General features: G+C 68.4%; 95 protein-coding genes and 2 tRNA genes (1 of these 97 running past the window's edge). 60 read left to right on the plus strand and 37 right to left on the minus strand.

Annotated features, from left to right (window positions below; translation table 11 throughout):
- Positions 1-191: 191 nt before the first annotated feature.
- Positions 192-428 (plus strand): hypothetical protein, encoded by a 237-nt coding sequence (locus tag FJ887_RS05775; RefSeq protein ID WP_250786169.1) that lies wholly within the window; start codon positions 192-194, stop codon positions 426-428.
- Between the two features lie 205 nt (positions 429-633).
- Here the strand turns inward: FJ887_RS05775 and FJ887_RS05780 are convergent, their stop codons facing one another.
- Both FJ887_RS05780 and FJ887_RS05785 read right to left on the minus strand, forming a co-directional pair.
- On the minus strand, positions 634-1,218 hold the full coding sequence (locus tag FJ887_RS05780; RefSeq protein WP_137825617.1) for an HhH-GPD-type base excision DNA repair protein: 585 nt from the start codon (positions 1,216-1,218) through the stop codon (positions 634-636).
- 111 nt (positions 1,219-1,329) lie between these two features.
- Positions 1,330-2,427 carry a type I restriction endonuclease gene (locus tag FJ887_RS05785; RefSeq protein WP_137825616.1) on the minus strand — a complete coding sequence of 366 codons (1,098 nt, stop codon included), beginning with the start codon at positions 2,425-2,427 and terminating at the stop codon, positions 1,330-1,332.
- 156 nt (positions 2,428-2,583) lie between these two features.
- Between FJ887_RS05785 and FJ887_RS05790 the strand changes: the two genes are divergently transcribed.
- From FJ887_RS05790 to FJ887_RS05840, 11 genes are all read left to right on the plus strand, one after another.
- Positions 2,584-2,967: a YchJ family protein gene (locus FJ887_RS05790; protein ID WP_249356765.1), complete on the plus strand. Its 384-nt coding sequence runs from the start codon at positions 2,584-2,586 to the stop codon at positions 2,965-2,967.
- A 199-nt stretch (positions 2,968-3,166) separates the two neighbouring features.
- Entirely contained in the window at positions 3,167-3,658 is a 492-nt protein-coding gene (locus FJ887_RS05795) for a DUF2087 domain-containing protein (protein WP_137825615.1), read from the plus strand.
- Positions 3,655-5,028, plus strand: a complete 1,374-nt coding sequence (locus FJ887_RS05800; protein ID WP_137825614.1) for an MFS transporter — start codon at positions 3,655-3,657, stop codon at positions 5,026-5,028. The genes FJ887_RS05795 and FJ887_RS05800 overlap by 4 nt, the downstream gene beginning before the upstream one ends.
- A 127-nt stretch (positions 5,029-5,155) precedes the next feature.
- Entirely contained in the window at positions 5,156-5,665 is a 510-nt protein-coding gene (locus FJ887_RS05805; RefSeq protein ID WP_137825613.1) for a phosphoribosyltransferase, read from the plus strand.
- Between the two features lie 37 nt (positions 5,666-5,702).
- On the plus strand, positions 5,703-7,022 hold the full coding sequence (locus tag FJ887_RS05810; protein ID WP_137825612.1) for a carboxylesterase family protein: 1,320 nt from the start codon (positions 5,703-5,705) through the stop codon (positions 7,020-7,022).
- Positions 7,023-7,251: 229 nt separating this feature from the next.
- Complete coding sequence (locus FJ887_RS05815) at positions 7,252-9,279, plus strand: vWA domain-containing protein (RefSeq protein ID WP_137825611.1); 2,028 nt, start codon at positions 7,252-7,254, stop codon at positions 9,277-9,279.
- 42 nt (positions 9,280-9,321) lie between these two features.
- Positions 9,322-9,924, plus strand: a complete 603-nt coding sequence (locus FJ887_RS05820; protein ID WP_140955199.1) for an alternate-type signal peptide domain-containing protein — start codon at positions 9,322-9,324, stop codon at positions 9,922-9,924.
- A gap of 81 nt (positions 9,925-10,005) precedes the next feature.
- On the plus strand, positions 10,006-10,632 hold the full coding sequence (locus FJ887_RS05825; RefSeq protein ID WP_137825609.1) for a signal peptidase I: 627 nt from the start codon (positions 10,006-10,008) through the stop codon (positions 10,630-10,632).
- Entirely contained in the window at positions 10,629-11,237 is a 609-nt protein-coding gene (locus FJ887_RS05830; protein ID WP_137825608.1) for a hypothetical protein, read from the plus strand. Before FJ887_RS05825 ends, FJ887_RS05830 begins: the two co-directional genes overlap by 4 nt.
- The gene (locus FJ887_RS05835) at positions 11,234-11,920 is read left to right on the plus strand and encodes a hypothetical protein (protein ID WP_137825607.1); all 687 of its coding nucleotides are present in this window, start codon (positions 11,234-11,236) and stop codon (positions 11,918-11,920) included. Before FJ887_RS05830 ends, FJ887_RS05835 begins: the two co-directional genes overlap by 4 nt.
- Positions 11,917-12,987, plus strand: coding sequence for a hypothetical protein (locus FJ887_RS05840; RefSeq protein WP_137825606.1), 1,071 nt, complete (start codon positions 11,917-11,919; stop codon positions 12,985-12,987). Before FJ887_RS05835 ends, FJ887_RS05840 begins: the two co-directional genes overlap by 4 nt.
- A 120-nt stretch (positions 12,988-13,107) precedes the next feature.
- Here the strand turns inward: FJ887_RS05840 and FJ887_RS05845 are convergent, their stop codons facing one another.
- Positions 13,108-15,882, minus strand: a complete 2,775-nt coding sequence (locus FJ887_RS05845; protein ID WP_137825605.1) for a LuxR C-terminal-related transcriptional regulator — start codon at positions 15,880-15,882, stop codon at positions 13,108-13,110.
- Between the two features lie 160 nt (positions 15,883-16,042).
- Between FJ887_RS05845 and FJ887_RS05850 the strand changes: the two genes are divergently transcribed.
- Together FJ887_RS05850 and FJ887_RS05855 are read left to right on the plus strand one after the other, a co-directional pair.
- A complete protein-coding gene (locus FJ887_RS05850) occupies positions 16,043-17,125 on the plus strand; it encodes a winged helix DNA-binding domain-containing protein (protein ID WP_137825604.1) in 1,083 nt (360 codons plus the stop codon).
- A gap of 149 nt (positions 17,126-17,274) precedes the next feature.
- Positions 17,275-18,192: a diacylglycerol/lipid kinase family protein gene (locus tag FJ887_RS05855; RefSeq protein ID WP_137825603.1), complete on the plus strand. Its 918-nt coding sequence runs from the start codon at positions 17,275-17,277 to the stop codon at positions 18,190-18,192.
- Between the two features lie 22 nt (positions 18,193-18,214).
- On the opposite strand, the gene FJ887_RS05860 is transcribed toward FJ887_RS05855, so the two are convergent.
- The 3 genes from FJ887_RS05860 to pdxS are packed head-to-tail and all read right to left on the minus strand — an operon-like array spanning position 18,215 to position 21,313.
- Positions 18,215-19,867 (minus strand): helicase HerA-like domain-containing protein, encoded by a 1,653-nt coding sequence (locus FJ887_RS05860; protein ID WP_137825602.1) that lies wholly within the window; start codon positions 19,865-19,867, stop codon positions 18,215-18,217.
- Complete coding sequence (gene pdxT / locus FJ887_RS05865) at positions 19,857-20,438, minus strand: pyridoxal 5'-phosphate synthase glutaminase subunit PdxT (RefSeq protein ID WP_137825601.1); 582 nt, start codon at positions 20,436-20,438, stop codon at positions 19,857-19,859. Before pdxT ends, FJ887_RS05860 begins: the two co-directional genes overlap by 11 nt.
- Positions 20,432-21,313, minus strand: a complete 882-nt coding sequence (gene pdxS, locus FJ887_RS05870) for a pyridoxal 5'-phosphate synthase lyase subunit PdxS (RefSeq protein ID WP_137825600.1) — start codon at positions 21,311-21,313, stop codon at positions 20,432-20,434. Before pdxS ends, pdxT begins: the two co-directional genes overlap by 7 nt.
- Before the next feature lie 192 nt (positions 21,314-21,505).
- Here pdxS and pdxR point away from each other — a divergent pair, with 192 nt between their 5' ends.
- Both pdxR and FJ887_RS05880 read left to right on the plus strand, forming a co-directional pair.
- Complete coding sequence (gene pdxR / locus FJ887_RS05875; protein WP_137825599.1) at positions 21,506-22,933, plus strand: MocR-like pyridoxine biosynthesis transcription factor PdxR; 1,428 nt, start codon at positions 21,506-21,508, stop codon at positions 22,931-22,933.
- Positions 22,930-23,304, plus strand: a complete 375-nt coding sequence (locus FJ887_RS05880; RefSeq protein ID WP_137825598.1) for a hypothetical protein — start codon at positions 22,930-22,932, stop codon at positions 23,302-23,304. Before pdxR ends, FJ887_RS05880 begins: the two co-directional genes overlap by 4 nt.
- Before the next feature lie 183 nt (positions 23,305-23,487).
- Here the strand turns inward: FJ887_RS05880 and FJ887_RS05885 are convergent, their stop codons facing one another.
- The 3 genes from FJ887_RS05885 to FJ887_RS05895 form a co-directional block, all read right to left on the minus strand.
- Positions 23,488-24,126, minus strand: a complete 639-nt coding sequence (locus FJ887_RS05885; protein WP_137825619.1) for a 4'-phosphopantetheinyl transferase family protein — start codon at positions 24,124-24,126, stop codon at positions 23,488-23,490.
- Between the two features lie 38 nt (positions 24,127-24,164).
- Complete coding sequence (locus FJ887_RS05890; protein WP_137825597.1) at positions 24,165-24,641, minus strand: LapA family protein; 477 nt, start codon at positions 24,639-24,641, stop codon at positions 24,165-24,167.
- A gap of 89 nt (positions 24,642-24,730) precedes the next feature.
- Complete coding sequence (locus FJ887_RS05895; RefSeq protein WP_137825596.1) at positions 24,731-26,959, minus strand: NADP-dependent isocitrate dehydrogenase; 2,229 nt, start codon at positions 26,957-26,959, stop codon at positions 24,731-24,733.
- 150 nt (positions 26,960-27,109) lie between these two features.
- Here FJ887_RS05895 and FJ887_RS05900 point away from each other — a divergent pair, with 150 nt between their 5' ends.
- The 5 genes from FJ887_RS05900 to FJ887_RS05920 all read left to right on the plus strand — a co-directional run bounded on the left by FJ887_RS05900 (position 27,110) and on the right by FJ887_RS05920 (position 32,275).
- On the plus strand, positions 27,110-27,742 hold the full coding sequence (locus tag FJ887_RS05900; RefSeq protein WP_137825595.1) for a thymidine kinase: 633 nt from the start codon (positions 27,110-27,112) through the stop codon (positions 27,740-27,742).
- Between the two features lie 93 nt (positions 27,743-27,835).
- Positions 27,836-28,609 (plus strand): alpha/beta fold hydrolase, encoded by a 774-nt coding sequence (locus tag FJ887_RS05905; RefSeq protein ID WP_137825594.1) that lies wholly within the window; start codon positions 27,836-27,838, stop codon positions 28,607-28,609.
- A 261-nt stretch (positions 28,610-28,870) separates the two neighbouring features.
- Complete coding sequence (locus FJ887_RS05910) at positions 28,871-30,523, plus strand: SLC13 family permease (protein WP_137825593.1); 1,653 nt, start codon at positions 28,871-28,873, stop codon at positions 30,521-30,523.
- A 31-nt stretch (positions 30,524-30,554) separates the two neighbouring features.
- Positions 30,555-31,625, plus strand: coding sequence for an NADH:flavin oxidoreductase/NADH oxidase (locus FJ887_RS05915; RefSeq protein WP_137825592.1), 1,071 nt, complete (start codon positions 30,555-30,557; stop codon positions 31,623-31,625).
- Complete coding sequence (locus FJ887_RS05920) at positions 31,619-32,275, plus strand: MBL fold metallo-hydrolase (protein WP_137825591.1); 657 nt, start codon at positions 31,619-31,621, stop codon at positions 32,273-32,275. The genes FJ887_RS05915 and FJ887_RS05920 overlap by 7 nt, the downstream gene beginning before the upstream one ends.
- Before the next feature lie 36 nt (positions 32,276-32,311).
- Here the strand turns inward: FJ887_RS05920 and FJ887_RS05925 are convergent, their stop codons facing one another.
- Complete coding sequence (locus FJ887_RS05925) at positions 32,312-32,893, minus strand: hypothetical protein (RefSeq protein ID WP_137825590.1); 582 nt, start codon at positions 32,891-32,893, stop codon at positions 32,312-32,314.
- A 247-nt stretch (positions 32,894-33,140) separates the two neighbouring features.
- Between FJ887_RS05925 and FJ887_RS05930 the strand changes: the two genes are divergently transcribed.
- The 7 genes from FJ887_RS05930 (at position 33,141) to FJ887_RS05960 (ending at position 44,754) form a co-directional block, all read left to right on the plus strand.
- Positions 33,141-34,946 (plus strand): ABC transporter family substrate-binding protein, encoded by a 1,806-nt coding sequence (locus FJ887_RS05930; protein ID WP_137825589.1) that lies wholly within the window; start codon positions 33,141-33,143, stop codon positions 34,944-34,946.
- 102 nt (positions 34,947-35,048) lie between these two features.
- Positions 35,049-36,593, plus strand: a complete 1,545-nt coding sequence (locus FJ887_RS05935; protein ID WP_137825588.1) for an ABC transporter permease — start codon at positions 35,049-35,051, stop codon at positions 36,591-36,593.
- On the plus strand, positions 36,590-37,624 hold the full coding sequence (locus FJ887_RS05940) for an ABC transporter permease (protein ID WP_137825587.1): 1,035 nt from the start codon (positions 36,590-36,592) through the stop codon (positions 37,622-37,624). Before FJ887_RS05935 ends, FJ887_RS05940 begins: the two co-directional genes overlap by 4 nt.
- The gene (locus tag FJ887_RS05945; protein WP_137825586.1) at positions 37,624-39,516 is read left to right on the plus strand and encodes an ABC transporter ATP-binding protein; all 1,893 of its coding nucleotides are present in this window, start codon (positions 37,624-37,626) and stop codon (positions 39,514-39,516) included. Before FJ887_RS05940 ends, FJ887_RS05945 begins: the two co-directional genes overlap by 1 nt.
- A gap of 219 nt (positions 39,517-39,735) precedes the next feature.
- A complete protein-coding gene (typA, locus tag FJ887_RS05950; RefSeq protein ID WP_137825585.1) occupies positions 39,736-41,646 on the plus strand; it encodes a translational GTPase TypA in 1,911 nt (636 codons plus the stop codon).
- Entirely contained in the window at positions 41,643-42,995 is a 1,353-nt protein-coding gene (locus tag FJ887_RS05955) for a PIG-L family deacetylase (protein WP_137825584.1), read from the plus strand. Before typA ends, FJ887_RS05955 begins: the two co-directional genes overlap by 4 nt.
- Before the next feature lie 13 nt (positions 42,996-43,008).
- A complete protein-coding gene (locus FJ887_RS05960; protein ID WP_140955197.1) occupies positions 43,009-44,754 on the plus strand; it encodes a VanW family protein in 1,746 nt (581 codons plus the stop codon).
- Positions 44,755-44,805: 51 nt separating this feature from the next.
- On the opposite strand, the gene FJ887_RS05965 is transcribed toward FJ887_RS05960, so the two are convergent.
- On the minus strand, positions 44,806-45,882 hold the full coding sequence (locus FJ887_RS05965) for a GNAT family N-acetyltransferase (RefSeq protein ID WP_137825582.1): 1,077 nt from the start codon (positions 45,880-45,882) through the stop codon (positions 44,806-44,808).
- 190 nt (positions 45,883-46,072) lie between these two features.
- Here FJ887_RS05965 and fdxA point away from each other — a divergent pair, with 190 nt between their 5' ends.
- The 3 genes from fdxA (at position 46,073) to FJ887_RS05980 (ending at position 48,983) form a co-directional block, all read left to right on the plus strand.
- Complete coding sequence (gene fdxA / locus FJ887_RS05970) at positions 46,073-46,399, plus strand: ferredoxin (RefSeq protein ID WP_137825581.1); 327 nt, start codon at positions 46,073-46,075, stop codon at positions 46,397-46,399.
- A complete protein-coding gene (dapC, locus tag FJ887_RS05975; protein ID WP_137825580.1) occupies positions 46,396-47,517 on the plus strand; it encodes a succinyldiaminopimelate transaminase in 1,122 nt (373 codons plus the stop codon). Before fdxA ends, dapC begins: the two co-directional genes overlap by 4 nt.
- Before the next feature lie 182 nt (positions 47,518-47,699).
- Positions 47,700-48,983 carry a citrate synthase gene (locus FJ887_RS05980; RefSeq protein WP_137825579.1) on the plus strand — a complete coding sequence of 428 codons (1,284 nt, stop codon included), beginning with the start codon at positions 47,700-47,702 and terminating at the stop codon, positions 48,981-48,983.
- Between the two features lie 381 nt (positions 48,984-49,364).
- Here the strand turns inward: FJ887_RS05980 and dapD are convergent, their stop codons facing one another.
- Positions 49,365-50,309, minus strand: a complete 945-nt coding sequence (gene dapD / locus FJ887_RS05985) for a 2,3,4,5-tetrahydropyridine-2,6-dicarboxylate N-succinyltransferase (protein WP_137825578.1) — start codon at positions 50,307-50,309, stop codon at positions 49,365-49,367.
- A 43-nt stretch (positions 50,310-50,352) separates the two neighbouring features.
- On the opposite strand from dapD, the gene dapE reads away from it, so the two are divergent.
- From dapE to FJ887_RS06015, 6 genes are all read left to right on the plus strand, one after another.
- Positions 50,353-51,588: a succinyl-diaminopimelate desuccinylase gene (gene dapE / locus FJ887_RS05990; protein WP_137825577.1), complete on the plus strand. Its 1,236-nt coding sequence runs from the start codon at positions 50,353-50,355 to the stop codon at positions 51,586-51,588.
- Positions 51,589-51,593: 5 nt separating this feature from the next.
- Entirely contained in the window at positions 51,594-52,514 is a 921-nt protein-coding gene (locus tag FJ887_RS05995; protein ID WP_137825576.1) for an LOG family protein, read from the plus strand.
- Entirely contained in the window at positions 52,511-53,428 is a 918-nt protein-coding gene (gene folP / locus FJ887_RS06000) for a dihydropteroate synthase (RefSeq protein WP_250786170.1), read from the plus strand. The genes FJ887_RS05995 and folP overlap by 4 nt, the downstream gene beginning before the upstream one ends.
- Before the next feature lie 206 nt (positions 53,429-53,634).
- Positions 53,635-53,898 carry a DivIVA domain-containing protein gene (locus tag FJ887_RS06005; RefSeq protein WP_137825952.1) on the plus strand — a complete coding sequence of 88 codons (264 nt, stop codon included), beginning with the start codon at positions 53,635-53,637 and terminating at the stop codon, positions 53,896-53,898.
- Positions 53,899-53,901: 3 nt separating this feature from the next.
- Positions 53,902-55,137: a putative hexosyltransferase gene (locus FJ887_RS06010; protein ID WP_137825953.1), complete on the plus strand. Its 1,236-nt coding sequence runs from the start codon at positions 53,902-53,904 to the stop codon at positions 55,135-55,137.
- A gap of 120 nt (positions 55,138-55,257) precedes the next feature.
- Positions 55,258-55,428 carry a DUF3117 domain-containing protein gene (locus FJ887_RS06015; RefSeq protein ID WP_009375197.1) on the plus strand — a complete coding sequence of 57 codons (171 nt, stop codon included), beginning with the start codon at positions 55,258-55,260 and terminating at the stop codon, positions 55,426-55,428.
- Positions 55,429-55,539: 111 nt separating this feature from the next.
- Here the strand turns inward: FJ887_RS06015 and FJ887_RS06020 are convergent, their stop codons facing one another.
- On the minus strand, positions 55,540-56,178 hold the full coding sequence (locus FJ887_RS06020) for an O-methyltransferase (RefSeq protein WP_137825954.1): 639 nt from the start codon (positions 56,176-56,178) through the stop codon (positions 55,540-55,542).
- Between the two features lie 32 nt (positions 56,179-56,210).
- Positions 56,211-56,549, minus strand: coding sequence for an MGMT family protein (locus FJ887_RS06025; RefSeq protein WP_137825955.1), 339 nt, complete (start codon positions 56,547-56,549; stop codon positions 56,211-56,213).
- A gap of 71 nt (positions 56,550-56,620) precedes the next feature.
- Between FJ887_RS06025 and FJ887_RS06030 the strand changes: the two genes are divergently transcribed.
- Positions 56,621-57,097, plus strand: a complete 477-nt coding sequence (locus tag FJ887_RS06030) for a twin-arginine translocase TatA/TatE family subunit (protein ID WP_137825979.1) — start codon at positions 56,621-56,623, stop codon at positions 57,095-57,097.
- A gap of 158 nt (positions 57,098-57,255) precedes the next feature.
- Here FJ887_RS06030 and FJ887_RS06035 read toward each other — a convergent pair whose 3' ends face one another.
- From FJ887_RS06035 to FJ887_RS06050, 4 genes are all read right to left on the minus strand, one after another.
- On the minus strand, positions 57,256-58,740 hold the full coding sequence (locus FJ887_RS06035) for a polysaccharide deacetylase family protein (RefSeq protein ID WP_140955196.1): 1,485 nt from the start codon (positions 58,738-58,740) through the stop codon (positions 57,256-57,258).
- Positions 58,741-58,982: 242 nt separating this feature from the next.
- Entirely contained in the window at positions 58,983-60,110 is a 1,128-nt protein-coding gene (locus tag FJ887_RS06040; protein ID WP_140955194.1) for an Mrp/NBP35 family ATP-binding protein, read from the minus strand.
- Positions 60,110-60,643: a DUF1003 domain-containing protein gene (locus FJ887_RS06045; RefSeq protein WP_137825958.1), complete on the minus strand. Its 534-nt coding sequence runs from the start codon at positions 60,641-60,643 to the stop codon at positions 60,110-60,112. Before FJ887_RS06045 ends, FJ887_RS06040 begins: the two co-directional genes overlap by 1 nt.
- Positions 60,644-60,645: 2 nt before the next feature.
- A complete protein-coding gene (locus FJ887_RS06050) occupies positions 60,646-61,923 on the minus strand; it encodes a magnesium transporter MgtE N-terminal domain-containing protein (protein ID WP_137825959.1) in 1,278 nt (425 codons plus the stop codon).
- A gap of 166 nt (positions 61,924-62,089) precedes the next feature.
- On the opposite strand from FJ887_RS06050, the gene FJ887_RS06055 reads away from it, so the two are divergent.
- A complete protein-coding gene (locus FJ887_RS06055; RefSeq protein WP_140955193.1) occupies positions 62,090-64,009 on the plus strand; it encodes a calcineurin-like phosphoesterase C-terminal domain-containing protein in 1,920 nt (639 codons plus the stop codon).
- A gap of 305 nt (positions 64,010-64,314) precedes the next feature.
- On the opposite strand, the gene FJ887_RS06060 is transcribed toward FJ887_RS06055, so the two are convergent.
- Positions 64,315-65,508: a P1 family peptidase gene (locus tag FJ887_RS06060; protein ID WP_140955192.1), complete on the minus strand. Its 1,194-nt coding sequence runs from the start codon at positions 65,506-65,508 to the stop codon at positions 64,315-64,317.
- Positions 65,505-67,007: an aminopeptidase P family protein gene (locus FJ887_RS06065; RefSeq protein WP_140955190.1), complete on the minus strand. Its 1,503-nt coding sequence runs from the start codon at positions 67,005-67,007 to the stop codon at positions 65,505-65,507. Before FJ887_RS06065 ends, FJ887_RS06060 begins: the two co-directional genes overlap by 4 nt.
- Before the next feature lie 57 nt (positions 67,008-67,064).
- On the opposite strand from FJ887_RS06065, the gene FJ887_RS06070 reads away from it, so the two are divergent.
- A complete protein-coding gene (locus FJ887_RS06070) occupies positions 67,065-67,922 on the plus strand; it encodes a PHP domain-containing protein (protein ID WP_137825963.1) in 858 nt (285 codons plus the stop codon).
- Between the two features lie 171 nt (positions 67,923-68,093).
- On the opposite strand, the gene FJ887_RS06075 is transcribed toward FJ887_RS06070, so the two are convergent.
- Entirely contained in the window at positions 68,094-69,578 is a 1,485-nt protein-coding gene (locus FJ887_RS06075) for a DEAD/DEAH box helicase (protein WP_140955189.1), read from the minus strand.
- A gap of 61 nt (positions 69,579-69,639) precedes the next feature.
- On the opposite strand from FJ887_RS06075, the gene FJ887_RS06080 reads away from it, so the two are divergent.
- The gene (locus tag FJ887_RS06080; protein WP_140955187.1) at positions 69,640-70,272 is read left to right on the plus strand and encodes a ferritin-like fold-containing protein; all 633 of its coding nucleotides are present in this window, start codon (positions 69,640-69,642) and stop codon (positions 70,270-70,272) included.
- Between the two features lie 599 nt (positions 70,273-70,871).
- Here the strand turns inward: FJ887_RS06080 and FJ887_RS06085 are convergent.
- Both FJ887_RS06085 and FJ887_RS06090 read right to left on the minus strand, forming a co-directional pair.
- Positions 70,872-71,096, minus strand: a complete 225-nt coding sequence (locus tag FJ887_RS06085; protein WP_137825966.1) for a DUF3107 domain-containing protein — start codon at positions 71,094-71,096, stop codon at positions 70,872-70,874.
- A gap of 169 nt (positions 71,097-71,265) precedes the next feature.
- The gene (locus FJ887_RS06090) at positions 71,266-71,865 is read right to left on the minus strand and encodes a TetR/AcrR family transcriptional regulator (RefSeq protein ID WP_232623565.1); all 600 of its coding nucleotides are present in this window, start codon (positions 71,863-71,865) and stop codon (positions 71,266-71,268) included.
- A 75-nt stretch (positions 71,866-71,940) separates the two neighbouring features.
- On the opposite strand from FJ887_RS06090, the gene FJ887_RS06095 reads away from it, so the two are divergent.
- Positions 71,941-75,267: a UrvD/REP family ATP-dependent DNA helicase gene (locus FJ887_RS06095; RefSeq protein ID WP_140955185.1), complete on the plus strand. Its 3,327-nt coding sequence runs from the start codon at positions 71,941-71,943 to the stop codon at positions 75,265-75,267.
- Complete coding sequence (locus FJ887_RS06100; RefSeq protein WP_140955183.1) at positions 75,267-78,398, plus strand: ATP-dependent helicase; 3,132 nt, start codon at positions 75,267-75,269, stop codon at positions 78,396-78,398. The genes FJ887_RS06095 and FJ887_RS06100 overlap by 1 nt, the downstream gene beginning before the upstream one ends.
- Before the next feature lie 137 nt (positions 78,399-78,535).
- Here FJ887_RS06100 and FJ887_RS06105 read toward each other — a convergent pair whose 3' ends face one another.
- Positions 78,536-79,756 carry an aminoglycoside phosphotransferase gene (locus FJ887_RS06105; protein ID WP_250786171.1) on the minus strand — a complete coding sequence of 407 codons (1,221 nt, stop codon included), beginning with the start codon at positions 79,754-79,756 and terminating at the stop codon, positions 78,536-78,538.
- A 93-nt stretch (positions 79,757-79,849) separates the two neighbouring features.
- Between FJ887_RS06105 and nudC the strand changes: the two genes are divergently transcribed.
- Positions 79,850-80,827 carry an NAD(+) diphosphatase gene (gene nudC, locus FJ887_RS06110; protein ID WP_140955181.1) on the plus strand — a complete coding sequence of 326 codons (978 nt, stop codon included), beginning with the start codon at positions 79,850-79,852 and terminating at the stop codon, positions 80,825-80,827.
- The gene (locus FJ887_RS06115; RefSeq protein WP_140955179.1) at positions 80,824-82,863 is read left to right on the plus strand and encodes an ATP-dependent DNA helicase UvrD2; all 2,040 of its coding nucleotides are present in this window, start codon (positions 80,824-80,826) and stop codon (positions 82,861-82,863) included. The genes nudC and FJ887_RS06115 overlap by 4 nt, the downstream gene beginning before the upstream one ends.
- Here the strand turns inward: FJ887_RS06115 and FJ887_RS06120 are convergent.
- A complete protein-coding gene (locus FJ887_RS06120) occupies positions 82,840-83,742 on the minus strand; it encodes a hypothetical protein (protein WP_250786172.1) in 903 nt (300 codons plus the stop codon). The two genes, FJ887_RS06115 and FJ887_RS06120, sit on opposite strands and share 24 nt — an antisense overlap.
- Before the next feature lie 501 nt (positions 83,743-84,243).
- On the opposite strand from FJ887_RS06120, the gene FJ887_RS06125 reads away from it, so the two are divergent.
- Entirely contained in the window at positions 84,244-84,795 is a 552-nt protein-coding gene (locus tag FJ887_RS06125; RefSeq protein WP_137825971.1) for a M48 metallopeptidase family protein, read from the plus strand.
- Positions 84,796-84,799: 4 nt separating this feature from the next.
- On the opposite strand, the gene FJ887_RS06130 is transcribed toward FJ887_RS06125, so the two are convergent.
- Positions 84,800-85,360, minus strand: a complete 561-nt coding sequence (locus tag FJ887_RS06130) for an NUDIX hydrolase (protein ID WP_140955177.1) — start codon at positions 85,358-85,360, stop codon at positions 84,800-84,802.
- The gene (locus FJ887_RS06135; protein WP_140955175.1) at positions 85,361-86,932 is read right to left on the minus strand and encodes a zinc-dependent metalloprotease; all 1,572 of its coding nucleotides are present in this window, start codon (positions 86,930-86,932) and stop codon (positions 85,361-85,363) included. It abuts the gene before it with no gap.
- Between the two features lie 297 nt (positions 86,933-87,229).
- Between FJ887_RS06135 and FJ887_RS06140 the strand changes: the two genes are divergently transcribed.
- Together FJ887_RS06140 and FJ887_RS06145 are read left to right on the plus strand one after the other, a co-directional pair.
- Complete coding sequence (locus FJ887_RS06140; RefSeq protein ID WP_250786173.1) at positions 87,230-88,270, plus strand: YlbL family protein; 1,041 nt, start codon at positions 87,230-87,232, stop codon at positions 88,268-88,270.
- Positions 88,267-91,257 (plus strand): UPF0182 family membrane protein, encoded by a 2,991-nt coding sequence (locus FJ887_RS06145; RefSeq protein ID WP_140955171.1) that lies wholly within the window; start codon positions 88,267-88,269, stop codon positions 91,255-91,257. Before FJ887_RS06140 ends, FJ887_RS06145 begins: the two co-directional genes overlap by 4 nt.
- A gap of 166 nt (positions 91,258-91,423) precedes the next feature.
- Here FJ887_RS06145 and FJ887_RS06150 read toward each other — a convergent pair whose 3' ends face one another.
- A complete protein-coding gene (locus tag FJ887_RS06150; RefSeq protein WP_502799907.1) occupies positions 91,424-92,449 on the minus strand; it encodes an ABC transporter substrate-binding protein in 1,026 nt (341 codons plus the stop codon).
- A gap of 217 nt (positions 92,450-92,666) precedes the next feature.
- Positions 92,667-92,743: transfer RNA gene (locus tag FJ887_RS06155), tRNA-Met, on the minus strand.
- A 216-nt stretch (positions 92,744-92,959) separates the two neighbouring features.
- On the opposite strand from FJ887_RS06155, the gene FJ887_RS06160 reads away from it, so the two are divergent.
- On the plus strand, positions 92,960-93,508 hold the full coding sequence (locus tag FJ887_RS06160) for a YceI family protein (protein ID WP_137825976.1): 549 nt from the start codon (positions 92,960-92,962) through the stop codon (positions 93,506-93,508).
- 134 nt (positions 93,509-93,642) lie between these two features.
- Here FJ887_RS06160 and FJ887_RS06165 read toward each other — a convergent pair whose 3' ends face one another.
- Genes FJ887_RS06165 through FJ887_RS06185 form a run of 5 tightly spaced genes read right to left on the minus strand, consistent with a single transcriptional unit; the run spans position 93,643 to position 98,535 of the window.
- Positions 93,643-94,917, minus strand: coding sequence for an aminotransferase class I/II-fold pyridoxal phosphate-dependent enzyme (locus tag FJ887_RS06165; RefSeq protein ID WP_137825977.1), 1,275 nt, complete (start codon positions 94,915-94,917; stop codon positions 93,643-93,645).
- Position 94,918: 1 nt separating this feature from the next.
- Positions 94,919-95,707 carry a histidinol-phosphatase gene (hisN, locus tag FJ887_RS06170; protein ID WP_137825978.1) on the minus strand — a complete coding sequence of 263 codons (789 nt, stop codon included), beginning with the start codon at positions 95,705-95,707 and terminating at the stop codon, positions 94,919-94,921.
- A 9-nt stretch (positions 95,708-95,716) separates the two neighbouring features.
- Positions 95,717-96,736, minus strand: a complete 1,020-nt coding sequence (gene rsgA / locus FJ887_RS06175) for a ribosome small subunit-dependent GTPase A (RefSeq protein ID WP_140955169.1) — start codon at positions 96,734-96,736, stop codon at positions 95,717-95,719.
- Between the two features lies 1 nt (position 96,737).
- A complete protein-coding gene (gene aroA / locus FJ887_RS06180) occupies positions 96,738-98,051 on the minus strand; it encodes a 3-phosphoshikimate 1-carboxyvinyltransferase (RefSeq protein WP_349290536.1) in 1,314 nt (437 codons plus the stop codon).
- The gene (locus FJ887_RS06185; protein WP_137827017.1) at positions 98,038-98,535 is read right to left on the minus strand and encodes a DoxX family protein; all 498 of its coding nucleotides are present in this window, start codon (positions 98,533-98,535) and stop codon (positions 98,038-98,040) included. The genes aroA and FJ887_RS06185 overlap by 14 nt, the downstream gene beginning before the upstream one ends.
- A gap of 221 nt (positions 98,536-98,756) precedes the next feature.
- Here FJ887_RS06185 and FJ887_RS06190 point away from each other — a divergent pair, with 221 nt between their 5' ends.
- Both FJ887_RS06190 and rsrA read left to right on the plus strand, forming a co-directional pair.
- Positions 98,757-99,371 (plus strand): sigma-70 family RNA polymerase sigma factor, encoded by a 615-nt coding sequence (locus tag FJ887_RS06190; protein ID WP_137827018.1) that lies wholly within the window; start codon positions 98,757-98,759, stop codon positions 99,369-99,371.
- A complete protein-coding gene (rsrA, locus tag FJ887_RS06195; protein ID WP_137827019.1) occupies positions 99,368-99,634 on the plus strand; it encodes a mycothiol system anti-sigma-R factor in 267 nt (88 codons plus the stop codon). Before FJ887_RS06190 ends, rsrA begins: the two co-directional genes overlap by 4 nt.
- Before the next feature lie 78 nt (positions 99,635-99,712).
- Here rsrA and FJ887_RS18640 read toward each other — a convergent pair whose 3' ends face one another.
- The 3 genes from FJ887_RS18640 to FJ887_RS06205 form a co-directional block, all read right to left on the minus strand.
- Positions 99,713-99,787 (minus strand): 50S ribosomal protein bL37, encoded by a 75-nt coding sequence (locus FJ887_RS18640; RefSeq protein WP_100227367.1) that lies wholly within the window; start codon positions 99,785-99,787, stop codon positions 99,713-99,715.
- A gap of 109 nt (positions 99,788-99,896) precedes the next feature.
- The gene (locus FJ887_RS06200; protein ID WP_137827020.1) at positions 99,897-100,514 is read right to left on the minus strand and encodes a GDSL-type esterase/lipase family protein; all 618 of its coding nucleotides are present in this window, start codon (positions 100,512-100,514) and stop codon (positions 99,897-99,899) included.
- Complete coding sequence (locus FJ887_RS06205; protein ID WP_140955167.1) at positions 100,511-104,320, minus strand: multifunctional oxoglutarate decarboxylase/oxoglutarate dehydrogenase thiamine pyrophosphate-binding subunit/dihydrolipoyllysine-residue succinyltransferase subunit; 3,810 nt, start codon at positions 104,318-104,320, stop codon at positions 100,511-100,513. Before FJ887_RS06205 ends, FJ887_RS06200 begins: the two co-directional genes overlap by 4 nt.
- A 101-nt stretch (positions 104,321-104,421) precedes the next feature.
- Here FJ887_RS06205 and guaB1 point away from each other — a divergent pair, with 101 nt between their 5' ends.
- From guaB1 to FJ887_RS06250, 9 genes are all read left to right on the plus strand, one after another.
- Positions 104,422-105,879: a GMP reductase gene (guaB1, locus tag FJ887_RS06210; RefSeq protein WP_140955165.1), complete on the plus strand. Its 1,458-nt coding sequence runs from the start codon at positions 104,422-104,424 to the stop codon at positions 105,877-105,879.
- 131 nt (positions 105,880-106,010) lie between these two features.
- Entirely contained in the window at positions 106,011-107,396 is a 1,386-nt protein-coding gene (locus tag FJ887_RS06215; protein WP_137825913.1) for a hemolysin family protein, read from the plus strand.
- The gene (locus tag FJ887_RS06220; RefSeq protein WP_137825914.1) at positions 107,386-108,432 is read left to right on the plus strand and encodes a hemolysin family protein; all 1,047 of its coding nucleotides are present in this window, start codon (positions 107,386-107,388) and stop codon (positions 108,430-108,432) included. The genes FJ887_RS06215 and FJ887_RS06220 overlap by 11 nt, the downstream gene beginning before the upstream one ends.
- 259 nt (positions 108,433-108,691) lie before the next feature.
- Positions 108,692-109,669, plus strand: coding sequence for a M15 family metallopeptidase (locus FJ887_RS06225; RefSeq protein ID WP_137825915.1), 978 nt, complete (start codon positions 108,692-108,694; stop codon positions 109,667-109,669).
- A gap of 81 nt (positions 109,670-109,750) precedes the next feature.
- Positions 109,751-109,823 (plus strand) — tRNA-Arg (locus FJ887_RS06230).
- A gap of 79 nt (positions 109,824-109,902) precedes the next feature.
- Positions 109,903-110,649: an ABC transporter ATP-binding protein gene (locus FJ887_RS06235; protein WP_171007062.1), complete on the plus strand. Its 747-nt coding sequence runs from the start codon at positions 109,903-109,905 to the stop codon at positions 110,647-110,649.
- A complete protein-coding gene (locus FJ887_RS06240) occupies positions 110,646-113,186 on the plus strand; it encodes an FtsX-like permease family protein (protein WP_140955163.1) in 2,541 nt (846 codons plus the stop codon). Before FJ887_RS06235 ends, FJ887_RS06240 begins: the two co-directional genes overlap by 4 nt.
- Positions 113,187-113,242: 56 nt before the next feature.
- Positions 113,243-114,418 carry an MFS transporter gene (locus tag FJ887_RS06245; protein WP_140955161.1) on the plus strand — a complete coding sequence of 392 codons (1,176 nt, stop codon included), beginning with the start codon at positions 113,243-113,245 and terminating at the stop codon, positions 114,416-114,418.
- A 49-nt stretch (positions 114,419-114,467) separates the two neighbouring features.
- On the plus strand, positions 114,468-115,343 hold the 5' portion of the coding sequence (locus FJ887_RS06250) for a DALR anticodon-binding domain-containing protein (protein WP_181365631.1). Its footprint extends 315 nt past the window's final position; 876 of the gene's 1,191 nt are visible here — the first part of the coding sequence; its start codon is at positions 114,468-114,470; the stop codon falls past the right edge of the window.

The following is a 115,343-nucleotide window of genomic DNA, read 5'->3' on the forward strand; positions in this document are numbered from 1 at the left end:
TGCTCACGGAGAAACGGTTTGCCAATAAGCAGCAGATCGCGGTGGTCACGGCTCGTGACAAGGGGTGTACGTTCCCGGGGTGTGATGCGCCTCCGGGGTGGTGTGATGCCAATCATGTGGTCCCGCATGCCCGGGGTGGGTTGACGGAGATCAACAATCTGGCCCTGGCGTGCAGTGCTCATCATCATCTGATGGATCGGTCGGAGTGGGAGATGCGGATGATGGCCAATGGGCGCCCGGCGTGGGTGCCACCGGCATCGGTCGATCCTGCCCGGGAACCGGTCTTCCATCCCCGGTTCCTGGCCGAGGACATCATGAGCACCCTCTTCGACGACCTCGCCGACACGGGCGGCCACGATGAGGGTGGCGGGGGCGAGTCGGGTGCCAACGGGTCGAGTGCCAACGGGTCGAGTCGGCCACCAGACTGAGATCTGAGGGGAGAACTGTGCCCGAACCCAATCAGTGCCTGAACCCGATCTGTATCCGAACTCAATCTGTGCCACAACTCAATCTGTGGCTATGGGACCATCACCATTTGTGGCTGTGCAACCATCACCTGAACGACACCGCAGCCGACCAGACCGTCGGGGCACCGTCAGCTGAATGCGAACTGCCGACGATACGAACCAAACTTTACTTCGCTGCTTTCTCGGCCTTCGCCGCAGCCTTGGCCTGCTTCTTGAAGGCTCGGACCTCTTGAAGAGTTCCCTCGTCAACGACGTCGGCGATCGAGCGACGGCTGCCGTCCTCACCATAGACACCAGCCGCCTCGCGCCAACCAGGCGCCGTGAGACCGAACTGCTTGCCGAGGAGCGCAAGGAAGATCTTCGCCTTCTGCTCCCCGAAACCGGGCAGGCTCTTCAGACGCTTGAGCACCTCGACGCCGGTCGGTTCACCACGAGTCCAGATCGCCGCGGTGTCACCGTCGTAGTCGTCGACAATGGCCTCGGCGAGCTTCTGCACTCGGGCAGCCATGGACTTCGGGAACCGATGCACGGCGGGCTTCTCCGCGAACTTCTCGAGGAAATCGTCCGGATTCATCTCCGCAATCTCGGCGACGTCGAGCCTGCCCAGACGCTCAGCGAGCTTCGCCGGACCAGCGAACGCGACCTCCATCGGGACCTGCTGGTCGAGCAGCATGCCTGTGAGCAGGGCGAAGGGATCCTCGGCGAGGAGTTCATCGGACTTGGGATCACCGGAGAGATAAACGGTCGTCATCCCTCCATACTGGCACGTTCGCCGAAATGAAGCACTCGATGTGCGCGTCAGCGTGATCAACCGGCGTGATGGGCACCTTGGCGCCATAACGCCGGTTGTGGTCACTCTTGTTCAGTCCAGATAGTTTCTAACCGTTGCGCGGATATGTTCGGCATGTTCATAGATGGACTCAATTCCATCGATTGGAATCCGAGTTTCTTTCTTATCTTCGTCGAAGATCCCGAGATACTTTTGCTTCTTGCCGTTGAAATGCAGACGAGCAATTGGCTTCCGATTATTGTCGTCAAGTATGACCGCGAAATAAGATTTGGCATCGCGCTGCGCGACGCGTTCTGGCTTTACTTCGCTGCATGCAATAGCTTTCACGATTTGATAACCCTCTAGTTCTTCTAGAGTGGTTTCAATTTCAGTGTCCCGGTTCAGGTCGTCTTCAGCAACTTCGGAACTGCTTATCACTTCTTCGGGCGAGGTGTTAGCGCCCATTGATGTATAGCTTGCTCCCAAGGCAGTTTTAAGTCGGTCGTTAGCCTGCTCGTTAAGGTATTGCTTTGCGGCTTTGGTGACGAGTTCTGTGAATTGTGCCTTCGCTTCTTGCGTGAATCGGCCATCGTACACTCGACTGGTAAACAGTCGGACAAATGCTTCATCTGGTTCTCGGAACTGACTTGCCATCTCCCTCTTGATTGCCCCGACATATTTGAGTTCTTCTGCTGCGCTGATGACCGAGTCGAGGTCAAAGATTTCTTTGGACAGTTTCCGAAGTTCGGGAATGAGGGTCTCGTCCACATCGTTCAGATCCAAGACCAAAAATGGCCGGGAATCCATCTTGTTCGGTGCATCCAAGTCGGTGTAGAAATTGTACACTTCGCCGTTGGTGAGCACCGCAATTCGAGCATTTGTGACCGAGAAGTATCTGAAAAGCTGAGACGCGTGCTCTATCCTGATCGACTCTGCTGTTTTCTTGCATTCGATGAGGATCTGCACTTCGCCGTCGCGTAATATCGCATAATCTACTTTCTCGCCCTTTTTAACTCCGACGTCTGCAGTGAATTCGGGGACTACCTCTAGCGGATCGAAAATGTCGTATCCAAGGATTGTTGATATGAACGGCATGACGAAAGCGTTCTTTGTGGCCTCTTCCGTCTGGATTGCGTCGCGTTGATTCTGAACTTTTGTGGCGAGTGCTGCCAGCCGCTCTTCAAATTCCAATTTTCCTCCTAGAGGGTTTCGATCCTGTCTCACGGGGGCGAATCACACTATATCCGTAGCCAGCCATCGGAGTGCGATGGGCCGGCCCGCCGTGTCCGGTAAATCGTCCGAACATCAGGCCCGCATCGATCTCTCGGCAACCGATATCATCGAGCCATGACCTGCCCCTGCTCCGGAATGCCACCTGGTGCCGGCTTCGACGAATGCTGCGGCCCCGCCCTCGACGGCCAGCGATGGCCGACGACCGCCGAAGCGCTCATGCGATCCCGCTTCACCGCTTTCGCCACGAAGAACGCCGACCACCTCTTCCGCACCTGGCATCCGCGCACCCGGCCGGCCGACCTCGGCGTCGACGACCTCGTCACCTGGACACGACTCGACATCGTCGACACCACCGGCGGCCTGGAGAACGACGACACCGGAACGGTGCACTTCCGCGCCCACTACCGCGACAGCCTCGGCGACCACATCCTCGAGGAGAACTCCGCTTTCGTGCGCCGCGCGGGCCGATGGCTCTACCTCGCACCCGCCGAGGACTGATCGCACGGTCCATCTCACGGGCGCCGGACATGACCTATACTCGTGCTCAGCGGCGCATCCGACGCCCAGCCCGGTCTGGCACCCCAGCACACAGACCATCCGGCGAAGGGGAGTACATCCTCGGATCGACCCGTCAGCGGTGAACTCCTGACCGGGCATTGAGCTGGGGCAGCGTTCGGTCGGCAAAGGACTGACCACCATGACGAAGAACAGCGACTTCAAATCCCTCGTGCGCGAACGCATGGCGCAGACCGGGGAGAACTACACCTCCGCCCGCGCCGCCCTCCTCTCACAGCGGCTCCTCGCCCCCGCCCCGGCGACGAATGCCGACCCGGTGACCGTCGACCCTGAACTCGCAGCCGCGCTCGACGCCTTCCGCGCGAAGACACGCCGGACTTTCATGCCGCACGGGCGACTCACCGCCATCCCGATGAAGCGGCGGGCACTCGTCGTCCTCCTCCTCGACATCCGCGACACCGTCGACAGCGACCGGATCTACACGGAGAAGGAGATCAACGAGCACCTCGAACAGTTCCACGCCGACTTCGCCCGTCTGCGACGCGAGCTCATCGACTACCAGTACCTCGAGCGCAATCCGCACACCGGGGAGTACTGGCGGACCGACACCCTTCCCGAACGACGAGGGAACATCAGCCAGGAAGCGGGGCATCTCGAACAGCTGCCGCGATGACCGCGCCGACGACCACTCGGGGCTTCCGCTCGTCCCGGTTCGCCGGCGTCTTCACCTCCGCCTTCAGCGGTGACCTCGCTGCCGCTTCCACCTCGGTCGGGATACCCCTGCTCATCGTGGGACCGCTCGGCGCCGACGACGGCGTCGTCGGACTGGCTGTCGCCGCCGACGACATCGGCTGGCTGATAGTCGGACCCATCGCCGGGGTCCTCATCGACCGACAGGGATTCCGACGCCTGCTGCTGACCAGCGAAGCCGTTCGCTTCACCGCATTCGCCGCGATCGTCGGCCTCGCCTTCGCCGGCATGCTGCACCCGGCAGTGCTCATCGGACTGCTCGTGGCGGTCAGCATCGCCAGCGTCTTCTTCCTCGTCGGCTCACCGAGCCTGCTCGCCACCGGCATCGACCCCGACGACCTCACCAAAGCCAACAGCGCCCTGACGTGGAGCCAGTCCGCGGCGATGATCCTCGGACCACCTCTCGCCGGTGCGCTCGTCGGGTTCGCGAATCCCGCCGCCGCACTGCTCGTCACCGCGCTGGGCTACCTCGTCTCGTTCGTCCTGCTCGCGGCGGTTCTTCGCCATTGGGACGATCCTCAGCAGGGGAGGACCGACCGTGAGACGGCAGACGGCGACACCCGACACGAGGACATCGACCTCCGCGAGAAACAGTGCGATACTCGGCCGGAGTCGTCGGCAGGCACCGAGGAGGCTCGCCCGCGCCGGCCACTCGCCGCCGGTCTGATCGCCGACGTCCTCACCGGATGGCGATACCTCCTCAGCCGCACCGACGTCATGCGCATGGTCGTGAGCGGGGCCCAATTCAACCTCGCACTGAGCATGCAGCAGGCCGTCATCGTCGTCTATCTCCTGTCACTCCCAGGCTTCACCGCCTCCCTCATCGGCGTGGCGCTCGGCGCCGCCGGGTTCGGCGGAGTCTGCGCCGCCATGACCGCCGACCCCATCGCCCGACGCTTCGGTGAGGGACGGGTCGTGTTCTGGTGCGTCCTCGGCGGCACCGGGCTCGGCCTCCTCATCCCACTGACCACCTCGGTGCCGGGGATCGTCTTCCTCGTTCTCGGCTATTTCGGACTGAGCGTCGCCACCGTCGTCTTCTCCGCGATCACCGGCGCCTACCGCCAGCGCACGATCCCCGTTGCCCTGCTCGGCCGCGTCACCGCCGCAAGCCGCCTCGTCTCCTGGGGCATCGCACCGTTCGGCGCCCTGGGCGGGGGAGCGATCGCCGCATCGGCGGGTCCGTGGTGGGGTCTGGCCGCCTCGGCGCTCATCTTCGTCGGATCGGCAGGGTGGCTGTGGGGAATCAAATGGCAGATCAGCGACTCCGGCGCGTATCCTGAGATTCCCGACTGAGACAACCGCGACTGAGACAACCACGACGGAGACAACCGCGACTGAGTCAACCGCGACTGAGTCAACAGAGCACCCCGACCGACACCGAACTCGCGAATCCCGACACACCGACGCACGAGGAGCACCCATGGGCCAGGCCTACCACGCCGATTCGACCGATCTCACCGACAAGGAGATCCTCAGCTGGGACACCTTCGGCCAGTCGGCCAGGGATCTCGCACAGACCATCGCGGACTCCGACTACGACCCGGAGATCGTCATCGCGATCGCCCGCGGCGGACTCCTGCCCGCCGGTGCCCTTGCCTACGCCCTCGGCCTCAAGCTCTCCGACGCGATCAACGTCGAGTTCTACACCGACGTCGAGGAGACCCTGCCCGACCCGATCCTGCTCGCCCCGATGCTCGACATCGAGGCGATCAAGGGCAAGAAGCTCCTCGTCGTCGACGACGTCGCCGACTCCGGACGCACCCTCGCCCTCGTCCTCGAACTGCTGAAGAAGAACGGCGCCGAGGCGCAGTCCGCTGTCATCTACGCGAAGTCCGCGTCGATCGTCGACCCCGACTTCGTGTGGAAGCGCACCGACCAGTGGATCGTCTTCCCGTGGTCCGCTGAACCCCCGGTCGAGCCCTCGAAGTAAGCCGTTCTCGACGAGACGCGTGCAGGACCGGGCAGCGATGAGTGCGCAGACGACGACGGCGCGGGTCGACATCCCGGCGCCGTGCGGGACCGTGCGCGCGGTCGTCGACGACGAGGTCATCCGCGCCCGCGGCATCCGCTACGCCCGCGCCGAACGCTTCGCTCCACCGGTCGACGAACCTGCCGTCGACACCATCGACGCAACGCGCCCCGGCCCTGCCAGTCCCCAGCGTCACATCGACCCCAACGCCGAATACAGCTTCGACCAGATCGGCGGGCTGACCACCAGCGAAGACTGCCTGCGGGTGAGCGTGACGATGCCGGCCGACGCCCTCACCGGAGAGGCGGCGCTGCCCGTCCTCGTGTGGATCCACGGCGGCGCCTACGTCTCCGGCGCCGGTGACGCCGAGATCTACGACCCCCGTGCCCTGGTCACCGAGCAGAACATCATCGTCGTCTCCGTGACGTACCGCCTCGGCGTCCTCGGCTATCTCGGCCAGGGCCGGCCCGAGCACTCGAACCTCGGCCTCCTCGACCAGATCTCCGCGCTGCGCTGGGTGCAGAGGAACATCGCCGCCTTCGGAGGCGACCCCGACAACGTCACGATCGCCGGCCAGAGCGCCGGCGCCGACGCATGCGCCCACCTGATGATCGCCGAGGCGACCGCCGGCCTCTTCTCGCGCGTGATCATGGCGTCGGCGCCCTTGGGGCTCTCCGGAGGCACCGAATCGATGAACTGGGCCATGGCCCGCGTCGCCCAGCGCATTCCCGCCGAGGCGAGCGTGCCGGAGATCCTCGCCGCCCAGGACGAGGTCCACAAGGCCGCGCTCGTCGGCGGACTCCACGCGGGCATGTGCTTCGGCGTCCACTACGGCGACTACCCGCTGCCCTCGCGAGCCGACGCCGCAGCCGCATGGAAGAGCGCGGCACCTGAGTACGACGTGCTCATGACCCGCACCGAACGCGAGATCGCCTTCTTCGCGGGGTTCGTCCCCGCCTTCCACCGCCTCCACGCACGCCGGCTGACCTCACCGATGCTCGAATCGCTCATCTCCGGCATCACCTCGGCTGTCTACACCCGCGCGGCGAAGGAGTTCTACGACCGGCACCGGATGTCGGGGGGACAGGGCTCCCGTCTCCTCATCGTCTCCCGTGGGGACGGCAGCTTCTTCGACGCCGCGCACTCCGGTGACCTGCCGCTGCTCTTCCCCGGTCCCGTGTGGGACTCGAGCTTCCTCGACTACGGGACGACCGCCGAGGTGGCCGGACCTGAGCTGCGCCGGATCTGGGGCCGCTTCGCGAGAACCGGAGCGCTGCCGCGGGTGCCCGTTCCCGGGCTCATCGACATCCTCGGCTGAGGCCCCGGGCCGCCCGATTCCGGGACCCGTGGCCCCGATTCCAGGACCCGTGGCCCCGCCTGGATGCGACCTCCGTCACTGCGGCGGAGAAGCCTGAGAACGGGTACGTTCAAACCCCTACAGAACCCAACACTTTCCCAACACCCAACCCGTCCATTCGGCCAGGGTGCTTCGCGCGCGCGATTCCTACACTCGAACAGTTGCCTCCCCACACTGCTCGAGGAGAACCGTGAGAGACCAGCAGGGATTCGCGCCCAGGCTCACCCACGCCTGCGTCATCATCGCCACGATCCTGGTGATGATGTTCTCTGCCGTTCCCGCCGCTCACGCGGACCCGCAGGTCGAGGATGCAGCGCCGACCCCCTCGCAGTCCCCGGCCCCCACCGAGGCCCCGGCACCGGCGGCGGACGAGTCCTCTGAGAAGACAGAGGCTCCCGCACGAGCGCCGCGTGCCGTGGCCCCGCAATCGGTTCCCCGGGCCTCCGGCGACAATGCCGTGATCACCGTCAAGGTCGGCGGAGACCGCACTGCGGCGAACTCCGTCTCCGGACTCGCCGGCGTCAAGCTGCGCCTCTACGACGGCGGCGACAGCGCTCCGACGCGCCCGCGCACCGAGCGCTGGGCCACCTGCACCTCGGACTCCGACGGCGACTGCTCGTTCACGGTTCCCGAGACCGGTCAGACCCGGGTCTGCACACTGATCGTCCTGTGCCGCTGGGAAGACCAGGCGAACCGCAACAAGCAGTTCTGGATCGTCCAGGAGTCCGCTCCGGCAGGCTGGACTGCCAACAAGAACCTCGTCATCGGCACGCCGACGAACAACAAGCCCGAACAGTACACCTTCGTCACGGGCAAGGAGCTCATCGCCGGAAAGACCTACCGCTCCGGCGTGGACTTCATGATCACGACGAACCGGTCGCACATCTACAACTCGACCGGCACCTGGCAGAACAGTCGCACCAATCCGGCATTGGAGACCTCGTGCACTGCCGGACTCCGGGTTGCGCTCGTCCTCGATCTCTCGGGTTCCGTCGAGACCTCAGGAGCGCTCGGCACCCTCAAGGACTCGGCGAAGGGGATGGTGGACGCCCTCAGGGGAACGAACTCCTCGATGGCCCTCTACACGTTCGCCTCCGACGCGCCACGCGACTCCACCGATGGCGGTCGCAACTGGCCCTCGATGTCGATCGACCCCGGTGGCAATGCCGACACCATCAAGTCCCGGATCGATGCCTATTCCGCCGGCGGCGGCACCAATTGGGACAGCGGTCTGTGGCAGGTCGCGAATGCCAACGAGAAGTACGACCTCGCCGTCGTCGTCACCGATGGCCTGCCGACCTACTCCTACGGCAACACCTCGACCAACGGCAACACGACGAGCTTCGACGAGATCGAAGCCGCGATCTACTCCGCGAACGCGATCAAAGCCGGTGGCAGCCGCATCATGGCTGTCGGCGTCGGCGACGGCATCAAGGGCGGCGTCGAGAACCTCGCTGCGATCTCCGGCCCCAACGGCTACAGCGACGGTGGGTCGATCAACGACGCCGACTACTTCCAGACCGGATGGGAAGACCTCGCGATCCTCATGGAGAAGGTCGCCAAGGGCGCCACCTGCCGAGCGGACATCGAGATCGCCAAGCAGACGCTTCCCTACGGAGCCGACAGCACCGCTCCCGGAGGGGCCGGATGGACCTTCGGGGTGACCGCCTCGGCGCCGGGAACCCTGCAGCAGGACAACCGGCAGACGACTCGGGAGAATTCGAAGGTCGGCTACCAGGTCCGCTTCTCCACGCCGAAGCCCGCGCAGAAGTCGAGTGTCGACATCGAGGAGATCCTCACTGATGCCCAGACGGCCGACGGCTGGAGGATCGACGCCGTCGAATGCACTGTCAACGGCGCCAAGGTCAGCGTCGACAAGAGCGACATCAGCCTCGACGTGACCTCCGGCGACACCGTGAAGTGCACTGTGACGAACAAGCAGACGCTCGTGCCCGGTGTCTCGATCGAGAAGAAGGCATGGGACACCCCGACTGCCGATGGACTCGACGGTGCCAAGGAGATCCCCGCCGGGGAGCGGGTGGCCGACGGCACGACGATCACGTGGACCTATCTCGTGACGAACACGGGAAAGACCCCGCTCGACGGCATCAGCGTCGTCGACGACAGACTTCCGGGCACCGCAGTCACATGCCCGAAGACCAGCCTGAAACCAGGCGAAACCATGACCTGCTCCGCCTCCGGCGCAGTGACCAAGTAAGACAGTGCAGCCGAACGGCAGCCACCTCATAAGGAGAGAACAGTGAAGAAGCAGACCCTCGGAATCATCGCCGGAGCGGCCGGAGCAGCCCTGCTCCTCGGCGGCGGAACCTTCGCCCTCTGGTCCGACAGCGCAGAGGCCGACGGCGGACAGATCACGGCCGGCAACCTCGATGTCGCCGTCACCGATTCCGGCTGGCAGGACATCTCGGCCGACCGCGCCGACAGCCCCCACGCGATCGACCTCGCGACCTTCAAGATCATCCCGGGCGATACCGTCCAGGGCAAGTACGGTGTCGACGTCGGCCTCGAAGGCGACAACATGGTCGCGAAGCTCAAGCTCGCCGGCGGCGGAGAGCTCGAAGGCGCACTGGCCGAAGGCCTCAGCCTCAAGTACACCGTCGAGGATGCCAGCGGCAAGGAGATCGCCTCGGGTGACAACGCCGGCGTCGAGGTCACCCTCGTCTCGCCCGACAACACCGCACCCGGCTCCAACCAGGTCGCTGCCGGCACAGCCGTCGACGGCACCGCCGACTTCAATGTCGTCGTCACCGCCGAATTCGACAAGTCCACCCCGAACCGGGAGCTCGTGCAGCAGCAGGCCGCCCTCGCCGGCTCGACCATCCAGCTCAACCAGGACCGCTGAGCCGCGGCACGGCTGACACACCCCGCCGCGGACACGCGGCACATCCGAGAGACGCAGAGAACACACGAAGAGGAGCGCACCATGGCCCGGACCTCGGGATTCGCACGCGGACTGGCGTCCGGCGGGTTCGCCATCCTCCTCGTCGGCTTCCTCGCTCTCGCTGTCGCGGTCGGCGTCGTTCCGAAGGTGATGAACGGAGCGGCGCTGACCGTGCTCACGGGTTCGATGGAGCCCACCTACGAACCCGGCGACATCGTCGTCTCGGTGCCCCAGGACCAGTACCGCATCGGCGATCCGGTGACGTTCCAGCCCCGCTCGAACGTTCCCATGCTCATCACCCACCGCGTCGTCGCCGTCACCGACTCCGCGGACGGCCGCACCTACGTCACCCGCGGTGACGCCAACGGCGACGACGACGAACCCATCGTCGAAGCGCAGGTGATGGGCAAGGTCCTCTATTCGATCCCCAAGCTCGGGTACGTCCAGCAGGCCGTGGGCGGCAACAAGGGTCTCCTCGTCGCCGGCATCGGATTCGTCCTCATCGCCTACGCCGCATACGCCCTCGTCTCCGGCGCGATCGAACGCCGGGGCGAGAAGAAGACAGCGGCGCAGACTCCACCAACGCGTCCGGAGGCGGCGACGGCAGCCGACGCGGGCCCATCGACGATCGAGAACTCACGCACCCCCGAGACGGAGAAGACGACATGACGAGGACGAACTGGCGGTTGCCGCTCCTTGCCGCCGGCGTCCTGCTCGCCGGAACCGCGGTGGGCAGCGGCACCATGGCGCTGTGGAAGACGACGGGCAGTGCCGCGCCGGCAGCGATCGTCTCCGGAAATCTCGACGTCACCGCCGGTGAGACCACGTGGCGTGAGACCTCACCGGACGTCACCGACAGTGGCCGGACGATCGACCCCGACGCCTTCCTCGTCCGCCAGGGCGATTCCGTTGCGATGACCCAGGACTTCACCACCCACCTCACCGGCGACAACATGGTCGCAGGCATCACCGTCAACTGGGCGGACCCTGCCGCTCTGCCCGACGGGGTGACGGGGACCTACGAAGTGCTCGACGCCGCCGGGAACCGCCTCGGCGAGCCCGCACCGATCGGCACCGAGACCACGCTTGACGACCCCAGTGAACTCCTCGTCACCGATGACGCGGGACGCACCGACGACTTCGCCGTGCGCGTCACCCTCGACTTCGCCGACCTCTCCGACCGGTTCACCGCCGAGAGCCCCGTCCAGGTCGCCGACCTCGGACGCTTCGCCTTCACCCTCGACCAGACCCGTGAGGAAGGAGACCGACGATGACGAAGCACCGCACGGCCGCGATCCTCAGCGCGTTCGCGGCGCTCGGCATCCTCATCGGCGCCGGTGGAACCTCTCTCGCCCTGTGGTCCGACACCGCCCACGGCGACGGGGAGATCGCGAGCGGTTACGAATACTTCGCGGCCGGCCGCGTCGACGACGCCCAGCCGGCCACCGACGGGCAAGTCACGGTGGGCATCGGTCCCGCCGATGCCGAGACCCTCATCCGCGACGGCGAAGTCGCCATTCCGCTCCAGACGGATTCACTCAGCCAGGGCAACAAGGGCCTGCGCTATGAGCTCACCCCGCCCGCGTGGTCCGACGGCATCTTCGGTGCCTCCGACGTCATCGTCTTCCCCGTCAAGGCACCCGGCGACTGCACCGTCGCAAACGCTCCCGCCGCACAGGGCGAGCTCACCTCGACCCCGGTGAGCGCCGACTACTCGGATACGACGACCCCGACGACCGAATACTGGTGTGTCACGGCGACGCTGACCGACAACGGCACGGTCGGCGAGTACGAGAACACCGCGACTGTCACCGCTGAGGATCCGGCAGGCACCGAGGTCGAGGCGAAGGACTCCTGGTCGGCGAGGGTCGGCCTCGGCCTCGACCCGAAGAAGGAACCGACCCACGAGATCACGTTCGCCTACGAGACCTTCCGGCCCGGGGGTGAGCAGCCGTGACCCGCACTCGTGTCCTCGTGGCCGGAGCCGTCGTCCTCTTGACGGGCCTCCTGGGCACCGGCACGCCTGCGGTCGGTGCCACTGCTCTGAGCACAGCAGTGAACTCTGCTTTCGTCGCCGGGCCGACCGGACTGAGCGCGCCCAACGCATCGACCACTGCAGCCCAGGTCAGCGCCGCCGGTGGTGAATACCGCGCCGCAGGTGGTCGCTACAGCGCCGCTGGCGCTGACTACAGCAGAGCCATTCAGCTCTCGTGGGACGGCAGCAGCTACAGCGATGCGACGACGGAGAGCTTCGTCGGCTTTCCCGTCGCCGTCCCCGGCGACTCGACGTCTCGCACCATCATGGTCCGCAACGACGGGCCCACCGACGGAACCCTGACCGTGAGCATCGTCGACGTCGAGCTTCTCACCCCGACGATCGACGACGACTTCTACTCGGACCTGCTCATCGACTGGCAGACCGGTCGGTCGTCGATCCGGGACCTCGAGAGCGCAGGCACGACCCGGATCATCGACATGCCGCTGCCCCAGGGGGAGACGACCCCGGTGACGATCGGCTACGTCTTCCCCCGCGAGGCGACCTCGGGCAACAAGTCCGACGTCGGTGAGCGGCAGGGGCGTTTCGACGTGCTCTTCCAGCTCGGCGGTGACGACGCCGAGGCGGACGCCGGGTCGGCGGGGTCCGCCGGAACGGGAACGGACGGCAGCTCCGATTCCGGTGGGCAGTCCGACGCGGGTGGTCAGTCCGACTCCGGTGCAGGCACCGCCGCTGACTCCGATGCGGCGGCGAACTCTCACGCTGGAGCGGACACGAACGCCGGAGCCAACGCGAACGCGCGAGCTGGCGCGGCCGGCTCAGCGAACTCAGACGGCAGCACAGCAGCTGCAGGCGGCAGCGGCTCCACCGCGAACGCCGACGGCAACGGCTCCGGTACCAGCAGCGATGCCGACGGTGGTTTCCTCCCGCGCACCGGTGGGGCGATGTGGTGGATGGCGGTCCTCGGAGCCGTCATCGCGGGCGTCGGTGCCGCCATGGTGCGGCTGGTCCAGCGCCGCAGCAATTGAATTCGAGCACCTGAGCCCGAGCACCTGAACTCGAGCACCTGATCTCGAGCACCTGAGCTTGAACACCTGAGCACAAGCATGGTCCAGGAGCGCGCCCCGCGCCGTGACACCGGCAGCAACTCACCGGAACAGCCGGGCCACCTCGCTGCGCCGATTGAGCTGGAGCTTCCGCAGCACATTCGACACGTGGTAGCGCACGGTCGCCGTGGCGACGAACAGCTCCGCAGCGATCTCCTGGTTGCTGCATCCCTGAGCGAGGAGACGACCGATCTCCATCTCGCGGTTCGTCAGCGACGCGAGCAGATCCTGCTCACTCTCGGCGACCGCGCTCAGGGCGTCCCGGATCCCCGGCTCGTACGCCCCGGCGCCGATCCTCCGCACGATCGCGAGCGCCTGATCGAGGGTCTTCCTCGCCTCCTCGGTGCGACCGAGCCCGGCGAGGACGACGCCGTAGTCGCGCAGGGTGAGCGCCCGGGGCAGGGGGAACCGATCGTCGCGCAGTGCCGCCTCGAAGCGGCGGAGCGCCTCGGCGACGGCATCCGACCGGGTGGACGCCGACCCGGAGACACCACCACCGGCGACGATCCGCCGGGCGCGCAGCCAGTCGACCGAACCCCAGTACGGCTGCCAGCTCGTGCCCTCCATCTCGCCGAGGCGGTCGATGAGTGCGTCGGCCTCGGCGAACCGTTCGAGGTCGAGGAGCGCATGAGCCCGATAGTTGAGGAACCCCCGCTGGGTCCCGATGAGGCTCTTGACCTTCTCCGGGGCGGACGCGGCGAGCACACCCTCGGGATCGCCGTGAGCGCGTGCCCGCTCACACGATGCCGTGATGACCATGTCCGCCGCATACGGCTGCCACGGCATGCTCGTCTGCCGGTCGGTCTGCGCCTCGAGGTCGATGAAGTCCGGCACACCGCGTGCCGCGTTGAGCCACGCATGCAGGCCCGACAGCGGCAGCCGGGTCTCGACGTCGATCGTGCTGCCGCTCGACTCGGTCGCGGAGATGACGAGCTCGGCCGCCTCGTCGAGCGACCCGGTCAGCGACGTCGCATGCGCATGAAGGAGGCGCACCGTTCCCGCACCCCACGGTTTGACGACGGATTCGAGGAGCCCGACGCTGATCCCGGCAAGAGTCCGGGCCCGCCCCACCTCGCCGATCGTCATCGCGACGACTGCGAGCGGAGTGAGGGCGTCGACCTTGAACGAGCTCGGCTCGAGCGCGAGGACACGCGGGACCAGGGAGTCGAGTTCGGCGATGACCGTCGCCCGATCGACCTCGAGGACGAGCTGGAGGAGCCGATACGTCTCGAGAACCATCGCGCTCTCGTCGGGCGCGACCATCCAGCGGATCGTCGGCCGACTGACCTCGGCGGGGTCGCGCGGAGCGCGAGCGATCGTCGCGAGCGCGGCATCGATGACCGGACCCAGCCGCGCGAAGTCCCGACTCCGGATGACCTCGACGACGGAGAGATAGGCCGCGTACGACTGCAGGGTGCGGGTTTCGGGGTCATCGGTCGCCTCGGCGAGGAATGCCGCCAGCCGCGCCTGGGGGAACTCCTGATCCTTGCGGTGGGCGAGCATCGTGAGGATGATGCATTCGCGCACCGGACTCCGCGGCAGGGCCTCGATCTGCGGGAGGAGGTCGAGGACGGTGTACACCGTCTTGCTGCGCATGTTGAGCAGCACGATCCTCAGCAGCATCGTCTGCCGCGCCTGGCCGGTGGCGATGTCGAGGCTGCGGCGCATGACGTCGTTGACGGCGGCAAAGCTGCGGGCGGCCACGGCTTCGGCGACGAACTCGTCGACCGCCTCGGCGAGCTCATCCGACCACTCCTCGGCCCCGCTCAGGGCATACCACATCCGCCGGAACCCGGTCGCCGACGGCGCCAGCGCCCGGTAGATCGCCTGAGCGCGCTCCCTGGGCAGCATCTGCCGCACGGCATGCGCGATGAGCGAATGCCTGGGAGCCACCGTCGACCCGAACCCCGACTCCGTGAGCACCGAGGCGGCGACCGCGGGATGAATGTCGACGGGCTCGCCGAGGCGGTCGGCCACCTCGGCGACGATGTGCGGAGCGAGCTCCGTGTCCGCGCAGCACACGATCTCGACGGCGAGCCGGGCGGCGGGGGAGAGGCCGAGGACCGGAGCGAGGAGCGGATTGTGATCGGGGTCGACGCCGCGGATGGGGATGTCCCAGAGCAGGTGGAGCTTGTTGCGCTCCTGCGGGGTGATGCGGCGGAAGATGCTGTCGATGCCGAGGAAGGACCCGCCCGTGGCGTTGCGCAGCGATTCGGCGGTGAACGGCGAGATCGATGCGCCGAGGACGTCGACCGCCAGCGCCTGGATCTCCGCGATCGTCAGCGGCTCGAGGACGATGTTCTCACCCTGCGGGGAGGACTCGGCGAGGTCGGCGAGGAACGACACGGGGGCACCATGGACGTCGGGCAGCCGGCCGGCGACGACGATGAAGTAGCCCTGCCGCATGATCCGGGGGACGAGGTAGCGGAGCACGAGCCGGGATTCGACGTCGATCCACTGGGCGTCGTCGACGAGGACCGTCTGCAGCGCCGGACGTTCCTTCTCGGTGAACTCGGCCATGATCTCGCGCGCGATGTCGAGCGGTGCTCGGGCGCCGTCGATGATCCGAAACGGTGCGAGCCCCGTGCTCAGCAGCCGTTCGACGAAGCTGAAGGGCGCATCCTTCTCGAACTCGTCGGCAGTGGCGTAGGCGACCGGCGAGGTCGTGAACATCCGCTCGCCGATCCGGCGCAGCAGCCATGTCTTGCCGGTTCCCGCGAAGCCGGTGAGCATGCAGAGCAGCCCGCCTTCGGTCACGGCCCGCGCACAGAGATCGTCGACGATTCGTTCGCGTGCTCTGATCGGACTCAATGTCACCGGGGATTCCTCTGCTGTCGGGAGCGCTGTCCCTTCATGATCGAACAACCGTTCACTATACGTGAAGTGCAACGCCGTGATCAGCGCGTTCTGTTATCCGACCGTAACTGGTGCGTGGTTTCACGGTATCGCATGAGGTTCGTCACGCTACGCTGAGGGCATGGACATCGCACAGGTCTCAGCAGCGCGCATGATCGCCCTGGGCCTGGTCGGTGCTTCCGGTGATGATCCCGCCGAGGTGGTCCGCAGCCTGGCGTGCGTGCAGGCCCAAGCGCTTCCCGGTGCGCTGGTCTCGGTGGCGCTGCGCACCGCCTCGCAGTCCCTGCCCGCCGTGCGCGCGGCGATCGAAAGCGGTGCGGTCGTGCGGACGTGGACGCAGCGGGGCACGATCCACCTCGCCGCCGCCGAGGACGTCGGCGGGATCCTCGCCCTCACCGCACCGCGGCTGATGCGGTCCCAGACTGCGCGCCGCGACCACTTCGGGGTGAGCGAGGCGATGCTCGAGGATGCCGCCGTGCTCGCCGAGTCGGCGATCTCCGCGCGCGGGCCGCTGAGCCGGGAGGACCTCCTCGCCGAGTTCGCCCCGCTCATGGACGGGATCGCCGAGGCGGATGCCTACGGGCGCGAACGCTACCTCATCACGACACTGGCGATGCAGGGCATCCTCGTCCAATCCGGGTTCGCCGCCGGCAGCCAGGAACTCGCCTTTGTCCTGCGTGATCGCAGCGCCGACGCTGTCGTCGACAGCGAGGCGGCCCTGCGCGACTGGCTGCGCCGCTACGTCCTCAGTCACGGACCGGTGACCGTCGATGATGCTGCCCGCTGGACCGGTCTGCCGAAGACGCCGATCCGGGCCGCGCTGCGAGACCTCGTCGACGACGGTTCGATCGTCACGACGACCATCGGCGAGCGCGAGCACGTGCAGGCCCCTGACCTCGACGACCGCCTGGGCGTTTGGGAGGACGAGGCCCGGACGCTCAGGCTCCTGCCCGGCTTCGACGAACTCATCCTCGGGTACAAGGATCGCAGCCAGACGCTCGCCCCCGTCCACGAGAAGGCGGTGGTGCCCGGGGGCAACGGCATGTTCAAGAACACCGTCATCACCGACACCCGCGCCCGCGGAACGTGGAAGCGCTCCCCGCGGAAGACCGGACCGAAGGTGCTCATCGAGCCGTTCGCGGGTGAGAGCATCGACGTCGAACGCGCCGAGGCGGCGGCACACACCCACCCGGCATTCGGCTGAGCGAACGGCGGGGGAGACGGCATGCGCGGCGGCACGGGGCACGGCCTGCGCGGCGGCGCAGAGAATGACCTGCGCGGCGGCGCAGGGAACGGCCTGCGCGGCGGCACGGGAGAGTTCGCGTCGGAGAATCTACGCGTGAGGAGGCGCACATGAGACTGGGGATCATCGTCAATCCGCTCCACGCGCGCACGCACCGCACCCATCACCGGCTTGTCACCCTGCTCGCACGCCTCCACGTCCGGTACCGAACGGTGTCGACGTCGGCCGTCCGGCCGGGTGCCGAGCAGGCCCGTGAGCTGGCGGACTGGGGCGCCGAGGCAGTCGTCGTCCTCGGCGGCGACGGCACGCTCCGGGCGGCCGCCCCGACCCTGGCGATCGCGGATCTGCCGACGCTCGTCATCCCGACGGGAACGGCGAACGTGTTCAGTCGGGCGCTCGGCGTGCCGAACGCCCGCGCCGGCCTCGCCCTCTGCGAGGAGTATCTCCTCGGAGCGGCGACGACGACGGGCGTGCCGATCAGCCTCGCCGAGGGCTTCGATGTCGACGGCGCGCACCGCCACGAGCACTTCCTCTCCCTGGCCGGGATCGGCGGCGATGCCCGCGCCGTCGCCGGTCACCGGCGGGAATGGGGCCTGCTCGGCTATGCCCGCGGGGCCTTCGGCGCGCTCTTCGCGCCTCAGATGGAGGCGCGGATCGATGGGGAGGCGCTGCGCGTCTGGTCGGTCATGGGAGCGAAGGCCGCCCGCCCGGCCGGGCCGATCCCGGTGTTCCCCGGCGCCGAGGTGACCGGTGAGGACCTCGAATTCCTCGCGGTCGTCCTCGCCGCCGACTCACCCGTGAGCCGGGTGGGAGCATGGGCGGGCATCGGCACGGCCTGCGTGCGGGGGCACCCCGAACGCGACGAGGACATGCGCTACTGGACGGCGCGATCGGCCCGGATCTCCGTCGCCGAACCCGCGCCGGTCCACCTCGACGGGGACCATCTCGGCGAGTTCAGCTCACTGCGGATGAGCACCGGAGATCTGCTCCTCGACGTCGTCGTGCCGGCGGCACACGCAATCGACTGACGCTCCTGCCGGCAGCCCGAACCTACCGGCGCCGGCGCGAGGTGCCGAAGATCCCGCGGGCGATCTCCCGGGCCGCCGTGCGAGTGAACTGCTTGAACGCCGAGGAGTTGACGACCTGCGAGAAGAGGTTGTCGTCCTTCTTCTCCGCCTTCGGGTTCTGCTCCCGCGGGGCCCGGGCTCCCTCCTCGGGGAACGGGACTCTGTCGGAACCGCTGCCGGCGTCGCCGCCGGCAGTCGGAGACTCGGCAGTCGAGGACCCGCCTGCTGGCGACCCAGCTGTCTGTGACCCGGCCGTCTGCGAGGCTTCGGCCTCCTGCTCGGCGGCACCCGCTTCGAGGCGCTTCGTGAGGATCTCCCGCGCCGACTCGTTGTCGATCGCAGTCCCGTACTTCTTCTGCTGGTCAGACGCCGCGACGGCGGCCTTGATCTCGTCCTCGCTCATCGGGCCGATCTTCGACTCGGGAGCCCGCACCCGCGTCGCCGCCACGGGAGTCGGCGCGCCGTCGGGATCCATGACGGTGACGACGGCCTCGCCGATGCCGAGCGAGGTGAGCAGCGATTCGAGGTCGTAGTCGGACTTCGGGAACGTCGCGACCGTCGCCTTGAGCGCTTTCGCGTCGTTGGGCGTGTGCGCCCGCAGCTGATGCTGGATCCGGGAGCCGAGCTGCGCGAGCACGTCCTCGGGGACGTCCTTCGGCGTCTGGGTGACGAAGAAGACGCCGACGCCCTTCGACCGGATGAGGCGCACGGTCTGCGTCACCGATTCGAGGAACGCCTTCGAGGCATCGGCGAAGAGGAGGTGGGCTTCGTCGAAGAAGAAGACGAGCGCGGGCTTGTCGGCATCGCCGATCTCGGGCAGATCCTGGAAGAGATCGGCGAGCAGCCACATGAGGAACGTCGAGAACAGCGCGGGGGACTGGTTGAGCTTCTGCAGCTCGAGCACGGAGACGATGCCGGCCCCGCTGTCGTCGACGCGGAGGAGATCGGCGGTGTCGAACTCTGGTTCGCCGAAGAAGACGTCGCCGCCCTGGGCGGAGAGTTCGGCGATCTTGCGCAGGATCACCCCGACCGTCGCCTTCGACGCCCCGCCGATGCCTTCGAGCTCGGCCTTGCCCTCATCGGAGGTGAGGTAGGTGAGGACCGCGCGGAGGTCGGAGAGGTCGAGGAGGGCGAGCCCGGCCTTGTCGGCGTAGTGGAAGACGAGGGAGAGCACCGACTCCTGGGTGTCGTTGAGCTCGAGCACCTTCGACAGGAGGATCGGTCCGAACGAGGTGACGGTCGCACGGATCGGGGTGCCGAGCCCGGAATCGCCGAGGGTGTAGAACTCCGTCGGGTTCGCCGCCGGGTCCCACTCCTGTCCCGCGGCCTCGAGTCGCTTCGTCAGCTTCTCCGAGGCGACGCCGGGCGCGCCGATGCCGGAGAGATCGCCCTTGATGTCGGAGGCGAAGACCGGGACCCCGGCCTTCGAGAGCTGCTCGGCGAGCACCTGGAGGGTCACGGTCTTGCCCGTGCCGGTGGCCCCGGCGACGAGGCCGTGGCGGTTGAGCATCCCCAGGGGGATCGCGATGGGAACGTCGGGAGCAGGGGTCTCCCCGTCGAGCGCCACCCCCAGTTCGAGGGTGGCGCCGTCGAAGGTGTATCCGTCTTTGAGCGTGGTCATCGCCTCAGTCGTCATGGCCCAATCCTCGCACGAACTCGGCGTGGAGTCTCGTGTCCGGACCCAACTCGGGGTGGAAGCTCGCCCCCCACACCGAACCCTGCCGGACGAGGACCGGACGTCCGTGATGCGTCGCGAGCACCTCGGCGCTTCCCGTCTCGACGATCTGCGGTGCCCGGATGAACGTGCCGTCGAAGTCCGGGGCCATCCCTGTGATCGTCAGCGGCGCGACGAAGGATTCGCGCTGCCGGCCGTAGGCATTGCGGGCCACGGTGACATCGAGCCCGCCGAGGCGGTCGAAGCCGGAGAGCGAATCATCGGTGAGGCGGTCGGCGAGGAGGATGAGTCCCGCGCACGTGCCGAACGTCGGCAGACCTCCCCGGATCTCCTCGCCGAGGCGGCCGAAGAGTCCCGTGGGGGCGGCGAGGCGGACCATGGCGCTCGATTCCCCGCCGGGCAGGACGATGCCGTCGAGTCCGGCCAGATGGTCGGGGCGGGTGATCCTGCGGGTCTCGACCCCCAGGGAGCCGAGCACCGTGAGGTGCTCGCGGAACGCTCCCTGGAGGGCGAGGACGCCGACCGTCACCATCCGCGCTCGGCGAGGCGGTGCGGGGCGGGGACGTCGCCGACGTTGATGCCGACCATCGCCTCGCCGAGACCGCGGGAGGCGGCGGCGACGGCGGCGGGGTCGTCGTAGTGCGTCGTCGCCTCGACGATCGCCCGGGCGCGGGCCTCGGGGTTGCCGGACTTGAAGATGCCGGAGCCGACGAACACGCCGTCGGCGCCGAGCTGCATCATCATCGCGGCATCGGCCGGGGTGGCGATGCCGCCGGCGACGAAGGTGACAACCGGCAGGCGGCCGAGCGAGGCGACCTGCTTGACGAGCGGGTAGGGGGCGGCGATCTCCTTGGCCGCGACGTAGAGCTCGTCCTCGCTCTTGGCGCCGAGGGCGCGGATCTCGGAGTTGATCGTGCGCAGGTGGCGCATCGCCTCGGAGACGTCACCGGTGCCGGCTTCGCCCTTCGACCGGATCATCGACGCGCCTTCGGTGATGCGACGCAGCGCCTCGCCGAGGTTCGTCGCCCCGCAGACGAAGGGGACCTGGAAGACGGACTTGTCGATGTGGTTGACGTAGTCGGCGGGGGAGAGGACCTCGGACTCGTCGATGTAGTCGACGCCGAGGGTCTCGAGGATCTGCGCCTCGACGAAGTGGCCGATGCGGGCCTTGGCCATGACCGGGATCGACACGGCGCCGATGATCGATTCGATGAGGTCGGGATCGCTCATCCGGGCCACCCCGCCCTGCGCGCGGATGTCCGCGGGCACCCGTTCGAGTGCCATGACCGCCGAGGCGCCCGCGGCCTCGGCGATGCGCGCCTGCTCCTCGTTGACGACGTCCATGATGACGCCGCCCTTGAGCATCTGGGCGAGTCCGGTGTTGAGCAGAGTCTGAGTCTCGGTCATTGCTGGGCCTTCGTTCTCCGGCGCCGGAAAGCGGCGCTGTGGTGTCGTGACTGTCGTGTCGGACTGCGGTCGCCGTTCGTCGCAGACGAGGTGTCGGCGTCGCGTCCTCAATCAGGCTAGAGCCGCCAGTGGCCTATTCGCAGAGCCAGAATCGCACGAGAGTTGTAGGCCAGTTTGGACTATGATGGTGGGATGCCCGCTGCCTCCAGCCTGCCGCGCTCGACCCGCGAGTCCCTCGACATCGCCATCGACCACGGCTCACCCCTGCCCGACCAGATCGTCGCGGGCATCAGGAGCCTCGTCACCCGCGGGGAGCTGCGGCCGGGCGATCCGGTGCCCTCGAGTCGCCGACTCGCCGGTCATCTCGGCGTCTCCCGCGGCACGATCGAGACCGCGTACGCCCAGCTCGCCGTCGAAGGCTACCTGCTCACGCGCGAACGCGCCGCGACGATCGTCGACCCGGACCTGCCGACCGCCCTGCTGCGGCACACGGACGTGCCCGCACCGCCGTCGGCTCCGCAGCGAGCGCCTCGGCGCCTCATCGACCTGCGTCCCGGCCACGGGGGTGACGATCCGCTGCGCGACCCGGCGTTCCGGCGGGCGTGGCGCGAGGCCCTCGACGTCGATCCCGGCGCGGTCGACCCGCTCGGCCAGCCGGGCACCCGGTGGGCGATCGCCGACCACCTGCGACTGCTGCGGGGGATGAGCGTCGACCCGCGCGACATCATCGTCACGAGCGGCTCCCGCGATGGGCTCCGCCTCCTCTTCGCCTCCGGGCTCGACGGGGCGATCGGCGTGGAGAACCCGGGATTCCCGGGTCTGCGGCTCGCGATGGCCGACCGCGAGCTCCTCGCCTTCGACGTCTCCACCGGGCTCGACGTCGACCGGCTCAAGGAGCTCGAGGGCCGGGTCGCGGCGGTCGTCGTCACTCCGAACCACCAGTTCCCCCACGGCGGGACGATGCCGGTGAGCACCCGCATCGCGCTGCTGACCTGGGCGGCCCGGGCCGGCGTCGTCGTCATCGAGGACGACTACGACAGCGAGGCCCGGCTCCAGCGCACCTCGGTGCCCACCCTCTACGATCTCGCCGGCTCCCTCGACCTCGACGTCGATGTCGTTCACATCGGAACGTTCTCCACCGTGCTCACCACGGCCGTGTCGACCGGGTACATCGTCGCCCGCGGCCGCCTCGGCGAGGCGATGAGCGCGGTGCGGACGTCGTGGGGTCCCGCGATCGCCCCGGTTCTGCAGAGCGCGATCGCCGCCTACCTGGAATCCGGTGGTCTGCGACGTCGGATCGCCCGGGGGCGGCGACGTCTGCGGGCCGCCGAGGCGGTCGTCGCCGAGGCCGGTGCGATCCCCGGACTCGTCCACGAGGGGCGCACCCTCGTCATCGAGACCGACGCGGACGGGGCGCAGACGCTGCTGCGGGAGCTCGAGGGCAGGGGCATCCGCGTCGCCTCGCTCGCCGCGGGCTGGAGCGGGGACAGCGCGGTGCGCCACGGCATCGTCATCGCCCACTCGAACGTCGAGGCGACCGTGCTCCGGTCGGTCCTCGGACTCATTCAGAGCCTCAGCGGCGAGCATCGTGAGCCGGTGGCCAGTAGGATCGAACCATGAGGAAATCCGCCTATGTCATCGACGGAATCGTCAAGCTGCTGCTCGCGGCCGTTCTCGTCATCTTCCTTCCCGGCCTCGGGTCGTTCTTCCTCGTTCCGGCGTGGATCATCATCACCGCGGCGGTCCTGCTCTTCCTCAGCTCGGCCACGGAGATCTCCTACGGAGTGAGCAAGGGGGCGACGACCTATCTGCGCCACATCATCATCGCCGATGTCGTCATCGTCGGCGCGGCCGTCCTCGGAATCGTCCTCGCCACGCTCGGCAATCCGGCCGGTGGGTTCATCTGGTTCGGCCTCATCGCCCTCGCCTCGCTCGCCATCGCCGTCGTCTTCACGACGGGCGCGAACGGGCCCGACTTCGGCAAGGACTGAACGCCGCGTGCCCGGCCGCGCCTGCGTGCGACGGGCACACTCCGACATCCTCGATCAAGCGCCGGTGCCGATGGCAGGCCCGCTAACCGCACTCCCGCGTGATCGAAAGACTCGGCGCACAAGCAACCGCCGGCCGTGCCTGGTGACAGCGGCGCGAGGCAGCAGGACGCGACCGTGTGCAGGTCAGCGGTTGAACGCGATCGCGGCGGCGAAGCCGGCGGGTATGCCCTCGCGCAGGTCGTGGATGTCGACGTCGGGGTGCGGAGAATCGGGTGTCTCACCGGCACCGATGTAATCCATTCCGGGGTCGCGGGCCAGTCCCGTGCTCAGCGCCTTGAGGAAGGCCTCCTTCCGCGCCCACACCCGCACGAAGGCGGCCGCGAGGTCGTCGGCGCCGAGCGCAGCGAGCTCGTCGCGCTCACGCGGATGGAGCAGGCCGGCGGCCTCGGCGGCGACGTCGTGATCGGGGATCGCCTCGAGGTCGAGGCCGATAGGGTCGGTGGAGACGGCGACGAGGACGAGGCGACGGGCTCGGGTGATGGAGAACTCGACGTCGTCGACGCGCGGTTTGCCCGCCGAATCGAGGCGGATCTCGATCCCGGCGGGATCGGCTTCGAGCACGGCGCCGAGGACGTGCCGGAGCACCACTCGTCCGGCGGACCAGGTCGCTGCGGTCTCGGGTTCGAACTCCGCGGCGTAGTTGCGCTCCTGCGCGGTGAGCACGGAATCGTCCGTGCGCGCCCACGCGGCGGGGCCTGCCGTGTCGGCGAGGACGAGGGTGGCGGGCAGATCGGTGCGCAGGACGGTGAAGTCCGGGTGCATCGGCAAGTCGGAGGGGGAGAGGGGATCGGAGGGCACTGTCAGCGGCCCGTGGCCTTCTCGATCTTCTTGAGCCTGCGCCCGAGAACGAAGATCCGCACCGACCCGATGATCCCGGCGACGAGGATGCCGCCGATCGCGGCGAAGAGCATCGCCACGCCGAGCGGCAGCTGGAACTGCCAGCCGAAGTACTGGAAGTCGGCGGGCACGTTGTTCTGCAGGATGAAGATGAGGAGGAGGACGACGATGACCGCGCCGAGGATGAGCGAGATCCACATGCCCGCCGACATACCGCCGCTGCGGGCGGCCCCGCCCGCCGTGTCGCCGCGCATCTGTCCCTCACCGCGCACTGGAGTGCCGTCGCGATCGGCGATCTCGCGGCGACCGGCAGTCGCAGTGCCATCGGCTGCGGGCTGGCGAGCGGACGGGTCGTCGCCCTCGGCGCCGAGGAGCGCGTTGGTCTCGGCGAGCAGTTCGTCAGGCGTCTGGGCGCGTCCGCGGGGGTCTTGAGAACTCATGGGGCCATCATAAACGCTGATGGCCCCATGAGTCAGGGTGTCACTGCGCACCGTGGTGCGCAGGCAGGTGATGGTGCCGGAGCGAGCGCTCAGACCTTCTCGCGCAGCGTCTCGACGATGCGGTTGAGGGTCGGGGACGGACGCATCGCGGCGTCGGCCTTCGCGTCATCCGGGTTGTAGTACCCGCCGAGGTCGACCGGCGAGCCCTGCACGGCGAGGAGTTCGGCGGAGATCGCCTCGGCGTTCTTCTCCAGCTCCTCGGCGACCGGGGCGATCGCGGCGGCGAGCTCGGCGTCCTCGGTCTGGCGGGCCAGTTCCTGCGCCCAGTAGAGCGCGAGGTAGAAGTGGCTGCCGCGGTTGTCGATCTCTCCGACCTTGCGCGAAGGCGACTTGTTCTCCTCGAGGAACTTCCCGGTCGCGGCGTCGAGGGTGTCGGCGAGGACGCCGGCCCGCGCATTGCCGTGGACGTTGAACTCGTGGCGGAACGACTCGGCGAGGGCGAGGAACTCACCGAGGGAGTCCCAGCGCAGGTGGTTCTCCTCGACGAGCTGCTGCACGTGCTTCGGTGCGGAGCCCCCGGCTCCGGTCTCGAAGAGTCCGCCGCCGGCGATGAGCGGGACGACGGAGAGCATCTTCGCCGAGGTGCCGAGCTCGAGGATCGGGAAGAGGTCCGTGTTGTAGTCGCGGAGCACATTGCCGGTCACAGAGATCGTGTCCTCGCCCCGGCGGATCCGGTCGATCGAGAACTGGGTGGCATCGACGGGGTTCATGATCCGGATGTCGAGGCCTTCGGTGTCATGATCGCCGAGGTACTCCTCGACCTTCGCCTTGAGGTTGCGGTCATGGGCCCGGGCCTCGTCGAGCCAGAACACTGCGGGGGTGTTCGACAGCCGGGCGCGGGTGACGGCGAGCTTGACCCAGTCGCGGACGGGGATGTCCTTCGTCTGGCACGCGCGCCAGATGTCACCGGGGGCCACCTCGGTGCTCATGAGCACCTCACCGGCGGAATCGACGACCTCGACGACGCCGGCTTCGGCGATCTCGAAGGTCTTGTCGTGGCTGCCGTACTCCTCGGCCTTCTGCGCCATCAGCCCGACGTTGGGCACGGTGCCCATCGTCGTCGGGTCGTACGCGCCGTTGATCCGGCAGTCGTCGATGACGGTCTGGTAGACCCCGGCGTACGAGGAGTCGGGGATGACGGCCAGCGTGTCCTGCGTCTGATCGTCCTTGTCCCACATCTTGCCGCCGACGCGGATCATCGCGGGCATCGAGGCATCGACGATGACGTCGGAGGGGACGTGGAGATTCGTCACGCCCTTGTGCGAGTTGACCATCGCCAGCGCCGGGCCTTCGGCCAGGCCCTTCTCGATGCCGGCGCGCACGCCCTCGGCGACCTCGGCGGGCAGCTCGTCGAGTCCGTCGAGGATCGCGGCGAGTCCGTTGTCCGGGGTCAGCCCCGCCTCGGCGAGGGCCTCACCGTAGGTCGCGAAGACCTCGGGGAAGAACGCCTCGATGACATGGCCGAAGAGGATGGGGTCGGAGACCTTCATCATCGTCGCCTTGAGGTGGACGGAGAAGAGGATGCCCTCGTCCTTCGCGCGCTGGATCTGGGCGCGGAGGAACTCGTCGAGGGCGGCGACGTTCATCTTCGTCGCATCGACGACCTCGCCGGCCAGCACCGGGAGGGACTCCTTGAGGACCTTCTCCTCACCGGAGGCAGTGCGCAGGACGATCCGCAGGGTGTCATCGGCGGGGATGACGACGGACTGCTCGTTGGCGCGGAAGTCATCGGCGTCCATCGTCGCGACGTTCGTCTGCGAATCCTTCGACCATTCGCCCATCGAATGCGGGTGCTTCTTCGCGTAGTTCTTCACGGCCTCCGGCGCGCGCCGGTCGGAGTTGCCCTCACGGAGGACCGGGTTGACCGCTGACCCCTTGACCTTGTCGTAGCGGGCCTTGACGTCCTTGTCCGCGTCGGTCTCGGGCTCCTCCGGGTAGTCGGGGAGGTCGTAGCCCTGCGACTGCAGCTCGGCGATCGTGGCCTTGAGCTGCGGAACGGAGGCGGAGATGTTCGGGAGCTTGATGATGTTCGCGTCCGGAGTCTTGGCGAGGTCGCCGAGCTCGGTGAGCGCATCGGCGACCTGCTGGTCGGCCGGGAGGCGGTCGGAGAACTGAGCGAGCACACGGGCGGCGAGGGAGATGTCCCTCGTCTCGACATCGACGCCCGCCGAGGTGGCGAAGGCTTCGATGATCGGCTTGAGTGAGTAGGTCGCCAGAAGCGGCGCTTCATCGGTGCGTGTGTAGATGATTTTGGCCATAATGATGGACTGCTCCGAATTGTCGTGGGGTTTGACCTCACCATCCTACCTTTTGCCGCCGTTGGCCCTCGGCTCAGCGTTCGCGTCGGCTCGGCGGTAGAGTAGCGTCCCGGCGCGCAGACGAGTGATGGACAGCGAGAGAGGACACGGGTGGCGAAGCTCTACTTCCGGTACGGTGCGATGAACTCCGGCAAGTCGACGGCTCTGCTCCAGGCGGCCTTCAACTACGAGGAGCGCGGGCAGCGCGTGCTGCTCGCGAAGCCCGACATCGACACGAAGGGCGCCGATGAGATCGTCTCCCGCCTCGGCGTCACCCGCACCGTCGACTTCCTCGTCCCCGCCGGCGCCGACGTCGAGACGATCTACGCCGAGCACGCCGACTACGTCGACCACGATGCGCTCCTGGAATCGATCGACACCCCCAAAGCGCCCGTCGCGTGCCTGCTCATCGACGAGGCGCAGTTCCTCGAACCCGAGCAGATCGACTCGCTCATGCGCGTCGCCACGGAGCAGGACGTGCCGGTGATGTGCTACGGCATCCGCACCGACTTCCGCACCCGGGCGTTCCCGGGATCGGCCCGCCTCCTCGAGATCGCCCACACCCTCGAAGAGCTCAAGACGATCTGCCGCTGCGGTCGCAAGGCGATGTTCAACGGCCGCCTCGTCGACGGGGAGTTCATCTTCGACGGCGATCAGGTCGCCATCGACGGCAACGCCGTGACCTACGAATCGCTGTGTCCGCGCTGTTACCTCACCTACTCCGGCGGTAGGCTGTTGGCGTAGAGACCCTCCCGCCGCTGTCCGACACAGCCGCTGTCCGATGCAGCCGCTGTCCGCACCGTCTGCCGATCCCGATTCCGACGATGAGGAGCCCTCATGCGCATCGCCCTTCACGCCTTCAATGACAATCCCGGATCTCCCGCGCTCGTCTTCGGCGATGCGCTGGGCACCCGGACTCCGCTGTGGGCGGCTGTGGCCTCCCGCCTCGTCGACGACCACCAGATCTACCTCTCCGATCTGCCGGGTCACACGTACCCGGTGTCGCAGGAGGAGCTGAGCCGCGACTTCACGATCTCCGATCTCGCCGCGGGTCTCGTCACCTCGCTCGAGGACAAGGGCGTCGAGTCGTTCACCTACTGCGGCGCCTCGATCTCCGGCGGCATCGGGCTCACGCTCGCCCTCGAACACGCGCACAAGCTCACCGGGCTCATCGCGTGTGCGACGGCGCCGAAGTTCGGCACCGACGTCTCGTGGGCCGAACGCATCACCGAGGTCGAGAACGACGGAACCGCATCCCTGCTGCCCGACACCGCCGACCGCTGGTTCGCCGCCGGCTTCCTCGAGGAGGACATCGCGACCGGGCCGGCGATCCTCACCGACCTCGCGACCGTCGACGATGCCGCCTACATCGCGTGCTGCCGGGCGCTCGCACTCTACGACCTCGAGGGCAAGCTCGGCGGGATCACGACGCCCACCCTCTTCATGGCCGGCAGCCAGGACCCCGGCTGCACCCCGGAGGAGATGGGGAAGATGCGCGACGCCGTCGAGGGGTCGGAGCTCGCCGTCATCCCCGATTCGGCCCATCTCCTCATGGCCGAGCATCCCGAGTTCGTCGCCGACCGCATCCACTCGTTCATCGCCGGTCTCTGAAGGGGCGCCGCCAGCGGCCGCGTCTCTGAAGGGGCGCCGCCAGCGGCCGTGCTGACGCGGGCGGCGGAGAGGCGCGGGCAGCGGCCGTGCCGACACCTGCGACTGCGCCGACAGCCCTGACCAGCCCAGACGGCCCCTACTGGGCCGGAGGGATGACCCTGATCGTGCCCGGGCCGTGACCTCGCGGTCGAAGACAACTGTCGTCATTGTCGTTAGGGTGGAGACACAGGCCCAGCCCGCCAGCTCATAGAGGAGCTCACCGTGAACGACACCCCGTCGCCGCAGTCGACTGAGATCGCCGAGCAGTCACCGGGGGAGCGCGCCCCCGGCTTCCCGCTGCGGACGGTGCGGGTGCGGTGGACGGGCTTCCTCCTCGGCCTCATCCTCTGCACCCTCGTCTACGCGATCATGCCCGACACCGTCGAGCACAACGCGAAGCTCACCGCCGCCGTCGCCGTCCTCATGGCCGTGTGGTGGATGACCGAGGCCCTGCCGATCCCCGCGACCTCCCTCGTGCCGCTTGTCGCGTTCCCCGTCTTCGGCGCCGAGGTGGAGATGGCCGATGTCGGCGCCTCCTACGGCAATCCGATCATCTTCCTCTTCCTCGGCGGGTTCCTCATCGCCCTGGCGATGCAGCGGTGGAACCTCCACCGGCGCATCGCCCTCTTCACGCTCAGCCTCATGGGCAACAAGCCGGGGCCGATGATCGCCGGCTTCATGATCGCCACCGGCTTCATGTCGATGTGGGTCTCGAACACGGCGACCGCGGTGATGATGCTGCCGATCGGCATCTCCGTGCTCATGATCGTCGCGAAGGTCGTCGGCTCGGCGATGGTGACAGGGACAACGGGCACCGAGGCGGTCCCCGGCGACCGTGGATCCGCTGACGCCGCCACCGCCTCGGCCGGCGGCAGCACGGACGGCTCCGGGGGAGACGGCGGCACCGGCGAGGTCGGCATCGGCCACGCCGTGAAGTCGAACTTCGGCACCGCGCTCATGCTCGGCATCGCCTATGCCGCGTCGATCGGCTCGCTCGGCACGATCATCGGCACCCCGCCCAACACGTTCCTCGTCGCCTACCTCAAGGACAACCACGACATCTCGATCGGCTTCGGCCAGTGGATGCTCGTCGGCGTGCCCTTGGCTGTCGTCATGATGGCGATCGCATGGTTCCTCCTCGTCAAGGTGCTCTTCAAGCCCGAGATCGACGAGATCCCCGGTGGCCGCGAACTCATTCGTGAGGAGATGGCCAAGCTCGGGCCGATGTCGACGGGCGAGAAGCTCGTCCTCGGGATGTTCATCCTCGCCGCGGTCAGCTGGATCTCGATCCCGCTGATCTTCGAGGACCCGCCGATCAGCGACGAGGGCATCGCGATGGTCATCGGCCTCCTCCTCTTCCTCATCCCCGGCGGCGCCCACCGCGGCGTCCGCCTCCTCGACTGGGAGACCGCGGAGAAGCTGCCGTGGGGCGTCCTCCTCCTCTTCGGCGGCGGTCTCGCACTCTCCTCGCAGTTCTCGTCCTCGGGACTCACCGAGTGGATCGGCGAGGTCTCGGCCGGTCTCGGCGCGCTGCCGCTCATCCTCATCGTCGCGATCCTCGCCGCGCTCATCCTCTTCCTCACGGAGCTGACGTCGAACACCGCGACCGCGGCGACCTTCATCCCTGTCGTCGGCGGTGTCGCCCTCGGCCTCCAGCTCGACCCGCTCATCCTCACGATCCCGGTGGCGCTGGCCGCGACATGCGCGTTCATGCTCCCGGTGGCGACCCCGCCCAACGCCGTCGCCTACGGCTCGGGCTATGTGACGATCGGGCAGATGGTCAAGGGCGGCATCTGGCTCAACCTCATCGGCATCGTCCTCATCACCGCCACCGTCTACCTGCTTGCCGTCCCGGTGTTCAACATCATGCTGTGAGGACAAGCACCATTGAGGCAGACTGGTGCCCATGGCTGAACTATTCACCCCGATGACTCTGCGCGGACTGACCGTCGACAACCGGATCTGGCTCGCGCCCATGTGCCAGTACTCGTGCGAGAAAGAGGACGGCATGCCCGGCACATGGCACCTCGTCCACCTCGGCGCGCGGGCGACCGGCGGATTCGGTCTCATCCTCACCGAGGCCGCAGCTGTCCTCTCCGAGGGCAGGATCTCCCCGCAGGACGCCGGCATCTGGAGTGACGCGCACGCCGAGGCGTGGAAGCCCGTCGTCGACTTCGTCCACTCACAGGGCACTCCGATCGGCATGCAGCTTGCGCATGCGGGCCGGAAGGCGAGCACGTACCGCCCCTTCGACGGCAACCCGCGCGGCACGGTGCCCGCTGCCGAGGGCGGATGGCAGCCGCTGGGCGCGAGCCCGATCGCCTATCCCGGTTACACCGAGCCGACAGAGATGACGGAGGCCGACATCGCCGAGGTGGTCGCCGCCTTCGCGACGGCTGCGCGCCGGGCGATCGACGTCGGCTTCGACCTCGTCGAACTCCACGCCGCCCACGGCTACCTGCTCCACTCGTTCCTCTCGCCCCTGTCGAACCAGCGCACCGACGGCTACGGCGGCGACCTCGCCGGTCGCGCCCGGATCCTCTACGAGACCTATGACGCCGTGCGCGAGGCCGTGGGGGAGGACGTGCCCGTGTTCGTCCGGCTCTCGGCGAGCGAGTGGGTGGAGAACGGCTTCGACATCGCCGAGGCGGTCGAGGTCTCCCGTGAGCTCGACGCCCGCGGGGTCGACGTCATCGACGTGTCCTCGGGCGGGAACTTCCCCGTCAAGGTGCCCGTCGGACCCGGCTACCAGGTGCCGCTGTCAGCGGCGATCCGCGACGCCGGGGCGACGACGGCGACCGTCGGTCTCATCACCGAACCCGAGCAGGCCGAGACGATCCTCGCCTCGGGGCAGGCTGACGCGATCCTGCTCGCCAGGGTGGCGCTGCGCGAACCGGCGTGGCCGCAGCGGGCGGCCCATGAGCTCGGCGTCGAGCCGGGACCGTATCCAGCACAGTACGTGAGGGGAAAATGGTGAACACGATCGAGACCGAACACGTCGTCATCCGATGGATCTCCGTCTCCGAGATGGAGAACAACGTCTATCTCATCACTGCGAAGGAGACCGGGGCACAGGTCCTCATCGACGCCGCCGACGACATCGAGGCGATCGAGAGCCTGCTGGCAGCGGGAGCCGAGGACACGAGCGCCGAGCCGAGCCTGCAGGCGATCATCACGACGCACCGGCACTGGGACCATATCCGGGCGCTGCCGGAAGCAGCGACGCGGCACCCGGACGCCATGACGATCGCCGGTGCCGCCGACGCCGAGGCGATCACCGAGGCCGAAGGCGTCGAGATCGCCCACACCGTCGATCATCTCGATGTCGGGGATTTCGGGGGATTCGTCCTTCAGGCGATCGCGCTGCGCGGGCACACCCCGGGATCGATCGCGCTGCTGCTCCTCGACGGCGGACAGTCGATCCTCTTCTCTGGGGACTCGCTCTTCCCCGGCGGCCCGGGAAAGACGTGGAGTCCCGAGGACTTCACCTCGCTCATGGACGATCTCGAGGAGAGGGTCTTCGAGCAGCTGCCCGATGACACGCAGGTGCTGCCCGGCCACGGCGCACCGACGACGCTCGGAGCCGAGCGCGGTCAACTGGGTCAGTGGCGCGAGCGCGGGTGGTGACGGTCTCCGGCAACGGTGCCTGAGGGCCGATCAACATCACCAGCTGGGGACGGCGGTGAAGCCGATGATCGCCCACCCGATCGCGACGGCGAGGACGATGATGACCTCGACGTTCCAGCGCTCGGTGATCGTGCGCTCTCCCCGCGGGTTCGACAGCTGCTCGTCGCCGAGCCCGCGGAAGTGATCGAGCACACCGTCGACGGCGGGGTTCGGGTTGTCGACGAGGCGCCGCGCGCCGGCGGCATCCTTCTCCATCTTCTTCCCGCGACCGGCGAGCGGCCATGAGGAGAATGTCTTCTCACGCGTCTCGACGCCGAGGCCGAAGTGCGTGTCGAAGCCGTCGACGAGATTCCACGGCACCGTCACGGTCTTGAGCGGGTTGACGAGCACGATGTCCCGGGGCCGCAGCTCGACCCGGGGGAACCGGTAGAGCATCCACGCGCCGATGAAGAGGAGCACGGGAATCCCTGCGATCGCCAAGCCACGCAGAGTAAAGTCACCGACGACGATCGAGCCGACGCCGATGACGGCGATGATCGCGATGAGACCGAAGAGCACCGTCGATCCCGTGGTTCTCACAATTCGGGTCTCACCGGGTGTCATCTCACTGTCAGCCATCTGAACATCCTATCCATTGAGACTTTCAATTCGATGGATGTGAGCTGTGTCTCGAAACGGTAACGATTACTCAAACTGCTCAGAATGTGGACTCAGTCACAGAGACCAGTGAATTAACTTTGAGGCAATCCATGTGAAAACATGAACGCGGTCACACTCCCGATGGCGGGAGGAGTGGTCGGAACGCATCCCGAAACCGGGATGCGGGCACGATGGGCGCGAGCCCAGAGAACAACAAGGAGAGAACGTGAACAAGCGCTTCCTCGCAGCCGGAGCCTCAGTTGCCGCAGCAGCAATGGTGCTTTCTGCCTGCACCCCTCCCGGTGGCGGTAACGACGACCAGGCCTCGGACAACTCGATTCTCAACATCGGCTGGAACGAGTCGTTCCGGTCGATGAACACTCTGACGGCCAACGGCAATGCCACCTCGAACGCCATTCTCACCTACATGATGAATGACAACTTCGGGTACTACGATGACAAGCTCGAGGTCCAGGACGGCGCCCTCGGTTCGGTCGAGAAGGTCTCCGACGATCCGCTCAAGGTCAAGTACACCTTCAACGACACTGCCAAGTGGTCCGACGGCACGCCCGTCGACGCCGCGGACCTCGCTCTGACCTGGGCGGGCACCTCGGCGAACTTCAACACCGTCGAGTCGAACAACAACGACGACGGCACCGTCAAGGAGAACGACGCGAGCACCGTCTACTTCGATTCCGCGACAGCGGGCTCCGCGCTCATCAAGGACTTCCCAGAAGTCTCCGAAGACGGAAAGGAGATCACGTTCACGTACTCGAAGCCCTACGCGGACTGGGCAACGGAGTTCGGCACCGGCGCCGACGGGGTCGGCGTGCCCGCGCACATCGTGGCGAAGAAGGCGCTCGGCACCGAGGACGCAGCTGCAGGCAAGCAGGAGATCCTCGATGCGATCAAGAACAAGGACACGGAGAAGCTCTCGAAGATCTCGAACTTCTGGAACACCGGGTTCGACTTCACCTCGATGCCCGACGACGAGGACCTGCTCGTCCACAACGGTCCGTACAAGATCACGGACTTCCAGGAGGGGCAGTACATCACTCTCCAGCGCGACGAGAACTATTCGGGTCCGGTCGAACCGAAGGTCGACACCATCACCGTGCGCTACAACGGTGATCCGATGGCCATGGTCCAGGCAATCGAGAACGGCGAGGTCGACATGACCCAGCCCCAGGCGACCGCTGATGTCCTCGACGCAGCCGAAGGTATTGACGGCGTGACTGTCGATGCTGCCGACGGTGCGACCTATGAGCACGTCGACTTCACCTTCGACAACGGCGGTCCGTTTGACCCCGCAGCCAACGGCGGCGACGAAGAGAAGGCGAAGAAGGTTCGCCAGGCGTTCCTCCACACTGTGCCGCGTGCTGACATCGTCGAAAAGATCATCAAGCCGCTTAATCCAGAAGCGGTCACCCGCGACTCGTACTCGCAGGTGCCAGGCGCTCCGATGTACGACGGCATCGTCGCCGAGAACGGTATAGACGCCTACAGCCAGGTCAACCTCGACGAGGCGAAGAAGCTCCTCGAAGAGGCCGGCGTTTCCAATCCGACTGTGCGCATCATGTACGACAATACGAACGCTCGACGTCAGCAGGAGTTCCAACTCATCAAGGAATCGGCCGAGCAGGCCGGCTTCAAGATCGAAGATGTCGGCGACGTCAACTGGGGCACCCGTCTCGGTGATAAGTCCTACGATGTCGCCCTCTTCGGATGGCAGTCGGAGGGCACCGGCGTGACTGAGAACGATGCGAACTTCCGCACTGGGGCTCAGAACAACTACGGCGGCTACTCGAATCCGAAGATGGACGAGATCCTCGATAAGCTTCTCGTGTCGAAGGAAGACGAACAGCAGCAGCTGCTCACGGACATGGAGAAGCAGCTCACCGAGGACGCGTTCGGTGCGCCGATCTTCCAGTTCCCCGAGCTGACGATCTACAACGACAAGGTGAAGAACGTGAAGTCGACGTCGGTGTCGCCGACGATGTTCTGGAACTACTGGGAGTGGGAGAAGAACTGATTCGCTTCTGATGCGAACGGCTTTTCACCATCTCAGCTGCTGTGGGGGTCACAACAGTGATCCCCACAGTGGCGTGCTCGCACAGACTGAATCGGACACACCATGATCAAGTTCATTCTCAGGCGACTGCTGTCGACAGTGCTCGTTCTGCTCGTCGTCACCTTCGTCCTCTACCTTCTGCTCAACGTCGCCCTCGACTTCTTCTGGGACCTGCGTTCGAGCACGTCCCCGAACATCGAAGCGCTCTACGAGTCGCGCATTCGCCTCCTCGATCTCGAGACGCCCGCGATCGTCCGCTACTTCAAGTGGCTCGCCGGCGCGAGCGGCTGCCTCGTCGGCCAGTGTGACCTCGGAATCGCCTGGAAGAGCGGTCAGGAAGTCACCTACCTGCTCCAGGGTGCGATCGTCAATACGATCAAGCTCATCACAGCCTCGACGATCGTCGCGATCATCCTCGGCATCGCCGTCGGCATGGTCTCCGCGATCCGCCAGTACTCGGGCTTCGACTACTTCATCACCTTCGTCTCGTTTCTCCTCTACTCGCTGCCCGTCTTCTGGGTCGCGGTGCTCCTCAAGCAGTACGGAGCCATCGAGATCAACAACTTCATCAACGATCCGACCTTGACCAGCTGGTGGCCGATCATCATCGCGTGCATCGCGATGGGTCTCTTCTGGATGGGCGCCCTCGGCGGTGGCAAGAAGCGACGGATCATCACGTTCCTCGCCGCGACGCTCGTCACCTTCGGGACGATCTACTACATCCTGGCGAGCGGCTGGCTCCAGCAGCCGACGATCGGCGTCGTCGGAGTCGTCCTCATCGGCGTCGGCGCCGCGATCGTCATGACCTTCCTCTCGACCGGCCTGAAGAACAAGCGCGTGCTCTACGCCTCGCTGACGATCGCCGTCATCGGAGCGCTCCTCTACATGCCGCTCCAGTACCTCTTCTACTACCAGGAGATGAACTGGCTGTGGATGCTCGGCCTGTTCATCGTCACGATCGGCGTGGCGATCGGCGTCGGCCTCGCGTTCCGTGGACCCGATCCGTGGGACACCGCGCGCACGACCGTCTTCACTGCGGTCATCATCGCGGTGACGATCTTCGCCGACCGTGTGCTGCAGGGGTGGTCGGAGTACTCGAGCAGTCCCGCAATCAACAATCGCCCGATCGCGACGATCGGTGCCTCGGCACCGAACGTCAATGGCGATTTCTGGATCACGAACCTCGACACGTTCACCCACCTCCTGCTGCCGTCGATCGCCCTCGTCCTCATCTCCTTCGCGTCGTACACGCGGTACACCCGCGGATCGATGCTCGAGGTCATGGGTCAGGACTACATCCGCACGGCGCGAGCCAAGGGCCTCAATGAGCGCACGGTGATCATGCGGCATGCGCTGCGCAATGCGCTGCTTCCGTTGGCGTCGATCATCCCCGTCGACATCATCACAATGATCGGCGGTGCGGTGATCACAGAGACGATCTTCGGCTGGAACGGCATGGGCAAGCTCTTCATCGACTCGATGCGACAGTCCGAGCTCGATCCGATCATGGCCTACATCCTCATCACGGGCATCCTCGCCATCATCGCCAACCTGGTCGCGGACTTCCTCTACGCCGTCCTCGACCCGAGAATCCGAGTGAACGCATGAGCATCGACAACAAGAACCAAGACACGGAGACGGGCCTCGACCCCGTCGGCGAGAACGCGATCGAAACGAAGGAGACAGAAGGTCTTTCCCAAGGAAAGATCGTCTTCCGCAAGTTCATCCGCCACAAGGGCGCGATGGCAGGGCTCATCGTCCTCATCCTCGTGACGATCTTCGCCTACACGGCCCAGGGCATCGGTCCGATCCCCGGTTGGTGGATCTTCAACCACACGGCATCAGGCCCGGTGGTCAACCCCGGCGGCGCACCGACGTGGACGCTGTCGAACTTCTTCTCACCCGGCGAGCATCCGTTCGGTCAGGACGAGATCGGCCGCGACAACTTCGCCCGCGTGATGAAGGGCACCCAGATCTCGATCATGGTCATGGTCATCATCGGTGTGGTGGCTCTGATCATCGGCACGATCGTCGGGGCGCTGGCCGGCTACTACCGCGGCTGGGTCGATTCGGTGCTCATGCGCATCACCGACGGCTTCATCATCCTGCCCGTCATCGTCGTCGGCGCGATCCTCGGCAAGCTCGTCTCGGGCACCGGCGGTGCGATGCTCGGGCTCGTCCTCGGTGCGATCCTCTGGACCGGGCTCGCTCGACTCGTCCGCGGTGACTTCCTCTCGCTGCGCGAACGCGAATTCGTCGACTCGGCGCGAGTGGCAGGAGCGAGCGACTTCCGGATCATGTTCAAGCACATGCTCCCGAACGCGATGGGTGTCATCATCGTCAACACGACGCTGCTGATGAGCCAGGCGATCGTCCTCGAGGCCTCGCTGAGCTTCCTCGGCTTCGGCATCGCACCGCCTGACATCTCGCTCGGTCAGCTCATCAGCGAGTACCAGACCTCGTTCGCCACGCGTCCGTGGCTGTTCTGGTGGCCCGGCTTCTTCATCATCATCATCGCGCTCTGCGTGAACTTCATCGGCGACGGTCTGCGCGACGCGTTCGACCCGCGGATGAAGACGATCCCGAGCTGGCGGAAGATGAAGAAGGCCGAGCGCATGGCGAAGAAGGGGGACAAGTGATGACCGCACAGACCACAGCGGAGGCGACCGCCTCGGCGAAGTCACCGATCCTCGACGTCACGGACCTGGGAGTGAACTTCTGGGTCAGCGACGAATGGTGGATGGCGGCCGAAGGCCTGACCTACACGGTCAACGCGGGCGAAGTGCTCGCGATCGTCGGTGAGTCAGGGTCGGGCAAGTCGCAGTCGAGCATGTCCCTGCTCGGTCTGCTGCCGTCCAACGGTCGGGCCACGGGCTCGGCGAAGCTCGGCGACACGGAGCTCATCGGACTGCCCCAGGAGCGCATGCAGCACATCCGCGGCAACGACATCTCGGTGATCTTCCAGGAGCCGATGACCGCGCTCAACCCGGTCTACACGGCAGGCTTCCAGATCGTCGAGACGCTGCGCGTGCACATGAACATGGGTCCGAAGGAGGCGAAGGAGCGCGCTCTCGAGCTCATGCGCCTCGTCGAGATCCCCGATCCCGAGGAGCGGTTCCACTCGTTCCCACACCAGCTCTCGGGCGGTCAGCGGCAGCGCATCATGATCGCGCAGGCGCTGGCGTGCCAGCCGAAGCTGCTCATCGCCGATGAGCCGACGACAGCGCTCGACGTCACGGTGCAGGCCGAGATCCTCAAGCTCATGCGCGAGCTCAAGTCGAAGCTCGACGCCGGCATCATCCTCATCACGCACGACATGGGCGTGGTGGCGGACATGGCCGACCGCATCATCGTTATGCGGGCGGGCAAGGTCGTCGAGTCGGGCACCGCCGATGAGATCTTCTACAACCCGCAGCATCCGTACACGAAGCAGCTCCTCGAGGCGGTGCCCCACCTCGGCACCGAGATCGAGGGAGAGGCCTTCGGCGCGGATCTGGGGGACGTCGAGGTCGCGCTCCACGATCTCGAGGAGGCCGAAGCGGACGAGTCCGCAGGCGACGACCTCGCGGCGGGATCGCTGGCCGATGATGACGCCGAAGCCACGCCCGCCTCGACCGGTGAGGCCGACCACCCGCAGATCGAGATGGACTCGACGGAGACGTACTATCATCCGGGGTCGCAGGCGGACTTCTCGAAGCCCTCTGCCCTCCAGCTGCGCGACGTCGCCATCGAGTACCCGGCGCTCGGGCGGAAGAAGGCCTTCCGGGCCGCCCACCACATCAATCTCTCGATCGCTCCCGGAGAGGTTGTCGGCCTCGTCGGCGAGTCCGGGTCGGGCAAGACGACGATCGGCCGTGCCGCCCTCGGACTCCTGCCCACGGTCGAGGGCGACATGCTCGTGGGTGGAAAGAGCATCAAGGGTCTGTCGAACAAGCAGCTGCGGCCACTGCGCAAAGAGGTCGGGATCGTGTTCCAGGATCCCGGCTCCTCGCTCAACCCGCGTCTGCCCGTCGGCGAGTCGATCGGCGAGCCGCTCTACCTCCACGAGGGGATGAAGGGGCCGGCGCTCAACAAGAAGGTCGAAGAGCTCCTCCACGCCGTGGAGCTGCCGACGACGATGCGCAACCGCTACCCGCACGAGCTCTCGGGCGGTCAGCGTCAGCGCATCGGCATCGCCAGGGCGCTGAGCCTGCGGCCCAAGCTGCTCATCGCCGATGAGCCGACCTCGGCCCTCGACGTCTCGGTGCAGGCGAAGGTCCTCGACCTCTTCGAGAGCCTGCAGGCGCTCTACGGGTTCGCGTGCCTGTTCATCAGCCACGACCTCGCCGTCGTCGAACGCATCGCCTCGCGCATCGCGGTGATGCGCCACGGCTACCTCGTCGAGATCGGACAGAGCTCACAGGTCGTCGCCAACCCCGTCCACCCGTACACGCAGCGTCTGCTCTCCGCAGTTCCGGTTCCGGATCCCAAGGAGCAGCGCAAGCGCCGCGAGGCCAGGGACGCGGTGCTCGAAGCGACGATGGACGCGTAAGGGCGACCACCTCGGTGCCGGTGAGGCGGATCCGACGTGATGTCGAACTTCGATGTCGCTGAGGATCCGCCTCGCTGTCGTCTGCGGCGATGTCGGCAGGTGCCGGCACCCGCCTTGCCCGCTGCTGTCACCGACCTGTGAATGGGGAAGGGCGGTGGTGCGTATAATTGAGTGTCGGGTCCGTACCGGACCGTTCTCCCTACCGTCAAAAGGCTATTGATGACTGAAGCTCCCATGCGCCGGGAAAACCGCCGCAACGTGGCAATCGTTGCCCACGTCGACCACGGCAAGACCACTCTGGTCGACGCCATGCTCCGGCAGACCGGTGTGTTCAACGAGCACGGTGACTTCGCCGAACGCGTGATGGACTCCGGCGACCTCGAGCGGGAGAAGGGGATCACGATCCTCGCGAAGAACACCTCGGTGCTCTACAACGGCCCCTCGGCCGGCGACGAGCCGATCGTCATCAACGTCATCGACACCCCGGGCCACGCCGACTTCGGCGGTGAGGTCGAACGCGGCCTGTCGATGGTCGACGGCGTCGTCCTCCTCGTCGACGCCTCCGAAGGACCGCTGCCGCAGACGCGCTTCGTCCTCCGCAAGGCACTGGCCGCGAAGCTGCCGGTCATCCTCGTCATCAACAAGACCGACCGCGCCGATGCCCGCATCGACGGCGTCGTCGAGGACTCCCAGGATCTTCTCCTCGGACTCGCCTCCGACCTCGCCGACGAGGTCCCCGACCTCGACGTCGACTCCGTCCTCGACGTGCCCGTCGTCTTCGCCGCCGCGAAGGTCGGCGCCGCCTCGCTCGACCAGCCCGCCGACGGTGAGGCCCCGGACAACCCGGACCTCGAGCCGCTGTTCAAGACGATCATCGAGACGATCCCGGCCCCGGAGATCAACGCCGACGGCATCCTCCAGGCGCACGTGACGAACCTCGACGCCTCGCCGTTCCTCGGCCGTCTCGCCCTCCTGCGCATCTTCGGCGGCACGCTGAAGAAGGGCCAGCAGGTCGCCTGGGCCCGCGGCGACGCGATCAGCTCGGTGAAGATCACCGAACTCCTCGAGACCCAGGGTCTCGACCGGGTGCCCGCCACCGAGGCCTCCGCCGGTGACATCGTTGCCGTCGCCGGCATCCCCGACATCATGATCGGCGACACGCTCACCGACATCGACAACCCGAAGCCGATGCCGGCGATCGTCATCGACGATCCCGCGATCTCGATGACCATCGGCATCAACACCTCGCCGCTGGCCGGTCGCGAGAAGGGCACGAAGGTCACCGCCCGCATGGTCAAGGACCGCCTCGACGCCGAGCTCGTCGGCAACGTCAGCCTCAAGGTGCTGCCCACCGAGCGTCCCGACGCGTGGGAGGTTCAGGGCCGCGGCGAGCTCGCGCTGGCCATCCTCGTCGAGCAGATGCGCCGCGAGGGCTTCGAACTCACCGTCGGCAAGCCGCAGGTCGTGACGAAGACCGTCGACGGCAAGATCCACGAACCCTTCGAGGACCTCACGATCGACGTTCCGGAGGACTACCTCGGCGCCGTCACCCAGCTCATGGCCAGCCGCAAGGGCGTCATGTCGACGATGACGAACCACGGCACCGGCTGGGTGCGCATGGAGTTCACCGTCCCCGCGCGCGGTCTCATCGGCTTCCGCACGCGGTTCCTCACCGAGACCCGCGGCACCGGCATCGCGAACTCGATCTCCGCCGGATACGGTCCGTGGGCCGGGCACATCGAGTTCCGCACGAACGGCTCGCTCGTGGCCGACCGTGCCGGGGCCGTCACCCCGTACGCGATGATCAACCTCCAGGAGCGCGGCTCGTTCTTCGTCCAGCCGACCTCCGAGGTCTACGAGGGCCAGATCGTCGGCGAGAACTCGCGCGCCGACGACATGGACGTCAACATCACGAAGGAGAAGAAGCTGACGAACATGCGCTCGGCTTCGGCGGACTCCTTCGAGAACCTCGTCCCGCCGCGCAAGCTCACCCTCGAGGAGAGCCTCGAATTCGCCCGCGAGGACGAATGCGTCGAGGTCACCCCGAGCGCCGTGCGCATCCGCAAGGTCGAACTCGACCAGAAGGAACGCGCGAAGAACTACGCGAAGCTGCGCCGCCAGAACGCATGAGTGTCACCCCGCGCATCCTCTTCGTGCACGCTCATCCCGATGATGAGACGATCGCGACAGGGGGCACGATCGCCGAACTGGTCGCCGAGGGCGACCAGGTGACAGTGCTGACCGCCACCCGCGGAGAGGGCGGAGAGGTCATCCCGCCCGAACTCCGCAGTCTCGAAGGCGATCGGGCCGGCCTCGCCGAGGTGCGGGAGACGGAGATCGCGGCGGCGATGCGCGCGCTCGGCGTCACCGACCACCGGTTCCTCGGCACTCGCCGAGGCGGTGCGGCGACCCGGCCCGAGCGCCGCTTCGAGGATTCGGGGATGGCCTGGGGGAGCGACGGCCACGCCGTTCCCGCCCCGACGATGCCCGCGGGGGCGCTCTGCGCGGCACCGGTCGCTGACGTCGCCGGCTACATCGCGGCCGTCATCGACGAGGTCCGCCCGCACGCCGTCATCACGTATGCGGCCAACGGCGGCTACGGCCACCCGGACCACGTCCGCGTCCACGATGCGACCGTGGCCGCCGTCGAGGCGGCGACGTGGACGACGGGTCGCCTCCTCTTCGTCGAGGTGCCCTCCGAGGTGGCTCGCGCGTCCTTCGATCCTGCTCAGCCCGGATTCGCCGAGTCCGGGTTCGCGCCTGCGCAGGCGATTCCGACGAAGGCTCCGAGCGGGCCGATCGCCGTGGCCCAGGACGTCACACGCTCTCGGCCGGCGCAGCGGGCGGCGCTGTCGGCCCATCGCACGCAGGTCAGCGTCGACGGCGACTTCTATGCGCTGTCCAACGGCGTGGGCACGAAGCTTGCCGACCACGAGTACTACTCGATCGGTGCGGGCACGCCGATCCCCGCCGAGACGGTGCAGGCGGGACCCGCTGCGCACGTGCTCGCCGGGCTCGACCTCGAAGCCATCGAGGACGAGAACGCCCTCGCCGGTCGCCGGCGCCGTCGGGAACCGAAGAAGCCCGGTGTCCTCGCGTTCATCCACGCGGTGCTGCTCGGGCTGCTCATCGGCTTCCTCGGCGGACTCCAGCACCTCAATGTCTCGGTCGTCCGCCTCGGCGAGCAACCGGTCATCCTTCCCTGGGGACTGGCCCTGGCACTGCTCATGGCGGTCGCCGGACTCTGGCACCTCAAGACGATGTACCGCAGCACCGGGCCGATGCTCGTCGCTGCGATCGTCATCGCTCTCCTCTCGTATATCCTCGGTCAGCCGCAGTGGCTGCCGGGTGCCGACACCATCGTCACGGGCACCCTGCGGTCAGTTGTCTGGCTGCTCGGCCCCATGATCGTCGCCGCGGTCTTCGCCTTCACCCCTGTGATGGGGCGGGAGAAGCACCGCGCGGGACGCCCACGCTGAAGTTGGAAGACTGATGTCCACTCCCACCCTCTCCGGCGGCACCCCCGAATCCGGTGCCGAAACCCAGAAGCGACGCAGCCGCCGCCCTTGGCTCATCGCCCTGTTCGTCGTGCTCGGCCTCGCCGTGGTCTACCTCCTCCTCGGGCTCTTCAGCGGCCGCATCGTCGCTCCCGGCACCACCGTGGCCGGGGTCGACATCGGCGGCAAGAGCGCGAGTGATGCGAGCGCTGCCCTCGAGGACGCCCTCGCCGACCCGGTCAAGCAGGACATCGAGCTCACCGCGGGCGAGTCGACGGCGACGCTCAACCCTGCGGACGCGGGGCTGAGCGTCGATGTCGACGCCACGGTCGCCAGGGTCACCGGGTTCACGCTCGATCCCACGATCCTCTGGGACCGGCTCTTCGGGGACAACACCGTGGCACCGGTCATCGCCGTCGACGACGCGGCCTTCGACCCGGCCGGCAAGGATGCCGCCCAGGCACTCAAGGTCGACCCGGCCAATGCTGAGCTCACCTATGACAAGACGACCCCGACGGTCAAGGACGGTGTCGTCGGACAGACCGTCGAACCCGAGGCGATCCGCACGGCGATCACCTCGGAATGGCTGCAGAAGGACGGGCCGCTGGCGGTCGAGGCGACGAACGAGGACCCCGACATCACGACAGCGGAGGCCGACGAGGTCGCCAAGGGATTCGCGACCGACGCCGTCGCCGGAGACGTCACGGTCAAGGCTGTGCCCGGCAAGGACGCCGACTCCGACGTCAAGGGCGGAGACCTGACGATCGCACCCGAGACGATCGCGGACACCCTGAGCTTCGTTCCGAAGGACTCCGCCCTCGTGCCTGAGTTCGACGCGAAGAAGCTGCAGAAGCAGACGCTCGATGAGAACACGGAGATCGGCCGCCCCGCGAAGGACGCGACGTACGAGATCGTCGACGGCAAGCCGAAGGTCGTCGCATCGGAGACCGGCATCGGCATCAAGGCCGACGACCTCTCGAAGGCCGTCACCGATGCCATCAACGGAGACAGCGCGGCCGCCGAGGTGACCCTGGCCTCCGTCGACCCCGAGTTCACGACCGAGGACGCGGAGAAGGCCGACGTCTCCCAGGTCGTCTCCGAGTTCAGCACTCCCTACGACTCCGACCCGAACCGCGACAACAACCTCCGCGTGGCCTCGAAGGAGGTCTCGGGCACCGTGCTCCAGCCCGGTGAGCAGTTCTCCCTCAACGACACCCTCGGTCAGCGGACCGCGGCCAACGGCTACAAGCCCGCCGGGGTGATCTCGGAAGGGCAGATGAAGGAGGACTTCGGCGGGGGAGTCTCACAGGTGTCGACGACGCTGTTCAACGCCGCGTTCTTTGCCGGCTTCTCCCTCGACGAGCACCAGGCGCATTCGCGCTACATCTCGCGCTACCCCGAGGGCCGGGAGACGACGCTCGACTTCTCGTCGATCGACCTCAAGTTCACGAACACGTCGAAGACGCCCGTCGTTCTCGACATGTACCTGGCTGACGGGAAGGTGAACGCGAAGGTCTTCGGCGTCAAGACCCTCGACGTGTCCTCCGAGTCCTCCGGCCGCTACGCCTTCACCTCTCCGGCGACGAAGACGGAGTCGGGAGCCTCGTGCAAGCCGCAGTCTCCGCGCGAGGGCTGGTCGATCAAGATCACCCGCACGATGAAGGAGATCGCCACGGGCAAGACGACGAAGGACTCCTTCGTCACGACCTACCGCCCGGTCAACAAGGTCGAGTGCAAGTAGGCGGGTGACCCCGAGGCCGGCTCGACCGGGCTCAGCTGCTTCGGTCCGGGCTCAGCCGCGGCCGGCGAACCAGTACCGGTGGCGCACGCTCGCCCCGAGGGAGCCGAAGAGCTCGAGCGAAGCCGTATTGCCCGCTTCGACATCGACGAGGTAGGAGCGGACCCCGCGCTGGGAGAGCAGCGCGGCGGCCGCCCGGACGACCGCGCGCCCGGCGCCGCGACGACGCAGGTCGGGGCGCGTGACGAGGTTGGTGATGACACCCCACTTGCTGCGCTCGACGACCCGGCAGGTGGCGACCATCGTCTGCGAGCCGTCAGGATGCTGCGCCCAGGCGGTGACGAACTGGCACGGATCGTCGGCCTCGATGAGAGCCCGGAGGGCCTCGGCGGAGCCGGGGTCGCGCTCACTCGTCCACGCCGCGTAGTGCAGGGGACTCGGGGTCTCCGTGACGTCGATGACGAGGCCGGGAGCGGCCGCCTCGGCGGGTCCGGCGGCACCACCGGCCGCCTCGGCGGTGGACCCGGTGAGCAGATACACGGTCTCCGAGGCGGTGTACCCGCGGTCCGAGAGCAGCGGGCCGAGGCCCGCGCACACGGGGTCGAGGCCGGCGGAGTCATCGGCGGAGTAGATCTGGACGACCGGCGGTCGGTTCCTGGCGGCATACCACGCTTCGACGGCGTCGAGGCCGTCCTCCCAGCTCAGTCCCGTCTCTGAGACGGGCAGGGCGCTGTTGGCCCGCCGGGTCACCGACTCCGAGCTGCGCAGCAGCCAGCCCTTCTGCAGGAGGCCGACGTCGTCGCCGTCGTCGCTGCGGGATTCGTTGCGGAGGTTCTCGGCGTTGAGCCACGAGACATCGGCGGGCAGCCAGGCCGCCGCCGAGATCCGGCGCAGGTCGACAGCGGAGACGATCTCATGCGTGCGGCCCGACCGGGTGGGAGCGGGAGGCACCTCGTGGACGAGGAGGATCTGGTCGCGGAGGATGCGCACGGGCCCGCGCTTCGTGTCGATCTCGACGCGGGACTCATCGGCTGCGGTGACGACGCCGAGCGCATCGGAGGTCGCATGACTGTCTCCGGGATCGAGCGAGTAACGCACCACGACTCTCCTCCCGGGCTGCAGATCGTCCACGGAATCCCCTCTCTCGCTCGCTGAGTCCTCAGTCCACCCTAGAGCAGACGGCGCCGGCCCGCGCGCCTGCGTGACCGGGCCCACGGAAAGTGCAACGAGGATCACGAGTCCCGCGGAGAGACTGCGCACGTGTGCAGGGCGTATGGTTGACTGCAGAGAACGACTTCAGTTTCCCGAGGAGCGCGAATCCGTGACGTACATCATCGCCCAGCCCTGCGTCGACGTGAAGGACAAGGCCTGCATCGACGAATGCCCGGTCGACTGCATCTACGAGGGGGAGCGCTCCCTCTACATCCACCCCGACGAGTGCGTCGACTGCGGAGCCTGTGAGCCCGTCTGCCCCGTCGAGGCGATCTACTACGAGGACGACGTTCCCGAGGAATGGTCGGAGTACTACAAGGCCAATGTCGAATTCTTCGATGACATCGGCTCACCGGGAGGCGCCGCCAAGCTCGGCAACACCGGCAAGGACCACCCGATCATCTCCGTCCTGCCGCCGCAGAACGGCGAGGAGTGACGCGTCGCCTCGGGCTCGACCTGCCCGACTACCCGTGGGACAAGCTCGCGGCCTATCGTGCCCGCGCTGCCGAGCATCCCGGCGGCGTCTGCGATCTCTCGATCGGCACGCCGGTCGACCCCACCCCGCAGGTCATCGAGGACGCGCTGGCCGCGGCCGGCGATGCTCACGGCTACCCGACGACGACCGGCACCGATGAGCTGCGGTCGGCGATCGCCGACTGGTACGACACGTGGCACGGGGTGACCGTCGACCCCGCCACCGAGGTGCTCCCGACCATCGGGTCGAAGGAGTTCGTCGCGTGGCTGCCGACTCTGCTCGGCCTGCGGCAGGCGGGTCTGAGCGTGGCCTGCCCGCACGCGGCCTACCCGACGTATGAGATGGGGGCGACGATCGCCGGCGTCGACTGCGTCCGGCTCGACGCCTCCGAGATCCTCGCCGGGGCCTCGCTCGAGGGCATCGGGCTCCTCTGGCTCAACACCCCCGGCAATCCCACGGGTGCTGTCCTCGACCGGGACACCCTCGCCGAGGTGGTCCGCCGTGCCCGCGCAGCCGGAGTCGTCGTCGCCTCCGACGAGTGCTACGGACTGCTCAACTGGGTCTCCGACGAGCCGGCCCCGAGCGTGCTGTCGGTCACCGAGGGCGACCACTCCGGTGTGCTCAGCGTCTACTCGATGTCGAAGCAGTCGAACCTCGCAGGCTACCGTGCCGCGTTCGTGGCCGGGGACGCCGAGCTCATCGGCGATCTGACGAAGACGCGGAAGCATGCGGGCATGATCGTGCCCGCGCCGATTCAGGCGGCGATGGTCGCCGGACTGCGCGATGTCGACCATGTCGTCGAACAGAGAGAGCGCTACCGCGCACGGCGCGATCGTCTGCGTCCGGCGCTCGAGGCCTTCGGATTCCGCATCGACGACTCCGATGCCGGCCTCTATCTGTGGGCCACGGCCGGTGTCGACGGCTGGGAGTCGATCGGTGCATTGGCCGATCTCGGAATCGTCGCCGGGCCCGGCGCGTTCTACGGCGACGCCGCGGCGTCGCACGTGCGCGTCTCGCTGACGGCGACCGACGAGCGCATCGACGCGGCTGCCGAGCGCCTTCTCGCCGCTGCGAAATGAGGTCCGCGGAGCCGCTCTGATTTGGACCGGCCGCGGCATGTCTGACCAGGTAGGACGTGTTACCGGTCAGTATGCACTGGGTGCAGTGATTTTTCGAATCCTCAGGGAGTGGGTAGTCTTTGAGGGAACTGTGCAAGACGCCTCAAGAAGTTCTTGAGGTGGGTCGACGGTGAGGAGAACATATGCCGACCGAAGCGAATCTCAGGATTGCCGATACGGACCTGGCACTGCCAGAAGTGCCGGCCACTGAGGGCAACAACGGATATCGCATCGGCTCTCTGCTCAAGGAGACCGGCGCCGTCACCTACGATCCGGGATTCGGCAACACGGCATCGACCTCCTCGGCGATCACCTACATCGACGGCAACGCCGGCGTGCTCCAGTACCGGGGCTACCCGATCGAGCAGCTGGCGGAGAAGTCGAACTTCGTCGAAGTCTGCTACCTCCTCATCCACGGCGAACTGCCCACTCAGGAGCAGTACGATGCGTTCGATTCGCGTCTGCGCAAGCACACCATCGTCCACGAGGATCTGCGTCGGTTCTTCCGTGCGTTCCCCTACGATGCGCACCCGATGCCCATGGTTTCAGCCGCTGTCGCGGCTTTGTCGACTTTCTACCAAGATGACCTCGATGTTTTTGACGAGGAGCAGGTCGACACCTCGTCCTACCGCCTGCTCGCGAAGATGCCGACGATCGCGGCGCTCGCGCACCGGAAGAACATGGGCCTGCCCGTCATCCACCCGGACAACTCGCTCAGCCTCGTGGAGAACTTCCTGCGGGTGAACTTCGGCGTGCCGTCCGAGCCCTACGAGCCGGACCCGCTCGCGGTCAAGGCGATGGATCAGCTCTTCATCCTCCACGCCGACCATGAGCAGAACTGCTCGACGTCGACGGTCCGCCTCGTCGGCTCGGCGCAGGCGAACATCTTCCAGTCGATCTCCGCGGGCATCAACGCCCTGGCCGGACCCCTGCACGGCGGCGCGAACTCGGCGGTGCTCGAGATGCTCCAGTCGATCGCGGCGTCCGATGACGGCCCGAAGAAGTTCATGGAGCGCGTGAAGAACAAGGAAGAGGGCGTGCGCCTCATGGGCTTCGGCCACCGGGTGTACAAGAACTACGATCCGCGCGCGAAGATCATCAAGAAGACCGCCGACGAGGTGCTCGCCCGCAACGGCGGCGACCCGCTGCTCGAGCTCGCGATGCAGCTCGAGGAGATCGCGCTGGCTGACGACTACTTCGTCGAGCGCAAGCTCTACCCGAACGTCGACTTCTACACCGGCCTGATCTACAAGGCGCTCGGCTTCCCGACGAACATGTTCACGGTGCTCTTCTCCGTCGGTCGCCTCCCGGGCTGGATCGCCCAGTGGCGCGAGATGATCAACGATCCCGAGACGCGCATCGGTCGTCCCCGTCAGGTCTACACCGGCGCGGTCTCCCGCGACTACGAGGACATCAGCGAGCGCTGAGCACCTCTCCACTCCGGCAGCCCTCCGGGCGCTTCTCCACCGCACGGTGGCTGAGCGCCCGGAGGGCTGCTGTCGTGTGGGGTGATCGCGGCGCCGAACACCGACAACCTGCGGGGCGACACACACCGCGTGGCTTCGCACGCACACCGCGGAGTCGCGTCCCCTGCGCCCGCACGGGTTGTGTGTGAACCTCCGGGTAGGGGGTTGCCGGAGCGGCTGCCCTCATCCGCGGTCGTTCGACCTTCCGCCTGCCCGTCCCGGCAGTGCAGCGAAACAGCCCTCCGGCGCCGAGGCGGTTCCTCGGTTCCCGGAGGGCTGTTGGCTGATCCGAACGGGGCAGGTGTGAATCGCAGTGCCGTCCCTCAGTGACGGCCCTGGATCTCAGTGGAGGTCGGGGTTGAGCTCGATGCCCTTGGCCGAGCGCGCGATCGCCTCGACGGCACCGGTGACGGAGTTGCGGCGGAAGAGGATGTTGTTCGCTCCGCTGAGCTCCGAGGCCTTGACGACCCGCTCGTCGTCGCCGAGCACGCTCACGCGCGTGCCGGCGGTGAGGTAGAGGCCGGCCTCGACGATGCAGTCGTCGCCGATCGAGATGCCGACACCGGAGTTCGCGCCGAGCAGGCTGCCCGTGCCGATCGAGATGCGGTGCGTGCCGCCCCCGGAGAGCGTGCCCATGATCGAGGCACCGCCGCCGACGTCCGAACCGTCACCGACGACGACGCCCTGCGAGATGCGTCCCTCGACCATCGCCGAACCCAGGGTGCCCGCGTTGAAGTTGACGAAGCCCTCGTGCATGACCGTCGTGCCCGGGGCCAGATGCGCGCCGAGACGCACCCGGTCGGCGTCTCCGATGCGGACACCGGAGGGGATGACGAAGTCCGTCATCCGCGGGAACTTGTCGAGGCCGAAGACCGCGACGGGGCCGCTGGCGAGCAGCTTCGCGCGGGTGGCCTCGAAGCCCTCGGGCGAGCAGGCGCCCGCCGAGGTCCACACGACGTTGGCGATGTGACCGAAGATGCCGTCGAGGTTGACGTCGTTGGGCACGACGATGCGGTGGGAGAGCGCGTGGAGGCGGAGGTAGACGTCGGCCGCCGAGGCGGGTGCTTCGTCGAGGTCGATCGTCGTCGTCACCACGGTCGTCGTCGTTCCCCGGGCCGGATCCTCACCGGTCATCGCGTCGAGTCCGTCCTCGGACGCGAGGGCGGTGGCGGCCGCCTCGGCGTCGGTGAAATCGTCGGCGACGCTCAGGGTCGGGTACCAGACGGAGAGGACGGTGTTCTCATGCTGCGTGGCGAGTCCACGCGCGGAAACGATGCGTTGTGTCATGACCGCAAGCCTAGTCGGTGACCGCGGTACTAGGCTAAGCCGTATGACCGCTCATCCACCTGCTGAGACCACATCCGCTTTCGTTCCCGACGGCGACCTCGGCGAGTATCTGCTCGCCGCCATCGACGATCCGGGTGAGCTCACGGGCCGGCTGTGCGCGATCGAATCCGTCTCCGGCAACGAGGCGGCGATCACCGATGCTGTCGAGGCCGTGCTGCAGGCGATCAGCGCCGGGGACGGCCCCGATCTCGAGATCCTCCGCGACGGCGACACGATCGTCGCTCGCACCCGGCTCGGGCGCAGTGAGCGCATCGTCGTCGCCGGTCACCTTGACACCGTCCCCGTCGAGGGCAACCTCCCGCCCCTGCGCTTCGTCGGCACCGCCGCCGGCCCCGCGGGGACCGGTGCCGAGCCGCACCCCGGCCAGGGTGTGCCGGGGGCGTCTGCCGCCGAGGCGGCCGTCCCGGACGAGGACATCGTCTGGGGCCGTGGGGCGTGCGATATGAAGGCGGGCGTGGCGATGCAGCTCGTCACCGCGGCAGCCCTGCGCAATCCGACGCGCGACGTCAGCTGGGTCTTCTACGACCATGAGGAGGTCGACGCCGCACTCAACGGCCTCGGTCGGGTCGCCCGGAACCATCCGGACTGGTTGGACGGGGACTTCGCGATCCTCGGCGAACCCTCGAACGCGAGCGTCGAAGGCGGCTGCAACGGCACGATCCGCGTCGACGTCACGACCCACGGGGTGCGGGCGCATTCGGCACGGGCCTTCATGGGCGTCAATGCCATCCATGCCGCCGCCGAGGTGCTCACCCGCCTCGCCGACCACGTCTCCGAGACGGTCACCGTCGACGGACTCGACTATCGCGAATCCCTCTCGGCCGTCGCGATCAGCGGGGGAGTCGCCGGCAACGTCGTCCCCGACGAGGCCCGGATCTCCGTCAACTACCGCTTCGCGCCGTCGAAGTCGGCGGCTGAGGCCGAGGGCTTCCTCCGTGAGCTCTTCACCGGCTTCGACGTCGTCGTCACCGATGCCGCGGAAGGCGCCCGGCCGGGACTCGACCGGCCGATCGCACAGGACTTCCTCTCCGCCCTCGGCGCCGAACCGGCGGCGAAGCTCGGATGGACCGATGTCTCGCGCTTCAGCGCGCTCGGGGTGCCGGCGGTGAATTTCGGCCCGGGCAACCCTCTGTATGCTCACAAGTCAGACGAACATGTCAGGGTCCGGGAAGTGGAGGACGCGACCCGGGCGCTCGTGAGCTACCTCGAGGAGGGCTGAGAACGATGTCGACACACTCAGGCACACCGGCACAGGCGGGATCTGCGGCCGGACCGCAGGAGAGCGCACCGGCGCACGAGAGCGCACCGGCGCAGGACGCCGCACCGCAGGCCGCCACGGCCACACCGCAGACTGACGCTCCGCCCCAGCCCGAGCCGGGCGAGGACGCACAGTTCTACAGCAAGGGACCGCTGCGCCTGCGCGGATCCCAGGTGCCGACGACGACGACCGATCAGCGTCTCCTCGAATCACGCGGCCCCTCGAACTGGGTCCATGAGGATCCGTGGCGGGTCATGCGCATCCAGGCCGAGTTCGTCGAGGGCTTCGGCTCGCTGGCCGAGGTCGGCCCCGCCGTGTCGATCTTCGGCTCCGCGCGCCTCGGCCCGCAGACGCAGGCCTACAACGACGCCCGTGAGATCGCGCGCCGACTCGCGGAGAACGGCAATGCGATCATCACCGGCGGGGGACCGGGCATCATGGAGGCCGGCAACCTCGGTGCGATGGAGGCCGGGGGAGTCTCGATCGGCCTCGGCATCGAACTGCCCTTCGAGTCCGGCCTCAACGACTACGTCGAACTCGGCGTGAACTTCCGGTACTTCTTCGTCCGCAAGACGATGTTCCTCAAGTACTCGCGCGGCTTCGTCGTCATGCCAGGCGGCTTCGGCACCCTCGACGAGCTCTTCGAGGCCTTCACCCTCGTCCAGACCGGCAAGGTCACCTCGTTCCCCGTCGTCCTCTTCGGCACCGCGTACTGGTCGGGTCTCGTCGAGTGGATCAGGAGCACGCTGCTGGCCTCGGGCACGATCTCGGACACCGACCTCGACCTCTTCATCCTCACCGACGACATCGACGAGGTCGTGACACACATCGGCCCCGGCGGCTCCCTCCCCGATGCCCCCGTGGGCGGCGCAGGCCCCGAACAGTGAGAGACCGCGCGCAGGCCCGACCGAGCGGTTCCGCCCGTCCGGTCCGTGCCCGCAGCGTCCTCGACGACGCCCGACCCGGTGCCCCGGTCATCATGGCCGTGGTCAACCGGACGACGGATTCGTTCTACGAGTCCGCGGCGACCCTCGACGGTGCGCTGGCCGCCGTCGATGCCGCCGCCGAGGCGGGGGCGCGGATCGTCGACATCGGCGGGGTCCGCGCCGGCCGGGGGAGGGAGATCTCCGTGGGCGAGGAGATCGACCGCGTCGCCCCGGCCGTCACCGCTGTCCGGCAGCGCCATCCCGGTCTCCTCATCAGCGTCGACACGTGGCGCGCCGAGGTGGCCGAGGCCGTCTGCGCGGCCGGTGCCGGCCTCCTCAACGACACCTGGGCCGGTGCCGACCCCCGCGTCGCCGAGGTCGCGGCCGCCTTCGACGTCGGCCTCGTCTGCTCCCACACCGGTGGCCTCACCCCGCGCACCGACGCCCACCGCAGCCGCTACGGCCTCCATGCCGGCGAGGTCGTCACCGACACCGTCGCCGGGGTCGTCGCCCTCGCCGAGGCGGCCCAGCGGGCAGGGGTCGCACCGGAGCGGATCGTCATCGACCCGACCCCGGACTTCGGGAAGAACACCTATCACTCGCTGCGCCTGCTGCGGGAGCTGGCCCGTTTCCGCGACACCGGCTACCCCGTGCTGCTGGCGATCTCCCGGAAGGACTTCATCGGAGAGACGATCGGGGCGGCCGGACCCGCCGACCGACTGCACGGGACGATCGCGGCGACGGCACTGGCGGTCGAACGGGGCGCGGCGATCATCCGCGCCCACGATGTGGCGGCGACCGCCGACGCGATCGCCGTGACGCTCGCGATCACCGGCGAGGCACAGCCGCGGCACACGGTCCGCGGCCTGCGCTGAGACCGACCTGGGCTGAAACCGACCTGGGCTGAGGACTGCCGCCGCGGTCGCCGACCTGCGCTGAGAGCGTTCGCACACGCCGACCTGCGCTGAGAGCGTGCACACGCCGACCTGCGCTGAGAGCGTGCACACGCCGGCCTCCGCTGAGAGGGTTCGCACACGCCGACCTCCGCCGATGCTCAGGAGCGATGTGAAATGATGGGCTCATGCCATTGTGGATAGTCATCGGGGTCGCGGCGGCGATCTTCGTTCTCGTCATCGTCCTTGCCGCATCCTTCGAGCTCTTCAGCTCCGAAGCCGCCGAGGAGACCGATGCTGTGGCCGCCCCGCTGTCCGGTGACTTCACCGTCGCCGACGTCGATGAGCTGAGATTCCGTCCGGCACTGCGCGGGTATCGGATGGACGAGGTCGATGCGGCGATCGGCCGCCTGCGCGAACGCATCAGCGAACTGGAAGCCGCGCGCCGTTAAGCGATGAGCAGACCCGCAGACCTCCCCGGCATCACCCTCGTCCCCGAAGTCTTCAACTCCTCCCGCCTCCACCGGGCCGGCGTCCTCTTCCTCCAGCTGCCGCTGTGGGTGCAGGCGCTGACCGTCTACGTCGCCTCGCGGATCGTGAGCATCGCGATCTTCGCCGCAGTCCTGCGCCGGCAGGAGGTCGCCGGCTGGTCGTCGAGCCCGGTGACGACGACGCTCGGCGACTTCCTCAACTTCTGGGACTCCGCATGGTACGCGCGCATCGCGAGCGAGGGGTACCCCGCAACGCTGCCGGTCACCGAGACCGGTGACATCATCCAGAACCAGTGGGCCTTCTATCCGCTCCACCCGGCGATCACCGGGGAGCTCGCGCGCCTGACCGGACTGAGCTACGAGGTCATCTCCCCGCTCGTGTCGACGATCGCCGCGGGCCTGGCCTCGATCGTCATCCTCACGCTCTTCCGCAAGTTCGTTCCGCCCGGACAGGCGCTCACCGCGCTCGCATTCGTCATGGTCTTCCCGCCCGCGGCGGTGTTCTCCACCGGGTACGCCGAGTCGCTCACCCTCCTGCTCCAGGCCCTGGCCCTCCTCTTCGTCGTCGAACGCCGCTACCTCACCGCGATCCCCGTCGTCATCCTCATGGACCTCTCCCGGCCCATCGGGGTGGCGTTCTCGTTCTTCATGCTCTTCGTCCTCATCGACCGCTTCCTCCGCCGCCGGACCGATCCGTACCCGCTCGGGGAAGTCGTGCGGTCGTGGACGCTCGGCGTGCTCTCGTGCGTCGCCGCCCTCCTCCATCCCGTCCATGCGTGGCTGACGACGGGGTCGATGACGGCCTACACCGACACCGAGGCGGCCTGGCACACCGGAACATCGTCCTACTTCGTCCAATGGCTGGGGGCGGCCAACGGCCTCGTCGGTCCGTTCGGACCGCTCCTCCTCTTCGGCGTCATCGCCGGAATGCTCGCCCTCATCTTCTCGCCTGCGGGTGCCCGGATGGGCCGGACGCTGCAGCTCTTCTGCACCGCCTACGGGCTCTACCTGCTCATCTTCTTCACCCCGCAGACCTCGACTCTGCGCCTGCTGCTGCCGCTCTTCCCGATCGCGCTGACCCTGGCGGCGGTGCGCTCCCGCGGGTACCGCGTCGTCGTCATCGCAGCGTTCATCATGCTCCAGATCGTCTGGGTGGGCTACCTCTGGCACTTCACTCCGCCCTCCGACCTGCCGCCGTGATCTGCGACAATTTCGGCAAGTGTCCCCGTGCGAGTGCGGTTCATGGAATAATCGGACTATCACAGTGGGCTGATCGTGTGATCTGTTCACTCTGTTCAAACAACGAAAGGTTGCGCCCACATGGCAGCTCAGAAACCCCGCACCGGCGACGGACCTCTGGAAGTCACCAAGGAAGGCCGCGGCATGGTCATGCGGCTTCCGGTGGAGGGCGGTGGCCGGCTCGTGATCGAGCTCAGCGCTGACGAAGCGACGGCGCTGCACGACACCCTCGCGGAGACCCTGGGCATCTGACCAGCAGCACAGCCCGCATGAGAAGCAGCAGAGACGAATCGTCTCTGCTGCTTCTCTGTTGTCGCTGCCCCTCTGTCGTCAGGGAGCCTGACCTGCGGGTGCGGGATCGGGTCAGCGCCACGTCTTCTGCACGGCCAGCAGACCCTCGCCGATCGGCAGCAGGACGCGTTCGAGCCGCTCCTGGGCGGCCAGCCGGTTGAGCAGACTCCGAGCGGCCTGCGTGCGCGCGGACCGGTCGACCGGGTCGGCGACGCTGCCGGCGAGCAGCGTCTGGTTGATGACGAGGAGCCCCTGAGCGTCGAGGAGACGCAGCGCCGGTTCGATCATCCGCTCGAGCCCGGTGGGGTCGACGTCGAGGAACACGAGGTCGTAGGCGCTCGGGGCGAGCCTGAGCAGGACATCCTCGGCGCGTCCGCTCATCAGCCGCAGCCGGCCGGGACGGATGCCGGCAAGGTCGATGAGGTCGCGGGCAGCGCCCTGCGCGGTGGAGTTCGTGTCGATCGAGGTGAGTATCCCGGCGTTCGGCATGCCGCGCAGCAACGCGAGCGTCGACGTTCCGGTTCCCGTGCCGACCTCGACCGCGGCGACGGGGCCGAGGAGGCGTGCGAGCAGGGTGAGGGTGGCCGAGGTCGTCTGGGACACCGGACTGATCCCGTACTCGTGGGAGAGGGTCCGGGCGGCGTCGAGAAGCGCGTCAGGTCCGTTGTACTGCTCGGCGAACGTCACATCACCGGCATGCTCACGTGACAATCGACCCCTCGCTTTCCGCTGCTGCTCAACCGTCAGTCTAACCGCTCCTCGGGGTCTGTTCCGTGGCGCACCCACAGCGCGTCGAGATCCTCGGCACTGAGAAACGCCGAGGTGAGCGCCTTCTCCTGGGTGTGAGCGGTGGCTTCGGCCCGCCAGTGGTCCCGGGCGCGTCCGAGCAGCGGCGCCGGCAGCGCACCGGCGGCGTTGACGACGCGCCACCACGTGACGTTCGCCCCGTACTCCTTCATCACCCGGCCCACGTAACGGGGTGAACAGGCGGCGACGACGCCGACGGTGCCGTAGCTGACGACGCGGCCGGTGGGCACGAGTTCGACGATGCGCAGCACGCGTTCGACGACGACCTCGTCCACGGCTCAACTCCTTGCGAACGGGGACACGACCTGAGAACGAGCATACTGTCAGCGGCGTTAGAATGGAGATCATGTTTGGCGTCAACGGCACCGAGATGGTCATCCTCGTGATCGTCGCACTCGTAGTGATCGGCCCCAAACGCCTCCCCGAATACGCGCAGAAGCTGCGCGACCTCGTGCGCCAGCTCCGCCGCATGGCCGAGGGCGCGAAGGACAACGTCAAACGCGACTTCGGCGACGACTTCAAGGATGTCGACTGGCAGAAGCTCGACCCCCGTCAGTACGACCCGCGTCGCATCGTCCGTGAGGCCCTCGTCGAAGAGGATTCGGCGATCCGTGAGGCCAAGCGCCGCGAGGAGCTCGCCGCTCCCGCCTCGCAGGACGATACGGAGAACCCGAACGGTGCAGCCGGAACCGGTGCTGCAGGGGGAGCTGCCGGCGGGGCTGCCGGTGCCCCGGCAGCGGCCTCGCCGATCGAGCGGTTCCAGGCCCAGCATGTGCGCCGCAATCGCGCCGAGGCGGCCCCCTTCGACTCCGAAGCCACCTGACTGGGCCCTCGTCTCCTCTGCCGCCTCAGGGGACAGAGCAATGGCCCCGTCACGTCGGTGACGGGGCCATTGCTCTGTGGGCGCAGCGCGCCGCGAGCGGTTGAAGGACTGTGCGCCTCAATGCCTGATCGGCTGCAGTGCTCCCGCGCGGCGCGCCCTCAGTTGCGGTGGACGGCCGGGTGTTCGGGGTTCGAGCACAGGACTGTGGCATAGCCGCGGCAGAAGTACTCGGCACCGCTCTCCATCGTCTTCGGAGCGAACAGATCCGACACGGTGACGGCGTAGAGCCCCTCATCGGCGACGGTCTTGAAGACCTCCGGTGCCGCATCGATCGTCGTCGGATGGATCGAGTGCATGAGCACGACCGAGCCGGGCTTCGCCGCAGCGCGGACCGCGTCGACGATCATCGACGCGCTCTTGTGCCGCCAGTCCTCGGTGTCGACGTCCCACATGATCGCGGGATGGTCGATGGCCTTCGCCGAGGCCTTCGACATCGCGCCGTAGGGCGGGCGCATGACGGTGACCTTGCCGCCGCCGGCCTTCTCGATCGCCTTGTCGGTGTCGCCGATCTGCTTCTTCACCGTGTCGGGACTCTGCTTCGACAGCTGCGGGTGGCTCCACGAGTGGTTGCCGAGCTCGTGTCCGGCCTCGGCCATGCGACCGACGACCCCGGGATTGTGCTCAACGTTCTTGCCGAGGAGGAAGTACGTGAGACGGATCTTCGCGTCCTTCGCATCGGCGAGCAGCTTGTCCTCGATCGAGGTCTCTCCCGGACCGTCGTCGTAGGTCAGGGCCACGCACGGAAGCAGGGCGCACGAGTAGTCGGGGTCGCGCTCATCCGCGCCCTGCGGCAGGTTGACCGGAGTGTGCAGCGCTGCCGTCACCGTCTGGCCGAGAGCGGTGAGATCGTCGGTGCCCACCGGCTCGCCGTCGACTGTCAGCGCACCGGTCTCATCGGCGCCGATCGCTCCAGGATCCGTCTTCGCCGTGAAGAGGTCGGCGGCCTCGACGGTCGTGTCCTTGGCGAGGTCGGTGACGAACACCGTCGTCGCTGCCGCCGACGGCGTCGAGCTCGGAGAGGGTGTCGCGGTGCCAGGGGCTCCGAGCTGCGGATCGCTCGGTGCGCGGTTCTCGGTCACGGCACTGATGAGGTAGTCACCGCCGGCGGTGAGGACGCGGTTGCTGTAGTCGACTTCTCCGCCGGTGCCGCCGGGGGCCGGCGCCGAGGCGGTCGGCTGCGCCGTGGTCGCTCCGGGCGCGATGAACTTCGAGACCTCCCAGCGCTCGGAGGGGTCGGTGACGACGGGGCTGAAGGCCTTGCGGTCGCCGAACGCGCCGGCGGATTCGAAGCCGCCGAGCACGACCTTCTCCGTGGCCTCGGCCAGGGACTTCGCACCGGGCAGACCGAAGAGGTGCGCGTCGGAGCTCGGCGTCGTCTTCGCATCGACGACGGCGTAGCTGCGCAGCGCCGACGTGAGCGTCTGCCGGTTGTCCTCGGCGGTCGACTGCCGCTCCTGCGACGCGGACGAACCGTCGCGGGTGCCGTCGGCGACGACGCAGCCCGACAGCAGCGTGAGGGCAGCAGTGACGGCGGTCAGGGCGGTGAGGGGACGGAGGGCACGACGACGCGAAGGGAATGTCAAAGAGAGGTCCTAAAAGCGACAGTGGGGGATGCTCGCCATTCAGTCTAAGGGACTGCCCTGACACGCCCACGACAGCGGCAGTGAGGCCTCTCACCTGCTCTGATGGGCCTCACCAGCGATGACGGGGGCGCTGCTCGACCGTCGTGAGACAGATCTCAGGGCAGAGATCACACCGGAGTTGCACGATTGTGATCACCGATGATGTGCAGTGACGGCGATGTGACGTGATCGTCGGCGTGTCGTCACACGGGGCTGAGGCCGAGCGAGCGTCCGGAGAGGCCGCGCGAGCGCTGCGCGAGGCGGTCGGCGAGGGAGTCGAACGCCTGCGCGGCAGGGGAGTCGGGGCGGCTGAGCACGACGGGCGTGCCCGCATCGGAGCCCTCCCGCACGAGGGTGTCGAGGGGGATCTGCGTGAGCAGCTCCACCTCGGTGTTCGTCGTGGCGGCGAGATTCGCGGCCACGGTCTCGCCTCCGCCGGTGCCGAAGACGTCCATCCGGGTGCCGTCGGGCAGCTCCATCCACGACATGTTCTCGATGACCCCGGCGATCGGCTGGTTCGTCTGCGTGGCGATCGCGCCGGCCCGCTCGGCGACCTGCGCCGAGGCCTGCTGCGGGGTGGTGACGACGAGGAGTTCGGAGCTCGGCAGCAGCTGGGCCACGGAGATCGCGATGTCACCGGTGCCCGGGGGCAGGTCGAGGAGCAGGATGTCGAGGTCGCCCCAGAAGACATCCGTGAGGAACTGCTGGAGGGCGCGGTGGAGCATCGGCCCCCGCCACACGACGGCCTGGTTGCCGGGGACGAACATCCCGATGCTCATCACCTTCACGTCATGGGCGACCTGCGGGATGATCATGTCGTCGACGCGGGTGGGCTGCCCGGACAGGCCGAGCATCGTCGGGATCGAGAAGCCGTAGATGTCGGCGTCGACGAGGCCCACGCGCAGTCCCTTCGCGGCCAGCGCCGCAGCGAGGTTGGCCGTCACCGAGGACTTGCCGACCCCGCCCTTGCCGGAGGCGACGGCATAGACCTTCGTCAGCGACTCCGGCTTCGCGAACGGCACCTCCCGGGTGCCGCCGGGGCCCTGGAGCTTCTCCCGCATGGCGGTGCGCTGTTCGGGGGTCATCGTCCCGAGCTCGACGACCACCTCGGTGACGCCGTCGAGTCTGCCCACGGCCGCCTCGGTGTCCCGGGTGATCGTGTCCTTGAGCGGGCAGCCGGAGATCGTGAGGAGAACGGTGACGGTGACGGTGCCGCCGTTGACGGCGATGTCGGAGACCATGTCGAGGTCGACGATGTTCCGCCGGATCTCGGGGTCGATGACGGTGGTGAGGGCCTCCCTCACGGCGTCGATGGTCGGGGCGCTGCTCATCAGCGGCCTCCCTTCGTGTCGCGCGGGCTGTGGTCGTCTGTCGCGCCGCTGTCCTTGGCGGCGTCCTCTTCGAGCTCCTTGAGCAGGTCTCTGAGCTCGGAGCGGATGAAGTCGCGGGTGGCGACCTCGCGCATCGCGATGCGCAGGGCCGCGACCTCACGGGCGAGGTATTCGGTGTCGGCGAGGTTGCGCTCGGCCCGCTGCCGGTCGTGCTCGAACTCGACGCGGTCGCGGTCGGCGCTGCGGTTCTCGGCGAGCAGGATGAGCGGGGCCGCGTACGAGGCCTGCAGGGAGAGGATGAGGGTGAGCAGGGTGAAGTTGAGCGAACGCGGATCGAACTGCACCGCCTCGGGCAGCAGCGTGTTCCACAGCAGCCACACGGCACAGAACACCGTCATTCCGACGAGGAACGCCGGGGTGCCCATGAAGCGGGCGAACGCCTCGGCGCCGCGGCCGAAGGTCTCCGGGGAGATCGCGAACCGGGGCAGCTTGCGCTTCGAGGAGCGGGGGACGTCGAAATCGTCGGTCGGCATGGTTACCCCCTTCTGTGGTCGTCGCGGCCGGTCGTGCGCCAGTCCTCGGGCAGCAGCTCGTCGAGGACGTCATCGACGGTGACGACGCCGATGAGTCGATCGTTCTCGTCGGTGATCGGCACCGACACCAGATTGTACGCCGCGAGGAACTTCGTCACCTCGGCCAGCGGGGTGTCCGGCGGCATCGGGTCGACTTCGGTGTCGAGCATGATGCCGACCGCCTCGTGCGGCGGATGGCGCAGCATCTCCTGGATGTGGACGAGACCGAGGTACTTGCCGGTCGGGGTCTCGATCGGCTGACGGCACACGAAGATCGCCGCGGCGAGCGCCGGCGGGAGATCCTCGCGGCGGACGTGGGCGAGTGCCTCGGCGACCGTCGTCTCCGGGGTGAGGATGACCGGTTCGGTCGTCATCAGACCACCGGCGGTGTGCTCGTCGTAGGAGAGCAGGGTGCGCACGTCCTCGGCGTCGTCGGGCTCCATGAGGGTGAGGAACTGCTCGGCCTGTTCGTCGGTGAGCTCGCCGAGGAGGTCGGCGGCGTCATCGGGCTCCATCTCCTCGAGGACGACGACGGCTCTCTCCGTGTCGAGGGCGGAGAGGAGTTCGACCTGGGTCTCGTCCGGCAGCTCCTCGATGACATCGGCAAGGCGCTCGTCGTCGAGGGCGCGGGCGACCTGGAGGCGGCGCTCGGGCGTCATCTCGAAGAGGACGTCGGCGAGGTCGGCCGGCTTCGTGTCCTGGTACGCGGCGATGAGCTGCGTGGCCTCCTGATCGTGGGCGGAGTCCGCGGGATGGTCGGCATCCGTCCAGGAGATCTGCATCGTCTCCCCGCGCCGGCGGAAGGCGGAGAAGGCGCTGCTGCGCTCCTGGACGCGACGGACGAAGAGGCGGGTGACCTCCCAGTCGCGGTTGACCTGCTGCTCGATGCCGACGTCCTCGATCTGGACGGGGGAGTCGTCCTCGCGCAGGCGCAGACGGCGGTCGAGGAGGTCGTTGACGACGAGGGTCTCCGAGCGGCGCTGCTCGAACCGGCGCATGTTGACCAGGCCCGTGGTGATGACCTGACCGGCATCGATCGAGGTCACCCGGCCCATCGGCACGAACACCCGGCGTCGTCCGGGCACCTCGACGACGAGCCCGATGACGCGGGGGTACTGGCGCATCGTCGTGCGGTAGACGATGACGACGTCGCGCACGCGACCCACCTGATCGCCGAGGGGATCGAAGACCGGGGCGGAGATGAGGCGGGCGACGAAGACGCGTTTCGAGGAGCCACTCATATCCTCAAGCCTACTTCGTGGTCAGGCACCGCGCCGCGTCGTCCGCATCACGTTCCGTTCACCAAGTCGTCTTGTCGCTGTCATTGAGGTTTCTCCCAGTCTCCCTAGGGTCGTGTCTCGGCACGTGCAATCCCGACCCCAGCAGGACGACGAGAAGGAGACACACATGTCCACACGACGACTGCGCACCGGCGTGCTGAGCACGGCCGCGGTGCTGGCTCTGCTCACCCCGGCCACCGGGGTGTCCGCGGCCCGGGCGGCCGACGGTCCGCCCGATCTCTACGAAGGCCACGTCCAAGTCGACCGGGGGACCCCCGCCGACCCCGAGGTGCTCACCGGTCAGGTCTTCGACGACACCAATGAGAACTCGCGTCTCGACGGCGACGAGGAGGGCATCCCCGGGGTGTCCGTGACCAACGGCCTCGACGTCGTCGAGACCGACGGCAGCGGCACGTACCGGCTCCCGGTGCGGGAGAACATGACCGTATCGGTGACGCAGCCGAGCGGCTGGCAGGTCCCGGTCGACGCCGACAACGTCGCCCAGTTCAGCTACAACCACCTGCCCGAGGGCTCACCCGACCTCGAATACGGTGGGATCGCTCCGACCGGAGGGACCCCGCGGGCGGTGAACTTCCCGATGATCGCCTCGGCGGCGACCGCCTCGGCGGATCAGGAGTGCGCGATCGCCTCCGACACGCAGACCTACGACATGACCGAGGTCGGCTACGCACGGGACGGGGCGGTCAAGGACCTGGCCGACCGCACGGACTACGGGGCGTGCGGGGTGCTCCTCCTCGGCGACAACGTCGGCGACGACCTCAGCCTCAACGACGACCTGCGCGATCTCTACGCCGCGATGAACGGTCCGGTCCGGGTCGCGCCGGGCAACCACGACCAGGACTACGACGCGACCGACGACGCCCACGCCCTTGACACGTTCCGCAATGACTTCGGACCCGCCTACTTCTCCTACGACGTCGGTGACACGCACTTCGTCGTCCTCGACAGCATCGAGTACTCGGGAGATCCCGAGACGAAGTCGTACACGGAGTCGATCAGCCAGGAGCAGCTGACGTGGCTGGAGAACGACCTGAAGAGCGTGCCGCGCAGCGCGCAGGTCGTCGTCGCCGCGCACGCCCCGGTCGTCACCCACCGTGAGGTCGTCGTCGACAACGCCGCCGACCTCTATTCGGTGCTCTCCGACTATCCGAATGCCGTCACCGTCGGCGGGCACACGCATACCCTGGAGAACCTCGTGGCCGGGGAGAGCCGTGAGGAATGGAAGGAGGCGGGCATCGACGAGCTGCCGAGGACGCAGCTCGTCGCCGGAGCGGTCTCCGGGGACTGGTACTCGGGCGGACTCAACGCCGAGGGTCTGCCGTACGCGTTCACCTCCGACGCCGCCGAACCCGGGGTGCTCACTCTCTCCTTCGACGGTGCGCAGCGCTCGGAGCGCTACACCGTGCGCGGGGAATCACCTGATCATCAGCTCCTCCTCGGCGTCAACTCCCCGAGCTGGCGGGCCTGGGCACAGGAGGCACAGGAGGCACAGGACGCCGAGACGACCGATGAGGCCCCGGCGCCGTTCTCCGAGAAGGTCGTCACCCGCAGCGACCTGCGCGCCGGTGAGACCTGGCTGACGTCGAGCTTCCTCGCCGGGAGCTCGGATGCCCGGGTCGAGGTGAGCATCGACGGCGCGGCCCCGGTCGTCGCCGAGCACACGCAGCCGGGGCGCGGGGAGGCGCTGCGGAAGGGGTGGGAGTACACCGACCCGTACACGGCCACGCGCAACCTCACGACCTCCGGCAACGTCGGCCAGACGAGTTCCCACCTGTGGCGCGCACCGCTGCCCGGGGACCTCGACCTCGGCACGCACAGTGCTCAGGTCACCGGCACCGACCGCTACGGCCGTTCGTTCACCGAGACCGTGCGCTTCACCGTCGTCGAGGACGAGGCTGCGGCGGCGAAGGTCTCACGCGAGCAGCTCGGCACCGGCGGCCTCCCGCTGCAGACCGAGCGGGCCGATGACGGAGCCGACCGTCCGGGACTCGATTCCGAGGAGGCGCGCGAGGCCGGCGGACGCTGAGCCAGCACGCCGGTGAGGCCGGTCGGTTACGGTGAGGTGGGGCTGTCTCGGTGAGCTCGGCCCGCGTCTGCGCGGTCGGCCGGCAGCGGGGAGGTGGATCCGACTCGATTCTGCGTGCGTTGTCGAGCGGGATCCACCTCGCCGCCGGTGCGAGCGCCCTGGAGAGGGCGACAGGCCGGGCAGTGTCTGCGGGTCGTCTGCCCGGCTGCCTGCTCGCCCGGCTGCCTGCTCGTCCGGCTGCCTTCTCAGGGCGGGCCTCATTGCGGCAGCCCTGCTCAGGACAGGGTTCCTCAGGACAGGCCTGCTCAGGGAATGGCTGTGAAGGCGGCCGTGAACGCGGGCGCGATGTCGGTCAGGGTCGGCGGCTGGTCCCAGGACGGGTCGACGGGGACGGCGCTGACGGCGGCATCGATCATGGCGAGCGTGATCGCATCGGCCGCGGCCGCGTGGATCGAGACGAGGTCGGGTTTCGCCTCGGCGGCCAGCGGCACCGTCCCCGTGCTGATGGAGAAGACCGTATCTCCGTCGAAATGCGTGTGGGAGGGAAGGATCGCCCGCGCGATGCCGGCATGCCCGCTCGCTGCCATCCGTGTCGTCTGCGCTGGGTCGAGGACGGCATCGGTGGCGACGATGGCCAAGGTGGTATTCGTCGCCGAGGTGCTCGCCCCGGACTCCGCGGCGTCCGCATCCTCGGGATCCGTCGCGCTCTCCGGCACCGGCAGCCCGGGGATGGGAGGGAGATCCCACCCGAACGCGCGGAGGAGGGGAGAGGCCCAGAGGGTGCCGTCCGGGGTGCCGATGGTCCCGAGTGCGTTGAGCGCGACGAGGGCTGCGACAGTGTGTCCGCTGGGCAGGCGCAGCGCGAACGACCCGAGTCCGCCGCGCATCGTCTGAAACCCGATCCGCGCCCCGATGGCCCCGCCGACGCTGCCTCTCACACAGGGTGCGCAGTCCGCGCTGTCTGTCGGGGCCTTGCTGGCTGCCGGGTCCGCGGTGTCCGTCGTATCCCCGCCGCCTGTCGGGTCCGCGCTGTCCGTCGGATCCGCGCCGACCGCGCCGGCTGCCGCGAGAGCCGCGCGGACCGCCGCCGTCCCTTCGGAGGGCGTCGGCGGGGCGACGGGACCGCTGCCGCGGCCGAGATCGTAGAGCGCGGCGGCGGGGACGAGCGGGATGACCGTGTCCGGCAGGCGGGGTGCGGGAAAGCCGCGACCCGCCTCGGCGAGGGCCTCCGACACCCCGGCGACGGTGCGCAGACCGATCGCCGATCCGCCGGTGAGGACGATCGCGTCGGCCCCGTAGGCATGGGTGCCCGGTGCGATGACGTCGGTCTCGTGCGTCGCCGGACCACCGCCGCGCACGTCGACGCCGACCGTCGATCCCGGCGGCGGCACGAGGGCGGTGACCCCGGTGAGGCGCTGCCGAGTGAAGTCACCGGCGTGCCCGAGTCCGATCCCGGGGATCTCGAGAAGGCCTCGCCCGCGGATCGGGGTCGGGATCATCGACCCTGGACCCAGGCTTCGATCTCCTCGCGGGTGCGGGGGAACCCGGCGGAGAGGTTCTCCACTCCGTCGGCGGTGACGAGGACATCGTCCTCGATGCGCACGCCGATCCCGCGGAACTCCTCGGGCACGAGGAGATCGTCGGCCTTGAAGTAGAGGCCGGGTTCGATCGTGAAGACCATGCCGGGTTCGAGCACGCCGTCGAGGTACATCTCCGCCCGCGCCTGCGCACAGTCGTGGACGTCGAGGCCGAGGTGGTGGCTCGTGCCGTGGACCATCCACCGGCGGTGCTGCTGGCCCTCGGGGGAGAGCGCTTCCGCCGCGGATACCGGGAGGAGACCGAACTCCTCGAGCTTCGCGGCGATGACCTCCATCGCCGCCTCGTGGAGTTCGCGGAAGCGCACGGTGCGCTGCGTGTGCTCGGCGGCCACGGCGAACGCGGCATCGGAGGCGTCGAGGACGGCGTCGTAGATCTTGGCCTGCACGTCGGTGAACGTGCCCGACACCGGCAGGGTGCGGGTGATGTCAGCGGTGTAGAGGGAGTCGGCTTCGGCTCCGGCGTCGACGAGGACGAGATCGCCGTCGACGACGGGTCCGTCGTTGCGGATCCAGTGGAGGGTGCACGCATGGTTGCCCGAAGCCGCGATCGTGTCGTAGCCGATGCCGTTGCCGTCGGAGCGGGCGGCGGTCTCGAAGGCGGTTTCGATGACGCGCTCACCGCGGCGGTGGGCGACGGCCTGGGGCAGGGAGGCCACGACGTTGTCGAAGCCGGCGCGGGTGATCGCCACGGCCTCGCGCATCGCCGCGATCTCGTGGTCGTCCTTGATCAGGCGCAGCTCGGACAGCGCCTGGGCGAGTTCGGCATCCCCGGCCTCCGAGGTCTCGAGGTCGGCTTGGACCTGCGTGCGGGCGAGGTCTATGACGGAGTCGATGCGGGTGTCGGCTGCGCGCACGAGGCGCACGGAGATCGCTCCGAGGTCCTTCGTGATCGCATCGTCGACGGTCGCCGAGCTCTCCGTCGCGATGCCGGTCATCGTCGCCATCGCCTCGAGGTCGGCGCGCGGGCCCACCCAGTACTCGCCGTAGCGGGCATCGGAGAAGAACTCCTCGGTGTCGGCGCCGGCGCGGGGGCGGAAGTAGAGGGTGACGGCGTGCTCGTCGCCCTCGGGTTCGAAGACGAGGACGGCGTCGGGTTCGGAATCGGCTTCGAGGCCGGTGAGGTGGATGAATGCCGAATGGGCGCGGAAGCGGTAATCGGTGTCGTTCGACCGGACCTTGAGTCCGCCGGCGGGCACGACGAGGCGCTCTCCGGGGAAGGTCGCGGAGATCTTCGCCCGGCGCTCGGGGGTGAACCCGGCGGCGGCGAGCGCCTCGGCGTTGAGCGGGGTGCGATCCCAGCCCTGCGAGACGAAGTCCCGGAACGCGCGGGAGCTGGGACGGTGCGAGCGGTTGTTGACGCGGTCGTTGATCGGCTGGTCGGTCTCCGTGCTGTCTGTCATGCCTCCATTCTAGGCACGCGGTCAGGACGGCTCCGGGGTGTGGATAGACTTGAGGGCATGGTCATCGATCTCCATGCACACACGGCGTTCTCGGACGGGACACAGAGCCCGTCCGAACTCGTTTCCGAAGCCTCGATGGAAGGCATCGACGTCGTCGGCATCACCGATCATGACACGACCGCAGGATGGGCTCCCGCCGAGGAGGCGGCCCGGGTGTACGGACTCGGCCTCGTCCGCGGGATGGAGATCTCGTGCCGTCACGAGGGGATCAGCGTCCATCTCCTCTCCTACCTCCACGACCCCTACGACACGGGTCTGGCCGGCGTCGTCGAGGAGACCCGGCGCGCCCGCCTCGACCGGACCCACCTCATCATCGACCGGCTCGCCGAGGACTATCCCATCGATATGGACGCCGTGCTCGCCGTCGCCGGTGAGGACGCGACGATCGGGCGCCCCCACATCGCCGATGCGCTCGTGGCCGCCGGCATCGTCGAGACCCGCTCGGAGGCGTTCGCCTCGATCCTCTCGAGCCACGGGAAGTACCACGTCACCCTGCCGACGATCGACCCGATCACCGCGATCCGCCTCATCGCCGAGGCGGGGGGAGTGTCGGTCTTCGCCCATCCCCGGGCGGCGATGCGCGGTCTCGTCGTCTCCGATTCCGCGATGGCCGACTTCATCGCCGCGGGACTCGACGGCCTCGAGGTCGATCACCGGGACAACCCGCCGAACGAACGCGAGATCATGCGCAGGCTCGCCCACGACCACGACCTCATCGTCACCGGGTCGAGCGACTATCACGGAACGGGCAAGCCCAACCGTCTCGGCGAGCATTCGACGTCCGAGCACATGCTCGCCGAACTCCTCGACCGTGCCGCCGGCAGGCCCGGGGGAGTCGAGTTCATCCAGGGGTGAGCGCGGGGTTCCGCGCCCTCGATCACGCGATAGTGCGGATGTGGGGGCGTGCACGGCCCGCTCTCTGCGCTATCGCTTGATCGAGCGGGTCTCAACAGGTGCGGGCTTCTCCGACAGACGACGAACGCCCCGCCGCAGGTGACTGCAGGCGGGGCGTTCGTGGTGCCGTCCTCACTCGGTGCCGGTGTCCGAGGCCTCGGCACGGCTCGTGCGACCGACGGGTTTGCCGCCGCGGGTGCGACGACGCTGCCGGGTGCGGCGGGGCTTCTTCGCATCCGCGTCGGTCGCGGAGTCGCCTCCGCGGGAGTCCGAGGAGTCGCCTCGGCGAGAATCGGACGAACCGCCTCGGCGGGAATCGCTCTTCTCTCCGCTGCGTCGACGACGGGCCGGGCGCTTCTCCTCACCGACGTTGTCGGAGGACTCACCGTGCTTATGGGGCAGACGTCCCTTCGTCCCCTTCGGGATGCCGAGGTCGGTGAAGAAGTGCGGGGAGGTCGAGTACGTCTCCGCGGGCTCGTCGTGCTCGAGGCCGAGGGCCTTGTTGATGAGTCGCCAGCGGGGCATGTCGTCCCAGTCGACGAGTGTCACGGCGGTGCCGGAGTTGCCCGCGCGACCGGTGCGGCCGATGCGGTGGACGTAGGTCTTCTCGTCCTCAGGCGACTGGAAGTTGACGACGTGGGTGACATCGTCGATGTCGATGCCGCGGGCGGCGACGTCGGTGGCGACGAGGACGTCGACGGTGCCGTCGCGGAAGGACTTCAGCGCCTTCTCCCGCTGCGCCTGCCCGAGGTCGCCGTGCAGCGCCCGGACGGCGAAGCCGCGGTCGGAGAGTTCGGCGGCGAGCTTGTCGGCGGTCCGCTTCGTACGGGTGAAGATGATCGTCCGCCCACGGCCCTCGGCCTGGAGGAGGCGGGCGACCATCTCGCTCTTGTCCATCGAGTGCGCGCGGTAGACGAACTGCGTCGTGTTCTTGCCCGTCAGCGACAGGTCCTCGTTGTCATGGGCGCGGATGTGGGTGGGGCGATTCATGTAGCGGCGGGCCAGGGTGATGACGGCGCCGGGCATCGTCGCGGAGAAGAGCATCGTCTGCCGGTTCGCGGGAACGGCGTTGATGATCCGCTCGACGTCGGGGAGGAAGCCGAGATCGAGCATCTCGTCGGCCTCGTCGAGGACGACGGTGCGGACCTTGTTCAGCTTGAGCACCTTGCGGCCGTAGAGGTCGAGGAGGCGTCCGGGAGTGCCGACGACGACATCGACGCCGGCCTTGAGAGCGTTGATCTGCGGATCGAAGTCCTTGCCGCCGTAGATCGTGATGATGTCGATGTCACGCTGACTCGACGCGGTGACGAGGTCCTGGGCGACCTGCTTGGCGAGCTCGCGGGTGGGGACGACGACGAGCGCCTGCGGCAGGCGCTGACCGGCGTCGGCGCCTCCGTCCTCGTCCTTGCCGACCACGCGCTGGAGGAGGGGAATGCCGAAGCCGAGCGTCTTGCCCGTTCCGGTCTTCGCCTGCCCGATGATGTCGGCGCCCGAGAGCGCGACGGGAAGCGTCATCGCCTGGATCGGGAACGGGTGGGTGATCCCGGCCGCTGCCAGGGAGGCGACGATCGGTCCCGACACCCCCAGATCAGCGAAATCGGCGTCTGTGTCCGCCATGTCTCAAACTCCTTTTGGCGCCTTCGCGCCCGTGCTGGATGCGAACCGGTACTCTTGAGCTATGCCCGATTCTTACCCCTTGGCCAGTACTGATGCTGCAACGCTTGCGCTGGTCGCGTACGGTGAGCTCACCGCCTTCGAGAGAATGGCGACCAATGCGTCCACGGCTGTGGAGCTCGACGACACGGTGACGCTGTCACGGCTGGCATCGCACTCATTCTCGCACTTCGAAGAGCTCTCGCAGCGCATCAGTGAGTCGGGCCAGGATGTGATCGAACTCTGCAGGATCTTCGAGCCGACATTCTCCGTGCTGGCGGAGAGGACTCGTCCCCGTGACTGGTACGAGAGCCTCATGAAGGGCTTCGTCTTCGACGGGATCATGAACGACTTCTATCGCATGGCGGCCGATAAGCTCGCAGAACCCGAGCACAGCCTGGCAATTGCTGTTCTCGATGATACACGGGCCGCCGACTTCGTCCGCAATCGGCTGACCGCCGACGTCGGCGAGGACACGCAGCTGGCCTCCCGGCTCGCCCTGTGGGGACGCAAGCTCGTCGCCGAGACCCTCGGCCGCGCCCGGCACCTGCTCACCGACCCGGTCCTCGGCATCGACGAGGCCGTCATCGTCGAGGCGATCCCCGCGGTCACGGCGAACCACTCCCGCCGGATGTCGGCCCTCGGACTCGTCGCGTAGGCGCACGGGTCACGGGTGCGGAGGCACTGAGGTGCTGAGGTGCTGAGTTTCTGAGTCCCGGTGTGCGCCGGATCGGCGGCGTTTGTGCGCCGCATTGATGGCGATTTCGGCGCAGATTCCACCCCGAATGTTCCGCACAATGCGTCACTGGGCGAGGTGAGGCGGCTGAGGTGGTGTCGTCGGAGGCGCTGAGGAGTTGGGGGGGGCTGAGCCACTGAGTCTCTGAGGCGCTGAGTCCCTGAGACGTCGAGGCGCTGAATCACGGTGTGCGCCGGATCGGCGGCGTTTGTGCGCCGCATTGATGGCGATTTCGGCGCAGATTCCACCCTGAAGGTTCCGCACAATGCGTCACTGGGCGAGGTGAGGCGGCTGCGGTGGTGTCGTCGGAGGCGTGGCAGTCGGGAAGAGGCCCGGTCTGTGCAGACCGGGCCTCTTCTCATCGGCACTTCTCGACTCCGCGGAAGACTCGACGCCTCGATAGACAAGTCGCCTCGGAAGAGAGGGACTTTCAACCGCTGGAGCGTCACGGTCCCTGAGGGCCAGGACCGCTGGGCCGTCGCGGTCTCTCAGGACCAGGACCGCTGGACCGAAGTGGTCCCTCAGGCGACGCCGAAGCCGACGCGGCGGGAGGTCTCGCTGCCGAGTTCGATGTAGCCCAGCGCCGTCGACGGCACGAAGACCTGGCGGCCCTTCGTGTCGGTGAAGGTGAGCAGAGCCTCGGCCTTGACCGCTTCCTCGATGCGCTTGGCGAGGTCCTGGGCGGACTCGTCCGTGTCGAGGACGATCTCACGCGGGGACTGGCGGACGCCGATCTTGATTTCCATTGTTCTCCTTAACGCGGTGGTAGTCGTCTTCAGCTTAACGTTCGCTTCGCCCCGGTTTCTTCCCGCCTCGCAGGGGTCGGCGCTCGGCTCTCAGCGAACGCGAACGAGCTCAGCGGGTGCGTCGCTTGGCCCGCTTTCGGCTGCGGGCGGGCAGCGTAGGGCGGCCTGCTCAGCGGGTGTGGGTTGCGAACGAGGAGAGTCCGCCCCAGCTCATCTGGGTGAGCAGGTCGACGGTCGCGTCGATGTCGAGTTCGTGGGTCGCCTCGATCTGCTTGATGACGACCTCGGCGGTGCCGATGAGCGTGCGGCACAGCAGGTCTGCGTCCGCGTCGTCGAGATCGGTGAAGCTCTGGAGGGCACTGACGATGCGGGCGACGGTGCCCTCGCGCATCGTGCGCACGCGCTGCTGGGCCTCGGGTTCGTAGACATCGGAGTTGAAGAGGATGACGAACTCCTCGCGGTGGGAGATCGCGAAGTCGAAGTAGGCCCGGTAGGTCGCGCGGATGCGCTCGCGGGGGTCGTCGGTCGAGTTGAGCGCTTGCGCGACCTGTCCGGCCAGGTGCGCGGCCGAGTGGTCGATGAGGGCGAGGTAGAGGTCCTGCTTCGACGCGAAGTGCTGGTAGAGGACCGGCTTCGACACGCCGGCCTCCTCGGCGATCGTGTCCATCGACGTCGTGCGGTAACCCCGATTGGCGAACACGGCGCGCGCCACCCCGACCAACTGGTCACGGCGCTGTTCACGGGGCATTCTCTGCTGCGGACTCGGCATCCCCCAATCCTACGCGAATCCGCCCCGTGACCCGGGAGCGAACACCGTGTCTGTGGCACATGATGGAATACGGGTATGGATGACCTGGCACCCGATCACTCGGCGACGCTGTCCGCGGCGTTGCTCAACCGCGAATCCGCTGCCGTCATCGGGCGGCCGGGGACGGGGAAGACGACGCTGCTCGAGGCGGTCTACGGCCGCCTCGTCGAGTCCGTCGATCCCTCCTCGATCCTCGTCCTCACCCCCAACCGCGACCATGCCGACGTCCTGCGCAACACGCTTCCCGTCCCCGCCGAGGCGATCCTCCGGGCCGCTCCGGCCCGCAGCATCTCGTCCTTCGCCTACGGCATCGCCCGCGCCGCCCACGCCACCCGCACCGGGGAGGAGCTCGAGTTCGTCTCGGGCGCCGACCAGGACGTCTTCCTCGCCGATCTCCTCGCCGGCCACGAAGCCGGTCACGGACGCACCCCGACCTGGCCATCCGACATCACTGCCGAGGTGCGCGCCACCTCGGCGTTCCGCACGGAGATCCGCGACGTCCTCAACCGGGTGATGGAGTTCGACTTCGGGGTCCGTCTGCCGCCCGCCGACGTACACGGCGAGTACGTCTTCGATGCCGGCCGCAGTGCCCTGGCGCGGGTCCTCGCGACCCACCCCGACCCGCGGTGGGAGGCGGTCGCGGCGGTGCTCGAGGAGTACCTCGGGATCATGAGCATGCCCGGCTACGGTGGCATCGATGCGGCGACGGTGCTCGCCCGCGCAGCCTTCGAGATCCTCCGTGAACCCGCCGAGGTGACCGCCGGGCGGCCGTGGTCGTTCTCTCCCGATCGGGTTCCCTCCGTCGTCCTCGCCGACGGGGTCCAGGACTTCCCCTCCGCCAGCTGGGGCGTGCTCGAGCAGCTGCGCGAGCGCGGGGCAGCGCTCGCGCTCTTCGGCGCCCCGGAGACGGTGACGGGCCGCTTCCACGGGGCCGACGCCTCCGTCCTCGACCGGGCGGCCTCGGATCCCCGGTTCGCCACTGTCGTCCTCGACCGTGTCGTCGACGCCGATGCCGAGCTCGCGGCCGTCACCGACGGCTTCGGCGCGCGGATCACCACCCGGTGGGGACTCGGGCACATGCCGCGCCCGCTCACGCCCGCCGCAGACGGCGCAGAGGGTGCGGTGGGCCAGGACACGGTCGGGGAGTCCGCGGCGGGCGAACCGGAGGTGCCCGAATCGCCGTCCGCGCCTGGAGCGTCGACTCACTCGCCGCCGCGTGAGGAAACGGCTGCCCCCGGCGGGTCGGAGCTCACGGCGAACGATGCCGTCGAGACCCACGTCTTCGCCGGCGCCGCGTCGGCTCACCGCTACCTCGCCCGACGCATCGCCGAGTACGTCGCCGCCGGGCACTCCCACTCCGACGTGGCCGTCATCTGCCGCAACGCCTCGACGGCACGGGTGACCGCGGGCGAACTCCGCGCGGCGGGCACGCCGACGGCGACGATCGTCCAGCCCCTCAACGTCGACCCGGCGACCGCGCCCCTGCTCGACCTGCTCACCCATGCGCCCGGCCTGGCCGACGACGACACCCTCACCCGGGTCGCACTGTCCCTGGCCGGCAGCGTCTACATCCGCCTCGACGCCGTGCAGCTGCGCCGCTTCCGCCGCCTCGTCCGCAGCGCCTACCCGGCCGCGGACAGCACGGCGTCGCTCGCCCTCGCCCTCCGCGACGCTCCGGCGGACTCACCGATCCCAGGGCTGTCGACGCTGGCCCGAATGCTCCGTGCCGCCGCCGACCACGTCGATGCGGACCCGCACACCGCGCTCTGGGCGATCTGGGAGGCCGCCGGCGTCGCCGAACGCTGGCAGGCCGAGGCGCTGCGGGACCCCGATGGGATCGCCGGAGCCCACCTCGACTCCGTGCTGCGCCTGTTCACCCTGGCGGAGAAGATCACCGACCGAGGCGGGTTCACCGCCCGCTCGTTCGCCGGCATCGTCGCCGAGCAGGACATCGCCCAGGACTCGCTCGCCCGCTCCTCCGGGTTCGCCGACCACGTCCAGGTCGGCACCCCGGCCTCGCTCGCCCACCTCCGGGTGCCGTGCGTCATCATCACCGACGTCAACGAGGGGGTATGGCCCAACCCGAAGCTGCGCGGCGGCATCCTCGGACTCGGTGATCTCACCGCGCTCCTCGCCGGCGACGGCCCCGTCACCGCGGACCCCGGCTACCACGCGCACGCCAAGCGCACGAACCTCCGGGAGGAAGCCGAGCTCTTCTACACCGCCCTGACACGGGGCCGGGACCGGATCATCGTCACCGCGCTCTCGGACTCCGAGTCCGCGCCCTCGGCGTTCTTCGACGTCATCGCCGCAGCCACGGCACGCGGAACCGCCTCGACCGACGGATACACCCTCACCGACGAGGACGAGCTGCCGCCCCTCGACCTCGCGGAGATCGCCGCGCTGGCCCGCTCCCAGCTCCTCGAGGCCGCCCGCGACGCCGCAGGTGAGGGCGACGAGCCGGCGGCGGCCGCGGACTGGGCGGCACTGTCGGCGGCGCTGACCGCCGCGGTCCCCGGGTCGCGCGCACCCGGACAGTGGCGGGAGGCCGAGGACGTCACCTCGACGACACCGCTGTTCACGGCCGACGACGACGTCACCATCTCCCCGTCGCAGGTCGAGACGTTCTCGGACTGCTCGCTGCGCTGGTTCCTCACCCGCCACGGCGGCGACCGGGGAGGGACGACCGCACAGAGCATCGGCACGATCCTCCACGCCGCCGCCGAGCACCATCCCACCGGCCCGACCTCGACGATCAGGGAGTACGTCGAACGTGAGTTCGCGACCCTCGAGTTCGCCACCGACTGGGAGCGCGAGCGGGAGCACACGGCGGCGATGGCCATGGTCGACCGCCTCGGCGAGTACATCGCGGACGCTCCCGGGGAGGTGCTCGGCGTCGAAGCCCAGGTCCATGCCACCGGCGTCGACGACCTCGGGCAGGAATGGACGATCACGGGTCGCCTCGACCGGGTCGAATCGACAGCCGACGGGGTGCGCATCGTCGACTTCAAGACAGGGCGCACCGTTCCCGCCGGCGCCGACATGCCCCGGCACGCCCAGCTGGGCGTCTACCAGGAGGCCGTCGACACCGGGACGCTGACACTGCCCGACGGCAGGGTCGTCGACGTCGACGCCGTCGGTGCCGAACTCGTCTTCCTCCGCCGGACGAAGTCGACGAAGCGCCTGCAGGGTGCGGTGAGTGCCGACGAGGACCCGGAGTGGGCGCGCGAGCTCATCGGCGAGGTCTCGACGAGGATGCGCTCCGCGGACTTCCCGGCCCGCGTCGACCCGCCGAAGTGCCTGAGCTGTCCCGTGCGATCGTCGTGCCCGGCGATCGGCCCCCACATGCTGGAGGATTCCTGATGAGATTCAGCGCCGACGACCTCGCTCGGCTCACCGCCGCCGATCCGACGCGGGCGTTCGGTCCGAGCCCCGAACAGCAGCGCATCATCGAAGCCGACCCCGGCCAGACGATGAAGGTCACCGCCGGTGCCGGATCGGGCAAGACCACCGTCATCTCCCAACGCGTCGTCTGGCTCGTCGCCAATGGGCACGTCGCCCCCGAGGAGATCCTCGGCCTGACCTTCACCCGCAAGGCCGTGGGGGAACTCGGCAGCCGCATCCGGGTGCTGCTCTCGCGCCTGCGGCACAACCTCGGCGAGGGCAGCGACCTCGGTCTGCCCGGACTCGACTATCCGACGGTGTCGACGTACAACTCGTATGCGGCGGCGATCGTCGGCGAGCACGGCGCGAGCATCGGCATCGAACCCGAGACGGTGCTCCTCGACGAGGCGGGTGCCCACGCGATCGCCGCCGAGGTCATCGATGCCGCGTCCGCCGACGCGGTGCCCGGCAGCTACGCGAGGGACACGATGATCGCCGACATCATCGCGTTCGCCGGTGCGATGAACGACCACGGCCGTGATGTCGCCGAGGTGACCGACTACCTTGAGGCGTGCCTGGGGGCCCTCGTGTCGAGCAAGGGCAAACCCGTCGACCCGAGCGGTCGACGCCGGAAGCTCGAAGAGAAGATCCGCACGGCGGCCCTGGCCGGGGAGTACATGAGCGCGAAGCGCCGCCACCTCGCCATGGACTTCTCCGATCAGGTGCGGTTCGCCCAGCGCATCGTCGACGAGGTGCCGCAGGCCCTGGCGGCGGAGCAGGCGAGGTGGAGGATCGTCCTCCTCGACGAGTTCCAGGACACCTCCGTCGCGCAGCTCACGCTGCTCTCCACCCTGTTCTCGTCGACGGCGGTGACCGCCGTCGGCGATCCCCGGCAGGCGATCTACGGGTGGCGCGGAGCCAGTGCTGACAACATGATCCGCTTCGACGCGGACTTCACCGACGTCGAGTCGCTGACCCTGAGCACGAGCTGGCGCAACGATCGGACGATCCTCGACGTCGCTAACCGGGTCGCCGACGGGCTCACCGGCAGTCGGGAGACGCCCCTGACGACCCGCCCCGACGCCGGTGTCGGCGATGTCGTCGTCGACGTCTCCTCCGGCGCGCACGACGAGTCGTTCCTCACTGTGGGACTCCGCTCGCTCACCGAATGGGCGGCCGGACTGCCGGAAGGTGCCTCGACTGCGGTGCTGTGCCGCAAGCGCGCTCACTTCGCCGCAGTCACCGCCGCGCTCGAGACCGCGGGCTTCGCCGTCCACGTCCATGGATCCTCCGGTCTGCTCAGCGACCCGTACGTCGCCGACCTGCGGGCCGTGCTCAGTGCCGCGGTCGATCCGATGGCCGGGGATGAGCTCATGCGGCTGCTCAGCGGGCGGCTGCTCGGCCTCGGCGCGACCGACATCGCCGCGCTCTCGACCTTCACCCGACGCCAGGCGAAGGGTCGGGAGACCGCAGCGAGGGAGCAGGCCGCAGGCGCCGGGGGAGAGCTGCTCGCCGAAGCCATCGATGTGCCGACGATCGTCGAGGGCCTCGACGAGCTCATCGACACTCCCGCGACGCGGGCCACCGAACTCAGCGACACCGCCCGCGAACGTCTCGTTCGCTTCGCCCGGGCCCTGCGCGCGGTGCGGGCGGGTACCGGCACACTCACCTCGGTGGTGCGCACTGCGCTGACGGAGACGGGCATCGACTCCGACATCTGGGCGCTCGGCGACGCTCTGCGCCGAGTCCATCGCCAGGCGATCGACGGGTTCCTCTCCGCCGCCGCCCAGTACTCGGCGACCGCCGAGCGACCGAGTGTGCCCGGCTTCCTCGAATGGCTCTCGCTCATGGAGGTCAAGGATGCGCTGAGCGCCGCCGAGCCGACCGTGGCGCCGGGAGCGATCAACGTCATGACCGTCCACGCTTCGAAAGGCCTCGAGTTCGACGCCGTCGCCGTGCCCTCGCTCGTCGTCAAGGACTTTCCGACCGAGCCCCGGGACAAGGAGGGGTGGATGGGACGCACCGCCCTGCCCTATCCGCTGCGCGGCGATCGCCGGCACCTCGTCGACTACGACCTGCGCAGCGCCGAGTTCGAGACGAAGAAGGAACTCGACGAATGGGTCAGCGAGTTCATCAAACCGGCCGTGGCCGACGCGCACGAGCAGGAGGAGCGGCGGCTCGCCTACGTCGCGTTCACCCGTGCCAAGCATCATCTCTGGCTCGGCGCCGAGCTCATGGGATCCCGGTCGACCCCCGACGAGCTCTCCCCGTTCCTCCGTGAGGCCGCCGAGGCCGCAGGGCTGGACCCGGAGATCCCCGACCCGGCGGAGGAGTCCGCGGCGGACCGGATCGAGACGACGGTGTGGCCGGTGCCGCGCACCGAACGGGTCGCCCTCGCCGAACGCGCCGGGCGCTGGGTGGAGGCCGCCGGTGACGTCGACCTGGAGACCCTCGCGCGCGGAGACTCCCCGGTGGCCGTCCTGGCCAGGCGCGCCCAGGCCATACTCCGTGCCCAGGAGCCGGCCGCGGACGGACGACTGCCCGACCGTCTGTCGACGACGGACATCGTGTCATGGCGGCGGGATCCGGAGGAGTTCCGCACGCAGACGCTGCGTCCCGTGCCCGAACCCCCGAGCCGGGCGGCGGAGATCGGCACGAGCTTCCATGCCTGGGTCGAGCGGCACTTCGGACAGGCGAGCATCGACATCGATGAGCTTGAGACGGTGCGGCCGGCCGACACGGCGCAGCTCACGCGCTTGCAGGAGACGTTCCTCGCCTCGGACTTCGCCCGTCGGCAGGCGGCGGAGATCGAGATGTCCTTCGAACTCGTCCTCGGTCGGTTCCGGGTGCCCGGGAAGATCGACGCCGTGTTCATCACCGGTGACCACGCCGAGGTCGTCGACTGGAAGACGTCGAAGAAGCCGAACGCAGAGACGCTCGAGGTGATGAAGTGGCAGCTGGCGCTCTACCGGTTCGCCGTCCAGCGGGTCCACCCTGAAGTCACCGAGGTGACCGGGACGTTCTACTTCGTCGGCAGCGACGATGTCGTCAGCTTCTCCGACCTGCCCGAGGAGGATGAGGTGATCGCATGGCTGGCTGCCCACGACTGAGCGCGAGCGAGCGGACGGACACGGCTTGATACGGGAGCACCGGAGGACAAGCGAGCGCGCACGAGTCTGAGCGCGTTCGAACCTGAGCGCACACGAGTGCGCGCGGGTCAGCCCTGAGCGCGCTCGAGTACGCGGGATCAGCTCCGCTCGGAGCTGCTCGACCGCTCAGTGCTGCGGGTCTCCGCTGCGTCCCCGGGCCGCTCTGTCGTCCGGGTCTTCGATGCCGCGCCAGCGTCGTCCGCGTCGGCGTCGTCGGCGTCGTCCGAGTCCGCAGACTGGCCCGCGGACTCGGGCGCGCGCGTCGACGGACGTCGACTGCTCGCCGCGAGAGGCTCACCGTCGACCGACCTGCCCGGGCCGGAGCCCGGTGACGGCGCGGCATGCGACCCCTCGGCCACATCGTCCGACGACACCGGCGCCGTCGGCACATCGGAGCCGTCAGGGTGCAGAAGCACCTGGTCGAAGGACGTGAGGAGGTCCGCGGCGTCCTGGATCGCCTCCTCGTCGCCGGAGTCGACCGCTTCGAGGAGCCAGTCGAGGACGGCGAACTCGGCGAGGAGTTCGGCTCGGGTGACGATGTGGTCATCGGCACGGGGCCGTGAGCTGCGGTACTCGGTGAAGAACGTCGGCACCGCGGCCGGATCGATGAGCGCCGAGGCGGCGGCCAGGTCGATCGCAGGATCCGAGACCCGGATCCGACCGATCTCCGAGAGAGCGAGCACCCGCTCCTCATCGGTGTAGACACTCGCTTCGTCGATGGCGCCGTGGATGGGCGTGGCGAGGAAGTGCCAGAGCGCGACCTTCTCGAACTCCTCCTCCCAATGCTGGAGGAGAGTCGACGGCACCCGCCCGGTGGCCGCGGCCTGATCGAGGCGGTCGAGGATCTGGAACTGGAAGCGGGAGGGCTCCTCGACGGGGAACCCGGCATCGGAGATCGGCTCCGGGGCGGCCGAGTGCAGCGTCGCCAGCGTCTGCGCGAGCGAACTCGCCCGTGCGATATCGGCGATCGGCTCGTCTCCGACCGGGGCGCCGGGAAGCGGATCAGCGAGGGTGACGGTGACCGCCTTCTCAGTCGCGAAGAGCGCAGGATCGACCTCGGTGATCGCCCGCAGATGCGGCCACGTGAAATCGGCGTGCGGGTAGGCGAGATCGTAGATCCGGGCCGCCTCGGCGATCGATCCGGTGTCAGCGGACCGGTCGACACGGGTGTGCGCCGTCGCCACGTACTCGGTCTCACCGTCGCCGATGAGAATCCTCACTCCTGCATCGAGGGAGGGCAGCGGTGTCCATGTCGTCGGGGAGAAGTCGTCGAGCATCGTCGCCGCGACCGCTGCCAACTTGAGCGCCTTCGTATCCACCCTTCCCAATCTACCGTCTGCGCCCCGCTCAGGCCGGGGATTGGACCCGTACGCGTGTCCGCCGCGTCAGACCCCTGAGCTATCGTGGAATCCATGGAACCGCTGCCCATGATCACGCCCGTCAGCCTGGCCAGGAACGGCATCGACCGCGATCATCTCACCCGCGGGGCGGACGGGGATCTCACCGAGGTGTGGGCCGGCGGGCCGGCCGCGGTGTTCGAGCATCGCGGGTCCCTGCTCGTGGCCGGCGGCGGCCTGTTCCGCGCCGCCCGCGACCTCGTGCCGAACGGTCAGACGGAGATCTACCTCGGCCGGGATGCCGCGGACCAGCGCTACATCGGCATCGGGCTCACCGACGAGGGGCGCAGCGTCCTCGACACCGCCCTGGCGACCGCGCGCGATCGCGATGCCACCGATCGCCTCACCGCCCCCGGCTCCGGCATCGACAGCGCCGAACCCGTGTGGCTGCCGCTGCGCGAACTCGCCGACGCCCTCGACGACGTCGACGTGTCCCTGGCCTGCGAACTCGTGGCGCTGAGCAACTGGCATCGCGCACACACCCACTCCCCGCGCACGGGCACCCCCACCGAGGTGGTCCACGGCGGATGGGTCCGCCGCGATCCGGAGACCGGCAGCGAGCACTTCCCCCGCACCGACCCCGCGATCATCGTCGTCATCGTCCACACCGATTCCGACGGTGTCGAACGCGTCCTCCTCGGCAACAACGCCGCATGGCCCGCCGACCGCTACTCGCTGCTCGCCGGCTTCGTCGAACCCGGAGAGACGCTGGAGAACGCAGTGATCCGCGAGGTCTGGGAGGAGGCGCATGTCACCGTCGTCAACCCCCGCTACCTCGGCTCGCAGCCGTGGCCGTTCCCCTGCTCCCTCATGCTCGGCTTCTCCGCCGAGGCGGTGTCGCTGGACGTCACCGCCGACGAAGCCGAGATCACCTCGCTCAAGTGGTTCACAAGGGAGGAGCTGAGCGCGGACATCGCCGCCGGACGCGTGGGCACCCCCGGCACCGTCTCGATCGCCGGCCAGCTCCTGTGGTCGTGGCTGGAGAGTCGGTGAACGCTCGCGCCGCCGACCTCCTCGCCGCCCTCGACGACGAGCAGCGGGCCGTCGCCACCCACTTCTCCTCCCCGGTCATCGTGCTCGCCGGCGCCGGCACCGGCAAGACCCGGGCGATGACCCACCGGATCGCCTACGGGATCGCCACCGAAGTGTTCCCGGCCAATCATGTCCTCGCCCTCACCTTCACCGCGAAGGCCGCCGGGGAGATGCGTGCCCGCCTGCGCTCGCTCGGCGTGCCGGCCGTCCAGGCCCGCACCTTCCACTCCGCTGCCCTGCGCCAGCTCCGGTTCTTCTGGGACCGCTTCGCCACCGGCGACTTCCCGCGGATCATCGAGAACAAGGCGGGGGTCCTCGGCTCGGTCATGCAGGAGCTCGGCCACGAGGTCAGCCGCGAACTCGCCCGCGACGTCGCCGCGGAGATCGAATTCGCGGCCGCCTCCCTCCTCGGCGTCGCCGACTACGCGACGAAAGCCCAGGCCAGAGACCTGCCCGGTGATCTCAGCGTCGAGGACATGGTCCGCATCGCCGAAGCGTACTCGGAGGCGAAGACCCGCGGCCGCCTCCTCGACTTCGACGACGTCCTCCTCGTCCTCACCGGCGTCCTCGCGGAGTATCCGGCGATCGCCGCCGAAGTCCGCGAGCAGTACCGGCACTTCGTCGTCGACGAGTTCCAGGACGTCTCCCCGCTCCAGTTCGATCTGCTCTCCCGGTGGCTGGGGCCGCGCGACAACCTCTGCGTCGTCGGCGATCCCGCGCAGACGATCTACTCGTTCGCCGGGGCCGACGCGTCCCTGCTCGAGGCCCTGCCGTCGCAGCTGTCGGCACCGGAGACGATCCGGCTCGTACGCAACTACCGGTCGACGAAGGCGATCGTCGCGACCGCGAACAGTCTGCTCCGCCACACCTCGCGCACCGCACTGACGCTGCGCACGGACAATGCCGAGGGCACGCAGCCGCGGATGACCGAATACCCGACCGACGACGCCGAATCGCTCGGTGTCGCACGGGCCATCGCCGCCGAGGTCAGGGCCGGTCGCCGTCCCCGCGACATCGCCGTCCTCTTCCGCACGAACGGACAGAGCCCCGCCTACGAGCAGGCGCTGACGGCGGCCGGGATCCCCTACGTCCTGCGCGGCGGGGAGCGCTTTTTCGCGCGCAAGGAGGTCAAGGAGTCCATCCTCATGCTCCGGGCGGCGCGCGCCGCCGCGGGAGCGCGACCGCTGCCGGAGATCGTCGCCGAGGTGCTCGTCTCCGCCGGTTACACGCGGACTCCGCCGCCGGCCGGAGCCAGCCGTCAGCGGTGGGAGTCGCTCAAGGCGATCGTCGACCTCGCCGAGACCCATCAGGCCGGCAGTGCGCTGCCGGTGCCGCTCGAGGACTTCCTCGCCGACCTCGCCGATCGCGCCGAACACCAGTTCGCGCCCGACATCGAGGGGGTCACACTCGCATCGTTCCACGCGGCCAAGGGCCTCGAATGGGACAGCGTCCACCTCGTGGGTCTGAGTGAGGGGCTCATGCCCATCAGCTATGCGCAGACCCCGCGGGCGATCGCCGAGGAGCGCCGGCTCTTCTACGTCGCTCTCACCCGCGCCGGTCGCGACCTGTCGCTGAGCTGGTCGCTGGCGCGCCACGAGTCGAAGCAGAAGCCGCGGCAGCCCTCACGCTTCCTCGGCGAGCTCGGTCGGCTCGAGGAGGCGCCGGGGGAGCACCGGCGACCGGCGACCACGGTGCGGACGAACCGATGCCGAACGTGCGGGAAAGTCCTCGTCTCCCAGGTGGAGCGGGCCCTGGGGCGCTGCGCGAGCTGCCCCGCCGAGGTCGACCTCGAGCTGCTCGACGCCCTGCGCCGCTGGCGGGCGCGCGTCGGACTCGAACAGGGGCTGCCGCCGTATCTCGTGCTCACCGATGCGTCGCTGTCAGCGATCGCCGAACTCCACCCGCGGGACCTCCCCGGTCTGGCGCGGATGCCCGGCGTCGGGGCCACGAAGCTCGAACTCTACGGTGAGAGCCTATTGCGCCTCCTCGTCGATTAGGCTCAGCCCGGGTGCAGGGACACGGCAGTGGCACTGCGGGTGGTAGGCGAGGGCACCATCGTCGACGGCACCGGAGCGCAGATCGACCCGGCGGTGCACCGGCTCCGCCTCCGTGAGGAGGGCGGCCCGGAGCACGAGGACGAGGTGGGCGGCACTGAGCGCGGGTGTGAGCGGATCGGCGAGGTCATCGCGGTCGGTGAGCGCGCGGATGCGCGGGTACTGGTCGAACCACCCCTCATCGGCGTCGCGGAGCATCAGGCACGCACAGACGGTGCACGGGGTTGCGCCGGGACGGACGAGTCCGGTGACCTCGACGGAAAACTCGCCGGCCACGATCTGGCAGTGGTCGACCTCCCGATCGACGAGCCACGTCGCGGTGTGGAGATCGGGAACGAGATGCGAGGTCGTCACGACGATCGGATCGGCGGCGAGGTCGAGCTCGTCGATGCGGGCTGCGGGAGTGACCGCGAATCCCGCGCGGGACAGCTGCTGGACGACTGCGACGCGCAGCGGTCCGACGACGCCGACCGGTCGGGCTGCCAGCGTCGCGGCGGCCTGATCGGGGGAGCGGCCGAAGAGGCGTGCGGTCGCGAGGAGAGTCGCGCCGCGCCGCACGGCATCGGCATCGGAGTCCTCGGGGATGAGCACCCCCGCCTCGTCGAGAAGGGTGAGCAGTGACGTCGCCCGAGCGAGGTCGATGCCGAGGTCCTGGGCCCGGATGTGGAACTGACCCGATCCCAGACCCATCCGCAGGTCGTCGATGAGGGAAGCGTCGGCGGGGAGGAGGCCGTCGATGAGCACCGGGTCCTCGACGCCGAACTGCAGGCACGCGGGGCTCCGCCATGTGATCGGAACGCTGGGACAGATCCGCAGCATCATCCACCTCGCCTCCGTGTCGGGAGACCCAGACTAGTGAATGGAGGCAGGCCGCGCCACGGTGTGCGCAGATCTGTGGAAAACCTTGTGGAAAAACGGTTGAGGACAGGCCGAAAACGCTGTCCGACATGCCCTCAACCGCATAGTGCCCCAGGCGCTCGCGGTGACTCGTGCGGCTTCCCCTTCCGCACGCATCTCCGGGTTTTCCGGGGTCAAACATAGAACCTATTCCCCATTCGCGGCCCCGTCAATGGCGCTCCGAGCCGCACTCGGGCGCCATCCTGTGGATAACGTGTGGACAGGTGTCGCCTGCCTGTGGAGGAGGTGCGGACCCGGCGCCGAGGCCGATGTGCCGAGGAGGCGATGAATGCGTAGGTCACTTGAGATTCGGGTGACGATCGGGTGGTGTCGGCGTCTGTGGACGAACGCCTGAACGACCCGAGAAGCGATACTCAGGAAACTCACAAGTAATCTCGTGTCGGCGGCGTTTCCTATCATGGTGGGATGACTGAGCGGGAGCGGTGGACGGAAGACGGCGTGCTGCGGGCGATCGCCCGCGGAGAGATCGTGGTGCGCCGTTCGGCGCGACGGAAGAAGACGATCGCGGTGTCGAAGGAGATCGACACGTACGTGCTCAGCGCGCCGACGCGCTACAGCGTCGAGTCGAACATCGCCTCCCTCACCGATCTCTTCAATCGGCTGGCGGCGAAGGACCATTCCTCGGCCGCCGACCTCGCGGAGATCGCCGAGGAGCTCAGTCGTCGGTACTTCGCCGGACGACTGCGCCCTGCCTCGATCAGGTGGGTGACGAACCAGAACCTCAGCCGCTGGGCCTCGACGACGACGTCATCGGGGGACATCCGGATCTCCCACCGCCTGCAGTCCGTGCCGCGCTGGGTCCTCGAGACCGTCATCGTCCACGAGCTCGCCCACCTGCAGATCGGCCCGCATTCGAAGGAGTTCCATGCTCTCGCCGACCGGCATCCGCGTCAGGCCGAGGCGAAGCTCTACCTCGACGGCTTCAGCGCAGGGGAGCGGTTCAGCCGCGGCCGGTGAGGGCTCAGCAGGGATCGGCGGCGTGGGCGGCGACGGCGGCGCGGTAGAGCTGCGGCAGCCGGGTGACGAGGTCGGGCATGAGGGCGGCGGGCAGCTCGTCGATGGGAAACCAGGCGACGTCGAGTGACTCATCGGAGACGGCCGGGTTCTGCGCGGCGGAGGCGACCGCACCGTAGACGACGTCGAAGTGCCGCCGGCACGTGCCGAAATCACCGGCGAGATCGTGGACGTGGAGTTCGAGCGGGCCAGGGGAGAGCCACCGGAACCGGTCGAGACCGCTTTCCTCGGTCGCCTCCCGACGAGCGGCGTCACGCAGGCTGACGTCACCGGATTCGAGATGGCCGCCGAACTGCATCCAGGCGCCGGCCCGGCGGTGATGGTTGAGCAGGACCGTCTCGGTGTCGGGGTCGACGACGAGACAGCTCGCGGTGACGTGTTCGCTCGTGCCCGCGCGCACGAGCGCCGAGGCTCCGCGGGCCTCGAAGAGCCCGGCGAACGCCTCGGCGAATCCACTCGTGTGCGCGGTGAGCGCGACCTCGTCACGCGCCGTGGAGAGCGCGATCATTCACTTCTCGTCGCGGTCGGTGTCGTCGGTCGCCTCGGACCCGGGACCCTCGGAGTCCGTGTCGGATCCCTCGTCGGCCTCGGAGGCGGATTCCCGGTGCGTCGCGGACGTGTCGTTCTTCGCCTCGGACGTCGACGCCCCGTCTGCCGGGGAGTCGGTGCCGGCTGCCGCCTGCGGGTCAGCGCCCGTGCTCGCTCCCGTGTCGGCATCACCGGCCGACGGCGCAGTCGCATCGGACGCGCCGTCTGTGCCTTCGGCGAGGATGCGACTGAGCGCCTCGTCGAGCGTCGAGTCACCCGCCCATTCGGCCTGACGGCGTTCGCTGTAGCCGAGCGGATCGTCGAGGTCCTCGGTCGTCGGCAGCAGGTCGGGGTGGGTGAAGACGTTGTCGCGCGCCTCGGCGCCGCCCTGCGATTCGAGGTAGGCGAAGAGCGCTGCGGCATCGCGGAGCCGACGCGGGCTGAGCTCGAGGCCCACGAGCGTCGAGAAGGTCTTCTCCGCCGGTCCGGCCGTCGCCCGTCGCCTCCGCAGCGCTTCGCGGATCTGCTCGCGGGCCGGCAGCTTGTCGCTCGCGGCGAAGACGACGACGTCGACCCAGCCGGCGATGACGGCGAGGAGGTTCTCCAGCGTCGTCAGCGCCCGCTTCTGCTCATCGGTCGTCGGCGGGTTGAAGAGTCCCTGGCGGATGTTGTCGCTGAGATCCGAGATGTTCGACGGATCGATCGATGAGGCCATCTCCTCGATCTGCGAGGTGTCGACCTTGAGGCCCTGCGCGTACCTCGTCAGCGCGGTCTCCACCTGGGCGGCGAGCCACGGGGCGCGTTCGAAGAGGGCGAGGTGGGCGAGCTCCTGGGCGGCGAGGTAGATGCGGACCTGGGAGACGTCGACGTCGATCTCCTCGGCGAAGGCGGCGATGTTCGCCTCGACGAGCACGGCCTGATCGTGGGGGAGGAGGGGCAGTCCCACCTCGGTGCCGGTGAGGACGCTCTCCGACAGCGCGCCGACGGCCTGGCCGATCTGCATCGCGAACATCGAATCGCTCATCGTCGAGAACATCGACGAGGCACCGGCGAGGATGCTCTTCATCTCCTCGGGCACCTGCGTCTGCAGGGTGTCGGTGAGCGCCGTCGACATGTTCTCCTTGATCGGGAGGACGAACTTCTGCCACCCGGGCATCGTGCGCTTGACCCAATCGGCACGGGTCAGGGTCGCGGTCGCGCGGTTGGCCACGGACAGGTCCGTCGCCTCGGCGAGCCAGAGTTCGGACAGGCGGAACGCATCCGTCGCGGCATGCGCGGCGTCATCGCTGACCGCGGGATCCGGCGAGGGCACGCTGCGGAGCGCGATCTGCGTCGCCTGTGCACTCGGGTCGGCTCCCTGGCCGAAGAGACCCTGCATCTGGCTCATGATCGTCGCCATCATCGCCGGGTCGATGTTGAAGCCCTGCGGACCGGAGGCGCCCTGGCCCGGACCGCCCGGATTGCCGGGACCGCCCTGACCGAAGAGCATTCCGAAGATCTGCTCGAACGGGTTCTGCTCGTTGCTGTTGTCGTTGGACTTGTCGTCGCTCATGGTCTCACGCGCCTTCGAGAATCGTAGTCATCACCACGTTAACCTCGGGACATGTGCGAAGCTTCCCAATCGCGCGAAGTTTCGCTCCATGTTCGCACCCGGCGAAAGGGGTGCGTGTTCGCACCGGGCGTAAGGAGTCTGAGAAGTCGCCCGTCGCCTTTCAACTAGACTGATGACGCGGTGCACCGAAAGGAATCCATGTCAGAGAATGCCCCCCGAGCGGTGCCTGTCCAGGCACCCGCCCCACGGAGCCGATCCCGTCGACGCTCGCCCCGTTTCGCCACCTCGGCGGGGGTCATGACCTACCTGCTCATCGCGCTGGCCGTGCTCATTCCGATTCCCTATATGCTGCAGCTGCCCGGGCCGGTGTTCAACACCCTCGGCGACTACCAGGGCAAGCCCATGATCAGCGTCTCCGGCGCTCAGACCTACCCGACGACCGGTGAGATCGACATGCTCACCGTGGCCGTCAGCGGCGGACCCGGTCGCGACACGTACGCGACCCAGGCCCTCGGCGCCCTCATCGACGGTCAGGAGACCGTCGTGCCCACCGAGGCGTACTACCCGCTCGACACGACGCGCGAACAGGTCACCGAGGCGAACACGGTGGAGATGACGTCGAGCCAGGACGTCGCCGTCGCCGCGGCCATGGGCGAACTTGACATGCCCTACACCGTCGACCTCCTCGTCGACGACGTCACTCCCGGATCGCCGGCCGAGGGCAAGCTCAAGAAGGGCGACCGCCTCGTCTCCGTCAACGGGACGTCCCTCGAGGACGACGCGGCGGCGCCGGCGACGATGAGCTCGACCGTGCAGGACTCCGACACCGTCGACCTCGTCGTCGAGCGCGACGGCTCCGAGGTCGACCTCAGCCTCGACCCGGCGACCATCGACGGCCGCAAGGCCATCGGCATCATGATGCGGCAGCAGTTCGACTTCCCCGTCGACGTGTCCTTCAACGTCGAGGGCATCGGCGGACCCTCGGCCGGAACGATGTTCGCCCTGGCGATCGTCGATGAGCTCACCCCCGGCTCGATGACCGGCGGCAAGCACGTCGCCGGCACCGGCGAGATCGATCCCGCCGGCACCGTCGGCCCCATCGGCGGGGCCCGGCAGAAGGTCGCGGCCGCCACCGCGAAGGGCGCCACGCTCTTCCTCTCACCCGCCGAGAACTGCGCCGAGGTGATCGGGGCTGCCGATCAGTCGAAGATCACCGTCGCCCGCATCGACACCCTCGACGACGCCCGTTCCGCCGTCGAAAGCTATGCCACCGGAGACACGTCCCAGCTGAAGTCGTGCACGACCGGTGACACCACCAACGAGAAAGGTCAGCAGTGAGCACCACGTCCTCACCCTCCTCCGCGAAGATGCCCGGATCAGGATCACGGCGGTCGCCACTGCTGCTGACACTGGTGTCGGTGGCGATCCTCCTCGTCGCCTTCATCGCGTTCACCCAGGTCTACACCGAGGTCCTGTGGTTCGGTCAGCTCGGCGCCTCCGAGGTCTTCCGCACGATGTGGTTCACCCGCGGCATCACGTTCGCCGCCGGCTTCCTCGTCATGGCCGTGCCGGTGTGGCTGAGCCTCCACGTGGCCTACCGCAATCGTCCCGTCTACGCCCCCACGACACCGCGGCAGGAGAACCTCGACCGCTACCGTGAGGCCATCGAACCCCTGCGTCGGGTCGCGACCCTGGCGATCCCCGCCGTCGTCGGCATCCTCGCCGGCATCACCGCCTCGGCGCAGTGGAACGTCGTCCTCGAATGGCTGAACTCGACGTCGTTCGGAGAGTCCGATCCGCAGTTCGGCATCGACAAGTCCTTTTACGTCTTCGTTCTGCCCGGCCTGCGCCTCATCGGCGATCAGCTCGGCATGGCCCTCGTCCTCTCGCTCATCGCTGCTCTCGTCGCCCACTACCTCTTCGGCGGCATCCGCCCCGGTGAGCAGCGGGGCGTGACCCTGACGAAGACCGCGCAGTGGCAGATCGGCATCACCGTGGCCCTGCTCGTCCTCGTCCAGGCGGGACGTCTGTGGCTGAGCCGCTACGACCGGCTGACCGCCACCGGCGGCATCGTGCCGGGTGCGACCTATGTCGACGACCGTGCCGCGCTGCCGGCGATGGCGATCGTCGCGATCGCCGCCGTGCTCGTCGCACTCCTCTTCGTCTACACCGCGTGGAAGGGCAACTGGCGGATCTCGATCATCGCCACCCTCACCCTCCTCGTCCTCGGCGGCGTGTCGATCATCGCCTACCCGGCGCTTCTGCAGCAGTTCCAGGTCAACCCCTCGCAGCAGAGCCTCGAGTCCGAGTACATCCAGCGCAACATCGACGCCACCCGTGAGGCCTTCGACTTCAACGACATCGAGGTGACGCCGTACGAGCCGAGCACGAGCGGCGAGGCGGGCGCCCTGCGCGCCGACGCCGAGACCGCGGCGTCGATCCGTCTGCTCGACCCGAACCTCGTCTCGGACACCTTCCGCCAGCTGCAGCAGGTCAGGCCGTACTACTCGTTCCCCACGCAGCTCGACGTCGACCGGTACAACATCGACGGGCAGATGCGCGACACCGTCATCGCGGTGCGCGAGCTCAATCCGAGCTCGGTGAGCAACCAGAGCTGGTACAACCGGGCGATCGTCTACACCCACGGCTTCGGCGTCGTCGCCGCCAACGGCAACCAGCGCAACCCCGACGGCGAGCCGACGTTCATGGAGTCCGACATTCCGCCGCGCGGTGACTTCCCCGAATACGAGCCGCGGGTCTACTTCGGCGAGAGCTCGCCCGAGTACTCGATCGTCGGCGGCCCGGAGGGCTCGACCCCGCGCGAACTCGACTACCCCTCGGATGAGGACAGCGGCTCCGGTCAGGTCAACAACACCTTCCAAGGGGACGGCGGACCGTCGGTGGGCAACCTCTTCAACCGGCTGGCCTATGCCCTGAAGTACCAGGATGAGCAGATCCTCCTCTCCGACGCGGTCAACTCCGATTCGCAGATCCTCTACGAACGCCACCCGCGGTCGCGTGTGGAGAAGCTCGCGCCGTTCCTCAAGATCGACGGGGATCCCTACCCGGCCGTCGTCGACGGGAAGATCAAGTGGATCCTCGACGGCTACACGACGGCCAAGGACTACCCGTACTCGACCCCGCAGCCGCTTCAGGAGGCGACCGAGGATTCGACGACCGCCTCGGCGCCGGGCACCGTGGCGACCCTGCCGGACGAAGAGGTCAACTACATCCGGAACTCCGTGAAGATCACCGTCGACGCCTACGACGGTTCGGTCGACATGTACCAGTGGGATGAGAACGATCCGGTCCTCAAGACGTGGATGAAGATCTTCCCCGGCCTCATCAAGCCGGCCTCGGAGATGTCCGGTGATCTCATGAGCCATGTGCGGTACCCGGAGGACCTCTTCAAGGTCCAGCGCGAGCTGCTCACCCGGTACCACGTGACCTCGGCCAGCGAGTTCTACACCGGTCAGGACTTCTGGGCGCTGCCGACCGACCCGACCAAGCGGGCGAACAGCGGGCTGACCCAGCCGCCGTTCTACATGACCCTGCAGATGCCGGGCCAGGACGCGCCGTCGTTCTCGCTGACGAGCTCCTACATCCCCGCGCAGTCCTCCGAGGGGCAGTCGCGCAACAACCTCACCGGCTTCCTGTCCGCGGATGCGGATGCAGGGTCCACTGAGGGGGAGATCTCGGAGAGCTACGGCAAGCTCAGACTTCTGCAGCTGCCGCGCAACACGACTGTGCCCGGTCCCGGTCAGGCGCAGAACAACTTCAACACCGCACCCGATGTCCAGCGCAGCCTCAACTTGCTGCGTCAGGGTGAGTCGGAGGTGCAGAACGGCAATCTGCTCACGCTGCCCGTCGGCGGTGGACTCCTCTACGTCCAGCCGGTCTACGTCCGGTCCGCCGGTGAGACGTCCTACCCGCTGCTCCAGCACGTGCTCGTCGCCTTCGGTGAGAACATCGGGTTCGCCCCGACCCTCGACGAGGCGCTCGACCAGGTGTTCGGCGGTGACTCCGGTGCCCAGGCCGGTGACGCCGGCACCGAGGGCGGGGGCGGGACGTCCGGTTCCTCCGGTGGCGACGGCGGCGGTCAGCCCGCGGACCAGGGTCTCAACGAAGCCCTGCAGGAAGCGCGCAAGGCGATGGAGGACTCCGACGCCGCTCTCAAGGCCGGGGACTTCCAGGCCTATGGTGAGGCTCAGGACCGCCTCAAGAAGGCGATCGACGATGCCATCGCCGCCGATCCCTCGCTCGCCGAGGACGGCGGGGCCACGGCACCGCCCGAGTCGCCGGCCCCCGATCAGGGAGGCAACTGACCCGAGCCCGCAACTCGGCTGACACAACAGCCCAGCTCGGCTGACACGACGGCCCCGGAAGGAGACATCCTTCCGGGGCCGTCGTCGTCGGGACACCGCGTGCGGGACACCGTGTGCGGGGCACCGGCTGCGGGGAACCGCCTGCGGGTCACGCCTGCGGGGGTCGTTACTGCGCGAGATACCCGTCGAGATCCTTGACGACCTGCTTGGCTCCGATCGGCCCGAGCCCGAGGAACCACACATCGTCATCGACGCGGTGGGCCTTTCCGTTCTTCACCGCCGGCAGGTTCGTCCACTGGCTCGTCTGCAGCGCCTCGGTCTCCCCGGTGGCGCCGGGCTCGCCGTAGCTCGAGTAGAAGATGACATCACCGTCGGCCTCATCGAGCTTCTCGGGGGAGATCTCGACAGCGAGATCATCGACGTCCTGGATCTCGGGACGCGCGAGGCCGGCATCGGCGAGGATGACGCCGATGAGAGAGGCATTGCCGTAGAGGCGCAGCTTTCCGGGCATGAACCGGACGAGGGAGATCGTCGGATCGCCGGTCACGGAGTCGCCCAGGGCCTTGACCTCACGACCGTACTCGTTGAGCTCGGCCGTCGCCTCCTCTTCGAGGCCGAGGGCGTCGCCGACGAGAAGGAAGTTCTCCTTCCAGGGGAACCCGGGGCGGATGGAGAAGACCGTCGGCGCGATCGCCTCGAGCTCGTCATAGAGCTTGTCGGCCCGCAGCTGGCTGCCGAGGATGAGGTCCGGTTCGAGGGAGGCGATCTTCTCGAGGTCGAGTTCGCTGATCGTTCCGACGGTCTCCACCCCCTTCGTCTCCTCGGCGAGGTAGGCGGGGACGGGCTGTGCGCCCTCAGTCGTCACCATGCCCACAGGGGTGATGCCGAGGGCGAGGACGTCATCGAGCTCTCCGGTGTCGAGGACGACGACGCGTTCGGGCCGCTTCTCGATCTCCGTGGTGCCGAGCGCATGGTCGACGGTGCGCGGGAATTCCCCGGGAGCGGCGTCGCTACCGAGTGCTGCGGTCTTCTCATCGGCAGTGCCGAAGTCCTTGCCGCCCGTGGCGACGTCCGTGTTGCCGGCGGACTCGTCCGAGGAGTTTTCGGTCGCCGCGCAGCCGGAGGCGAGAAGGGTCAGAGTGAGCAGAGTGGCCGCAGCGGAGAGCGCGCGGGAATGCTTGGAAGTCTTCACCGGGTTAGTCTACCCTCACCTCGCAGGGGCGCTGCGGGCACGGGACGGTGCGGCGGCGCCGTGCCGGCGCTCGATCAAGCGGGAGAGCGGAACATGGGGCGTGCACGGCCCGCCATCCGCGCCTTTGCTTGACCGAGAGGCCAGAGTCGCGGCAGGGGGAGTGCCGTGAATGAGAAGAACCCCCAGTCAGTTGACCTGACTGGGGGTTCTGCCACTGTGGTGGCGGGGGGAGGATTTGAACCTCCGACCTCCGGGTTATGAGCCCGGCGAGCTACCGAACTGCTCCACCCCGCGGCGTGGTCTCAACATTACACGAGCGTAATTCCTGCGCAAAATTCTCGTCGCGTGACCTTTGCCACAAGGTAACCTTGGGTTCACTCGTCCACCCCAGGGTGAGGGGAGTTCTGCAGGGCCGCAGAGGCTGCGGCGCGCAGAGCTTGCAGGTAGTTGAAAACTGAACTATAGTCATCCGCGTACTTCAAATTTCAACCATAAGGAGAAGCAGAGATCATGACCGCACTTCCCAAGGGACTCACCGCAGGCACCTGGAACATCGATCCGAACCACTCCGAGTTCACCTTCACCGCCCGCCACGCCGGCGTGTCGAAGGTCCGGGGCAACTTCGAGGACATCTCCGGCACCGTTGAGGTCGGCGACACCCTCGAGGACAGCTCGGTGACCGCCGAGGCCGTCGTCGAGTCGATCAACACGAGGAACTCGCAGCGCGATCAGCACCTGAAGACGAGCGACTTCTTCGCCGCCGACGAGCACCCGAAGCTCATCTTCAAGTCGACCGGAGTCAAGGCCGAGTCGGGTGAGGACTTCGAGCTCGAAGGCGAACTGACGATGCGCGGCGTGACGAAGCAGGTCGCGTTCGACAGCGAGTTCCACGGTGTCGCCACCGACCCGATGGGCAACGAGGTGGCCGGTCTCACGGCGTCGGCGACCGTCGACCGCAAGGAGTTCGGCATGGAGTTCTCGGCCGTCCTCGGTGGCGGCGAGCTCCTCGTCTCCGACAAGATCAAGATCGTCCTCGACCTCGAGCTGACGAAGGCCTGATCGCTGCCTGCGACAGTGCTGACCGAATGACGAAGGCGGACCGCCCAGGCGGTCCGCCTTCGTCGTGTCTCAGAGGTCCCTGCGGGGACAGCCACGGCACAGCTGCCCGCCGCGCCACAGCGGTGACCTCGGCGTCAGCGCCCGCGCAGCAGGGTCGGATCGGCCCGGAGCGCCTCGGCCAGCGCGCCGAACCGCCGGGCACCCTCATCGACGTCGGTCGGGGACTTGCAGAACGAATACCGGATCGCACTGCGGTACGTCTGTGCCGCGGTCGATCCCGGCCGACAGAGAGCCGGCACGGGGATGCCGACGACCCCGTGCTCCCGTGCGAGCAGATCATTGAGGGCGAACGCATCGAGCTCGGTGAGCGCGGCGAAGTCGACGACCGTGAAGTAGCCGGCGGTCGGAGTCGACACCGCGGCGCCCGGCACGTTCGCACACGCGGGAACGAGCACCTCGGCGCGGGCCCGCAGCGATGCCCGATTCACAGCTGTGAACCCGCTGCCGGACTCGAGGACACGAGCGAGGCCGATCTGCATCGGCCCGCCCCCGGTGAACGTGAGGAACTGCTTGACCGCCTGGATCGCCTCCCGCACCGGCTTCTCAGCGATGACCCAGCCGATCTTCCACCCGGTGATGTTCCAGCTCTTGCCCGCCGAGGAGACGGTGACGACGCGGGCCGGATCGCTCACCGCCACGGCCGGGGGAACATGGTCGTCACCGGCGAGGATGAGCTCTTCGTAGACCTCATCGGTGAGGATCCACGCATCCGCGGCCGCCGCGGCGTCGCCGATGCGCGCGAGGTCAGCGGCGGAGAAGACGAAGCCGGTCGGGTTGTGCGGAGTGTTGACGATGACGAGGGAGACGGACGCCATGACGCGGTCGAACTCCTCCCAATCCGGGTGGAATCCGCCGTTCCCATCAGGCAGGATGGGCACCGTCGAGAGCTCGCCGCCGGCCGCGGCGACGGCCGCGGGATACCCGTCGTAGAACGGTTCGAACGTCACGACACGGGCCCCGCGGGGGAGGAGGGCGAGGACTGCCGCCGTCAGCCCCTCGGTGGCTCCGCAGGTGATGAGCACATCGTCGGGGTCGACCGACTGGCCGAAGTCCCGGGCCCGCTGCGCGGCGACGGCCTCCCGCAGAACCGGGTAGCCCTGACCGGGAGCGTACTGGTTGAATCCCTCGTCCATCGCCGCAGCCGTGGCGGCGAGGAGCTCCCCGGGAGCGTCGGTGCCCGGCGCGCCCTGGCCGAGGTTGACCGCGCCGGTGGCTGCCGCAAGCGCCGTCATCTGGCCGTAGATCGTCTCGGCGATCGCGCCGTCGCTGCCGATGAGGCCTGCGGCTGCGGCCATCTCCCGCCACAGCGGCGCACGGTCGAGGCTCGGTCTGGTCTGATCCCGGTCCATGTCAGAATCCCTCCGGGGCCACGCGCCCGAGGGCATCGAGGACGGTCTCGTGCAGGAGGCCGTTGGTCGCGACCGCATTGCCGCCGAACGGTCCCGGCACGCCGGTCGTGCTCGTGAAGGTGCCGCCGGCTTCGGTGACGATCGGGACGAGCGCCCCCATGTCGTAGAGCGCGAGCTCCGGTTCGCACGCGATGTCGACCGCGCCCTCGGCGACGAGCATATAGGAGAGGAAGTCCCCGTATCCGCGGGTGCGCCACAGCCGGTCGGTCAGTGCGATGAATTCCTCGCGGACACCGAGGTCGCGCCACCCGCCCAGCGACGCGAAGGAGAGGGAGGCATCGGCGAGGTCGCCGACCTCGGAGACCGTGATGCGGCGGGCCGGGCCCCCGATCGCCGAGGCGAAGGCCCCTGCACCGGCACCTGCCCACCACCGCCTGCCGAGGGCGGGAGCCGAGACGACGCCGACGAGCGGAGTCTCACCGTCGTAGAGGGAGATGAGGGTCGCCCACACGGGCACGCCGCGCACGTAGTTCTTCGTGCCGTCGATGGGATCGATGATCCAGCGCCGTGAGGAGGTCCCGTGCGACCCGAACTCCTCACCGAGCACGCTGTCCTCGGGCCGGGTCAGGCGCAGGCGGTCGACGATCGCCTCTTCGACGGCCCGATCGCATTCGGTGACGGGGGTGAGGTCCGGTTTCGTCTCGACCGTGAAGTCGGCGGCGACGAAGCGGGAGAGGCTCAGGGAGTCGGCGAGGTCGGCGAGGTCGAGTGCGAGGTCGAGGTCGTTCATCCCTCCACTCTAGCCAGCGTTGGACAGCAGCCGGCGCAGCGACTCCAGCCGTGAGACCCCACCCGGCCCGGCCCGGCCCTCGGCCACCCACGAGTCGAGACGGCACCCGGGGGCGTCGGCGAGGTGGGTGCAGCCGCGCGGGCACTCGGTGGTCGCCTCGGTGAGCTCCGGGAACGCCGCGATGAGACCGTCCCGGTCGACGTGGGCGAGTCCGAAGCTGCGCACGCCGGGGGTGTCGATGAGCCAGCCGCCGGTCGTCAGGGGCAGGCAGACGGCCGACGACGACGTGTGCCGACCGCGTCCGGTGACGTCGTTGACGTGGCCGGTGGCGCGATCGGCGGCGGGCACGAGCGCGTTCGTCAGCGTCGATTTGCCGACCCCGGAATGGCCGACGAGTACGCTGATGTGATCGGCGAGGCGACCGGCGACGGCGTCGTCGGAGAGCGTGCCGTCGTCGCGCAGCCCCGAGGAGACGATGTCGACGTCGGCCATCGAGAAGCGGCGCTCGATGTCGGCGGGGGAAGCGAGGTCGGTCTTCGTCACGACGATGAGCGGGGTGATCCCCGCATCGATCGCCGCGGCCAGCGCACGGTCGATGAGGCCGTAGGAGGGCTCGGGGTCGATGGTGGCGGTGACGATGCCCATGATGTCGACGTTGGCGACGATGACGCGCTCGGTCGGGTCGGTGTCGTCGGCGCTGCGGCGCAGCAGGGTGCGGCGCGGAGTGATCTCGACGAGGCGCGCGAGTGTGCCCTCGTCGCCCGAGGTGTCGCCGACGACCTTGACGATATCGCCGGGCACGACGGCCTGACGGCGCAGATGCGACGCCCGCACGGCGGTGACGGCACGGCCGTCCTCGGGAAAAGCGCCGGCATCGTCGGCGAGCACGATCCGATAGCGCCCCCGGTCGACGGCGGTGACGAGTCCGAGGGCCGCGGAGTCGTGGCTCGGGCGGTTCTTCGTCCGCGGCCGCGACCCTTTGCGGTTGGGCCGCGGACGATAGTCCTCGTCACGGAAGATGCGCGCCATCTCAGGCTCCGTGGCCCAGCATGTCCTCCCACAGGAGGGTGAACTCCGGCAGCGTCTTCGCCACGGTGCCGGCATTCTCGATGACGATGCCCTCGGTAACGAGCGCGAGGACGGCCCCGGCCATGACCATGCGGTGGTCGTGGTACGTGTGCCAGGTGCCCGCACCCGGTCGGGCTCCCGTGATCGTCAGCGCCGCGGGCTCTTCATCGACTCTCACGCCGAGGGCGGTGAGCTCGCGGGTCAGAGCCGCGAGACGGTCGGTCTCATGGCCGCGCAGATGCCCGATCCCGGACAGGTGCGAGGTGCCGGGAGCCACTGCGGCGACGGCGGCGACGACGGGGGTGAGTTCGCCGACGGCGGAGAGATCGAGGTCGACGGGGCGCAGGCGCTCGGGGCCGCGCACCCGCAGACCGTGCCGATCGAGGTCGACGGCCGCGCCGAACGCCTCGGCGATGCGGCGGAAGTCGTCACCGGCCTGGGTCGTGTGCACCGGCCACCCGGTGATCGTCACCTCACCGCCGGTGACGAGGGCGGCGGCGAGGAAGGCCGCCGCGTTCGACAGGTCGGGTTCGACGACGACGTCGAGACCGCGCGGCAGGCCGGGTTCGACGACCCAGTGCTCGTCCTCGGGTTCGCTGACGTCGACTCCCGCATCGGCGAGGACCTCGAGCGTCATGTCGACATGGGGTCGGCTCGGCACGGCCTGCCCGGTGTTGCGCAGCTCGAGTCCCAGCGGCATCGCCGGAGCCGCGAGGAGCAGACCGGAGACGAACTGGCTCGAGGCGCCGGCTGCGATCTCGAGGTGACCGCCGCGCAGGGCGGATCCGGCATGGATCGTCAGCGGCAGCGAGCCTCCGGTCGCGGTGATGTCCGCGCCGAGGCGGGTGAGCGAATCGATCGTCACATCCATCGGCCGCGCCCTGGCCTGCTCGTCGCCGTCGATGACGACCTCACGACCGGTGGCCGCGGCGATCGGGGGCACGAAGCGCATGACGGTGCCGGCCAGCCCGCAGTCGACGACCGCGGGCCCGGCGGTGGCCGCGGCGGAGAAGTCGATGGGAGTCACGTGGAGTGCCCCGTCGACCTCGGTGATCTGCGCGCCGAGGCTGCCGAGCGCGGCGATCATCAGCTGCGTGTCCCGGCTGGCGAGCCATCCGCGGATGACGGAGTCGGACTCCGCGAGGGCGGCGAGGACGAGATAGCGGTTGGTCAGCGACTTCGAACCGGGGACCGTGACGACGGCGCTGACCGCGTCGGGCGCCCTGGGCGGACGCCAGTCGCCGGTGACGGGCAGGGGAGGCTCAGTCGACGCCAAGGGCACTCATTGCCTGCTTCGACGTGTTCTCGACCGAGGACCAGAGGTCTTCGGCGGCATGCTGTGTGCGCCACCACAGACCCGGCTTGCCGTCGGTGTCGACGCTGGCGAGCAGTGCGCCGCCGAGCATCGAGGTGCGGGTGAGCGTGCGTTCGAGGCGCTCGCGCTTCTCCTCCTTCGACGTCGCCTTCTCCGCGGCGATGCGCTCACCGATCGTGTCGAGCAGATAGGTGCCGACGAGCACCGAGGCGCTGAGCCGGGGGAAGCGTCCGATCGCCAGCAGCGAGCCGGCGGCGACCTGGGCGGCACCGGTGGCCCGCGCGACCGTCGTGGCGTCGAACGGGATGTCGACGCGCTTGCGCGCCTGGGCGAGCAGCGGGCCGATCGAGGCGGTGGCCGCTTCGGGGTGCCGGAGACGGCTGATGCCGTTGCTGATGTAGCCGGCGGCGAGCATGGGGCGGGCGATGAGACGAATGGGAGACACAGGGTTCCTTTCTGCGACTGTTGTCGGGCATCTCACCCGCAAGCATAGCCGCTGTCAGGGAATATCGGGACAGCACCGAAACGTTGACAGGACAATGTGAATGACCGGTCGTGCGCCGCGCCCCACCAGGGGTCGGCAGGCGCTCGGACACAAGCCGGGTGAGGAGGACTTTCGTGAGTGCCACTGCCGTGTTGGAGAGAACGGGCGTACCATTGTCGGTGATGACCGAATCAGTCAAAGAAGTCGACGAAACCGAGGCCGAGCGCTCGGCCCGTTTCGAGCGCGACGCTCTCGAATACCTCAACCAGCTCTACGCTGCGGCGCTGAGGATGACGCGGAATCCCGCCGATGCCGAAGACCTCGTGCAGGAGGCGTATGCGAAGGCCTACGCCGCCTTCCACCAGTACACTCCCGGCACGAACCTCAAGGCGTGGCTCTACCGGATCCTCACCAACACCTTCATCAACAACTACCGCAAGAAGCAGCGCCAGCCGCAGGAGCACGGCAGCGAGGACATCGAGGACTGGCAGATCGCTCAGGCCGCGAGCCACACCTCCTCCGAGGGGCGCTCGGCCGAGCTCGAAGCCCTCGACCACCTGCCCGACTCCGACATCAAGGACGCCCTCTCGGCTCTGCCCGAGGACTTCCGCATGGTCGTCTACTACGCCGATGTCGAAGGCCTGCCGTACAAGGAGATCGCGGAGATCATGGACACCCCGATCGGCACCGTGATGTCGCGCCTGCACCGCGGACGCCGACAGCTGCGCGAGATGCTCGCGGAATACGCTGCCGACCGCGGCTTCGGCACCAAGGACGCCGAGGGAGGTGCGAAGTGAACAACGGAGACTGCTGCGAGAGCATGCGGGCTGAATCCCTCATGCGCATCTACCATTACCTCGACGGGGAGCTGACGACGACCGAGATCCGCGAGATCTCGGTCCATCTCGAGCACTGCCCGGCCTGCCACGACGAGTACGAGATCGAAGCGATGCTCAAGGAGGTCGTGCGCCGGTCCTGCGGTCGGGAGGAGGCTCCTCTGGGACTCAAGGAGAAGATCCGGCGGCGCATCGCCGTCGAGCAGGTGCGCTGGCAGCGCTGAGCGCACCGAGAACGAAGGCGGGGAGAGTCATGATGACTCTCCCCGCCTTCGTCGTGCACCCGGTGGTGCACTGAATTCTCAGCTGTTCGGACGCTTGCCGTGGTTGGCATTCGAACGACGGCGATCGCGGCGCTTGCGGCCTCGCTTGCTCATAGCGGTTCTCCTTCGATTGGACGGTTCATTGTTTCACGATCCCGTGACCGGGACCAAGTTCACGGCACGCGTGTGCTCACCAGCCGGTGCGGAGTCCCTCCGGCCGGTCTCAGGCGTCGTCGCCGATGACGTCGCGCACGCCCAGCCACGGGAACCACCCGCGATGGAGGACGAGCCAGGCGAGCAGTCCGTACCCCTCCTGGGCGGGCAGCCGGTCGTGGGAGGAGGCGAGTTCGCGCTGCCACACGGGATGGCCGTGGAGCGGCGTGAACGTGTCGACGTAGGCGATGCCGCGGCGCTTCGCGACATCGGAGAAGCTCGTGTTGAGTTCGGCGATCCCGCGGTTGCGGTCGGACCCGTGATCCGGGGGAGGGCCGATGACGAACGCGGAGACCTTCCGCGACAGAGCCTCGTCGAGGACGTTGGCGACGTCGAGGCGGGCCCGGGCGACCGAGCGCCCGGAATCGAGGTCACCGGTGCCGAGGGCGAGGACGAGGCGGTTGTCGCCCTCGGGGCTGAAGCGCAGGGACGCCTCGGCCATCGCCCGCGAGTGGAGGCCCGCGGAGTCCTCGCTGCCGACGGCCAGGGGGTAGACGCGCAGGCCGGGCAGACTCGGCAGAGTCCGTGCGGTGACTCTGCCGACCCAGCCGAGACCGCGGCCATCGCCGTGGCCGGCGACCAGGGGGCCACCGACCACGGCGATCGTCGTCGAGGTCTCCGAACTCACTTCTGGAGGACCCGCCCGACGACCTCCTGCTGCTGGAGTTCGTGCACGTTCTTCAGACCCGTCGCCGTCGACGCCGAGGCGGGACGGGAGACGAGGGTGAGATCGCGCCCACCGAGGAGGGGAGTGAGGTTGAGGGCCATGAACGGCCACGCACCCTGGTTCTCCGGCTCCTCCTGCGCCCACACGAGCTGGGCATCGGCCGGGTAGCGGTCGAGCACCGCGGTGATCGCCTCTTCGTCGAGCGGGTAGAGCTGCTCGACGCGCACGAGCGCGGTCGTGTCGTCGCCGTTCTTCTCCCGCTGCGCGAGCAGCTCCCAGTAGAGCTTGCCGGAGACGAGCACGACCTTCTTGACCTTGTCCGCGTCGACGGCCGGGTCGTCGATGATCGCCTCGAACTTCCCGGAGGTGAAGTCCTCGGGCGAGTTCGCCGCCGCCTTGAGGCGCAGCATCGACTTCGGGGTGAAGACGATGAGCGGCCGCTTGTTCGGCGTCAGCGCGTGACGGCGCATGAGGTGGAAGTACGAGGCACCCGAGGACGGGTAGGCCACGGTCATGTTCGACTCCGCGCACAGCTGGAGGTAGCGCTCGATGCGCGCCGAGGAGTGGTCGGGTCCCTGACCTTCGTAGCCGTGCGGGAGGAGCATGACGACACCGGAGTTCTGCTGCCACTTCTGCTCGGAGGAGGAGACGAACTCGTCGATGACCGACTGCGCCCCCTGGGCGAAGTCGCCGAACTGCGCCTCCCACGCCACGAGGGCGTCCTTGCGCTCGACCGAGTAGCCGTACTCGAAGCCCACGGCCGCGTACTCGCTCAGCAGCGAATCGTAGACGTAGAACCGGGCCTGGTCGTCGCTGAGGTTCTGCAGCGGCGTCCACTCGTTGCCGTTGACGGAGTCGATGAGCACGGAGTGACGCTGGACGAACGTGCCGCGGCGCGAATCCTGGCCGGCCAGACGGACGGGGACGCCGTCCATGAGGAGCGAGCCGAAGGTGATGAGCTCGGCGAAGCCCCAGTCGATGCCGCCGTGCAGCGCCATCTCCTTGCGCTTCTCGAGCAGCGCGCGCAGCTTCTTGTGCACCGTGAAGCCCTCGGGGATGTCGACGAAGGCATCGCCGATGCGGGTCAGCGTCTCCGTGCTGATCGCCGTCGAGACGTCGTTGAGCGCTTCGATGTCGCTGGGCTGATGCGGGGCGTTGAACGCCGAGCCCTTGCCCGAGCCGGACTCCGCGGCCTTCGTCTCGGCGAACGCGGACTCCAGCTTCGACTGGTAGTCCTTGAGCGCCTCGGCGGCCTCATCGTCGGTGATGCACTTCCTGCCGACGAGAGACTCGGTGTAGAGCTTGCGCACCGACCCCTTCTTCTCGATGAGGGAGTACATGAGCGGCTGTGTCATCGACGGATCGTCGCCCTCGTTGTGGCCGCGGCGGCGGTAGCAGACGAGGTCGATGACGACGTCGCGGTTGAATTCCTGGCGGTACTCGAAGGCGAGGCGGGCCGCGCGGACCACGGCTTCGGGGTCGTCCCCGTTGACGTGGAGGATCGGGGCGTTGATCGACTTCGCGATGTCCGTGCAGTAGAACGACGAGCGCGCCGAAGCGGGCGGTGTCGTGAATCCGACCTGGTTGTTGATGATGATGTGGATCGTCCCGCCCGTGCGGTAGCCGCGCAGCTCGGAGAGGTTGAGCGTCTCGGCGACGACACCCTGACCGGCGAAGGCGGCATCACCGTGGACGAGGACGGGAAGCACGGTGAAGCCGGACTCACCCTGGTCGATGACGTCCTGCTTGGCGCGCACGATGCCTTCGAGGACGGGGTCGACCGTCTCGAGGTGGCTGGGGTTCGCGGCGACGTAGACGTTCGTCGAGTTGCCCGAGGGCGAGGTGAACGAGCCCTGCGTGCCGAGGTGGTACTTGACGTCTCCGGAGCCCTGGACGCTGTCGGGTGACATCGTGCCGTCGAACTCGCGGAACATCTGGGCGTACGACTTGCCGGCGATGTTGGTGAGCACATTGAGCCGACCGCGGTGGGCCATGCCGATCGCGACTTCCTCGAGTCCGGCGTCGGCGGACTGGTTGAGGACCTCGTCAAGGAGGACGATCGCGGACTCGCCGCCTTCGAGGCTGAAGCGCTTCTGCCCGATGTACTTCGTCTGCAGGAACGTCTCGAACGCCTCGGCGGCGTTGAGGCGGCCGAGGATGTGGCCCTGCTCCGACCGGGTGAACTCCTGGTGGGGGACCTCGATCTTCGCCTGGAACCAGCGGCGCTGCAGCGGGTCGGCGATGTGCATGTACTCGAAGCCGATCGTGCGGCAGTAGCTCTCACGGAGCAGGCCGAGGATGTTGCGGAAGGGCATCATCGGCTTGGCGCCGAACCCGCCGGTGGGGAACTCGCGCTCGAGATCCCACAGGGTCAGTCCGTGCTGGTTGATGTCGAGGTCCGGATGCGAGCGCTGCCGGTAGACGAGCGGATCGATGTTGGCCATGAGGTGGCCGCGGGTCCGGTAGGCGTCGATGAGCTCGATGACGCGGGCGGTCTTGTTGACGTCGTCCTGGTCCTCGGCGGAGACGTCGGGCACCCAGCGCACCGGCTCGTACGGCAGGCGCAGGGACTCGAAGACGTCGTCGTAGAAGCCGTCCTCGCCGAGCAGGTAGCCGTGGACGAGCTTGAGGAACTCGCCGGAGCCGGCGCCCTGGATGACGCGGTGGTCGTACGTCGAGGTCAGGGTCAGCACCTTCGAGACGGCGAGGTCGTTGATCGTGCGCTGGCTCGCCCCTTGGAACTCGGCCGGGTAGTCGAGTGCGCCGACGCCGATGATCGCGCCCTGGCCCTTGGTCAGCCGGGGGATCGAGTGGACGGTGCCGATGCCGCCGGGGTTCGTCAGCGACACCGTGGTGCCGGCGAAGTCGTCAGCGGTGAGCTTGCCCTTGCGAGCCTTCTCGACGAGACCGTCGTAGGCGTCGACGAACTGGCGGAACGTCAGCGTCTCGGCGGCCTTGACATTGGGGACGAGCAGCGAGCGCGTGCCGTCCTTCTTCGGCACGTCGATCGCAAGGCCGAAGTTGATGTGGGCCGGGGAGACCATCGCCGGCTTGCCGTCGCGCACGTCGTAGGAGACGTTCATGCTCGGGAAGTTCTTCAGCGCCCGGATCACGGCGAAGCCGATGAGGTGGGTGAAGGAGACCTTGCCGCCGCGGGTGCGCTTGAGGTGCGAGTTGATGACGATGCGGTTGTCGATGAGCGCCTTGGCCGGCAGGGCGCGCACCGAGGTCGCCGTCGGCACCTCGAGCGACTCCTCCATGTTCTTCGCGATGAGCTTCGCGGGGCCGCGCAGCGGGGTGATCGTCTCTTCGGGGGCGGGCTGGGGCTCGGGGTCCTTCGTCGTGACCTTGGGAACGGACTTCGTCTCCGCCTTGAGCGTCTCGGTCTCCGCCGAGGACGGGGAGACCCCGCGCGAGGTCTCCTTGTTCGCGGGCACCGAGTCGGGGCGTTCGGCGGTGGCGGCCTCGGTGCTCTGCGGTGCGGCAACCGCGTCCCCGGCCGTCTTGCCCGCCTGCGGCGCGGACTTCTCAGCCGTCTTCGCCGTCGAGCTCGTGGACTGGGGTGCGGAATCCGCAGCCGAGGACGATGCGGAGGAGGTCGTCTGCGCCGACTCCGCTCCGTTCGCCTTCTCGTACTCGTCGAAGAACGGCCACCAGGACTTGTCCACAGAGTTCTTGTCTGACTTAAACTGTTCGTACAGTTCCTCGACCAACCACTCATTCGACCCGAAGTCGTCGACGGTGCGGTTCGGAGTATTGACGGACACGGCGTTGATCGCCTACTTCCTGTTCAAGAATTGCTGCAATACGACACACACCAGCGTAACGCGATGTGCCTGCGAATGTGCACATAGGGGACAATAGTGTTATGCGTTTCATTTCACACCAACCAGAACACGATCTCACGTATTCCGACGTGTTCCTTGTCCCCAATTCCTCGTCGCTGACCTCGCGTTTCGACGTCGACCTCACCTCCACCGATCCGACAGGGTCCCCGACCCCCATCGTGGCCGCCAACATGACCGCCGTGTCGGGGCGGCGGATGGCGGAGACGATGGCCCGCCGAGGCGGTCTGGCAGTGCTGCCCCAGGACATCCCGCTGACCGCCGCCGAGGACACGATCCGCTGGGTCAAGAGCCGTGACCGGATCTTCGAATCCGCGCTCCGCTTCTCGCCCGAGGACACCGTGCTCTCCGCGCTCCACGTGCTCGGCAAGCGCGCCCACGGATTCGGCGCCGTCGTCGACGGATCCGGTTCCCTCGTCGGCGTCATCGACGCCGCGAACCTCCGCGACGTCGACCGGTTCACCGCGGTCGGCGAACTCACCGAGACCTCCCCGCAGGTCATCAGGGCCGACGAGATCGACTGGGCCGACGCCGAGGCGCTCGAGACCCTGTTCGAGACGATGAACGACGCGCGGACCTCCTACGCCGCGGTCGTCGACGACGCCGGGCACCTCCTCGGCGCGCTGACGCCGAAGTCGCTCCTGCGCTCCTCGATCTACACCCCCAACCTCGACGCGGCCGGGAAGCTCCGGATCGCCGCGGCGATCTGCGTCAACGGCAATGCCGCCCAGCGCGCCGAGGCGCTCGTCGCCGCCGGTGCCGACGTCCTCGTCGTCGACACCGCCCACGGCCATCAGGGCAAGATGCTCGATGTCCTCACCGCCGTCGCCGACGCCGACCTCGGGGTGCCGATCGTCGCCGGCAACGTCGTCACCGCCGACGGCGTGCGCGACCTCGTCTCCGCCGGCGCCCAGATCGTCAAGGTCGGCGTCGGGCCGGGGGCGATGTGCACGACGCGGATGATGACCGCTGTCGGTCGCCCCCAGTTCTCCGCCGTCGCCGAATGCGCCGCGGCCGCGGCGGAGCTCGGTGCGCACGTGTGGGCCGACGGGGGAGTGCGCTACCCGCGCGACGTCGCGCTGGCGCTGGCCGCCGGTGCCTCCCAGGTGATGATCGGCTCGTGGTTCGCCGGCACCCACGAATCCCCGGGCGACCTCCTCGTCGACGGTGAGGGACGCCGGTACAAGGAGAGCTTCGGCATGGCCTCGGCGCGTGCGGTGGCGAACCGGACGCGGACGGAATCGGCGTTCTCCCGGGCCCGCAAGGGGCTGTTCGAAGAGGGCATCTCCTCGTCGACGATGTACATCGACCCCGCCTCGCCCGGCGTCGAGGATCTCCTCGACTCGATCACCTCGGGGGTCCGCAGCTCGTTCACCTACGCCGGTGCGCAGAGCCTCAACGAGTTCGCCGAGCGGGCGAGCGTCGGCGTCCAGAGCGCCGCCGGGTACGAAGAGGGTCGACCGCTGGCGGGAAGTTGGTAAGATCGACCCATGCTCAGTGACAGTCCCTGCCGGCGGGAAGCCGGCGCCCCAGACGACGACCCTTCTCTGGCAAGGGTCGTTGGCACAGTTGAGACTCGCATCGAGGTCTCGTCGAGCGGGGCTCGTCACTGATGGAATGGCTGTACCTGGCCCTCGCCCTCCTTCTCATCTGCGGCACGGGCATCTTCGTCGCCGCCGAATTCTCCCTCCTCACCCTCGACCGGCACACCGCTGACAAGGCCGTGGCCGACGGGGTGGTCGGAGCGAAGACCCTGCGGCAGTCGATGACGCATCTGTCGACCCAGCTCTCGGCTGCCCAGGTCGGCATCACGATCACCACGCTGCTCACCGGCTACCTCATGGAGCCCTCGCTCGGACGGCTGCTCTCGCCGGTCTTCGAGTCGTGGGGCGCGGGCCCGGGACTGGCCGAGCCGATCGCCCTGGCGATCGCCCTCATCATCTCCACGGTGCTGTCGATGATCTTCGGCGAACTCGTGCCGAAGAACCTCGCCATCGCGATCCCGCTCGCCACCGGACGCATCGCCGCCCCCATCCAGTACGTCTTCTCCGTCGTCCTCAAGCCCGTCATCGCGTTCCTCAACGGCACGGCGAACAAGATCCTGCGGGCGATGGGGATCGAACCGCAGGAGGAGGGCACGGTCGGCCGTTCCCCGGAGGAGCTGACCTCACTTGTGCGCCACTCCGCCGAGGAGGGGGTGCTCGACGAGCAGACCGCGGACCTGCTCGAGCGCACCCTGTCCTTCTCCGAGCGCACCGCCGAGGACGTCATGACCCCGCGCACCCGGATGTCCTCGGTGACGAAGGACACGACGGCGCGCCAGATCATCGAACAGGCCCGGGCGACCGGGTATTCGCGGTTCCCCGTCGCCGGCGAGGACAAGGACCACATCCTCGGCGTCGTCCACGTCAAACAGGCCTTCGCGGTGCCCCCGGCCAACCGCGACGATGCCTACGCCGGGGGACTGATGACCGAGGTCACCGAGATCCCCGAGACCCTGCGTCTCGACCCGCTGCTCATGGAGCTGCGCGGCAAGGGCATGCAGATGGCCGTCGTCGTCGACGAGTTCGGCGGCACCGCCGGCGTCGTCACCCTCGAGGACGTCGTCGAGGAGCTCGTCGGGGAGGTCGCCGACGAGCACGACCGGATGCGGGTGGCCGCGCGACCGGTCCGCGACGGGTCGTGGATCGTGCCCGGGCAGCTGCGCCCCGATGAGATCGAGGCGACGATCGGCCTGACGATCCCCGAGGACTCCGACTACGAGACGATTGCCGGCTTCGTCCTCAAGGAGCTCGGTCGGATTCCGGAGCCCGGCGACGAGGTGCGCACGCCCGATGCCCTCATCCGGGTCGAGCGGATGCACGGCCGCCGGATCGAGCGGCTGCGTGTGGTGATGCGCGCGACCGACGCTGAGGCCTACGACGCCGCCGACGTCCAGCCTGGTCACGCCGCCGACGCCCACCACCGCGCAGAGGGAGGTCAGAAGCATGAGCTCTGATTGGCTCGGACTCATCTGGCTCGTCGTCCTGCTGCTCGGCAACGCGTTCTTCGTCGCCTCGGAGTTCGCGATCGTCGCAGCCAAGCGCTCCCAGGTGGAGCCGCGCGCGGCCGCCGGGTCGGGGGCGGCGAAGACGGCGCTCTACGCGATGGAGCACGTCTCGCTCATGCTCGCGATCTGTCAGCTCGGCATCACCGTGTGCTCGCTGCTGCTCGGCAACGTCTCCGAACCGGCGATCCACCATCTGCTCGCCGGACCGCTCGCGGGACTCGGCATCCCCGAATCGGCGGCGTCGACGATCTCATTCATCCTCTCCCTCGGCATCGTCACCTACCTCCACGTCGTCATCGGCGAGATGGTGCCGAAGAACATCGCCCTGGCGACCTCGGGCCGGGCCGTCATGCTGCTCGCCCCGCCGTTGGTCTTCCTCGCCCGGATCTTCGGCTTCGTCATCAAGCCGCTCAACGGCCTCGCGAACGCGGTGCTGCGCCTCATCGGCATCCAGCCGCGTGACGAGGTCAATGAGGCCTTCACGATTGAGCAGGTCGAATCGATCGTCGCGGAGTCCAAGCGCGAGGGCCTGCTCAACGACGAGACCGGCCTGCTCAAGGGCGCGCTCGAGTTCAGCGACAAGACCGCCGCCGACATCATGGTGCCGATGTCCGACCTCATCACGATCAGCGCCGAGGTGACCCCCGACGAACTCGTCACCCTCGTCGGGCGCACGGGGTACTCCCGCTACTTCGTCGTCGACGAGGACGGGTATCCCGGGCACTACCTCCACATCAAGGACGTGCTCTACTCCGAGCGCGACACCGAGCCGGTGCCGGCGAAGCGGTTCCGTCCCCTCTTCACGGTCATGGCCGACGACGAGGTCGAGGAGGCGCTCGCGCAGATGCAGAAGGTCGGCATCCACGTCGCCCGCGTCCTCGACGCCGACGGCGAGGTGCTCGGCGTGCTCTTCCTCGAAGACGTCCTCGAGGAGCTCGTCGGCGAGGTCCAGGACGCGATGCAGCGGGGACGGTTCGGCAGCTGAGGTGAGCTTCGTCTCGCACGGTGGCCGAGGTCACGGCCGAGGCGTGGTCTGTGTAACGAAATGTAACGAACAGGGTGAGCCGGGTAACATCCCGGGCGCTGTCCGGCCTCCCCGACACGGCCATCGGTGCAGGTCACACCCGTAAAAGTGGAATCACATGACATTCTGTAACAATGCCGTTATAGTGTTGTGACATAAGCTTTTCTCTCGTTGCGCAGGCGACGGGCATGCAGCACAGCAGACGACAGTATGGAGTGATATGTCGAGTGATTCCTCGACCGCAGTGGCACCGGTCCGCCGGCGCGATCTGCGCAAACAGCACACCGCTTCGAGCGCCTTCTCCCGCGACACCCCGTCGCAGTCCCGGGCAGCAGCCCCCTCCACGACACTCTCTCCGCGCCGCGCCGCGATGGCCGCCGAGGCCAGGGCCGCGGCCGGATCCCCGCGCCGGGCGGCCATGGCCGCCGAATCGCGCGGCACCGGCACCCTCGCCGCGTCCCTGAGCGACCGCGGTTCCGACGGCGCGCTCCTGCGCTCGGTCCGCCGCAAGCGCGTCACCACCGCCTCGGCGCTGGCCACCGTCTCAGTCACCGGCACCGCGATCGCCGCGGTGATGATCGCCGGCAACATGAGCGGCTCGCAGGAGGTCAAGGTCGACACGTCCGCGGCCGAGTCGCAGACGCGCACCATCAACGCCGAATCGGTCTCCGCGGACATCCCCGAGACCGATGAGACGACGAGCATCGAGATCGGCGCTCCCAGCGCGAAGCAGAACAAGGCCGAGGCCGCGTCCCGCGCGATCGAGAAGACCGTCCTGCCCGGCTGCTCCGGTGAGGCCCCGTCGGGCACCCCGTCGAACGGCGAGCTGCCCGAGGAATGGCTGTGCAGCGTCGGCGTCGGCGATCACAAGCTGCGCTCGGACGCCGCTGTCGCCTTCGCGGAGATGAACGCCGCGTTCAAGAAGGACACCGGCAAGGACATCGGCATCACCGACTCCTACCGTTCGCTGGAGGGCCAGATCTCCGTGGCCGCCCGCAAGCCCGGCTTCGCCGCGCGTCCGGGCACCTCCAACCATGGGTGGGGACTCGCGCTCGACCTCGACACCTCGAACTACGCGTGGCTCGAGGCCAACGCCGGCAAGTACGGCTGGGAGAACCCGGACTGGGCCAAGGCGAACGCCTACGAGCTCTGGCACTGGGAGTACGTCCCCGGTCGCAAGGACATGAAGGGCTCCTGAGCCCTCACCCGCTCCGCCGCCCGACACTGTCGGGCGGCGTTTTGGGTTCACCTCGCTGTCGGTGATAGCATGACATGCGTTGCCCGCGTAGCTCAGTGGATAGAGCGTCTGCCTCCGGAGCAGAAGGTCGTAGGTTCGAATCCTGTCGCGGGCACAGCGATCCGCCCATCTCAGTCGCTGAGGTGGGCGGTTTCTCGTTCTCCCCTCCGGTCAGCCAGACGATGAGGACAGTGATGACGACGACAACCGACACCGAGGTGGTGCTGCGGGCCCGACGCCTGCGCAAGAGCTTCGGCCGCGACGACACCGCGGTGACCGCGCTCGATGACATCAGCGTCGACTTCGACTCCGGTCGGCTCACCGCGATCATGGGTCCCTCCGGGTCGGGCAAGTCGACGTTCATGCACGTCCTCGCCGGACTCGACCGCGTCGACTCGGGCGAGATCCTCATGCGCGGGGAGGACATCACCGCGCTCAACGACCGCGAACTCACCCAGTTGCGCCGCGACCGGGTCGGCTTCATCTTCCAGGCCTTCAACCTCGTGCCCACGCTCAACGCCGAGCAGAACATCGATCTGCCCGTGTCCCTGGCCCGCGGCACCATCGACACCGCCTGGAAGGCGGAGATCGTCGAGCGCCTCGGCATCGGCGACCGGCTCAAGCACCGCCCGCATGAGCTCTCCGGCGGTCAGCAGCAGCGCGTCGCCGTCGCCCGTGCCCTGCTCACCCGCCCTGACGTCGTCTTCGCCGACGAACCGACGGGCAATCTCGACTCCCTCTCCGGGGCCGAGGTGCTCGACCTCCTCCACGCCGCCGCCTCCCAGTACGGGCAGACGATCATCCTCGTCACCCACGATCCCGCCGCCGCCGCGCACGCCGACCGGGTCGTCCTCCTCAAGGACGGACGCGTCGGGGGAGAGATCACCGCACCGACCCCGCAGGCGGTCGCCACCGGACTGAGCGAGCTGAGCGGACAGTGATCTCCGTCGCCTTCGCGCAGATCCGCGTCCACTTCGCGCGGTTCACCGCGATCGGGCTCGGCATCGCGCTGGCGGCGGGCTTCGTCTCTGCGACCCTCATCATCAGCGCCTCGCTCGACGCCAGCGTGCGCGACGGCATCAGCCAGACCTACGCCAACGCCGATCTCGTGCTCATGCCCGAGACGGGAGCCGATCCCGATCCCTCCGCGGTCGCCGCCTTCAGCGACGACCTCGCCGCGGAGCCGGGGATCGGCGCCGTCGACGTCGCGGCGAGCGCCATCGCCTCGGGTCGCAGCGATGCCTTCGCCGACACGGATTTCGCGATCTCTCCGACCCCCGTCGACCCGGGTCTCGACACCTTCGCCGTGCGCGAGGGCACCCGGCCGCAGGCGGCGACCGACCTCGTCGTCGACTCCGGGACGGCCGCCGACCTCGGACTGGCCGTCGGTGATGTCGTGCGCTTCTCCACCGCCTCGGCGCGCATCGACACCGATGCCGAGGAGATGCCGATCTACCGCGCCCCCCGCAGCGCTGTGACGGACTTCACGGTCGTCGGCATCGCCGACATGGGGGAGGACCCGACGCTCGCCGGCCTGCCCCGGGCCCTGACGACGGCGGCGAGCTACCGTGAGCACTTCGCTCAGATCGGCCGGGTCTCGGCGATCCAGATCGACGTCGACGCGGATGCCGGCGACGCCGCGGCGGTGCGCAGCAGGGTCGAGGCGTTCCTCGCCGATTCCGCCCTGCGCGGGCAGCTGCAGACCTTGAGCGTCGACGAGGCGATCGACCGGCAGGTCACGGAGTTCTCCCAGGGCAGCAGCTTCATCGCGTGGATGCTGCTCGGCTGCGCGGGGATCTCCGTCGTCGTCGCCGTCCTCGTCGTCTCCAACACGTTCTCCGTCATCGTCGCCGGACGCCGTCGCGAGCTCGCCCTGCTGCGCTGCCTCGGCGCCTCACGGCGGCAGCTCTACGGGTCCGTGCTCGTCGAGGGCCTTGTCGTCGGCCTCGCCGGTTCGCTCGTCGGCGTCATCGCCGGGATCGGGGTCAGTGCCGCGCTCATCGCCGTGGCGAAGCGCTTCTGGGAGAGCGAGTTCGCCTACGTCTCGCTCTCGGTTCCCGGCTGGGCGCTCGTCGTCGGCGTGGTCGTCGGCGTCATCCTCACCCTGGCTGCGACCATCCGTCCGGCGCGCAGTGCGATCGCCGTGACACCCCTCGAGGCGCTTCAGCCCTTCGACGTCGCGGGCGCCCCGACCCGCCAGTCCCGGGCCCGCGGGGCGGTCGGCTGGGGCAGCATCGCGATCGGGGCGGTGAGCATCGTCGCGGCGCTGGTCTTCGCCGCCTCGTCGAGTGCCTGGATCGTCGTCGGCGCCGTCGGCGGAGCCCTCGTCGTCGTCGGGGTCGTCCTCTGCTCGGGCCAGATCATCCCACCTGTCGTCTCCTGGATCGGCGATCTCGCTGTGACCCCGTGGGGGCTGCCGGGCCAGCTCGCGACGCTCAACACGCTGCGCAACCGCCGGCGCACCGGCTCGACCGCGGCGGCCCTCGTCATCGGCGTCACCCTCGTGTCCACCCTCGTCGTCGGCGGCATGTCGACGAAGGCGACGCTGAGCGCCGGACTCGAACAGCATTTCCCCATCGACGTCGCGGTGTCGCTGGGCAACGGCACCGATGCGACCACGCTGAGCGACATCAGGGACATCGACGGCGTCGACACGGCTGTGCTCGCCTATCACGGGCAGGTCGTCGACGACGAGGCCGAGCTCTACATCCTCGATCCCGGATCCGCCGAGGCGCTCCTCGGCGACGCCGCCCCGCCGCTAGTGCCCGGTCGGGTCACGGTGCCCGCCGACTATCCGCGCGACACCGTCGTCGTCCGCGGCCTCACCGACGCCGCGGTTCCCGTCGAACGCGCCGGGGAGTCGACCCGGGCGTACTTCACGACCGCCGATGTCGGCAACGACATCGGGATCTCCCCGGCCGCCACCGCCGTCCTCATCACGCTCACTCCCGACCAGAGCGTCACCGACATCCTGCGGATCCGGCAGGACGTCGCCGAGGTGCTCGACGTCCCCACCGACGAGGTCATCGGCTCGGCTGTCGACCGCGGACTCTTCTCCCAGGTCATCGATGTGCTCCTCCTCATGGCCGTCGGCGTCCTCTTCGTCGCCGTCCTCATCGCCCTCATCGGGGTGTCGAACACGATCAGCCTCTCGGTCATCGAACGGCGGCGGGAGAACTCGCTGCTGCGGGCGCTCGGGCTCAGCCTCGCCCAGCTGCGCGCGCTGCTCGCGTTCGAGGCCGTGCTCATCTCCGTCGTCGCCGCCCTCATCGGCCTCGCCCTCGGCGGGGCCCTCGGCATCGTCGCCACCCGGCTCATCACCGCCGACTTCTCGAACGCCTTCGTCGTCGACTGGTCGCTGCTGGCCTCGGCGGGCATCCTCGTCGTCGCCATGCTCGCCGGCATCCTCTCCGCCCTCGCCCCGGCCCGGCGCGCGGCCCGACTCTCGCCCGTCGAGGGCCTCAAGCAGGAGAACTGAGCGGGACGTGACCCCGCTGGGCGGTCGGCGGCAGGGACAGTGGTAGAAATGCCTCTATGAGGGCTGCCTGGACGACCGCGATCATCCTGCTCGGCATCGTCGTCGCCGCCTTCAACCTCCGTCCCGGCGTCACCGGGCTCTCCCCGCTGCTCGATCTCATGGGCACCGAGATCCCGCTGAGCGCCGCGTTCCTCGCGATCATCGGGATGCTGCCGCCGCTCCTCTACGGGGTCGGCGGGTTCCTCGCCCCCAGGCTCGTCTCCCGGTATTCGGCGATCACCGTCAGCCTCGTCGCGATGATCATGATCGCCCTCGGCCTCGGCGCCCGCGCGCTCGTGTCCTCTCCGACCCTCTTCCTCCTCCTCAGCGTCGTCGCGCTCCTCGGCATGGGTTTCGGCAACGTCGTCGTGCCCCCGATCGTCAAGTCGCACTTCCCCGACCGGGTCGCGCTCATGTCGACCGTCCACGTCGGTCTGCTCCAGCTCGGCACGTTCCTCCCGCCGCTCGTCGCCGTCCCGCTGGCCAGGCAGCTCGACTGGCGGGGCTCACTGCTCGTGTGGGTCGCGTGTGCGCTCGTCGCCGTCGCGGTGTGGGCGGTCATCGCCGTGCAGAGGCCCCCGGCCCGGGCGACCGTGACCGCGACCGTCGTCGGCGGCGCCGAGCTGCGCCGCCTGCTGCGGACCCCGCGGGCATGGGCGCTGATGACGATGACGGGGATGACGTCGTTCAACAACTTCATCCTCTTCACGTGGCTGCCCCCGCTGCTCACCCGTGCGGGATTCGACTCCGCCTTCGCCGGGGCCATGCTCGCCCTCGTCACCGCCGTGCCGCTCGTCCTCGGCTTCGTCCTCCCGGCGCTCACGGCGCGCCTGCGCAGCGCCGCCCCGATCGTCATCGCCTTCTGCTTCAGCCTCGCGGCGGGCTACATCGGTCTCTGGCTCGCCCCGCAGGCGGCTCCAGTGCTGTGGACGGTGCTGCTCGGCATCGGCATCTCGACGTTCCCGCTCGCCCTCACCCTCATCACCCTGCGCTCGGCGACCCCGGAGGCCTCGGCGGCCCTCGCGGGGTTCGTCCAGGGCGGCGGCTACCTCATGGCCGCCACCGGGCCGCTGCTCTTCGCCCTCCTCGTCGAGAGCTCCGACACCCTCACCCCTGCGATCGTCCTCGTCCTCGTCTCCGTCGCCCTCAAGCTCGGCGTCACCATCCCGGCGAGCCGACCGGGGCACATCTGAGCATGCGGACGATTCGGTCGGGGTCTGCCGCCCCGAGTACGCTGGGGACGTGACCCCGGAACAGCTGCACGCCGTCCTCGCCGAGGCGGCTCTGTCGACGCTGCGCTCCGCGGAGGATGCGGCCCGCACCGTCACTGATGCTCAGCCTTCCGCCGGGTCGTCACCCGGCGACGCGCCGGCACCCGGACCGCTGCCGAACGGCGCTGTGCCGAACGGTGCTGTGCCGACCGGCCCACTGCCGACCGGCGCGCTGCCCACCGGCGCTGTGCTGCGGCGCGGCAGGGATGCCGCCGCGGGCGACTGGCAGTCCAATCTGCCCCTGCGCCTGGGCGCGCGGACGCCGCAGTCGGCGGCGGAGTCCATCGCCGAGGCGGTCGCCTCCCATCCGGCCATCGCATCGGTCACGGTCACCGGCCCGGGGTTCCTCCGCATCGTGCTGACGACCCCTGCCCTGCTCGGCACCGTCGCGCAGATCGCCGCGGGCCGCCACCTCGGCGATTCCGGGACCGGAGCGACCGTCGCCTCGTCCGACCTTCCGACGGAGCCGGCCTGCCGCGGAGTCCTCGACGCCGATGCCCGTCGCTACGGGTCCGCCCGCTCCCGCACTGCGACCGCCCTCGCCCGCGACGTCGAACTGCTCCGCGCGGCCACCGCAGCCAACCCGCTCCACAGCGTCCAGCACGCCCACGCGACCGGGCGTCGCCTGCTCCGCCGCGCCGCTGCGGCCGGGATCCGCGTCGTTGCGGGACCGACTGCGGATCGCCTCACGGCGGGCGCCGATTCCCCTGCGGTGGACCCCGGCCGTTCCACACCGGATGTCACCCTCGCTCCCGCCGACCGTCAGCTCGCGCTGCAGATCACCGAGGCTGCGGGACTCCTCGCCCGGGCGGCTGGTTCAGCGCCGATCACACCAGTGGCGGCCGCA

Source organism: Brevibacterium sp. XM4083, from assembly GCF_006489205.2.
Taxonomy (GTDB): domain Bacteria; phylum Actinomycetota; class Actinomycetes; order Actinomycetales; family Brevibacteriaceae; genus Brevibacterium.

Bases quoted from the DNA above. Each gene is read 5' to 3' on its own strand.
- FJ887_RS05775 (WP_250786169.1), top strand. From the start codon at position 192: ATGGATCGGTCGGAGTGGGAGATGCGGATGATGGCCAATGGGCGCCCG.
- FJ887_RS05780 (WP_137825617.1), bottom strand. From the start codon at position 1,218: ATGACGACCGTTTATCTCTCCGGTGATCCCAAGTCCGATGAACTCCTC.
- FJ887_RS05790 (WP_249356765.1), top strand. From the start codon at position 2,584: ATGACCTGCCCCTGCTCCGGAATGCCACCTGGTGCCGGCTTCGACGAA.
- FJ887_RS05795 (WP_137825615.1), top strand. From the start codon at position 3,167: ATGACGAAGAACAGCGACTTCAAATCCCTCGTGCGCGAACGCATGGCG.
- FJ887_RS05800 (WP_137825614.1), top strand. From the start codon at position 3,655: ATGACCGCGCCGACGACCACTCGGGGCTTCCGCTCGTCCCGGTTCGCC.
- FJ887_RS05805 (WP_137825613.1), top strand. From the start codon at position 5,156: ATGGGCCAGGCCTACCACGCCGATTCGACCGATCTCACCGACAAGGAG.
- FJ887_RS05810 (WP_137825612.1), top strand. From the start codon at position 5,703: ATGAGTGCGCAGACGACGACGGCGCGGGTCGACATCCCGGCGCCGTGC.
- FJ887_RS05825 (WP_137825609.1), top strand. From the start codon at position 10,006: ATGGCCCGGACCTCGGGATTCGCACGCGGACTGGCGTCCGGCGGGTTC.
- FJ887_RS05830 (WP_137825608.1), top strand. From the start codon at position 10,629: ATGACGAGGACGAACTGGCGGTTGCCGCTCCTTGCCGCCGGCGTCCTG.
- FJ887_RS05835 (WP_137825607.1), top strand. From the start codon at position 11,234: ATGACGAAGCACCGCACGGCCGCGATCCTCAGCGCGTTCGCGGCGCTC.
- FJ887_RS05850 (WP_137825604.1), top strand. From the start codon at position 16,043: ATGGACATCGCACAGGTCTCAGCAGCGCGCATGATCGCCCTGGGCCTG.
- FJ887_RS05855 (WP_137825603.1), top strand. From the start codon at position 17,275: ATGAGACTGGGGATCATCGTCAATCCGCTCCACGCGCGCACGCACCGC.
- FJ887_RS05860 (WP_137825602.1), bottom strand. From the start codon at position 19,867: ATGACGACTGAGGCGATGACCACGCTCAAAGACGGATACACCTTCGAC.
- pdxT (WP_137825601.1), bottom strand. From the start codon at position 20,438: ATGGTGACGGTCGGCGTCCTCGCCCTCCAGGGAGCGTTCCGCGAGCAC.
- pdxS (WP_137825600.1), bottom strand. From the start codon at position 21,313: ATGACCGAGACTCAGACTCTGCTCAACACCGGACTCGCCCAGATGCTC.
- pdxR (WP_137825599.1), top strand. From the start codon at position 21,506: ATGCCCGCTGCCTCCAGCCTGCCGCGCTCGACCCGCGAGTCCCTCGAC.
- FJ887_RS05880 (WP_137825598.1), top strand. From the start codon at position 22,930: ATGAGGAAATCCGCCTATGTCATCGACGGAATCGTCAAGCTGCTGCTC.
- FJ887_RS05885 (WP_137825619.1), bottom strand. From the start codon at position 24,126: ATGCACCCGGACTTCACCGTCCTGCGCACCGATCTGCCCGCCACCCTC.
- FJ887_RS05890 (WP_137825597.1), bottom strand. From the start codon at position 24,641: ATGAGTTCTCAAGACCCCCGCGGACGCGCCCAGACGCCTGACGAACTG.
- FJ887_RS05895 (WP_137825596.1), bottom strand. From the start codon at position 26,959: ATGGCCAAAATCATCTACACACGCACCGATGAAGCGCCGCTTCTGGCG.
- FJ887_RS05905 (WP_137825594.1), top strand. From the start codon at position 27,836: ATGCGCATCGCCCTTCACGCCTTCAATGACAATCCCGGATCTCCCGCG.
- FJ887_RS05915 (WP_137825592.1), top strand. From the start codon at position 30,555: ATGGCTGAACTATTCACCCCGATGACTCTGCGCGGACTGACCGTCGAC.
- FJ887_RS05920 (WP_137825591.1), top strand. From the start codon at position 31,619: ATGGTGAACACGATCGAGACCGAACACGTCGTCATCCGATGGATCTCC.
- FJ887_RS05925 (WP_137825590.1), bottom strand. From the start codon at position 32,893: ATGGCTGACAGTGAGATGACACCCGGTGAGACCCGAATTGTGAGAACC.
- FJ887_RS05935 (WP_137825588.1), top strand. From the start codon at position 35,049: ATGATCAAGTTCATTCTCAGGCGACTGCTGTCGACAGTGCTCGTTCTG.
- FJ887_RS05940 (WP_137825587.1), top strand. From the start codon at position 36,590: ATGAGCATCGACAACAAGAACCAAGACACGGAGACGGGCCTCGACCCC.
- FJ887_RS05945 (WP_137825586.1), top strand. From the start codon at position 37,624: ATGACCGCACAGACCACAGCGGAGGCGACCGCCTCGGCGAAGTCACCG.
- typA (WP_137825585.1), top strand. From the start codon at position 39,736: ATGACTGAAGCTCCCATGCGCCGGGAAAACCGCCGCAACGTGGCAATC.
- FJ887_RS05955 (WP_137825584.1), top strand. From the start codon at position 41,643: ATGAGTGTCACCCCGCGCATCCTCTTCGTGCACGCTCATCCCGATGAT.
- FJ887_RS05960 (WP_140955197.1), top strand. From the start codon at position 43,009: ATGTCCACTCCCACCCTCTCCGGCGGCACCCCCGAATCCGGTGCCGAA.
- FJ887_RS05980 (WP_137825579.1), top strand. From the start codon at position 47,700: ATGCCGACCGAAGCGAATCTCAGGATTGCCGATACGGACCTGGCACTG.
- dapD (WP_137825578.1), bottom strand. From the start codon at position 50,309: ATGACACAACGCATCGTTTCCGCGCGTGGACTCGCCACGCAGCATGAG.
- dapE (WP_137825577.1), top strand. From the start codon at position 50,353: ATGACCGCTCATCCACCTGCTGAGACCACATCCGCTTTCGTTCCCGAC.
- FJ887_RS05995 (WP_137825576.1), top strand. From the start codon at position 51,594: ATGTCGACACACTCAGGCACACCGGCACAGGCGGGATCTGCGGCCGGA.
- FJ887_RS06005 (WP_137825952.1), top strand. From the start codon at position 53,635: ATGCCATTGTGGATAGTCATCGGGGTCGCGGCGGCGATCTTCGTTCTC.
- FJ887_RS06010 (WP_137825953.1), top strand. From the start codon at position 53,902: ATGAGCAGACCCGCAGACCTCCCCGGCATCACCCTCGTCCCCGAAGTC.
- FJ887_RS06015 (WP_009375197.1), top strand. From the start codon at position 55,258: ATGGCAGCTCAGAAACCCCGCACCGGCGACGGACCTCTGGAAGTCACC.
- FJ887_RS06030 (WP_137825979.1), top strand. From the start codon at position 56,621: ATGTTTGGCGTCAACGGCACCGAGATGGTCATCCTCGTGATCGTCGCA.
- FJ887_RS06040 (WP_140955194.1), bottom strand. From the start codon at position 60,110: ATGAGCAGCGCCCCGACCATCGACGCCGTGAGGGAGGCCCTCACCACC.
- FJ887_RS06045 (WP_137825958.1), bottom strand. From the start codon at position 60,643: ATGCCGACCGACGATTTCGACGTCCCCCGCTCCTCGAAGCGCAAGCTG.
- FJ887_RS06050 (WP_137825959.1), bottom strand. From the start codon at position 61,923: ATGAGTGGCTCCTCGAAACGCGTCTTCGTCGCCCGCCTCATCTCCGCC.
- FJ887_RS06055 (WP_140955193.1), top strand. From the start codon at position 62,090: ATGTCCACACGACGACTGCGCACCGGCGTGCTGAGCACGGCCGCGGTG.
- FJ887_RS06060 (WP_140955192.1), bottom strand. From the start codon at position 65,508: ATGATCCCGACCCCGATCCGCGGGCGAGGCCTTCTCGAGATCCCCGGG.
- FJ887_RS06065 (WP_140955190.1), bottom strand. From the start codon at position 67,007: ATGACAGACAGCACGGAGACCGACCAGCCGATCAACGACCGCGTCAAC.
- FJ887_RS06070 (WP_137825963.1), top strand. From the start codon at position 67,065: ATGGTCATCGATCTCCATGCACACACGGCGTTCTCGGACGGGACACAG.
- FJ887_RS06075 (WP_140955189.1), bottom strand. From the start codon at position 69,578: ATGGCGGACACAGACGCCGATTTCGCTGATCTGGGGGTGTCGGGACCG.
- FJ887_RS06080 (WP_140955187.1), top strand. From the start codon at position 69,640: ATGCCCGATTCTTACCCCTTGGCCAGTACTGATGCTGCAACGCTTGCG.
- FJ887_RS06085 (WP_137825966.1), bottom strand. From the start codon at position 71,096: ATGGAAATCAAGATCGGCGTCCGCCAGTCCCCGCGTGAGATCGTCCTC.
- FJ887_RS06090 (WP_232623565.1), bottom strand. From the start codon at position 71,865: ATGCCGAGTCCGCAGCAGAGAATGCCCCGTGAACAGCGCCGTGACCAG.
- FJ887_RS06095 (WP_140955185.1), top strand. From the start codon at position 71,941: ATGGATGACCTGGCACCCGATCACTCGGCGACGCTGTCCGCGGCGTTG.
- FJ887_RS06100 (WP_140955183.1), top strand. From the start codon at position 75,267: ATGAGATTCAGCGCCGACGACCTCGCTCGGCTCACCGCCGCCGATCCG.
- nudC (WP_140955181.1), top strand. From the start codon at position 79,850: ATGGAACCGCTGCCCATGATCACGCCCGTCAGCCTGGCCAGGAACGGC.
- FJ887_RS06120 (WP_250786172.1), bottom strand. From the start codon at position 83,742: ATGATGCTGCGGATCTGTCCCAGCGTTCCGATCACATGGCGGAGCCCC.
- FJ887_RS06125 (WP_137825971.1), top strand. From the start codon at position 84,244: ATGACTGAGCGGGAGCGGTGGACGGAAGACGGCGTGCTGCGGGCGATC.
- FJ887_RS06130 (WP_140955177.1), bottom strand. From the start codon at position 85,360: ATGATCGCGCTCTCCACGGCGCGTGACGAGGTCGCGCTCACCGCGCAC.
- FJ887_RS06135 (WP_140955175.1), bottom strand. From the start codon at position 86,932: ATGAGCGACGACAAGTCCAACGACAACAGCAACGAGCAGAACCCGTTC.
- FJ887_RS06140 (WP_250786173.1), top strand. From the start codon at position 87,230: ATGACCTACCTGCTCATCGCGCTGGCCGTGCTCATTCCGATTCCCTAT.
- FJ887_RS06160 (WP_137825976.1), top strand. From the start codon at position 92,960: ATGACCGCACTTCCCAAGGGACTCACCGCAGGCACCTGGAACATCGAT.
- FJ887_RS06165 (WP_137825977.1), bottom strand. From the start codon at position 94,917: ATGGACCGGGATCAGACCAGACCGAGCCTCGACCGTGCGCCGCTGTGG.
- hisN (WP_137825978.1), bottom strand. From the start codon at position 95,707: ATGAACGACCTCGACCTCGCACTCGACCTCGCCGACCTCGCCGACTCC.
- rsgA (WP_140955169.1), bottom strand. From the start codon at position 96,736: ATGGCGCGCATCTTCCGTGACGAGGACTATCGTCCGCGGCCCAACCGC.
- FJ887_RS06190 (WP_137827018.1), top strand. From the start codon at position 98,757: ATGACCGAATCAGTCAAAGAAGTCGACGAAACCGAGGCCGAGCGCTCG.
- guaB1 (WP_140955165.1), top strand. From the start codon at position 104,422: ATGCGTTTCATTTCACACCAACCAGAACACGATCTCACGTATTCCGAC.
- FJ887_RS06215 (WP_137825913.1), top strand. From the start codon at position 106,011: ATGGAATGGCTGTACCTGGCCCTCGCCCTCCTTCTCATCTGCGGCACG.
- FJ887_RS06220 (WP_137825914.1), top strand. From the start codon at position 107,386: ATGAGCTCTGATTGGCTCGGACTCATCTGGCTCGTCGTCCTGCTGCTC.
- FJ887_RS06225 (WP_137825915.1), top strand. From the start codon at position 108,692: ATGTCGAGTGATTCCTCGACCGCAGTGGCACCGGTCCGCCGGCGCGAT.
- FJ887_RS06235 (WP_171007062.1), top strand. From the start codon at position 109,903: ATGACGACGACAACCGACACCGAGGTGGTGCTGCGGGCCCGACGCCTG.
- FJ887_RS06245 (WP_140955161.1), top strand. From the start codon at position 113,243: ATGAGGGCTGCCTGGACGACCGCGATCATCCTGCTCGGCATCGTCGTC.